Origin of the sequence: Paenibacillus sp. 276b, assembly GCF_900107875.1 — a bacterium.
GTDB classification, from domain to species: domain Bacteria; phylum Bacillota; class Bacilli; order Paenibacillales; family Paenibacillaceae; genus Paenibacillus; species Paenibacillus marchantiae.
In genome coordinates this window covers 1-115,343 of the sequence record NZ_FNRR01000008.1, presented here as the reverse complement: position 1 = coordinate 115,343, position 115,343 = coordinate 1, and the positions used below count along the sequence as shown (strand labels likewise).

General features: G+C 38.4%; 110 protein-coding genes and 7 pseudogenes. 106 read left to right on the top strand and 11 right to left on the bottom strand.

The genetic code is table 11. From position 1 onward, the window contains the following. Positions 1–117: 117 nt before the first annotated feature. The 3 genes from BLV50_RS27490 to BLV50_RS27480 all read left to right on the top strand — a co-directional run bounded on the left by BLV50_RS27490 (position 118) and on the right by BLV50_RS27480 (position 3,112). Positions 118–903 carry a hypothetical protein gene (locus BLV50_RS27490; protein ID WP_090811022.1) on the top strand — a complete coding sequence of 262 codons (786 nt, stop codon included), beginning with the start codon at positions 118–120 and terminating at the stop codon, positions 901–903. A 186-nt stretch (positions 904–1,089) separates the two neighbouring features. Further along, a complete protein-coding gene (locus tag BLV50_RS27485) occupies positions 1,090–1,956 on the top strand; it encodes an endonuclease I family protein (RefSeq protein WP_175381772.1) in 867 nt (288 codons plus the stop codon). 355 nt (positions 1,957–2,311) lie between these two features. Next, entirely contained in the window at positions 2,312–3,112 is an 801-nt protein-coding gene (locus BLV50_RS27480; protein ID WP_090811018.1) for a TIGR02391 family protein, read from the top strand. A gap of 292 nt (positions 3,113–3,404) precedes the next feature. Here the strand turns inward: BLV50_RS27480 and BLV50_RS27475 are convergent, their stop codons facing one another. Further along, the gene (locus BLV50_RS27475; protein ID WP_090811016.1) at positions 3,405–3,722 is read right to left on the bottom strand and encodes a protease inhibitor I42 family protein; all 318 of its coding nucleotides are present in this window, start codon (positions 3,720–3,722) and stop codon (positions 3,405–3,407) included. Between the two features lie 12 nt (positions 3,723–3,734). Then, complete coding sequence (locus tag BLV50_RS27470; protein ID WP_090811014.1) at positions 3,735–4,580, bottom strand: C1 family peptidase; 846 nt, start codon at positions 4,578–4,580, stop codon at positions 3,735–3,737. A 211-nt stretch (positions 4,581–4,791) separates the two neighbouring features. Between BLV50_RS27470 and BLV50_RS27465 the strand changes: the two genes are divergently transcribed. From BLV50_RS27465 to BLV50_RS27445, 6 genes are all read left to right on the top strand, one after another. Continuing rightward, positions 4,792–6,030 (top strand): DNA polymerase IV, encoded by a 1,239-nt coding sequence (locus BLV50_RS27465; RefSeq protein ID WP_246318039.1) that lies wholly within the window; start codon positions 4,792–4,794, stop codon positions 6,028–6,030. Beyond that, entirely contained in the window at positions 6,027–6,200 is a 174-nt protein-coding gene (locus BLV50_RS32570) for a YolD-like family protein (RefSeq protein ID WP_143038160.1), read from the top strand. Before BLV50_RS27465 ends, BLV50_RS32570 begins: the two co-directional genes overlap by 4 nt. Positions 6,201–6,375: 175 nt before the next feature. Then, positions 6,376–6,741 (top strand): YhjD family protein, encoded by a 366-nt coding sequence (locus BLV50_RS27460; protein ID WP_090811010.1) that lies wholly within the window; start codon positions 6,376–6,378, stop codon positions 6,739–6,741. A 116-nt stretch (positions 6,742–6,857) separates the two neighbouring features. Next, the gene (locus BLV50_RS27455) at positions 6,858–7,715 is read left to right on the top strand and encodes an ATP-dependent DNA ligase (protein ID WP_090811008.1); all 858 of its coding nucleotides are present in this window, start codon (positions 6,858–6,860) and stop codon (positions 7,713–7,715) included. A 36-nt stretch (positions 7,716–7,751) separates the two neighbouring features. Continuing rightward, positions 7,752–8,423 carry an SOS response-associated peptidase gene (locus BLV50_RS27450; RefSeq protein WP_090811006.1) on the top strand — a complete coding sequence of 224 codons (672 nt, stop codon included), beginning with the start codon at positions 7,752–7,754 and terminating at the stop codon, positions 8,421–8,423. Between the two features lie 142 nt (positions 8,424–8,565). Further along, positions 8,566–8,916, top strand: coding sequence for a hypothetical protein (locus tag BLV50_RS27445; protein ID WP_090811004.1), 351 nt, complete (start codon positions 8,566–8,568; stop codon positions 8,914–8,916). Between the two features lie 26 nt (positions 8,917–8,942). Here BLV50_RS27445 and BLV50_RS27440 read toward each other — a convergent pair whose 3' ends face one another. Then, entirely contained in the window at positions 8,943–9,152 is a 210-nt protein-coding gene (locus tag BLV50_RS27440) for a hypothetical protein (RefSeq protein WP_090811002.1), read from the bottom strand. A 242-nt stretch (positions 9,153–9,394) separates the two neighbouring features. Between BLV50_RS27440 and BLV50_RS27435 the strand changes: the two genes are divergently transcribed. Further along, positions 9,395–9,862, top strand: coding sequence for a hypothetical protein (locus BLV50_RS27435; protein WP_079696873.1), 468 nt, complete (start codon positions 9,395–9,397; stop codon positions 9,860–9,862). 60 nt (positions 9,863–9,922) lie between these two features. Here BLV50_RS27435 and BLV50_RS27430 read toward each other — a convergent pair whose 3' ends face one another. Further along, entirely contained in the window at positions 9,923–10,627 is a 705-nt protein-coding gene (locus BLV50_RS27430; protein WP_177031277.1) for a phosphodiester glycosidase family protein, read from the bottom strand. A 240-nt stretch (positions 10,628–10,867) separates the two neighbouring features. On the opposite strand from BLV50_RS27430, the gene BLV50_RS27425 reads away from it, so the two are divergent. The 8 genes and pseudogenes from BLV50_RS27425 (at position 10,868) to BLV50_RS32950 (ending at position 21,840) form a co-directional block, all read left to right on the top strand. Beyond that, a complete protein-coding gene (locus BLV50_RS27425) occupies positions 10,868–12,070 on the top strand; it encodes an MBL fold metallo-hydrolase (RefSeq protein WP_090810996.1) in 1,203 nt (400 codons plus the stop codon). A 159-nt stretch (positions 12,071–12,229) separates the two neighbouring features. Beyond that, the gene (locus tag BLV50_RS27420; protein WP_090810994.1) at positions 12,230–12,487 is read left to right on the top strand and encodes a hypothetical protein; all 258 of its coding nucleotides are present in this window, start codon (positions 12,230–12,232) and stop codon (positions 12,485–12,487) included. Positions 12,488–12,601: 114 nt separating this feature from the next. Then, entirely contained in the window at positions 12,602–13,888 is a 1,287-nt protein-coding gene (locus tag BLV50_RS27415; RefSeq protein WP_090810992.1) for a competence protein CoiA family protein, read from the top strand. A 314-nt stretch (positions 13,889–14,202) separates the two neighbouring features. Continuing rightward, positions 14,203–17,997 (top strand): DUF4073 domain-containing protein, encoded by a 3,795-nt coding sequence (locus tag BLV50_RS27410; RefSeq protein WP_090810990.1) that lies wholly within the window; start codon positions 14,203–14,205, stop codon positions 17,995–17,997. 271 nt (positions 17,998–18,268) lie between these two features. Next, a pseudogene (locus tag BLV50_RS27405) lies at positions 18,269–19,076 on the top strand (Rpn family recombination-promoting nuclease/putative transposase). 390 nt (positions 19,077–19,466) lie between these two features. Beyond that, a pseudogene (locus BLV50_RS27395) lies at positions 19,467–20,165 on the top strand (restriction endonuclease). Between the two features lie 192 nt (positions 20,166–20,357). Beyond that, positions 20,358–20,561: a hypothetical protein gene (locus BLV50_RS27390; protein ID WP_090810984.1), complete on the top strand. Its 204-nt coding sequence runs from the start codon at positions 20,358–20,360 to the stop codon at positions 20,559–20,561. Positions 20,562–21,681: 1,120 nt separating this feature from the next. Next, complete coding sequence (locus BLV50_RS32950) at positions 21,682–21,840, top strand: hypothetical protein (RefSeq protein WP_177031275.1); 159 nt, start codon at positions 21,682–21,684, stop codon at positions 21,838–21,840. Positions 21,841–22,084: 244 nt separating this feature from the next. On the opposite strand, the gene BLV50_RS27385 is transcribed toward BLV50_RS32950, so the two are convergent. Then, positions 22,085–23,242 (bottom strand): hypothetical protein, encoded by a 1,158-nt coding sequence (locus tag BLV50_RS27385; protein ID WP_090810982.1) that lies wholly within the window; start codon positions 23,240–23,242, stop codon positions 22,085–22,087. 351 nt (positions 23,243–23,593) lie between these two features. After that, the gene (locus BLV50_RS27380) at positions 23,594–24,145 is read right to left on the bottom strand and encodes a zinc-ribbon domain-containing protein (protein ID WP_090810980.1); all 552 of its coding nucleotides are present in this window, start codon (positions 24,143–24,145) and stop codon (positions 23,594–23,596) included. A 437-nt stretch (positions 24,146–24,582) separates the two neighbouring features. Here BLV50_RS27380 and BLV50_RS27375 point away from each other — a divergent pair, with 437 nt between their 5' ends. The 39 genes and pseudogenes from BLV50_RS27375 (at position 24,583) to BLV50_RS27175 (ending at position 63,004) form a co-directional block, all read left to right on the top strand. Beyond that, positions 24,583–25,134 carry a hypothetical protein gene (locus BLV50_RS27375; RefSeq protein WP_090810978.1) on the top strand — a complete coding sequence of 184 codons (552 nt, stop codon included), beginning with the start codon at positions 24,583–24,585 and terminating at the stop codon, positions 25,132–25,134. A gap of 549 nt (positions 25,135–25,683) precedes the next feature. Next, positions 25,684–26,940, top strand: coding sequence for a DUF4365 domain-containing protein (locus BLV50_RS27370; protein ID WP_090810976.1), 1,257 nt, complete (start codon positions 25,684–25,686; stop codon positions 26,938–26,940). Between the two features lie 579 nt (positions 26,941–27,519). Beyond that, on the top strand, positions 27,520–28,059 hold the full coding sequence (locus BLV50_RS27365) for a hypothetical protein (protein WP_090810974.1): 540 nt from the start codon (positions 27,520–27,522) through the stop codon (positions 28,057–28,059). Positions 28,060–28,252: 193 nt separating this feature from the next. Further along, positions 28,253–28,786, top strand: a complete 534-nt coding sequence (locus BLV50_RS27360; protein WP_090810973.1) for a hypothetical protein — start codon at positions 28,253–28,255, stop codon at positions 28,784–28,786. 203 nt (positions 28,787–28,989) lie between these two features. Next, positions 28,990–30,450, top strand: coding sequence for an RNA-guided endonuclease InsQ/TnpB family protein (locus BLV50_RS27355; protein ID WP_090810971.1), 1,461 nt, complete (start codon positions 28,990–28,992; stop codon positions 30,448–30,450). 287 nt (positions 30,451–30,737) lie between these two features. Further along, positions 30,738–31,511 (top strand): hypothetical protein, encoded by a 774-nt coding sequence (locus tag BLV50_RS27350; protein ID WP_090810969.1) that lies wholly within the window; start codon positions 30,738–30,740, stop codon positions 31,509–31,511. Positions 31,512–32,169: 658 nt separating this feature from the next. Then, on the top strand, positions 32,170–33,105 hold the full coding sequence (locus BLV50_RS27340) for an HNH endonuclease (protein WP_090810965.1): 936 nt from the start codon (positions 32,170–32,172) through the stop codon (positions 33,103–33,105). Between the two features lie 352 nt (positions 33,106–33,457). After that, a complete protein-coding gene (locus tag BLV50_RS27335; RefSeq protein ID WP_090810964.1) occupies positions 33,458–33,847 on the top strand; it encodes a hypothetical protein in 390 nt (129 codons plus the stop codon). A gap of 502 nt (positions 33,848–34,349) precedes the next feature. Further along, on the top strand, positions 34,350–35,348 hold the full coding sequence (locus BLV50_RS27330; RefSeq protein ID WP_090810962.1) for an S-layer homology domain-containing protein: 999 nt from the start codon (positions 34,350–34,352) through the stop codon (positions 35,346–35,348). Further along, positions 35,345–38,332, top strand: a complete 2,988-nt coding sequence (locus BLV50_RS27325) for a hypothetical protein (RefSeq protein WP_090810960.1) — start codon at positions 35,345–35,347, stop codon at positions 38,330–38,332. Before BLV50_RS27330 ends, BLV50_RS27325 begins: the two co-directional genes overlap by 4 nt. An 82-nt stretch (positions 38,333–38,414) precedes the next feature. Continuing rightward, the gene (locus tag BLV50_RS27320; RefSeq protein ID WP_090810958.1) at positions 38,415–38,990 is read left to right on the top strand and encodes a hypothetical protein; all 576 of its coding nucleotides are present in this window, start codon (positions 38,415–38,417) and stop codon (positions 38,988–38,990) included. A gap of 25 nt (positions 38,991–39,015) precedes the next feature. Continuing rightward, complete coding sequence (locus BLV50_RS27315; RefSeq protein WP_090810956.1) at positions 39,016–39,444, top strand: hypothetical protein; 429 nt, start codon at positions 39,016–39,018, stop codon at positions 39,442–39,444. A 21-nt stretch (positions 39,445–39,465) separates the two neighbouring features. Further along, complete coding sequence (locus BLV50_RS27310) at positions 39,466–40,350, top strand: SAF domain-containing protein (protein ID WP_090810954.1); 885 nt, start codon at positions 39,466–39,468, stop codon at positions 40,348–40,350. Continuing rightward, a complete protein-coding gene (locus BLV50_RS27305; RefSeq protein ID WP_079696888.1) occupies positions 40,350–41,252 on the top strand; it encodes a P-loop NTPase family protein in 903 nt (300 codons plus the stop codon). Before BLV50_RS27310 ends, BLV50_RS27305 begins: the two co-directional genes overlap by 1 nt. A 93-nt stretch (positions 41,253–41,345) precedes the next feature. Further along, entirely contained in the window at positions 41,346–42,872 is a 1,527-nt protein-coding gene (locus tag BLV50_RS27300) for a TadA family conjugal transfer-associated ATPase (RefSeq protein ID WP_090810952.1), read from the top strand. Between the two features lie 15 nt (positions 42,873–42,887). Further along, positions 42,888–43,814 carry a type II secretion system F family protein gene (locus BLV50_RS27295; RefSeq protein ID WP_079696890.1) on the top strand — a complete coding sequence of 309 codons (927 nt, stop codon included), beginning with the start codon at positions 42,888–42,890 and terminating at the stop codon, positions 43,812–43,814. A gap of 21 nt (positions 43,815–43,835) precedes the next feature. Next, positions 43,836–44,699, top strand: coding sequence for a type II secretion system F family protein (locus BLV50_RS27290; protein WP_079696891.1), 864 nt, complete (start codon positions 43,836–43,838; stop codon positions 44,697–44,699). Positions 44,700–44,780: 81 nt separating this feature from the next. After that, positions 44,781–45,173, top strand: a complete 393-nt coding sequence (locus BLV50_RS27285) for a hypothetical protein (RefSeq protein ID WP_079696892.1) — start codon at positions 44,781–44,783, stop codon at positions 45,171–45,173. Between the two features lie 228 nt (positions 45,174–45,401). Beyond that, positions 45,402–45,740 carry a response regulator transcription factor gene (locus tag BLV50_RS32945; RefSeq protein ID WP_177031274.1) on the top strand — a complete coding sequence of 113 codons (339 nt, stop codon included), beginning with the start codon at positions 45,402–45,404 and terminating at the stop codon, positions 45,738–45,740. After that, positions 45,731–46,624 (top strand): AAA family ATPase, encoded by an 894-nt coding sequence (locus BLV50_RS27275; protein ID WP_090810948.1) that lies wholly within the window; start codon positions 45,731–45,733, stop codon positions 46,622–46,624. The genes BLV50_RS32945 and BLV50_RS27275 overlap by 10 nt, the downstream gene beginning before the upstream one ends. Before the next feature lie 26 nt (positions 46,625–46,650). Then, positions 46,651–46,974 carry a hypothetical protein gene (locus tag BLV50_RS27270; protein WP_079696895.1) on the top strand — a complete coding sequence of 108 codons (324 nt, stop codon included), beginning with the start codon at positions 46,651–46,653 and terminating at the stop codon, positions 46,972–46,974. 212 nt (positions 46,975–47,186) lie between these two features. Further along, the gene (locus BLV50_RS27265) at positions 47,187–47,504 is read left to right on the top strand and encodes a hypothetical protein (RefSeq protein ID WP_079696896.1); all 318 of its coding nucleotides are present in this window, start codon (positions 47,187–47,189) and stop codon (positions 47,502–47,504) included. A gap of 1 nt (position 47,505) precedes the next feature. Next, positions 47,506–48,741 carry an FtsZ/tubulin family protein gene (locus BLV50_RS27260; protein WP_079696897.1) on the top strand — a complete coding sequence of 412 codons (1,236 nt, stop codon included), beginning with the start codon at positions 47,506–47,508 and terminating at the stop codon, positions 48,739–48,741. 137 nt (positions 48,742–48,878) lie between these two features. Continuing rightward, positions 48,879–49,376: a RusA family crossover junction endodeoxyribonuclease gene (locus tag BLV50_RS27255; protein WP_079696898.1), complete on the top strand. Its 498-nt coding sequence runs from the start codon at positions 48,879–48,881 to the stop codon at positions 49,374–49,376. 395 nt (positions 49,377–49,771) lie between these two features. Further along, entirely contained in the window at positions 49,772–50,773 is a 1,002-nt protein-coding gene (locus BLV50_RS27250; RefSeq protein WP_079696899.1) for a replication-relaxation family protein, read from the top strand. A gap of 71 nt (positions 50,774–50,844) precedes the next feature. Further along, complete coding sequence (locus tag BLV50_RS27245; protein ID WP_090810946.1) at positions 50,845–51,270, top strand: hypothetical protein; 426 nt, start codon at positions 50,845–50,847, stop codon at positions 51,268–51,270. A 434-nt stretch (positions 51,271–51,704) separates the two neighbouring features. Continuing rightward, a complete protein-coding gene (locus BLV50_RS27240) occupies positions 51,705–51,938 on the top strand; it encodes a hypothetical protein (RefSeq protein ID WP_090810944.1) in 234 nt (77 codons plus the stop codon). Positions 51,939–52,326: 388 nt separating this feature from the next. Continuing rightward, positions 52,327–52,515, top strand: a complete 189-nt coding sequence (locus BLV50_RS27230; protein WP_079696902.1) for a hypothetical protein — start codon at positions 52,327–52,329, stop codon at positions 52,513–52,515. Positions 52,516–52,666: 151 nt separating this feature from the next. Further along, positions 52,667–54,013: pseudogene (locus tag BLV50_RS27225) on the top strand (IS3 family transposase). A gap of 105 nt (positions 54,014–54,118) precedes the next feature. Beyond that, positions 54,119–54,511, top strand: coding sequence for a putative metallopeptidase (locus tag BLV50_RS27220; protein ID WP_090810940.1), 393 nt, complete (start codon positions 54,119–54,121; stop codon positions 54,509–54,511). 361 nt (positions 54,512–54,872) lie between these two features. Then, positions 54,873–56,171, top strand: a complete 1,299-nt coding sequence (locus tag BLV50_RS27215) for an RES family NAD+ phosphorylase (protein WP_218135435.1) — start codon at positions 54,873–54,875, stop codon at positions 56,169–56,171. A 399-nt stretch (positions 56,172–56,570) separates the two neighbouring features. Continuing rightward, positions 56,571–57,185: an SH3 domain-containing protein gene (locus tag BLV50_RS27210; RefSeq protein ID WP_090810936.1), complete on the top strand. Its 615-nt coding sequence runs from the start codon at positions 56,571–56,573 to the stop codon at positions 57,183–57,185. A gap of 44 nt (positions 57,186–57,229) precedes the next feature. Continuing rightward, on the top strand, positions 57,230–57,970 hold the full coding sequence (locus BLV50_RS27205) for a hypothetical protein (protein WP_090810934.1): 741 nt from the start codon (positions 57,230–57,232) through the stop codon (positions 57,968–57,970). A gap of 340 nt (positions 57,971–58,310) precedes the next feature. After that, entirely contained in the window at positions 58,311–58,628 is a 318-nt protein-coding gene (locus BLV50_RS27200; RefSeq protein WP_090810932.1) for a hypothetical protein, read from the top strand. Positions 58,629–58,941: 313 nt separating this feature from the next. Beyond that, a complete protein-coding gene (locus tag BLV50_RS33210; protein WP_090810930.1) occupies positions 58,942–59,328 on the top strand; it encodes a hypothetical protein in 387 nt (128 codons plus the stop codon). Positions 59,329–59,371: 43 nt separating this feature from the next. Continuing rightward, positions 59,372–60,172 carry a hypothetical protein gene (locus BLV50_RS27190; RefSeq protein WP_090810928.1) on the top strand — a complete coding sequence of 267 codons (801 nt, stop codon included), beginning with the start codon at positions 59,372–59,374 and terminating at the stop codon, positions 60,170–60,172. A gap of 303 nt (positions 60,173–60,475) precedes the next feature. Continuing rightward, the gene (locus tag BLV50_RS27185) at positions 60,476–60,886 is read left to right on the top strand and encodes a hypothetical protein (protein WP_090810926.1); all 411 of its coding nucleotides are present in this window, start codon (positions 60,476–60,478) and stop codon (positions 60,884–60,886) included. 129 nt (positions 60,887–61,015) lie between these two features. Beyond that, positions 61,016–61,873 carry a GIY-YIG nuclease family protein gene (locus BLV50_RS27180; protein ID WP_090810924.1) on the top strand — a complete coding sequence of 286 codons (858 nt, stop codon included), beginning with the start codon at positions 61,016–61,018 and terminating at the stop codon, positions 61,871–61,873. Between the two features lie 255 nt (positions 61,874–62,128). Next, the gene (locus tag BLV50_RS27175; RefSeq protein WP_090810922.1) at positions 62,129–63,004 is read left to right on the top strand and encodes a hypothetical protein; all 876 of its coding nucleotides are present in this window, start codon (positions 62,129–62,131) and stop codon (positions 63,002–63,004) included. Between the two features lie 319 nt (positions 63,005–63,323). On the opposite strand, the gene BLV50_RS27170 is transcribed toward BLV50_RS27175, so the two are convergent. Next, positions 63,324–63,842 carry a hypothetical protein gene (locus tag BLV50_RS27170; RefSeq protein WP_090810920.1) on the bottom strand — a complete coding sequence of 173 codons (519 nt, stop codon included), beginning with the start codon at positions 63,840–63,842 and terminating at the stop codon, positions 63,324–63,326. Between the two features lie 130 nt (positions 63,843–63,972). Continuing rightward, positions 63,973–64,647 carry a phosphodiester glycosidase family protein gene (locus tag BLV50_RS27165; RefSeq protein ID WP_079696915.1) on the bottom strand — a complete coding sequence of 225 codons (675 nt, stop codon included), beginning with the start codon at positions 64,645–64,647 and terminating at the stop codon, positions 63,973–63,975. A gap of 319 nt (positions 64,648–64,966) precedes the next feature. On the opposite strand from BLV50_RS27165, the gene BLV50_RS27160 reads away from it, so the two are divergent. The 12 genes and pseudogenes from BLV50_RS27160 to BLV50_RS27100 all read left to right on the top strand — a co-directional run bounded on the left by BLV50_RS27160 (position 64,967) and on the right by BLV50_RS27100 (position 75,203). Continuing rightward, positions 64,967–66,145 (top strand): hypothetical protein, encoded by a 1,179-nt coding sequence (locus tag BLV50_RS27160; RefSeq protein ID WP_090810918.1) that lies wholly within the window; start codon positions 64,967–64,969, stop codon positions 66,143–66,145. A gap of 128 nt (positions 66,146–66,273) precedes the next feature. Beyond that, positions 66,274–67,344, top strand: a complete 1,071-nt coding sequence (locus tag BLV50_RS27155) for a hypothetical protein (protein ID WP_090810916.1) — start codon at positions 66,274–66,276, stop codon at positions 67,342–67,344. Between the two features lie 240 nt (positions 67,345–67,584). Further along, positions 67,585–67,941, top strand: a pseudogene (locus BLV50_RS27150) (RNA-guided endonuclease TnpB family protein); the annotation flags it as partial. Between the two features lie 334 nt (positions 67,942–68,275). Then, positions 68,276–68,992 carry a hypothetical protein gene (locus tag BLV50_RS27145; RefSeq protein WP_143038156.1) on the top strand — a complete coding sequence of 239 codons (717 nt, stop codon included), beginning with the start codon at positions 68,276–68,278 and terminating at the stop codon, positions 68,990–68,992. Between the two features lie 314 nt (positions 68,993–69,306). Further along, the gene (locus BLV50_RS27140) at positions 69,307–69,699 is read left to right on the top strand and encodes a zinc-ribbon domain-containing protein (protein WP_090810912.1); all 393 of its coding nucleotides are present in this window, start codon (positions 69,307–69,309) and stop codon (positions 69,697–69,699) included. Positions 69,700–70,062: 363 nt separating this feature from the next. After that, the gene (locus BLV50_RS27130; RefSeq protein ID WP_090810908.1) at positions 70,063–70,716 is read left to right on the top strand and encodes a hypothetical protein; all 654 of its coding nucleotides are present in this window, start codon (positions 70,063–70,065) and stop codon (positions 70,714–70,716) included. A gap of 403 nt (positions 70,717–71,119) precedes the next feature. After that, positions 71,120–71,905 (top strand): FRG domain-containing protein, encoded by a 786-nt coding sequence (locus BLV50_RS27125; RefSeq protein WP_143038155.1) that lies wholly within the window; start codon positions 71,120–71,122, stop codon positions 71,903–71,905. Positions 71,906–72,133: 228 nt separating this feature from the next. Further along, entirely contained in the window at positions 72,134–72,622 is a 489-nt protein-coding gene (locus BLV50_RS27120) for a helix-turn-helix domain-containing protein (protein WP_177031271.1), read from the top strand. A gap of 75 nt (positions 72,623–72,697) precedes the next feature. Then, a complete protein-coding gene (locus tag BLV50_RS27115; RefSeq protein WP_090810904.1) occupies positions 72,698–73,330 on the top strand; it encodes a hypothetical protein in 633 nt (210 codons plus the stop codon). 62 nt (positions 73,331–73,392) lie between these two features. Next, entirely contained in the window at positions 73,393–74,133 is a 741-nt protein-coding gene (locus tag BLV50_RS27110) for a hypothetical protein (RefSeq protein WP_090810902.1), read from the top strand. After that, positions 74,134–74,787 carry a TIR domain-containing protein gene (locus BLV50_RS27105; RefSeq protein ID WP_090810899.1) on the top strand — a complete coding sequence of 218 codons (654 nt, stop codon included), beginning with the start codon at positions 74,134–74,136 and terminating at the stop codon, positions 74,785–74,787. A 194-nt stretch (positions 74,788–74,981) separates the two neighbouring features. Continuing rightward, on the top strand, positions 74,982–75,203 hold the full coding sequence (locus BLV50_RS27100; RefSeq protein ID WP_090810897.1) for a hypothetical protein: 222 nt from the start codon (positions 74,982–74,984) through the stop codon (positions 75,201–75,203). On the opposite strand, the gene BLV50_RS27095 is transcribed toward BLV50_RS27100, so the two are convergent. Then, a complete protein-coding gene (locus BLV50_RS27095; protein ID WP_090810895.1) occupies positions 75,198–76,079 on the bottom strand; it encodes a toll/interleukin-1 receptor domain-containing protein in 882 nt (293 codons plus the stop codon). The two genes, BLV50_RS27100 and BLV50_RS27095, sit on opposite strands and share 6 nt — an antisense overlap. A 202-nt stretch (positions 76,080–76,281) precedes the next feature. Between BLV50_RS27095 and BLV50_RS27090 the strand changes: the two genes are divergently transcribed. The 36 genes and pseudogenes from BLV50_RS27090 (at position 76,282) to BLV50_RS26920 (ending at position 108,790) form a co-directional block, all read left to right on the top strand. Continuing rightward, a complete protein-coding gene (locus BLV50_RS27090; RefSeq protein WP_090810893.1) occupies positions 76,282–78,156 on the top strand; it encodes a DEAD/DEAH box helicase in 1,875 nt (624 codons plus the stop codon). Positions 78,157–78,159: 3 nt separating this feature from the next. Next, entirely contained in the window at positions 78,160–78,474 is a 315-nt protein-coding gene (locus BLV50_RS27085) for a hypothetical protein (protein ID WP_090810891.1), read from the top strand. A 93-nt stretch (positions 78,475–78,567) separates the two neighbouring features. After that, positions 78,568–79,572 (top strand): hypothetical protein, encoded by a 1,005-nt coding sequence (locus BLV50_RS27080; RefSeq protein WP_090810889.1) that lies wholly within the window; start codon positions 78,568–78,570, stop codon positions 79,570–79,572. 523 nt (positions 79,573–80,095) lie between these two features. Then, positions 80,096–80,782: a sigma-70 family RNA polymerase sigma factor gene (locus BLV50_RS27075; protein ID WP_090810887.1), complete on the top strand. Its 687-nt coding sequence runs from the start codon at positions 80,096–80,098 to the stop codon at positions 80,780–80,782. Between the two features lie 96 nt (positions 80,783–80,878). After that, positions 80,879–81,535: a hypothetical protein gene (locus BLV50_RS27070; RefSeq protein WP_090810885.1), complete on the top strand. Its 657-nt coding sequence runs from the start codon at positions 80,879–80,881 to the stop codon at positions 81,533–81,535. 315 nt (positions 81,536–81,850) lie between these two features. After that, a complete protein-coding gene (locus BLV50_RS27065) occupies positions 81,851–82,435 on the top strand; it encodes an SLATT domain-containing protein (protein WP_090810883.1) in 585 nt (194 codons plus the stop codon). A 24-nt stretch (positions 82,436–82,459) separates the two neighbouring features. Further along, entirely contained in the window at positions 82,460–83,803 is a 1,344-nt protein-coding gene (locus tag BLV50_RS27060) for an SMODS domain-containing nucleotidyltransferase (RefSeq protein WP_090810881.1), read from the top strand. A gap of 296 nt (positions 83,804–84,099) precedes the next feature. Further along, complete coding sequence (locus tag BLV50_RS27055; RefSeq protein WP_090810878.1) at positions 84,100–84,417, top strand: hypothetical protein; 318 nt, start codon at positions 84,100–84,102, stop codon at positions 84,415–84,417. A gap of 78 nt (positions 84,418–84,495) precedes the next feature. Beyond that, positions 84,496–84,957, top strand: a complete 462-nt coding sequence (locus BLV50_RS27050; RefSeq protein ID WP_218135434.1) for a hypothetical protein — start codon at positions 84,496–84,498, stop codon at positions 84,955–84,957. A gap of 32 nt (positions 84,958–84,989) precedes the next feature. Then, positions 84,990–86,051: a hypothetical protein gene (locus BLV50_RS27045; protein WP_218135433.1), complete on the top strand. Its 1,062-nt coding sequence runs from the start codon at positions 84,990–84,992 to the stop codon at positions 86,049–86,051. Between the two features lie 94 nt (positions 86,052–86,145). Then, on the top strand, positions 86,146–86,280 hold the full coding sequence (locus BLV50_RS33615) for a hypothetical protein (protein ID WP_256338060.1): 135 nt from the start codon (positions 86,146–86,148) through the stop codon (positions 86,278–86,280). A 235-nt stretch (positions 86,281–86,515) separates the two neighbouring features. Then, entirely contained in the window at positions 86,516–86,806 is a 291-nt protein-coding gene (locus BLV50_RS27040) for a hypothetical protein (protein ID WP_090810872.1), read from the top strand. 256 nt (positions 86,807–87,062) lie between these two features. Further along, entirely contained in the window at positions 87,063–87,791 is a 729-nt protein-coding gene (locus tag BLV50_RS27035) for a LytTR family transcriptional regulator DNA-binding domain-containing protein (protein ID WP_090810870.1), read from the top strand. Positions 87,792–88,752: 961 nt separating this feature from the next. Then, the gene (locus BLV50_RS27030; protein WP_090810868.1) at positions 88,753–89,073 is read left to right on the top strand and encodes a hypothetical protein; all 321 of its coding nucleotides are present in this window, start codon (positions 88,753–88,755) and stop codon (positions 89,071–89,073) included. Continuing rightward, the gene (locus BLV50_RS27025; RefSeq protein ID WP_090810866.1) at positions 89,073–89,525 is read left to right on the top strand and encodes a hypothetical protein; all 453 of its coding nucleotides are present in this window, start codon (positions 89,073–89,075) and stop codon (positions 89,523–89,525) included. The genes BLV50_RS27030 and BLV50_RS27025 overlap by 1 nt, the downstream gene beginning before the upstream one ends. Further along, positions 89,522–89,791: a hypothetical protein gene (locus BLV50_RS27020; protein WP_090810864.1), complete on the top strand. Its 270-nt coding sequence runs from the start codon at positions 89,522–89,524 to the stop codon at positions 89,789–89,791. Before BLV50_RS27025 ends, BLV50_RS27020 begins: the two co-directional genes overlap by 4 nt. An 8-nt stretch (positions 89,792–89,799) precedes the next feature. Continuing rightward, entirely contained in the window at positions 89,800–91,743 is a 1,944-nt protein-coding gene (locus BLV50_RS27015) for a hypothetical protein (RefSeq protein ID WP_090810862.1), read from the top strand. Further along, a complete protein-coding gene (locus tag BLV50_RS27010; RefSeq protein ID WP_090810860.1) occupies positions 91,658–92,506 on the top strand; it encodes a hypothetical protein in 849 nt (282 codons plus the stop codon). The genes BLV50_RS27015 and BLV50_RS27010 overlap by 86 nt, the downstream gene beginning before the upstream one ends. Before the next feature lie 205 nt (positions 92,507–92,711). After that, positions 92,712–93,452: a LytR/AlgR family response regulator transcription factor gene (locus tag BLV50_RS27005; protein WP_090810858.1), complete on the top strand. Its 741-nt coding sequence runs from the start codon at positions 92,712–92,714 to the stop codon at positions 93,450–93,452. 23 nt (positions 93,453–93,475) lie between these two features. Then, entirely contained in the window at positions 93,476–95,365 is a 1,890-nt protein-coding gene (locus tag BLV50_RS27000; protein ID WP_090810856.1) for an ATP-binding protein, read from the top strand. Between the two features lie 352 nt (positions 95,366–95,717). Further along, positions 95,718–96,083 carry a hypothetical protein gene (locus BLV50_RS26995; RefSeq protein WP_090810854.1) on the top strand — a complete coding sequence of 122 codons (366 nt, stop codon included), beginning with the start codon at positions 95,718–95,720 and terminating at the stop codon, positions 96,081–96,083. 81 nt (positions 96,084–96,164) lie between these two features. Continuing rightward, positions 96,165–96,848: a sporulation initiation factor Spo0A C-terminal domain-containing protein gene (locus BLV50_RS26990; RefSeq protein WP_090810852.1), complete on the top strand. Its 684-nt coding sequence runs from the start codon at positions 96,165–96,167 to the stop codon at positions 96,846–96,848. Positions 96,849–96,891: 43 nt separating this feature from the next. Then, positions 96,892–97,395 carry a hypothetical protein gene (locus BLV50_RS26985; RefSeq protein ID WP_090810850.1) on the top strand — a complete coding sequence of 168 codons (504 nt, stop codon included), beginning with the start codon at positions 96,892–96,894 and terminating at the stop codon, positions 97,393–97,395. A 324-nt stretch (positions 97,396–97,719) separates the two neighbouring features. Then, entirely contained in the window at positions 97,720–98,118 is a 399-nt protein-coding gene (locus BLV50_RS26980) for a hypothetical protein (protein WP_090810848.1), read from the top strand. Positions 98,119–98,503: 385 nt separating this feature from the next. Beyond that, positions 98,504–98,761 (top strand): hypothetical protein, encoded by a 258-nt coding sequence (locus tag BLV50_RS26975; RefSeq protein ID WP_079696944.1) that lies wholly within the window; start codon positions 98,504–98,506, stop codon positions 98,759–98,761. A gap of 309 nt (positions 98,762–99,070) precedes the next feature. Then, positions 99,071–99,259 (top strand): annotated as a pseudogene (locus BLV50_RS33610) (DUF2325 domain-containing protein); the annotation flags it as partial. 427 nt (positions 99,260–99,686) lie between these two features. After that, positions 99,687–99,833 (top strand): hypothetical protein, encoded by a 147-nt coding sequence (locus tag BLV50_RS32940; protein ID WP_218135432.1) that lies wholly within the window; start codon positions 99,687–99,689, stop codon positions 99,831–99,833. 13 nt (positions 99,834–99,846) lie between these two features. Continuing rightward, entirely contained in the window at positions 99,847–100,230 is a 384-nt protein-coding gene (locus BLV50_RS26960; RefSeq protein WP_090810844.1) for a hypothetical protein, read from the top strand. 63 nt (positions 100,231–100,293) lie between these two features. Then, on the top strand, positions 100,294–100,941 hold the full coding sequence (locus BLV50_RS26955) for a P-loop NTPase family protein (protein ID WP_090810842.1): 648 nt from the start codon (positions 100,294–100,296) through the stop codon (positions 100,939–100,941). A gap of 20 nt (positions 100,942–100,961) precedes the next feature. Beyond that, positions 100,962–101,885, top strand: coding sequence for an FtsH protease activity modulator HflK (gene hflK, locus BLV50_RS26950; protein WP_090810840.1), 924 nt, complete (start codon positions 100,962–100,964; stop codon positions 101,883–101,885). A 196-nt stretch (positions 101,886–102,081) separates the two neighbouring features. Continuing rightward, entirely contained in the window at positions 102,082–103,038 is a 957-nt protein-coding gene (hflC, locus tag BLV50_RS26945; protein WP_256338059.1) for a protease modulator HflC, read from the top strand. Between the two features lie 127 nt (positions 103,039–103,165). Beyond that, complete coding sequence (locus tag BLV50_RS26940; protein ID WP_090810838.1) at positions 103,166–103,687, top strand: hypothetical protein; 522 nt, start codon at positions 103,166–103,168, stop codon at positions 103,685–103,687. A gap of 192 nt (positions 103,688–103,879) precedes the next feature. After that, positions 103,880–104,251 carry a hypothetical protein gene (locus BLV50_RS26935; RefSeq protein ID WP_090810836.1) on the top strand — a complete coding sequence of 124 codons (372 nt, stop codon included), beginning with the start codon at positions 103,880–103,882 and terminating at the stop codon, positions 104,249–104,251. Continuing rightward, the gene (locus BLV50_RS32935; RefSeq protein ID WP_090810834.1) at positions 104,248–104,604 is read left to right on the top strand and encodes a hypothetical protein; all 357 of its coding nucleotides are present in this window, start codon (positions 104,248–104,250) and stop codon (positions 104,602–104,604) included. Before BLV50_RS26935 ends, BLV50_RS32935 begins: the two co-directional genes overlap by 4 nt. Positions 104,605–104,761: 157 nt before the next feature. After that, positions 104,762–105,097 carry a hypothetical protein gene (locus tag BLV50_RS33205; RefSeq protein WP_218135431.1) on the top strand — a complete coding sequence of 112 codons (336 nt, stop codon included), beginning with the start codon at positions 104,762–104,764 and terminating at the stop codon, positions 105,095–105,097. A 441-nt stretch (positions 105,098–105,538) separates the two neighbouring features. Continuing rightward, the gene (locus BLV50_RS26920) at positions 105,539–108,790 is read left to right on the top strand and encodes a polysaccharide lyase family 8 super-sandwich domain-containing protein (protein ID WP_177031269.1); all 3,252 of its coding nucleotides are present in this window, start codon (positions 105,539–105,541) and stop codon (positions 108,788–108,790) included. A 559-nt stretch (positions 108,791–109,349) separates the two neighbouring features. Here BLV50_RS26920 and BLV50_RS33840 read toward each other — a convergent pair. Next, positions 109,350–109,442 (bottom strand): annotated as a pseudogene (locus BLV50_RS33840) (CBS domain-containing protein); the annotation flags it as partial. Positions 109,443–110,092: 650 nt separating this feature from the next. On the opposite strand from BLV50_RS33840, the gene BLV50_RS26910 reads away from it, so the two are divergent. Further along, entirely contained in the window at positions 110,093–113,893 is a 3,801-nt protein-coding gene (locus BLV50_RS26910) for a DUF4073 domain-containing protein (RefSeq protein WP_090810828.1), read from the top strand. Between the two features lie 382 nt (positions 113,894–114,275). Here BLV50_RS26910 and BLV50_RS32930 read toward each other — a convergent pair. Then, positions 114,276–115,343 (bottom strand): annotated as a pseudogene (locus BLV50_RS32930) (hypothetical protein); the annotation flags it as partial.

Genomic DNA, 115,343 nt, shown 5'->3' with positions numbered 1-115,343 from the left:
GTACATATCTAGATACTTAGAATGCGATGTGTATAAAGATTTACTCCAACTTATGACGATAAAAAGTATTAGTGGGGATATATTCGAAATTAGTATTTATACAGAAGGAGTGAGGTAATGAGTGTTTTTAATCGTGTTCTTAAGAACTATGAAGCAAACAAAAGAAAGAAGAGAATTCGGCTTTATGTGAATCAAATCTTGAATGAATTCTCTTTAGTTGGTGCTGTAAAAGTAGAGTTTAACGCCGACATGACTATTCGAAATGGGAGGTATGATCGTTTCAAGAGTTTAGTGATAGTTGGAATTCAGGAAACCCTGGACACGAGTGAACCAATAACAGATCAAGATTGGCTAGCCTTTAAAAATACATTCCATCATGAACTGACTCATGCGAAGAATTATATAGCTTTAGATGATGCTACTAAGGAAAAAATCAACAACGAATTATTTACCCTTAAGCATTTTGCTTTTAAGTTAATTGATGAATATAGTGCATATTCATCTGCCGACGGAAAATACAGACAAACCGGGATAGGTAGTTCAGAAGAGATAATCCAAAGAGCGTTAAAGCCGCTGTGGTCCAATGATTATTTTGTGGAACAGACTACCTCACAAAACGGTTACAATGATGTAAAGAGATATGAGCATTTCGTTGATCTGTGTACTGCAGTTCTTGTTCACAGTATTCGTAACGATAAGTTTCCCTCAATTAAAGAGACATACGCCGGTTACAATGAGATGTGTAAATCCCTTGTAAGCATTTTGGAAGAATATAGTGCTCAACTTCCGCTTAACCACGAGGAATATGAGGAGGCAAGTTTGAGAATATGGGAAGCTTTGCTTATAATGGTTCCGAAAAATAGGGTTACTCTATTCAAGAGAAATGTAGGAATAATTTTCTGACTGCTGAAGTTCTAACACTTACTAAACTGAAATGAAATGTATAATTTTTATAATTTTGTGGTTGAAAAAAAATAAGTAACATCAACACATAGGATACTCTCCCAGTACTAACCAAACTGTAATTGAATACCCCCAAAAGTTCATGGAAAGATTATAGGTCATAAAACCATGATGGGAGCAATACAGTTGATCAAGAAAATTTATGTTTTAATTTTAATGATGGTACTTTTAATTACGGGGTGTAACTCAAATACTAATCAGCACAATGCCACCGAACCTAAAATGAAGACTGTTCCAGAACAATCTAATGTAAGGAATTTAGACCAGAGCAGAGGTAATATTAGGGTGTTAAACACGGAGGTAGACAATTATTATAAAGAAGCGGTAGGAAAGACCGGTGCGGAGTTGAAGCAAATTCTACACGAGATAATCAGCAAACAAGATGTGATCGATTATCGAGGCCAGCAAATGTGGGATGCATTAGGCGATACCGATCAGGACCCAAATGACCCAAGTAAAGTCATGCTTTTATATGCTGGCCGTTCTGTATCGAAATCAAACCATGGAAGCCAATGGAACAAAGAACATGTTTGGGCTCAGTACCATGGTGAATTCGGCCGTACGAGAGGTATTGGATCTGATTTGCATAATCTTAAGCCTGAAGATCCTGACGTGAATAGAGATAGAGGACATAGGAACTTTGATGAATCGGCTGACGACTATAATGGGAATCGCGCACCTGACACTAAATGGGATGCAGATTCTTGGGAACCGAGAGATGAAGTTAAAGGCGATATTGCCCGGATAATCTTATACATGGATACCAGGTATGAAGATACCGATAGAATGGATTTGAAAGTGGTTGACTCAAGCCCGATGGATAATAGTGAACCTCAGCATGGTAAACTTTCAACATTATTAAAATGGCATGAGGAAGACCCAGTGGATGATTTCGAAAGAAGAAGGAATAATGTGATTTTCGAAAAATATCAACACAACCGGAATCCTTTTATTGACCACCCTGAATGGGTAGCTGAAGTATATAATAAGTAATAAGCATAGTTTAATCTTAAGAGATGTGTATCGACAGGGTATGAATAGCTCACTCCATTTATCTTACGTGGTCCACGCAATACGTAAAGAAGACTGTTTGTTAGCAGCTCTTCTTTACGTTTTTTTGGTCATTTTAAAGGTCATTGGCCCCCTATGACTACACATATTTACCAGGCACTGATCATCGTACCCTTCTTCTAGCCAGAGTGTTTGGTCATGTCGTAATACTTTCGCCCTTTCGATAAACCAACAATAGTGTCAAACTAAAAATAGCGAAAAAATATTAATTATCATACATAATTTAGAGATCCACGCACACAAGTTCATTACTATGAGAAACGAGGGACGTTACATTATGAAAGATAAGAAAAGAAAGATGTTCAACGAAGGGCAACTAGAATCCTTATGTAAAATTATTGCCGATACTAATACTGGATTGACCGGCTCACAGATTGAGCAGTGTTTAAGAGATTCAAAAATAAAAGATGTTGACCCAAATATTACAAAGTGGAGACGTCTGTATAATGCTCTAATTACCGAGCAAAACGAGAGTGGAATGGGTAACTGTGTCCTAACATTTATATCAAAAGCTTTAAATCCTGCACGATTTGTAGGTGAATTGAAGTTTTATCGAGGTATAATCGAAAAGATTAATACGGTTCTTTTGTTCCAAGGACTTGAATTTAAAGAAGATGGATGTTTTCATACGGTAAAAGCTGCCAAGACTCTCTCTGAAGCTGAATCGCGCGCGTCAAATTTAAAAGAGACAATTGCTAGTAGGAATCTCCATAGCCATCTTTTGAAATTTTGCAAAGCAGAGCTGCTTGAGGACAATTATTTTCATGCCGTCCTAGAGGCAACAAAGAGCATTGCATCTATGATTAGAGCAAAAACTGGTTTGACTAGTGATGGAGCAACGCTGGTGGAGGCAGCTTTTTCAGGAAGTTCTCCTATGTTGAAAATTAATCCTTTTGAAACGGAATCTGAAAAAAGCGAGCAAAAGGGATTTGTGAATCTAACCAAGGGGTTGTTTGGTACATTCAGGAATACAACTGCTCATGCTGCACGATATGAATGGAACTTGCCTGAAGAAGATGCTGTCGACCTTTTTACATTAGCCTCTTATGTACTTAGACGTATTGAGAAGAGTAGCTAAGAAACATATTTCGATACGCAACGATGTGCTTGCTTCCCATACTTGTGCCGGTGACCTTAATGTCATTAAACATTCTACTGCATCACTGAGCCAAAATGAGAATAGAAACCTTCCATTTAACATTGTAGTAGAACGTATCCAAAGAAAAGTTTATAGAAATATACTTGAATAATGCCGAGCAGTCATTAATTACAACAAAAATAAGCTGAAGAGCGAAGAGACGGCGATTGATTCCTACATGCGTAGAGAAACAATCGCCGTTTATTTATGCAGTACTATATTATTTAAGTTTCTAAGTTACTTCGAACGTAATTTTAAACCACTTTTTTTCAGCGTTCACGTCCCAGGGCTGTGTGTAGACCAAAGCAATTCTACCCGAACCGTGGCCTGTGGCTGAAAACAGCCAGGAGCGAGTATTTGAACTGCCAATTAGTTTGGAGTTGCCACCCAGGGATCTAGAGTTGTCCAGAGATAAAGTTTCTATGTCCGGCAGTTCTTCTTCTAGCCATTTGTAACCGGTTGAGATGTTGGAGCGTAAGTCAATACGCATTTGTTCTCCTGTTTTTAAACTAATGTGGGCACCGGTGTTTTCATCGGTAAGAATGATCATAGTGTCTCCTGACTAATGGTACGTAATTCCTAATTTATCTGTACGGGGGACGACATAATCTTCATCAAAACGATCAAGAATATTTTCTTTAGCTTTAATAATCGCTTCCGGATTATCAATCAGATCGGTAGAACTCCAAGCCTCAGTACAATATCTTTTCATGTACTCATAAGGCAAGTATCCGTATCCACGTTCTCCCCATCCATCTCCCCATGAATTCTTGAACTTGAAACGTTTGGTGGTATTGTCATATCCAACGATACAGATAGCATGACCACCATTTGAAATTAAGTCTTCCGGTGGCATACCGATAACTCCAGTACGATCAGTTTGCTCGTTAAACCAAGACTCTTCAAAAACAACCACACCTGCAATAAACGGGCCGTTAATGACAAGACTGCGCTTCATTGAGGAGATGGAATTTAGGCTAGCGAACGCTTTTATTCGATACTTAGCGGCATTCTCATCCGCTCCTATTTGCGGAGTACCTAGTTCACAAGCGATGTAAGGCCAATAGGACTCTTCGCAGCATCCTTGATCATATAATACTTTCACTGCAACGCGGGGGTAAGTTCCTTCTTCATCTGGAATTCCATCAAGCTCTTTACACTTTTGATATAGATAACGGGGGGAGAGCTCAATTGTGTGTTCATGCTCTTTCTTCTCTTGGTACTCTTTGACTCCGACCACCGCCGCAAATGCAACACAGGTACCTTCATTACCTTGAGGGCGTATTGGTGACATATCATTGGTATAGTCTACTTGTTCAGCAATATTAAAAGTGGGTAGAAATGCTTCCATAGAAATGTCTCTCTTATCGAGTGGACTTGGGATATAACCAGTAAAATATGGTTTCATAATTATGTTAGCTCCTTTTTTAGCAATTCTTTAACCGGAGGTTAGTCTGCACAAAATAATTTTTTATATGTAAGGGTTCAATGGTGTTAAATACATAAGATTGGAGTCCTTCTGGTATTATAAATATTTACCTCTTGCATAAAGAACGTGTGTTCGTTATATAATAAGAGCAAACAAGTGTTCTTATTTTTTTGTGCGGGAGTGAAAAATGATGGCTAAGCAAAGAACAATCATGTTAATTGATATGCAGAGCTTTTATGCATCCGTTGAGAAGGCAAAGATGCCTGAATATCGGGATAAGCCTCTAGCAGTAGCGGGAGATCCTGCAAGACGATCTGGTATCATATTGGCAGCTTGTCCTTTGGCAAAAGCTAAGGGTGTGTCGACTGCTGAACCACTTTGGCAATCCCTTCAGAAGTGTCCCGAGTTAATTATTGTTAGACCACATATGCAGGAATACATTGAAGTTTCGACTCAAATTATGAGTATTATGGAGGAGTTTTCAGACCAAGTAGAGCCATATAGTATTGACGAGATGTTTATTGACGTGACAGGCTCACTTCATCTGTTTGCGAATGATCCAGTGGACTTGGCAAAACAGATTCAAGACAAAATCTTTAATGCTACCGGCGTCTATGCCAGGGCTGGCATTGGGGAGAACAAAATAATTAGTAAGCTTTGCTGTGATATGATCGCAAAAAAGGTGGAAGGAGGCGTATTCCATTTAAAAAAAGATGAGCTGCATAAACATATTGGCCAAAAACCTATCCGAGATATGTGGGGGATCGGTTCAAGGATGGAAAAGCATCTGTGGAAGATGGGTATCCGAACCATTAAAGACTTGGCGAATACGCCTCTTTCCAAATTAAGAAGCAAATGGGGTGTTAATGGAGAAGTCATCTGGAGAGTTGCCAATGGACTCGACAATTCGCCGGTAACCGTCAACACACACAGTACACAAAAGGATATTGGAAACGGAATGACCCTGCCCAGAGATTTTACAGAAGCATGGGAGATTGAAGTGGTTATTCTCGATATCTGTACAGAAGTGTGCAGAAGAGCCCGTAAAAAGGGGCTGATGGGTAGTGTCATTTCTGTAAGTGTATCGGGAGCAGATTTTGATCACCCCACTGGTTTTCACAGGCAGGTTAAACTGTCTGATCCTACAAACATAACCGTTGATGTGTGCAAGTTTTCCAAACGCATATTCCATCAACATTGGGATGGGCAACCTGTGCGCCGTGTAGGCGTATCCCTGTCTCAATTATCCAACGCGGATACATATCAACTCTCTTTCTTTGATGATCAAGAGCAGAAACGAGCCATTGATCAGGTGATGGACGACATTAAGGATCGATTTGGCGACATCTCCATTCTGCGAGCGAGCTCCATTACGGCTGCGGGTCAAGCGATCGATAGAGCATCTAAAATTGGGGGGCATTACAAATGAGCAAAAAACTGGAGGCCAATGGATTATGGGAATCGAGCCGCATGATGCTTCCACAACATAAAGAACGAATTATACAGCATCGTACTCAAATTCATGTTCAAGCGAAACCACTGATTCATGAAGATGAGTGGGAAATCATTGCTCAGAATCTACGGATGTCGTTGAATTAAACTTTAGTAGCAAGCATAGAACTATTCCATGAGAGGGGTAACAAATACGTTAAGGGAATTGTTACTTCCGTAAAGGATTTTGGAAAGAAGTTCAAAGTGGAGACGGATACTGGGTTTGAAACTTTAGACTATGACCAAATGGTTTCGGTGAAACTTGAAGAAGGTGATATGGATTATGAGGGAGACTGCTGAAGAACTTGCTCTGGTAAAAAAACATACTATATATCCTTTCTTGATGAGCACCGTAGAAAATGACAAGAAAAAGATAGCAGGCTCTAACGTTAAAATGAAGTCTGTATATCTTCAATACTTAGATAACCTGCAGGCTAAGATCTCATTAGATATGTACCAATGTAAGAAGAACTTAAAGGACAACAAGATAATAATCATCGAACAAACTAAATCAGATCTTGGATTAATTGTGAAGTACTCGAATAAGGAGTACAAACACAAGATGGACCTGCACTGGAGTAAAGTTAAAGTTGATGTCACACTGCTCCTCACTGATTATATGAAGGTAGATATCACAGAACTAATATAAAACGGTGTGGGATTTATCAATGCTTCGCGAGTAGGTGTTTATTTATAATCTAAGCTCCAAGAATTACCGCCTCAAACCTTTATGCCAAAGGGCTATAATGGGGATGAGGTGTTTTTATGTTTATTAGCCCTATGTTATTAGAGACAGCACCCGAGCCATTCAGCCACTCGGATTATATTTTTGAACCTAAGGTTGATGGACATCGGTTGTTATATTCGCAACAATCCGGATCAGTCCGGTTATATACAAGACACCACAACGATTGCACCAGTCAGTATCCTGAGTTGATATTGCCCTTTGAATCTGACATCATCCTGGACGGCGAGGTCGCTTGCACAGATCCAGCAACAGGTCTGAACGACTTTGAGGGTGTAATGAGTCGATTCAGCACCAAACAGACTAGCAAGATACAACTTCTCACCAAAACTTTGCCTGCAACTTTCGCCATATTTGATATTCTTCAGTACAAAGGTCGGGACCTTCGCAAGCTGTCCCTTATGGATCGTAAAGCGATTCTACACAGCCTTAAATTACCCTCAAGTAGTTTTGGACTGGTACCGTATATAGAAAGCTCAGGAGAGGCACTTTACAACCAGATTGAGGTAATGGGAATGGAGGGGACGGTAGGAAAGTTGAAGGACAGCCAGTATGTCAGCAGACGGTCCAAAGCTTGGTTGAAGATCATAAACTGGTCCTTCGCTGATGTGTATATTATTGGATACAAAAAATCTGAGTTTGGGTGGCTTGCTGCTGCACCAGATCCAACTGGCAGAATGCGTCCGGTAGGGATTATTGAGCACGGACCCAGTACAAAACATAAGCAAGCATTCCGAGGAGTTTGTTCACAGCTTATCAGAGGTGAAGATAAGAATAACGTTTACCTGGAGCCCCGAATACGAGCTAGGGTTAGAATGCGCAATTGGACCAAATCCGGATTACTACGTATACCGGTGTTTGAGCAATTTATTGTGTGATTATATATTGTAAGGACAATACAGGAGGTGCTTTGTATGTGTGGTAGATTTACGATCACTGACCCCTTAGATGCAATCATGGATAGGTATCATGCTTCTATAGTTGATGGATTTGAATACCGCCCCAACTATAACGCAGCACCGATGCAGTACATCCCGACAATTATCGGCAGCAAAGATGGTAATCGATTGGGTTCGCTACGATGGGGACTGGTCCCCGTTTGGGCCAAGGATGACAAGATCGGTAACAAGATGATCAATGCTCGTGCAGAGACGTTAACCGAAAAGACTTCCTTCAAGCGCCTAATCAGTTCTAAGCGCTGTATCATCCCCACGAACGGATTTTATGAGTGGCGCAAAGAAGGATCGGCAAAGCTACCAATGCGCATTCTGATGAAGGACAATAGCATCTTTTCTTTGGCTGGGCTGTACGATACCTGGACAGATCCAGACGGCAACAAACTGAGTACGTGCACCATCATTACAACCGAACCAAATAGCCTTATGGAAGACATTCATAATCGAATGCCTGTTATTCTGCGCCCCGAGGATGAGGAGGAATGGCTAGGAAGAGATAATGACGATGTTCAGTCTTTACTTGGCCTTTTGAAGCCATATCAAGCTTCTGAGATGCGAGCATATGAGGTTCCTAAAGAAGTGGGTAATGTGCGGAACAATAATGAAGGCTTGATTAAGAATCTAAATTAGTATTTGGAGAGCGATACCTTAAAGGTATCGCTCTTTTCAGTTACTAAGCTTTTAGAAACATATGGAAGATTGTTTTTTCATCTGATAGACTCAATTGAGTCTATAGATTTTATATAATACATACAGAGTTTAGGGGGAGAAGATGGACAATTTAAGTGATGTGTTTATGTCCGGAGTAGCTATAATAATGCTTCTGGTAATGTTTTGTTTTGCATTTATGTGCTTTTATATGATGATAGTGAATATTATTGATAAATTTAAGCCAGCTAGTAAATTAATGAGTTGTGAATCATGCGAGAGAACAATATCAACAAATGCTTATGTATGCCCGCACTGCGGTCAACATTATGGTAATTCTAGTGCTTTTAGTTCTATTACTGTTTGCTTTTTTTGTGGATGTGTATTTTTATTTATTGGATTAGCAGGGGTAAGCTTAATTCTTGAAGAGTATGGTTATGATTTGTTAAATTTAATAAAAAAACTATTTAATTGAATTAATAGGAGCCAGGTAATCGGCTCCTATTTTTGTGCTCTAAATTCAAATGTATCACGAAAGTATCTTTTGCCCGCGACTTTAATAGAAACCCCACTAAATGCCTCCACCGTACCGCCATAATCAATGATGTGTTCCCGATCATCCTGGACATGCCAAACCGTTACCTGATCCTGCCTAATTGCAGCTACAAAAAAATCTATGTCTCCCTTCAGCACTCTATATGTATGTTTCATGTTATTCACCTCACAATTAATTTCTGTGAGAGTCTAATAATTTCCTTCTTTGTCTGTCTTGAAAGAGTAATTAGTATGTTATATAGATCTAACATGAAACAGAGTCTGTGTTTCTCCAAGCCTAACTTTTAGGATTGGTACATGTGTTCTATAATTGGTAGTCTAAAGAGATTGAAATGTAACTTTCTGGATTTATTTGCGTCTATTGTAATGAAGGTGAATTTAGATAGGGGGATTTTGGGATGAATTTAAAAAAAGCATTATTGGCTAGCAGCCTTGTGTTGAGTGTACTCTTAATGGCTGGTTGTGGATCTGACGAGGCGCAGGCACCCGATCCTGTTCAATCAACTGAGCAAGTGCCCGCTCAAACAGAAGAAAAGGATCAAGTCAAAGAGGAACAAAGTATATACATTGATGAAGCTGGTTATGAGGGTGACGAGCTGGAGATGATTAAAGTAGTAAATCTATCAACAAAGTATAGAAATGAAGGGAACGAAGAGGAATTCCTGAAGCTCTTTAATCCGAACCATATGAAGACCTTAACGCCTATGAAAGTCGAAAGTATTCAACTTGAATCAATTAACTTCATGTCTGAAAATATTGGAAGTGTGGAAACCACAATAAAATACGATACAAAACAAGAGCCTGGAATAGCTCTATTTGTATTCGAGAAGAAGGATGGAAAATGGATTATCTCTGGAACAGACTAGGAACAGCGTAAAGAAGAAGCAGTCCCTCATAGGGGGACTGCTTCTTTGTGTCGTCGAACCTTAAACCCAATCAGTTGCTTCTACGGCGACCATAGTGTAAACGGGGCGTTGTTCATTACCCGGATCGTAAGACACTGGTGAAGGGTTGCCATTACGGACAACGGCATATTTCATTTGGGAAGAACTTCCACCGTCCAGCATAATAGCCAAGTTACAACCACGGTTAATCATGAACTGACGTACTTCATATGCATTCTCTGATTGGAACACAGCTAACCAGATTTTTGATCCATCCCAACCAATTGCAGTACGTGGACGGTTGATGCTAGGGCTGAAGCGATAAGCATTTTGAGTATTGGCTTTAGCGTCAGTACATGCATTCGCGTCGCCTGTACCATTAATAGCAGTATAGAATGCAGCAGAGTTAGCATATGAAACATTCGGGAATAGACTGTAGCCACCAATGGCCCATTTGATGTTGCTCAAGCTCGTTTCAGTGTATGCTCCGACAACACCTGTACTGATGGCATTCCCGCCATTGTAACAATACATGGTACCTCGTTTAGTCGCAGTACCACATGGTCCTTGATTGAGATGTCCATTAGTGTGCACTCTTGCGCCATTTTGCATAGCGATACCAGTCAACTGTCCATTTGTAAGGTTGAAGAAGGTTCCGTTGACACCGAATTTCGGTTGGTTAACAACAGCTGTAGCCCCGATATTACGAAGCACAATGGCGCCTAAATCGGCTTTAATAGCGTGCACTAATTTCCCGTTGTGTGAATATTGAATATGTTGAGCTACTGTCATATAAAAAACCTCCATATATTTTTTAGGAAATCGAATTTTGCGGCCGCTTGTTCGTCCTTCATATATAAAGGTAATTCTTGAGTCGTTTTTACAACCAATATACAAAAATACTTTTGATTAAATAAGAAGAAGGAGCTATGAGGAGAGGTGACGAATAATTAGGATGGAATTTTACTCTCAGGAGGTTGATGCACGGTGCCTAAGTTTATTGCATTTAAATTTAAGAACAATGGAGAATCTTTTTATATTGAAACGATAGTAAACAAGCGCAAGAAGACTGTTCTCGTTGATGGAGGTGAAGGTGGAGCAATATCTAATCATTTTATGAATGCGGTAAGACGTGACAGAGTGAATGTGGTTGTTTGTACACATCAGGATAAGGATCATGCCACGGGAATACATGCATTTTTAAGTGAATATAAATGTGACGAAGTCTGGCTTCCGGCTGAGTGGGGTTATTTGTATGGATATTTCTTTAATAAAAGCGCGCCTGATATTACTAAAACCTTTAATAGTTTAATCTCTCTGATACGTGAATTTGAGAGTGGGGAACAAGAGAGCGTATTCACCATAAAAGATTTTGAAGCTTATATCTTCCGCAAATTAAGGCTTATGAACGAATTAATTCACTCATTTGACGAATATGATCTTACAGAATTTTCAAATCAAGATTCATTAATTAGTAGGGAAACCTCTATGATACTTCAATTGTCTCAATTAAGCTTCACGAACCTGTCTAAGGGTGCAGCGGGCTGGATAAGCGAAACCATTGGTCATTATAAAAGCATAGTTAGAATTGCACACATAGCATTAGAAAACGACATTCCAATCCGGTGGTTCCAATACCAAAGAGACGTCCCTCTAAAAATACATAAAAATGATCCACTGATTGCGTTAAATTCTAAAGAGATTCTTAGATTGAGAAGATATCCAAGCCCTAATCAATTTTTCTTGCAATTGGCTTCCCAAGCTAGACAAACAGTAATGAATGAACGATCTCTAGTTTTCAGTACCAACTGGAAAGAAAATAAAAAAATACCCCCAATTCTTTTCAATGCCGATTCAAATTTAGACGGTGAAGAAGTAAATAAAGCGAAGTTTAAGAGAGGTATGATAATCACAGTTCCACATCACGGCTCTAAAAATAATATAGATGCATTTAATAGGATAAAAGAGAAGATTGAATCTCATCGAATCAATAGAACTAAATGGGTTAAGAGTTATCACAACAATGTAGCTTTGGATAGTTGGTACTTAGAGCATCTTTTGGCGATTAAAAGGGGAACCAAGAGATATTGTACCAGATGCGAAAACGAGCATATAGAGTTCAAATTGGTTAAACGAGAGTGGAAACGAATTAAGACTAAGAAAAGAAGAGACGGATGTATATGCGTTTAATCAAGAGACTCTGAGATACCTCCATGTTTAAAATACCGCACATGCCAGGGGTGATGAAGGTTTAGCAAGGGTGTGCGGAGAGGTTATAGATGTGGATACGGATACTATGAACCTCCATAAAAGCTCCACCCACCATAATTACTGTAAAGGGAGATTTCCATGTTAGAATTTGAACTAGTTTGGCAAAAGATCCTTGAATTAGAAGGAGAAGAGTTTTGGCAATTAAGAGGAAAGGGATTCAAGTACAAAGTTTCTGGAAACTCATTAATTCTCAGTACAACAAACTATAGCATTCCAAAGAGTCAGGCTGAAGCTGCTTGGAGAAAGATGCCGCTTAAAGGGCCTGGACAGATTAATGATTTGGTTGCTCCTTCATATCTATTTGCATTGCTTTCGGATACCCGGGTTACTAATTAATCTATTGTATTTATTTTAATTGATAGAAGCTTAGAACCTCCACAAACTCGAGAGCATTCCTAATCCTCTAGTAAAGCACAAGTCTTAAAACACGTTCGAAAGGAGTAGGTTGATTTGCAAGTTGCCAATTACGAGAATAATATCATTTCACTCTATGATGAGCTCGATAAGTACCCTCGGAGAGATTTGGCCATCACAGAGATAAGGAAAAAAGGGAGAAAATATGCTTATAAATGCCCCTTCTGCGATGAATATCTGATTCTGCGTGCCGGGCATATGTATGAACCTCATTTTGCACATAAACAAGGAAAGTCATGTACGGTTGCCCGTTCATATGAACAATACGAACAGCAAGGGAAAAAGGAATCAGCTCAACATTCGGTAATACGGGACGTCATTTACGATGATCTGAGAACGCAGGAGAAGTACAAACCGGATCTGAAGGTAGAGCATGGATATAAAGCTAAAGCTGAAGGTAGCTGGAAGGTTGTCCCCGACATCGTTGTGAAGAAAGGGAGTGCTGAGTTTGGTATATCTATCCTGACAAATGTATATCAGAAGGGGGATGACTCACTCGTAAAGATTATTAGAAAAAGGAATCAATACTTCACTGAAAGAGGCCTTAATAATATCTGGTTTATTGAGGATCAAAAGCAGAGTTTAGATCTATCGCATAGAGTATTTTTCCTTTGGGAATCGGAGACTCTTCTTAGTGCGAAAACAGCTTGGGATTTAAAATGGGATGAACTGTTGAATAAGCTAACAGTTAATGATACATACTCGATTTCGGAAGTATTTAACTACAACGAGAAAGAGATTCTCAATAATGATGTCCGTAGCCTGTACTATGTCCATTCCTCGTCTGAGGGGATTTCATTTTCTGTGCATAGAGTTATACTAGATGAACTTGAGTCCCCATACAGAGCATTTGCTGTAACTACAGGTTATAAGATGCAACTGACAGATGCATTGGTAATTCAGGATTATCTTCAATTGTCTAATGATGATTATGAAAATCGGCAAATGAGCATTTTTAAATCAGATTTCGCTGAAGGCATAAATCGCCTTATGCAAAACGCTGAAGGTCAGCTAGAGAACATTAAATTGAAAGATAATACGAAGCAAGCTGAACAAAATGGGAAACAGAAAGATACTCCAAAGGATCTTCCGGTGATTTATTGGGATGATGGGACAGTTACATATCTAGTTGATAGGCTCAAAAGTAAATATATCTCGGAGGAGGACGCAGCCTTACTAGCTCAATATCTAAGGCATAACAGGGAGTTAGTTATATTTAAGGGCTGGGATCTTCGCGATATTCAAAAATTAGCTGTTGAAGCAATGGGTAAAATATCAGATTCAACGATTAGGACACACCTTGGTGAGATTGTGGACTTATAGTTTGTAAAGCATGACGTATATATAGTAAACATAATGTCAGTGACCGTTAATCTAGAAACAGATTGACGGTTTTTTGTAACTTAATCGGATAGAAGATTAATCAAAGGGGAAGCACGTCTAAGGATTTAAGTACTCTCATGTGGGTGTTTAATCCATCCAACCGTCGAAATCCTACAGTTTCAAAAAAAGACAAAATTCTATAATCAAAGTGATAAATATGGAAATTTTATATTGTTATAAACTAAGTTACATATTATGATTAATAGGTCTAAAGTTTCAAAGATAGGGAATAAGACTCATAAACAGGAGGAACTATGGCTATTTCAAAAAAACTAGGAGCCACCGCTATTGCAACCTTAGCGCTTACGTTAGGTACGGCAATGCATTCAAATGTCTCATATGCTTCAGAATCATCGTTTAAAGATTTGGAACAGGCTTCACCGTGGGCGCAGGTACTTATTCAAGAAGCTCACCAAAAACTGCTTGTGAATGGGGATCAGGAAGGCTACTTCCATCCATTACAGCAAGTCACTCGTCAAGAAGCTGCAGTAGCTCTTGCGAAGATTATGGGTCTTGAATTGAGTGAAACTGTATCATCTTCATATTCAGATGTTGCAAGTGATTCATGGAGTGTTAGTGCAATAGAAGCCGTAAAAAAGGTTGGCTGGATGCAAGGGAGCCAAGGGACGTTCCGTCCTAAAGATGTTATTACGCGCGAAGAGTTAGCCACGATTATAAGCCGGGCTACGCAGGTAGACGCTAGCGAAGGTCTATCAGCTCTCAAAGATAACCAAAAGATATCGGGTTGGGCTAAAGATTCCGTATCTTCCATGATTTCATCGGGAATCATGACAGGCAGCAATGGGAGTTTCCATCCTCAAACGCCAGTTATTCGACAAGAACTAGCTGCTATCTTGTTAAGAGTGGACGAGAAGGCAAACAATACGAATCTTCAAACGATTGAGAAAATAGAAAATGGTAGTATCACGATCGGGAACACATCATACCGTGTCGCAGCTCCGCTAAAATCCTTCTTCTCAGAGAATAATGTCGCTGCATTAACAAAGGCGGGCATTCGTGTTGAAACAGCAGATGGGGAAATTACAAAGATTTTAGCACTTGAACTTGTAGCACCAGGACAAGCTGCTGCCGCAGGTAAGGAAGAGTTTTCAGGAAATGCAGTACTAGATGCAGGTAAAGTGGTTGTAGAGGGTAATGTAAAAGTTGCTGCTGACTACATAACAATTAAGAACATCATCATTAAGGGTGATTTCGAAATAGGTAAAGAACTAAATAACGATTTCTACGCAGAAAATATGACAGTTCAAGGCACAACTTATGTTAAGGGTGGAGACAACAATACAGTCGTTTTTGATCAATCGTCACTTCAGGGCATGAACATCTCGAAAGAGGAAGTTCGCGTAGAAGCAATCAACAAAACGGTTGTTCAGAATGTGAACATTGAGTCGAAGCTTTCTGGTTTATGGGGTGATCCTTCTATCACTTATGAACGTGTAACGATAGGAGAAGGTGTCCAAAATGCTTCATTGTATGCACACGTTCGTAATTTAGAAATCAATACGGGCAATGAAGAAACATCTATCTCAGGTAATGGCCAACTTGAATCGGTAACGATTAATGGATCTGGAAAGGTCGCTTTACAAGGAACTGGAACGATAGGTTCCGTAAACATTAAAGATACGACAAGTCAGGTTTCTTTCCCGTCTAATGTAGTCATTCAACGTATTGTGCTACCGGCTGGAGTTTCTCCGGAACAAGTGATTTTGAACTTTGACAGAGTGAAGACACAGATTGCTACAATAAATGGATCATCGAATCCGAGCTACATTGCTCCAAGCGGGGGAGGAAGTACAGCTCCTTCTAATGGTGGTAACGCTGGAAGCAGCGGAGGTGGTAGCATAAACCCTGCAAATCCTGGTACTGGTACTATACCGACTACCCCAATACCAAACCCTTCGAGCAAGAATCCATTCACTATGAAGAGTTACAAAAATCGTATGGAAACTACTGTTGATGGGACATTAAAATCATCTAAGTCAGGAACGGTTTACCTTATGGCAGTACGTATGGAAGATAACGTTAATCCAACAAAAGAGCAAATTAAGAATGGGGTTCTTCCAGGTAACATATCTTCTTCACATGCCACAGTTTCAATTACTGCAGATCAACAATTAACTTATAAGTTAGAAGCACTAGAAGGATCAAAAGCATATGGAATATGGGCAGTATTTAAGAATGCTGACACTGGTGAGGAAACACAACCTATCTATTTAGTGACTGTTAGTACTTATCGAACAAATGATTGGACAGTTCTACCGTATGACACGACAAACTTAAGTCAAATTAGCATTCAGTTCAATGGTGTGCTCACACCTCCAGCTACGATGACGACAGATCCTGCAGCCATCTTTAAAGATGGCCACCTTCGTAACTATGGCTATGGCTTCATTGAAATTGATAGACTCGAATGGGACTTAACGATACCTGATATGGCAATTATGACGATACACTTTGATCCAGTAAATTTGGGTGATGGTACATCGTATCGACTTGATTGGACAATGGTGAAAAATGCGTTAAGCATCAAATACACAAGTCCTTCAGGTAATCCAACTTCGGTTTCTTATGGAGCTTCTGCGAGTTACTCTGGCCCAGAAGTTGTTAATCTTATTACCAAGCAACTACTTATAGAAACCGGCAATACCGTTGATTCTACTAAAGGTGAAGCGGTCATGCATATCCTTGGAGCGTATCCGTCTCCGCTAAAACAAGAGCTGGGATTAATCGAGTTTAACGGCTTACAATATCAGAAGGCATTGGCACTACAAGCAGGACAGTATACGACTTTTAATGATGTTCAACAAATTATAAGTACAGTAAATCAAGAGTTTCCAGCACCGTCTAACACGGAAGCAGGTGCAATCCGAGATTTCAACAATTCACAAAATGCTGCACAAATTGAATACTACCTGAAGAGATTTGCAGAAGTGCTAACTATTGATGGGGATCTTTACAACGCTCTTCATCAAGTCGCTAGAACAGAGATTGCTCAGACTGTTTTAAATAATCGGAATTTACTGCCTGAATCTAAGTTTACAAGTATTGAAGAAATTCGATCTGCGTATGAGCTGGCATATAACCAATCCTCAACGGTTCCGATTTCCGTTTCGTTTGTCGATACGGATACAACGGCAGGAAGCATTGGAGGAGATATTGTTTGGGTACCTGGCGCAGAGAACAGTTCTGTAGCTGGTTTTAAACTATATTGGGGGAACGGGGGACAACCGTTATCTCTTATAACTACAGTTGATAAAAATGATGGAAATCGGTATACCTTGCCGCAAGGTACAGAAATCCCTACAGGTGCCACTCAGTTGCTTGTACGAGCTTTGCTACAGAATGGATCTGAAACAGCAACTATTGGTACAACGATTAAAGATACGTTGCCTGTAGCCCCTGCAGCACCATCTGTGACGAATGACGATGCAAAGAATATCTTGATTGGTGCAGATGCGTCTATGGAGTTTACCATCGATAACGGGGTAACTTGGATTTCTTATGATGAAGGCAACCCTCCAGTCTTTCCTGGAAGAGTCTTTGTGGATGTTCGGGTCAAAGCTGATCCAGTTAATCAGGTACCACCTGGGAAGACAAAGTTTGTCAGCTTTGTAGATAATGTATTCATGTATATCGGTATAAACGATGCAGGCAATACATTTGATACAGCGAATATATCATCTGCCATGGAGTATTCATCGGACGATGGAGAAACGTGGACTACGTATGATGAACAAAATCCACCGCAATTCCCAGGAGATCTGACGATCCTTCTTCGGGAAAAGGCGAGTGAAATTCTTCCTGCAGCACCAGCCAGAAGCTATACGTTCACATCAGAAGTTCATGTTCGTACAGCAAACAGTTCGCTTTCTACGTCATTGCCGACTCTTGAATATTCGCTCAATGGTGGAGACTGGATTGCATTGAATGTGGATCAAGTCGTTTATATGCAAACTGATGATGTGGTCCAAGTGCGGGAAGCAGCTCGTGGTTCATTCCCAGCGGGAGCACCAACAGAGTATCAATACTAAATAGAATTCATCAAGCATGGAGCATAGCTGATATAATTGAAAACAACCCCAATCGTAATTAGTCGATTGGGGTTGTTTTTTCTAAACACACACGTTAATGATGAACAAAAAGAAAAGGCTATAGCGACCGCAAATGATTCCTTGAATACCATTAGTGAATATATATAAACCTTATGATTACCAGGCATAAAGAGGTTGCCTGTATTCAATTTTGCGTTGATAGCTTAGATTTTTGGTATAATGAAAGTGTATAGAGAATGGAGTTGATGTTATGGAATTGCTTGATCCTAGAGTGGATTTTGTCTTTAAACGTATCTTTGGCAGTGAGAATAATAAAGACGTATTACTGGCATTTCTAAATCGAGTTATTACTGAAGTGGGGGATGCACCACTTACAGAGATCATCCTGATGAATCCTTACACCGATAAGGATGATCCGCTAGATAAGCAATCCATTTTTGATGTTTACGCTAAAACTTCAGAAGGAAAATTAATTGATATTGAAATGCAGCTATTTAATAAGTACGATATTGAAAAAAGAACATTGTTTTATTGGAGTAAACGCTATTCCAGTCAACTCCATGAGGGAGAGAAGTACCAGGAGTTGAAAAAGTGGGTCACAATTAATATTCTGAACTATGCATTTTTAGCAAATAATAATTACCATAGTACATTTCATCTTAGAGAAGACAGGACAGGTTTAACCCTAATTGATGATATCGAGATTCATTTTCTGGAATTACCTAAGTGACGTTATTCCTTCACAAGGTGGTCTTGAGAACTGGTTGTTGTTTCTGAAGGGTGTGGATACTACACATTGGGAGGTGCTGAAGATGAACGAACCAGGATTAGAGAAGGCCATGGATACCTTACAATTTTTAAGCCAAGATTCCGAAGCGCGTCGCTTGTATGAAGTACGTCAGAAATATCTGCATGATGAAGCATCGATGCTAGAAGGAGCTCGAAAAGCGGGTATCACAGAAGTAGCCAAAAATATGTTGGATTTGAATTTTGATATATCAATGATTGCTAAGGCAACTGGGCTGACTGAACAGGAAATTAATCAATTGAAGAAATAAGCCCTTGTTTTGTAAGTCGCTTAATTAGCGGCTTTTTGTTTTGTGAAGTAGAGACACGAGTTTGTAGGTAAACAAAATACATATACTCTGATTTCATATTAGTACTGTTATTTGTTCTTCTTTCTGAGGAGATGTATTTCTGTGAACTAAATCATGTAGAAATATGGAGAGGGACAAAGAAATAGTTGGATATCGTTTAGACGTGTACATTCAACTAAGCTTTAAAGTTATTCGTAATCTCGCTTCATTGATAAAGGTAACGGGCTGGATAGTTTAATACGAAAACTAGCTAGTATAAATTTGTAAAATTATTTTTATTGGAGGTTACAATGAAAGAATATAAAGAAAATATATAAGTACTAGAAGTCAATCTAGCTAAGCTAATATGTTATGGAGTGGACAACTGTGAGTATTCATACAATGGGCGGTTATGAATTTGAGAGATTAATTACGCAATTATTAAAGAATATGGATTTTTCAGTAGAAATGACGAAGCTTTCAGAAGATGGTGGGGTTGATATTATTGCATACTCAAACGCAACTATATTTTAAGGGAAATATCTTGTTCAGTGCAAGCGTTGGGACAGTACTGTAGGTGAACCTGCAGTGCGAGATCTGTACGGTGTTGTCTTAAGTGAAAACGCAAATAAAGGTATTATCATTACAAATTCCTCATTTTCAAAGAAAGCTATTGAATTCGCTGATGGTAAGAACCTTGAATTGATAGATGGCAGCACCTTAACGGAATTACTGGAACAATATAAGATGGATGCAACAAATGAAACTACAAGAGACTACAGAAAGTCATTCTACGAGATGGGTAGCTTTGAGAGTGATAAGTATCTTTATCTAAAATCGAGGATAGAAAGCAATAGAAACGAGAAGCAAAACTATGAATCACTTCGTAAGTTTTTAATAATAAATACTCGAAGTCGTTTGGACTTGAAAAGTCCTATCTGGAACTTTATTATTTCTTACCTTTTGCACCAGGACAAAAGGCATTATTCAATAACTATTATCGAACCAACTTCCACGATAACAGTACGATGCCTGACTTTAATCCTGATCAAATTTTTGATAAAATACTAGATGAACTCCTAGATTGCTTTACTCCAGAAGAAGTTGAGAATTTTGAAAATTACTGTCTCAGTACGATATCGATATATGAGAAACACCCAAAAGTGACGATTGAATTAATTAAAAAAAAGATTAAAGGAACGGATTGACTGGGGGGAGAACAATTATCAGGGTTACATAATTAAATCTGGAGGGAGCAGCTCAATGAGTAGAAATTTTCTAAAAATAAACCGCACTGATTATATGATGGTTAGTGAACCCAATGAAACAGATCAAGTTATGATTGATGACGGGTATACAAAAGTTAACGATGCTCAGTTCGATGAAGCGTTCAACTTATATGCAAAAGTAATGAACGGTGAACTGAAATACAATGAAGTGCCTGAAAAGCTAGAGTTACTGTCATAGCAACAGCAATTTGATTGATCTCCCTTAAATAACTTACAAAGTAAATGCTTCAAACAAGTAGTCGCAACCTTGGCGAAGGGGGCTGACTGCTTTTTATTATGTAATTTTTACGGAACAACACTCACCGTCTGCCTTGCATATCCACGTACTTAATCACTAACCTCTACTCAACAAGTATATTTCATTCAGCATAACTTGATCACTTCCCTGGATGTATTTTTCTATTTGCTCACATTTATAGTGCTTATTGATAGTATTGACCTATAGAAAGGAACCTAGACATAATAACCCCGATCAAATAGCCGTGCTCTCGTCACTTTGCCTCAATCTTCTGACCAGGGACGCACCTAGCTGCTCATGGATAGCTTTGTCTATCTACGTGGGTTGTGAGCTGCGCTGGTGCAGCTATCGGCTCCTTGAATCTCGAGCGGCATAGAGAGAGCAGTAGAGTGTCGGTAACTCAGCCTCAGCTAGTACTGTCTCCTTGAGGAAAACTATAGAGATGAGTTGAAAATTGCTATGACATACCACCGGGCGTAAAAACCCTAATTTATCGTATGCATTTTATTAGAAATTGATTGCAGAAAAACTTTTGATGAGAGAAAGGTAGAGAGGGGTTAAACATGATGATAATTATAAAACATGCTGCTAGTCAGTATGATACATTATCAGAAAAATGATAGTGACCAACCAAAATAAGAGAGACAGAATTTTTTACGAATCACATCATAAAAACTGATACTGACAGGAATGGTGAATTGTTTAGTTCGTTTGTTATCTCTTTAAAACTAGAGCAGAGAAAAATGTTAGTCACAATCGTAAGATGGGAGCGATATTCTATTAATGAATGAACAGAAAATCATTATTTAAAGTAATGAAGGGAGGGTGGACAAGCTAAAAATCAAATTGGATATTATGGGTATCGTCTAATTTAAGATTAGATGGAGGAAATAGAAGGATTAAAACGAAAGGAGTGGGTAAACGTTCATCAATTATCAATATTGTGTTATATCAACTTCAAATATTCTACTAGGTTCTTTTATTTTTTAGAGGTTCACACGTTATACTCAGTATTAGGAAGGTCGCACCCCTCTGAATTGGTTGAGAGGAGGTGATCATTATGTCTGAAATGATTCTTGTAGCTATTATTGGGCTTTTGGCAACTTGCATCAAGTTTGCCGGTACTTGTGTTAAGTTTGCGTGTGTTTATCTAGAGATCAAAAATCAGGACAAGCTAAATCGGTTGAAATCTTCTAAGAAAAAGAAGAACAAACGTTAAGCACAGTGACAGCTGTGCTAACATTTGTTCTTCAGATTGGTATCATTCTTTTTTGACACACATCATGTAGAGTGTTGCGACTTACCATACCACGGTTTGACAGAACCGTGGGTTTTCTTTGTGACTATAGTCAACAGTATAACATACTAAAAAATGCAATCAAAACATTTGTATGTGAACAAGGATGAATTACCTGCGCTGGAAGGGACGATTCCACCAAATGTGTAGATGGTTCTACGGTGGGTTATGAGTTATCGATTCGTGTGAGCTGAATATGTCCATCTTCGTTTCGCACATAATCACCAACCAGCTTCGGCTGCGTTTTAATAAGAATAGGTGAGAAGGAGTCTGAAACGAACCGAAACACAGTACCTTTCCAGAGCTTCATTTCGTTTATCTCGTCTGATGTAAAAGACGTTTTTTGCTGCATACATATAAAATAAGCATATACAAAAAGATCGGCAAACAGTAGAGGTTCTAGCTGGTTCTTTGAAGTACAAAGCTGTTCAAGCAGATTCATCATAATTATGATGGTATTCCTCAAGATTAATGGTGTCAGCATTAAGGTTGATACATCATTATCATCCGTTAAATAGCCAAGAGGTAGTTCGAATATTGCATCGAAATGTTCTGGACTGCTCTGAACAAGTTCCCATGACTGATAAGGGATATCCTTATACTCCTTAACGCCAAATTTCCTCTTATCACGATCCATTTTATCATCCAAACATTTTTTTAAGGGGAAGAGTGCTTCTCGTTTGGAGAGGAGAGCAGGCATTTCTATGTTATCGAATCGCCGGACACCCGCCGACAGCCATTGTGCCATAAAGGCAGGATCGTCCCATATTTTTTCAGGCAGTTCAATTGGAGGTTCAACCCAGAAGCGATGATGCAGAAGATATTGCCACGTTTCTTCTTTCTTAAAAGGGCTCAACCGCCAAAACATATCATCCATACCTAGGTACTCAATTCCAATAAGCGGCTGCTGTTTCATATCTCCCTGAGGGAACAACGACTGCATAAGAGTGTTTTGATATTCTTCGCTTCGCAATTTCTCTAATCGTTTTTGGACATGGGGGTACAGGCCCTCCGTACGTGTCATAAAGATCATACATTTAACCTGTGGGTGCTGTTTGACCATATTTTCGAAATCTTTTTGCATTTTGGTTGCCACACTATTCCCTTTTCCCTCTGTGTCGCGGTGCAGAGCATAGTAAGCTCCACGAATGTCTGTTGTCATAATTCCGTCATTAGCGAGGTCTCCTGGACTAGCGAGTGTTGCACGGTATTGGACATAAAAGAGTCTTTCGTAACGATGGCAAAAGTCTTGGAATTCATCTTCGTTGTAGTTAAGAATGTGCTCTTTAAATGTTCTGTACTCAATCGGTTGTTGTTTTTTCACTTGAGTTCCCCTCCTTATACGATTGGCGTTGGCGTAAGCGGCGTCCCTTTACATTAAGATATATTGCTTTTATATCATAAGGGTGAGAACTAATGAAACGAGTATCGAGTTCGCCCATAAAAACAAAGTTGTATACTGGCTTCAGGCGTTAAGCTATCGGGAGACACTAGCAATAAAGAAAAGATTAATTCTCTCCTTAGAAGCAAACTAGATTAAATAGCTTCTGAAAGGGGGATTTTGTTTAAACAGGTTGGTAAGAAATAGAGAGGGTTTTACTGCAATTTGGTAATCATTGGTGGACAGTTCTTATAAGCTGGTTTAAAAGACTCACTCATATTGATGTAACAAGAACTAACTTTCAGATGACAGTGAGTCAGCATTTTTAGACGCATAATCTTTCAATACCTCATAAAGTCTTCTAATTGATAGATCCCCCAAGTTTCTCACTCGGCACAATTCCTCATAGTTCAATTCTAGAATCTCATCGACTGTGTCAAGCCTAGCTCGTAAAAGGCAGTTATATATCCGTGCTTCAACCTTCTTATTAATTAAGTCATCAAGACTTCCTTCCATAGGAGTAGTTACTTTGAAAATTTCTTTAAGACTCATCTCCGGATGGTATTCCAGATCCTTGAACGTTCCCTCAAGTTCGTGTCTTAGTTTAATCCGTTCAGCCATTTCTTTCTTCCAACGAGCGCTTTTGCATGCTGCACATCCAATGTCACGTACTCTGATCCGGACGGGGTTGAATTCAACATGTCCATATTGACAGACCCACCATGCCCGTCTATGCGAAGCAGCATGGACATCATCTGGTGTTAACTTCTTATTTCTTTCAGAATCCCATTCTGCTGCGATGAGGCTATGAGATATCGTGAGGGGGATGATTGTGTGTTCTGACAAGAAGTATCACTCCTACTACCATTTCAGTATGTGTCTAGTGATAATGATACTGTATGACAAATGCAGATGATAGGGAAGTTTCTAAATTTATGATCTCTATACAGATGCTTTAATTACTGAAGGAGAGATTGTGTTGGATGCGCATGGAAATGCCGATATATAATGTAGATACCCTGTTAGTCTTGGTATTAGCTGCTATGATATTCAGATACGATTGATAGTGCATTGATTGTGAAGGGGGAATAGGTTTGGATAACATTTATGTTGAAAAGTTCTCTGGCGATATTACTACGTTAGGACAAAATTATTTGAAGCAGTTACTCCTCGTGTCGATATAACTGTGAATGATTAAATAGAGTTTACTATCGGAGCTCATCAACCTATTTCCGAGCATCCGTTCTTAAAATACAAAAATTACATTAAGGAGTGACAATGTATTGACAACTGGAGATATATTGACTCTGTTTGCTTCTCTGACTGCAGCGCTCTGTACATTGCTGACATTGTGGCAACTGAACAGTTCACAGGGAAAACAGAGATTGATTGAGACCGTTACTAAACAAAGGATAGAGTGGATAAATAAGATTAGGCTTTGCTTTAGTGAGTACAGTGAGTTAATGGAAAGAATTCCAGTGGAAAGAACAACCGACAACAAAATTGGCGAATTACAGTTTAAATTGAGTTATCTGTGCACTCACATTGATATGCTCCTTAACCCTAAAGAGATAGTCACACAGAGGTACATTGAAAAAAGAGACCAAATAAAGCGGTACTTGTGGGATGATTACTCAAAAGAATACTCACCTGTTGAGTACTATTCAATGATGCAAGATCTTCAATATCTACAACAAGTCATTTTGAAATCAGAATGGAAAAGACTTAAACGGGAGTCAAGAAGCGGAAAAGAAGTGAATGACATGAACGCCATTCATTTTGAAACTGCTGAAGACATAGATCCTGGTCGGTTTATTCGCCTTCTCCATAAATGATGGAATAGTGCATGGAACCCACGATGCTAATGAGAAATATAGTCTAACATTACAGAATCTCCTCACTTTCATCCGACGTCTAAAAAGTGGACTTTCTCGTGCGGGGATTCTGTAGTTGGATGCTTATGGAAGTGCCGATATATAATTTAGGTATCTTATTAGTCTTGGTACTAGCTGCTGTGATATTCAGATACGTTTGATAGTGCATTGATTGAGAAGGGGAGTAGGGATGGATGGCGGATCTCTCATAGATAAACTATATATGGAGTAGAGGACATGATAAGCAATCCAGCTTTTGCGAAACCCCTGTGGTTTTCCCCTACGCAAGACATTATGCCTGCAGTGTATCCATGCCAAGTTTCTCTATCAGCGTGGTGGGAAGCTACTGATTCCACCTAATAGAGCGAAGAGCTATATTTTCCAAACTCAATGTGATCGTATATTGAAGGTTTTGGTGTTGAAGGGACTAAACGATCGGGAAGCTAGAATGAAATGTTAACGAGGATTTATTGAAAGCAGTTATATATAAACTTGAGGAGGAGGATAAATATGGATCTACCGAAGTTCAATGGGTCAACTGAACATCATGGTGTTAATCTTGTTAATACAATAGTCACGAGCGATTTTCGTTGGATATTTCGAGAACAACCAACTAAGGACTACGGTATCGATGCACATATAGAAATTGTAGAAGACAATCGTGTAACTGGAAGGTTAATTGCAGTTCAAATTAAAACGGGACCAAGTTACTTAACGAAAAGGTCGGATAAAGGATTTATATATAATAAAGGGAAAATGAAGCATTTAAACTATTGGAGAAATCATTCTCTTCCAGTTATTCTTGTGCTATGCGATGATACTGATAACATTTGTTATTGGGTTCAAGTAACAGAAGAGAATACAGAAGTTGCAGATGGTCGTTGGGAGATATGTGTTCCTTATACTCAAAATTTTAATGTCTCATCAATGAAAAAACTCGCACGTATTGGAGAGAATTTGACTGATTACGAAAGACGACTTCATACATTAGTCCTTGCAAGGTCTTGGATGGACGAACTAGCTAGAGGAAATCGGGTTATCTTTGAATCGAAAGAATGGGTAAATAAGACTTCAGGGAAAGGTTCCATTAAATTGGAAATAGTTGATTCAATCACAGACGAAACAACATTAGCTTTAGATTATCCAATGGTATTTTTAGGTCTTATATCTTATGAGCAGGCGTTTAAAAAGCTATTTCCCTGGGCTCATATTTCTGTAGATGATGACTTTTATTTACACTTTGATGAAGCTCTTTACTCGGAAGAAGAGGGCGTATGGGACAGTGAGGAACAAGATTATGTGTTTCATGGAACAAGTTTTGATGAATGGCGCAACAACTTACCAGAAATTAGGCCATATGAAGTGTGTTCAGGTGAGGTTGCTTGCTATAGGTTGGTACTCACTTTAAATCAAACAGGGGAAGCATTTTTGATGATTGATGACTATTTAAAAAGTGGGGTGGTTAACTCTAAACCTGAAGAGCCTTCTATAAGCAGTTCATATCATGGAAATGATGAAGATTCTGAGGAAGAGTACCATGATTGGCAGGCTCAAGAAGAAGATTATCTTCGGGAAAGGGAAGCTGAAGAATCCGAACGTGATTGGGAGGCTCAGGTAGAGTACCATGATTGGCAGGCTCAAGAAGAAGATTATCTTCGGGAAAGGGAAGCTGAAGAATCCGAACGTGATTGGGAGGCTCAGGTAGAGTACCATGATTGGCAGGCTCAAGAAGAAGATTATCTTCGGGAAAGGGAAGAAAGAAGATGATGATTGGGAGGATAAAGATTCTCAGTAATCTTATTTTTTTCTTTAAAATTGATCACAAAGGGTTTTAATATATGGTGTTAGCAACTAAGTTTCTAATACTCAAGTAGGGCAGGATTTGGAGATACCTTACAGAAACTGAGCTTTTATTTCAGAAAAACCTCCTAATTTACAAAATTAGAAGCTCGAATCATTGCGCTCAGCTGCAGCGAGTCTCTTGTAGGAAGAAATCGCTGGAAGCTAGTTTACCGTAGACAAGGAGGTTGATTTCAGTATATTTACAATCTGTCCTACGATACGGTAGACCGCTTTTAAAAAGAGCGATCTTATACCTCGCCTCAATCTATCATAATGAAAAAAGACTTACTAACTTATATTGAGAACCCTGATGAGGGCCATGTGCTAGGACGGTGTAGTATTAAGGATTTCGCTGATTGGTGTGATGGTTAGGAAAGACAGAAAAGTTGAGCAAAAGTAGCAAATAACTTTCCCTGGCTTTGGTATGATACTATTGCCTTAATCATAAAACTTTACCTTTACATGAGTGGAGAAATGTATCTAAGAAAAAAGGGGTGTAGTTTGATGAAGAAAATAACGATCGACAATTATCACAGAGCTGATGAATCCTTCGAGATTTTTGGTACTGTTAATTTTCAGACAGGAGAGCAAAATAAAATTACAGAGAGTGATTTGATTGGATTAATTGATGATATAGAATTGAATGAATTTGTTACGAGCGATATCAAAGAAATGATAGAAGTATCAAAAGCTCTTTTTGCATATGGATACTTATACTGGAGTTTCCTTACACTGGCGATGGAGCAAGCGTTTAAAGCTTTTGAAGCTGCAATTACTCATGTTCACAGGGAAATCTACGGTTCAAACTATTCTTCATCTGGTAATAATCGTTTAACCTTATCAGATATGATTAGTAGACTAGCTAAAAGAAGAATTATAGATAACAATAAGAAAGATGTGTTTGATGCCATTAGTGGGCTTAGAAACATGCATGCTCACCCTTCATTCCAGTCTCAACTTGGATTACCTTCTTATTCTGTCATAAAAGATATTTGTAGAGAAATTAATAGCTTATTTCTTAAACTTAATCAATCATCTGAATAATAATAAAACTAAGAAGTTCAAGCAATCACTAAATCAAATAGACTCTCAGAACTCATCTTTAAATAATAGAAAGAAAGCTCAACAAATGCTGTTAGTTAGGTCTAGGAGGCATTTACATATGTTTATGGATTAGCTATTCTTTGATCCCCAACAACCGTCTAAAGATAATAGCAAATAGAATGGTGGAGTAGAAATGTCATTTTTCACTGGCGTTGTTGTACCAATAGGAGCTGTGTTTATAGGATGGTATTTCGCTAATCTGAAGGCTGAAGAAAAACAGCAAAAAGATGAACAGATCCAACGTATGAAACTTCTACGTATGCTTCAACAGGAATTAGAGACTGTAATAGACCAATATGAAACTGAAGGGAAATATCTACTCAGGAATTCTATTAAAGGACAGGCCATTAATAATAGCCCAGTATTCAATGCTGATGATCATGAGGCGTTCTTTAATCTTTTATGGAAATACATGCGTGGATATGAGTCGTTGAATACTGCGATTGAAGCGATTCCTACGATATTTCCGAAACAGGAAGAAATCCTGAAATTGAGTAAAACTTTCTTTATACATGATAGTAGAAAATACGATAAGCTAAATACTGAAATGAACAAACATATTGATGAAATTCTCATGTTATCTGTTCAACAGATAATTGATGCGGCTAAGCCATTATTAGTTGAGGTAAATAATCAGATTGTGATAAATAGTCAAAATAAGCTTTGAACTAATCTGGTTGGTTAAGCGTTCGGTTCTTAATTAAGGAATGCGGGACAAATCCGTATCTCTATCAAGGTTAGGCGAGAGTACGCCCACTTTTTTAAGTGGGTGGTGAATCGCTTTTCATTTTGTCTTTTTCGCATATCATAGAAGTGTATATAGAATAAAAGTGTTCCTCGTAAACAGCTTAAAAGGAGGTGAAACGAAAATTGAATCAGGTAGAACAGTATCAAACTCATCAAGTTTGGATCAAACCAGGGCATAGGTTGTTCCTATATTTTCAAGTGTTGTGTGGACAAGCCAAGAACTTGTACAACACGACGAATTTTTTTATTCGTCAAACGTACACAGCCCTAAAACAAGAGAATGATCTACAGCCTCTCCAACAAGAAGTTTTAGATATGCTTCGTACACATATAAACACAATGAATGAGGTTCAGCTTCTTAGTTATAAAAAAAGAGAAGCAAAAGAATTACTTAAATCAGAAGATCAACGAAAAATAGTCAAAGCAAACTTTTTTTCTTTGCCAACAAGGGAAGAACCGATGCTGAACTACAACTTCTTGGATGCTTTGTTTAAGGCGATGAAACAAGAAAATTATCGTTCTTTACCGACACAAAGTAGCCAAAACGTCATGAAAGTCGTTTTTCAAAACTGGAAAAGTTACTTTGAATCGGTAAAGGCATTTCGAAAGAATCCTTCTGCTTTCAAGGCGAAGCCGCGCATCCCATCGTATTGTCGGAACCATCAAAGAGAGATCATTCTGACCAATCAAGATTGCGTTATTAAAGAAGGGAAATTCCTTAAACTTCCTATAACAAAAGAGCGGCTCAACATTGGAAAGTTGGGCTACACAAAAGGAAAGCTCATGCAAGTACGTGTCATTCCTTCCTATGGACGCTTTGTTGTAGAGCTGGTCTTTTCTTGTGAAATTACGGAGCAAGCTTTTCCAAAAGAACGAGTCATGGCAATCGATTTAGGCATTAATAATCTTGCAACCATTGTGACTAATACAGGCAAAAAGCCTACATTAGTCAAGGGCAAGGTCTCCAAAGCGATGAATCAGTATTACAACAAACAAAAAGCACATTACCTGGGCATTTTACGACAAGGAAAGAAGCCAAACGAAGGGCAGCAGACAAGCCATCGCTTAGTACGTCTGAATCGCAAGCGATTTCTCAAAATGAAAGATTTTTTTCACAAAGCGAGCTACCAGATCATTCAATTTGCCATAGAAGAGCAGATTGGAACGATCATCATTGGTCGAAATACGCAGTGGAAGAGTGAAACCAATATGGGAAAACGAAACAATCAATCGTTTTGCCACATTCCACACAATTTGCTCATTCAGATGATGACGTACAAGGCAAAACGTCTTGGTATTGAAATTATTGTAAGAGAGGAGTCCTACACATCAAAGGCGAGTTTCTTAGATGGTGATGTCATTCCTACATATGGTGAAAGTGATCTACTGAATAATTTTTCGGGTAACCGAATTCACCGAGGAATGTACCGTTCGAAAGCAGGCATATGCATTAATGCGGATGTAAATGGAGCCTACAACATTATGCGAAAAGAAGTTCCAAATGCTTTGGCAAATGGAATAGAGGGGTTGGACAACCTAATGGCTGTCGCTGTGTCAACTCCACTTGTGTTAAACGTCCTTTAACGTGTTTTAAACATAAATGAGGACGACACATAAGAAACCCTCGCTTCAAGTGTTAGCTAAGCGATGGGAGTTTTCATGAGAATCAGCAGTTACATCGCTTGGTGATATTCGTTTGTGCCGTCCTATGATGTATTGAAAGATATATGGTGTGAAGTAGACTTATTATGCATTGCCTCAATGCATCAACTGAACGATAATTTGTAGCAATTGTTAAAGATTGGTTTCGCTCAGGATGACCTGTACATCATTCAGATATTGAAAAAATGAATATTGGGAGAGAACAATACATGATGATCAAAAATCAAAACATTACATTGTCTTATGATGAGAAACAATATGTTTATTCAAATACACTCCATACTACTGATAAATATCATCTACCAGATCAATATGACTCAATTAAGTATGTATACAAACTAGAATTCATCGATGAAGAAGAGAGTATTCTAATTAGATTTGTTTCTGATGTGGGTAATATTATCCCCAAATGGATGGCTTATTACTTCAGTGATGAAAAGATAAATAATGTAGATAAGATGTACCCTATTCCAATGGGTATTTTGAAAAAAGAGTCTGCGGAATTTCTAAAAGATAACATTGATAGAATTCGAGAATGGTTCATGTGGCCAAGTTCTAATGGGAAAGGCGTTTTTGTTATTGCGGAGAATGTGAAAATAGACATTCAGATATTGGACATGCAGATCCTTGATTCAAATAATGAACTGATCCATCAAAAGAAGGGGGTAGAAATCCTAGATAGACCAATTAAAATTTCAGAGTACCGTCATCTCTTAGAATGGTTACCTAAAGAAAATAAATTGACGCTTTTTAATCTTGGAATCAGACAGAGTAGGTACCCCTATGCTCTGTTCGAAGTAAACTTTGGTGACAATAGTAAATCTGTGACAATTGATTCGAAGGTGAAAATTGATACTGTAGATCCGGATTGGAATGAGTATTTATATCAAGTATTGCACGACACAGGAACGACTGAAGTTGTGGCAAAATTACTTGAAGAGGAACTTCAAAGATTAAGAAATTTGAAAAGCTCTCATGTTTAAACAATTATTTAAAATTGCTAAATAAATTGAATTGTATCTTGATCTCACGTGATCAATTTTTAGTTTATTTGTACTAACGTTATTCTTGAATTTGTCTCCATCCCTGTTGTATGAAAAAGATCCTTTAGTAAAATTACCGATGGAAATAGGGGAAATGTATTGAATAAGGTTTTATATCGGAGGGAACCAGACCAAATGATAACTGATATATTTACGTATTTAATTGTTATATCGATTATTGTATTACTTATTTTCTTCATTCTTATGTTGAAAGAAAAAAATCCAGAAAACATCTCCGGCTACATATCAGTACTTCGAAGAACGATATTTAATTTTCTAGTAATAGGGAGTTGTTTTAGCGTTTATAAATTTAATCAAACCATTTTTGACAATCAGTTGCTTAAAGTCTCGCAACAATTAGCAGATCTTCATATAAACTTGGAATTTACTAACAATGAAATTTTAATGTATTCCCTGGTCATCCTTTCTGTTTTTTTCATTAGCATTATGATAGGTAAATCCAGAAGTTGATAACGAAGAATAAGCGTAATGATCTTTCTGTTTATTGATTTTTGCACATATTGATTTAAATATTAATTTTTAGTTATACGAAAAAATCGAAAGGATATAATGAAATATATCGAGAGGGGGTACCTTTATGTTGGATGCATCGAGTTTTTATAATAATAATTACCGAATACATTCGTTTAAACTAGATGGCAAGATGTATTTAGGAAGCAAAGAAAATAAAGTTTGCCGGTTCTGTGGTCTCACGTATCCTGAAGTGAAATTCAAAGATAAAGCTCATGCTGTACCAGAATTACTGGGCAATAAGAATTTATTTTCATACTACGAATGCAGTACCTGTAATAAAGATATCTTCGCTAAATTAGAAAATGAACTGGGCAACTATAATAGCGCCTATCGCACACTTACGTATGTAAAAGGAAAACGGGGCGTTCCGACATATAAAGACAATAAAATTACGATAAGGGCAGAGGGACAAACTCTTAAAATAGAAGCGGATTTAGACTCTGATCAAATTGTTATGAATGAAGAAGAGAAAACACTAACAGTTACAGTGGATAGATATTCTTATCTTCCAATTGCCGTATACAAAGCATATATAAAAATGGCTCTTACACTTATGAATGAAAATGAAATTCAATATTTCTCTAAAACTATTGATTGGATAATGAACGTTGATCATAGTGCTGATCCTTGGTGTACTAATCTAATTGCCATAGTTAAAACCTTACCTGGAATGCATGTATTCCCACATCCAGTAGTACGCATATTGTATCGCTACGACAGTAGCCCCGAACAGTTACCATACGCAATTCTAGTAATTTGTTCAGGAAATCAAATAGTCCAAGTTCTAATTCCTCATAGTGATAAAGATGAGGGGTTTTGCAGACACTTAAGCGAAGGAAGAGGAGTAGAGATCCCTCCCCATCCTGTATTCTTGACCAAAGGGAATAGAGAAGGTTCAGCATCACATCAATTTGTGGATTGGTCGAGTTGTGAGAGAGTTCCAAATGAAAAACAACAGGTTGTTTATAGTTACAGAGGATTTGATGATTTTTCTGAATGATTGTATTGCAAGATTTACAATTTTGAGGTATTATAATTCTTGTGAGTAACACAGAAATGAAGGTGACCTACATACAATGTAGGTCGCTTTTTCATTTGATTAGGCAATAACACAAGTTTTAAGTGAAAAAAATAAGCATTTGATTTAAATAATGTATTGCATGATTTACATTATTGATATATAATTCAGATATGCCCCCGTGAGAACCATGTTGATGTGATGTTGCTGCAAGAATAAAGTATGATCTCGTTCAAAAAGAGATTGTGCTTTATTTTTTTTGACAGAAACAGAACAGGATAGTGTTCATCATGTTTCTCATAATGACGATAAATAAGCAGAGAGGGAGATACTAATGGAAGAGAAAGGTATACAGGATGCGACACAGGAGCCTGAAAGAAAACAAATATTTTTGAAATCTATTGGTAGTTTTGCAATTTATGTAACAGCTATGAAGCTTCTGATTACATTTTTTCCGGAGATATTACATAAGTTTAGTATCTCAAATATAGGGGTATACGAGCTTTTGTATCTAACCATTACTGTTGTATGTCACCCGTTTTTCTATATCGTGATCTGTGGTTTATGGTTGATGTCTGCATGTGTTACTTATTTTAAGGGGAATTATGAAGTCTTCAGAAGATCAGTCTTTCTAATGGGAGTTTGCTTTACGTTATTTTGGGGATTAGAAACAGGTGCTTATGATAAATTTGTTAGGTATTGGATCAGTGCTCTATCATCATAATTATGTGATCAAATCATACCTTAGTGATCCCGGTACTCTGATGATAATACATAGTAGAGAGGTAGAGACTGATGGACGATACTGCAACTCAAGAGCTTAAAAAAAGCATATACTGTTATGGTCTGTTAGTAGTGTTGCAACAGTCATCTTAGGTATTAAAATTCTGATTGGTTGGTCTCCTGGTATGCTTAATGAGTCCAGTGCATTATATCTAATGGCTAAAGTTCTAATTAATCCGTATTTCTATACTGTGATCTGTGACCTATGGCTGCTCACAGCCTTTTATTTATACTTCCAAGGAAAATATGAGATTTTCAGACAATCAGTTACTTGGATGGGCTATTGTTTTTCTTTTTTTTGGGGACTAGAAACGGGAGTTTTTAAATGATTGTAATCTATTTTATCAACGCATTTTCATTCTAGATGTTGTGATTGAATGAAGTCGTGATACATTGAATATGTGTTTAGATTCAGTGTTGATTAAATATTAGGAGGGATACTATTGAAAACTAAATCTAAATCGAAAATGTATCGAAAAATGATTATTGGTTTTACGGTGCTTACGGTAATAGCTACATCGTTTGCAGATAGTAAGTTTACAGACATTCCAGCTAATTATTGGGCCCAAGATACAATCTCATGGGGTGTTGAACGCAACATCATTCAAGGTTATCAAGATAATACGTTTAAACCGGATCAAAATGTCACAGAAGCTGAATTCATCACGATGTTCATCAACGCTTTTGAAGGTGTTCAAGAGAGTGCAGATACATATTGGGCTTCAGGTTACTATGAATATGCAAAGTCTCATAACTGGGCCATTAAGGGATACGGAAATACCAAAGCAGCAAGTACCAAAATCAATAGGACTCGCGTTGCTGAGATCGTTACTGGTGCAGTAGGTGTCAATTACTCCGGAGACAATGCAATTCAATATATGCTCACAAAGGGACTAGCTGAAGGTAGAGGTTCAACCCCTTCCGTATCTGGTTATCAGGGTTCATCACTACTTAAGAGATCTGAAGCAGTGCAGTTCATTAAAAACTTGATGGATAAAGGTGTAACTGAGGTTAAGGAGCGTCCAACAAATCCATCCGATCCAAAAGACATTCCTGCACTACCTGGTGAGAACAGCTCTAATGGTGATGTAACACTCAAAGAATTGAAGAAAAAAGACGCTACACCAGACGTAGCTAGAGCGATTGGCTTTATGCCTAAAGACGCGGTAAGTGAACCATATGTAAAAGAATTTTTGAATAGTGTAGTAATCAAGGGTGGTAAAGCAACATTTACTGTTCCAAGTTCGATTCCAAAAGGCTATACCGTTTATCTAGATGGTATTGATGGTTCTGCTTATAGCTTGAAAGTAAGCGGAGGAGAAACTAGAACCGTAGATATCAAGGAAGGTATTGGCATGTCAATGTATGTAGGTTCAACAGCTAAACAAGGCATTACTATCATGGCAAATGGTGATGTGATTTGGGGGGCTAAACATTCATGAGTGTTCCTAAATTGAATAAGAGAGTTAATATTAAGAAGCGGGCCGTTGTGGCCACGCTTCTTTTAGTTGTAGTGATGTTGTTCGTAGGATGGCGGGTTTTTGCTGCTGCAACTCCTCCATCCTACGGTAAACAGTTTTATCCTTATACCAGAGAAACAACTACACGATTAACAGGCGATTTGACTCCAAGTGGACCTGGTAGGCCTGAGTTGGAATATGCCCAACGTCAGTCTTACGCATTATGGTCAGACATTCGCTTCAGAGATCTTGCGACAAAGGCTTGGTCAGACGCCACTCCCGGTGGCGACTATAAAGGCGTAATCACCTTTAATATCATAGAGGAAGATGCTAAAGATGACTTCAATAAAAGAGAAGGATACAACCTTATTCCATTTACTGAAAATGGCGTATCGTACGGACCGATTAAAATGGTGTCAGAATGGGCGAATGGTAATCCGGACTACATCATTAACAAGCTAAAAGAAGGGTCCGATGAAAGTAATTATTATCTGAAGGCGAGTAATCGATATTTTGTTGGAGCTCCGACCCCCAACAATACGTGGTATCGACTACCATCACTGATTGCTCTCTCAGGTGGTGGACTAAATATGACTACGGACATGGTGGCTCAGGCGCCAACTACTAGTGTAAATCGAGGAGTAACATTCCCTTCCTTTAAAACGACCTATTCTACCACACCATGGCCAAAGATTTTCACGATCTATGGTGCTGAAGGAACTGCCGAAAGACAGACGGTGAGCTCTGCCAAAGGAATGCTGCGAATCAGCACCACTACGTCTTCCTATTGGGGGAATAAGCATAAGCTGTGGTTTGTGGAAGGGAAATTCTCACAAGAACAGATTATGGCTGAAATCAATAAAACCACAGCAGCGTCCGGAAAAAGAGATGCTTCGCGGTTTGATAGTTTTGCCAAGAATGTATACAAAGAAATCAGTACAGGTGGTAAACAAACGTTCAGCTACAATACATCGATACCGGTAACGGACATTAAAAAAATAACAAAAGCTGATGGTACAGTTAGAGACTACACATTGGTTGTAAGTGATGGATATGATCGAATTGCTGTCCAAAACTTTAAACTTGGCGTGTCTGATCCGGATCTGGCGGTTGACCCGAATAGTATTTCGATTACTCCTGCAGCTCCTCAACCGGCAGGAAGTACCGCGTCGGTATCCATTGACGTGCTGAATAACGGTACCAACGATATCGCCAGTACCTACTTATTATGGCGTTGGAACTCAACAACCGCAGTGCAGAAGGTTCCGATTACAAACTTTAAAGCCGGTGAGCGGAGAAAGCTTAATATCGAAGTGAAATATCCTAATCACCCGGATGTACTCATTTTCAATATCAACGGGTACAAGGATAATCCGCCGAATGAGTCGGATTGGGAGAACAATAGGGCCCAATATAAAGTGGGTACCGGTTCAGTGAACTTACGAGCAACTGAGATCCGCGTAACACCATCTAAGCCACAACCTGGACAGATTGCAAGGTTCCAGGTACTCGTTGAAAACGAGAGCTATACGGAAACAATCACGAACACGTATTTAGACTGGTCTGTTAATGGAGTAGCTAAAGAACGGATTAGCTCCATAACCCTTGCACCACGGGAGAAGAAGTGGATTACCGACTTGAAAGTTACGAGTGTTCCAGAGGGAGATATGCTCACGATCAAAGCAGAGATAAATAGTGGTCACAATCGACCTTCCAATGAGTATCGCGAAGGAGGCTTAGATCCGTGGGTAGATAACAAGATTGAAAAAGTGTACGACTTGAAGGAGAAAACACTGAATCTATTCGTTAAGAGTGTAAGCTCCGGTACAGCTACTCAGAGCCAAAATGTAACCACTCGCGTTGAGGTTGGCCGTGAGAATCTTCCCGGTGATCCGATGGAGGCAAAGACGTTCGCTGTGAAGCTCTTCCTCGTTGATGCGAGTGGAAAGGATACACTTGTTGGTACGCAGCAAGTCACCTTCTCTAAACCAGGAGAGAACAAAACCCTCATGATGAGCTGGAACACGGGTGGACGAGACTTAGGAAACTATAACTTGGTCGCTACCATCAATCTACCGCCATCACAAGGAGAAAAAACGTATCAGGATAATCAACTCAGTGCAGGATTCACCATATACGGCCGGGCTACCAACGGTACGTGCAAAGTGACGAATCATACCTCCGACATTTCAGGCACTTATGAATATTGTGCGAGGTATGGAACAGGGTACGACAGTAACGGTAACTCATACTCGTATTGCGCACGATATGAAACAGGTTATTATTATGAATATTTCAATTCCACTTTCAATAAAGCTTTGTCCGGAACATTTGTTCAAGAAAATGCAGATGAAATTAATGGAACCGATGTACCGCTTGTCCGAAGCAACAGCACGACCATTAAAGCGGGTCAGGGATTCAATTTTGTAATTGACTCCAAGTACACGGAGGACCGCGGTAGAACGGGTAACATTTACCGGGCAGTAGCTCATTTCCCTAAAGCAGACGGAACGATCGAGGATATTGAGTTAGTCAAATTATCATCCTCTACGAATCAGGTCCAATGGGGAATACCACTCGCTTGGGTAGCTAAGCATGGTGACGAGGTCATTTATAATGAGGGCGGAAATCCTGGATCGAGAAATCCCGAACAGGACAACTATTACTATCCAGGCGGCCGGGCGTACTATGCATCACTTGCTATGGCTGATGGGACCTATAACATCGGTGTAGATCTATATGCAACCGGAGTTAATAACCTAACACAATGTATCAATATTCAGTTTACGGTTTCTGATAATTTGATGAATGATTTTTATGTGCGTCAGGTGATGCCGGAAGATCCATTCCCGTCACAACTATTCCCAACCGGTGCTACGAAACCATGGGTCGGATCTGTAGAAACATTAAAACGTTTGGCAGACTGGGTTAATTTTTCGGAAGATACCATCAATTGGCCAAACTAAATTGTTGCAGTAAAGCCTTCGCGAAAGCGGAGGTTTTTTCTATTTATATGAAGGTACAACGATATGAGAAGGAGGCTCATAAATGCTAGTTATCACCGCAATATTAATTGGCATATACAACGCATTTAATATGTATTGTGATGTCCGGTGGCGAATTACTAAAAACCTATGGCATCTGCTATTCATGATTATTTTCTCTAGTTTAATCATATGGCAGTTTCCGACAACGATAGTTTGGGTGTTGATTTGTGGTTTTCTAGGAATGCTCGCGATCGGACTGATTCTGGAAAATGTGGGTTCAACAGCGCCGGGCGATACCAAGATGATGATGATTAATGGGGTAGGCGTATCATTATTTGCGCTCATTGGTAGTGAGGGAGTAGTAGGTGGACATTACCGGAATGTAGTTCTTCTTTTTATAGGCTCATTAGCGCTGATTCTATTTAGTATTGATGTCTACCGCTTTGGAAAGAAACATGGTTTAACCAAAGTACTTAAAACACTATTCAGTCATTCTTTTGGATTCATATTAAAAAGGTTTGGATTAGGTTTTTTTGCTACTGAACCAGATCTAAACAACACATCAATGCGGGTCTTACCAGGTGCAGTGATGATTACCATGGCCGTCTCTGTCACCCTTTTGGTCTTCTATCCATGATGGAGAAAGAAAGGAGGAGATCCGGATGTCTACTTCACCCAAGATGTTGATGTTTCTTATTGTTTTTACACTGTTCGCTTACTTCACTATTGATTACGTCAGTATAGGAACACAAAAAGTAAAAATGCAAAGTTCAACACGAAACACGACCCAAACCGCAATGATGCGATCGGTGGAAGAGGGTGGAATACGAACAAAGCATTTACCAAGGATCGATATCCAACAGTTTGATCAACAATTTGGAATATACGGCGAGCTGAATGCAGGAACAAAAGCGATGATGAGTTCTTACACCGGTATATATCAAATTAATCGATTGGCCCCATATGCAGCTGTTCAGATGGGCACACCTGTAGAATCGTTATCGATGAAGATGCTCAAAAGCGACAAGGTTAACATCTGGCATTATCCAAGACATCGCGTTGTCTTTATTTGGGATAAAAAAACAAACTAATTATTGGAGGTTAGACGTTTCATGAATAAACGTAGGATAGCTGCTGTAATGATTTCAGCATTGGTCGTAATTGGATTCGTAGGAATCAGTGAGTATCGCGTGAGTAATGAATTAAGGCCGACCACGGTCTATTTCGCAAGTCAGGATATCCCGGCACATACAGAAATCTTGGATAGTATGGTGACAAGTATGGAACTCCCCTTGAAAGGCCTGCCGCCAGGCATTATCACAAACAAAAAAGATCTAGTGGGTAAATACACGCTTGATCAATACGGACTGGCTCAAAATAGTTATTTCTTCCAATCCAAAATTGTTTCACAAGACGAGTTGATGGATGCAGCCCGTATGAAACTGAAAGATGGTCAATCTCTTTGGACCGGAAGTGTGAATCTACTCGAATCTTCTGCAGGTAATGTTCTACCTGATACTGACATTGATATTTGGTTCAGCGCCGTAGAAACAGATGGAGCAAATTCGAAGTGGGTTATCGGTAAAATGTACGAAGGTGTTACGGTCCTGAGTGCTAAGAATAAAAAAGCTGAAGATATTGTGGCGAAAAATAACACCAACACAGTGAATGCACAAGGTCAGACTACAGCTCCGAAAAAAGAGTTGTATCCGACAGTCGTTCAACTGGCAGTGGATGATGATCAGCTGCAGATATTAAATGCATCGTTGTCTACCGCATTCAGGGATGGAACCATCATTTTGGTACCCCACAACGATAATCGTGAAGCGGGACTTCCGGAGTTAGGTGTAACAGGTGTCTACGATATCAAGCCTTACATTAAGTCCAAACAATTGGATCTCGATCAGTACATCAATAAAACCAAAAGCACATCTGATACAGAAACAAAACAAGTTGAATCACTATCTGCTATTCAACCAGAGGGAGAGAAAAACTAATGACGACTGAAATTATGGACGATACCGTAAACATATCTTTTGCGAAGACGAATAATAAGGTAATTGTAGGGTGGTCATGCGAAAGCGGGATGGGTGTTAATACCTTCTTGAACGCAGCCGCAGTAGAAAGTGCAAGAAGGGGAGTGAAGACTGCCTTAGTGGAATTAGATGTATTACACGCTTCAACCTCTATTTCACTTGGTATGAGTCATCGGACCCGTAATCTGGAAACATGGTTGGCAAAGAGCAAAGAATCGAATAAGCTTCGTGATATTCGAGATTATCTAGTGAATTCAAAACTCTGGATGCAAGACATGGCTTCCTCACATCCTGGTCTGGTAAGTGTCATTTCAGAACTCCCAGAAGATTTGTATCTATTTGCACCTTCTCAATTTATGGATCGTTTCCAGGCGCATTCATTGCCCATGAGTAAGGATATGCCTTATTTCATAATTGAACAATTAAGTGAATTAGGATTCGAAGCTATTTACTTGGATATTCCAAGTGAAATGCTTATGCCGGTTACAGGTGTAAGTCTGAAGCTTGCCAGTGAGCTTTTAATTTTCGTTGATGGGCATGTAGCGCACAGCGTGTATACAGGTCAAGAAATTAAGCGGATGCTTAGTAACAATGGAGACCAGAGAGGATTGAAAATCATTCTGAATCGTGCGCCAGGTTTGGCACCGGCCGTGGAGAAAATTCTTGGACAACCCGTGTGGAAGTCATTACCGGATGATCCAACCATTACGGAAAAATCGTTGGATCTTATTCCAGGCGGTGGAGAGAAGTACAATTCCGTAGTGAATAGTTTCGTGGATACTATCGGTTTTAAAAAGAAAAAAAATCAGCAACAAACCAATGATGGAAACAAAAAGGGACTTAAAAGATTATTCTCCAGATAAAACTTTAATTCAAGCCCACGATGCATCGATCGTGGGCTTTTTTCTTTTCTATATAAATGACAGAGTCACAAGTTGAGAGAGGAGCAAATAAAAATGGCTACAGGTACGGATTTGGTGAGTCCTGCAAAGGATATTATGCAACACGTTATAAATTCAGTGAATTCAACAGAGAACACCGCAAATGAACCAAAAGAGGGCATAGTGAGCGATCCTCCTAGTTTTTTTATCTCTCAAGAAGAATACTATGAAGGCGTAAATAATCCGACCGGCGCAACTGAGTCAAAACATGGGCTATCTATTGATTCCATGGTATCGGCAGATGCCTTAAATGTAGTTCGAGATAAACTTTCATTATCTTTCGGCAACGAACTTTCCAGAGCATTTTACAATCGTGAAATACGAAATGAAATGGAAAAAGCGGCCCGTAAATTCCTTATGGAGAATGAACAGTTAAAAGATCACAGTAAGGGACTCAAGGAGCAAGCGAAGGATCTCGTAGATGAGATAGTAGGGCTAGGACCTATTGATGGCGTCATGAACGACAACACAATCATGGAAATTATGATTAATGGTGATAGTGAAGTATACGTGGAAGATCACAATGGCATACGCCTTACGGATATCAAGTTCAATGATGAAGAACACGTACTATCCATAGCACGAAAAATGCTCAACTTTTCTAATGCGACGATTAATGAAGCTTCCCCAATCTGTGATACAAGGTTGTCTGACGTACGGTTGAATATCGTGATACCACCAATCTCAAGAAATGGTACAACCATCACGATACGAAAATATCCTCCTATTAACCTATCGGCAGAGAAGATGATTCAAAATGGGCTGCTTACGGAGGAGATGTTTAAGTTCTCTCAATTGGCTATTCGTGGTGGGGCGAATATTTTAGTTGTTGGTAGTACCGGATCAGGTAAAACAACATTTATTAAGCGTTTATGTGAAGAGATCCCTGATCATGAAAGAACACTGACCATTGAGGATACAGAGGAACTTCGACTCAAGGTTCTGTATCCTAAAAAACATATCGTAAGTCTGGAATGTAGATTTACCGGCAATAAAGATACCACAATTGACTTGGGTGGATTGTTAAAATCCTCTCTTCGAATGTATCCATATCGAATAATTGTAGGTGAAATTCGTTCACAGGAAGCACTCGATTTAATTGAAATTTTCAATACGGGTCATGACGGTGGTTTGAGTTCACTTCACGCCAATTCTGCAAAAGATGCTGTCACCCGTATTGTACAGATGATTCTTCGGAACGGTTTACTATTAGCACCAAACATCATCGGAAAAATGGTGAGTACTGCGATAGATATTATTTACTTTGTGGAGAAACTGGCAGATGGAAGTCGTCATATTACAGAAGTTGTTGAGTTGCTCGGTTATGAAAACGATGAACCTATTGTCAATCACTTGTATAAATATGAAGTGGCAGATGTAGAGGCTAAAAGTGATGGAAAGCTGAAGTTCATTGGGAAACATAGCGTGGGTGAAGATTGTACAATATCTACCAAACTAATGAAGAAGATGATCACACGTGGTGTCCCACGGTCAGAACTGAAAAAATGGACGAAAAACGACTTCAATTTGACAGCCATTTAAAGAAAGGGGTACATCATGGATTTATCAAATATTGTATACTTCGGCTCATTTGTTATCATGTTCGTCTTGTTGATCTTCTTACTACTGTATCTCTTGCCAAAGAAAAAGTACCGCTCTTGGAGCATGATTAAGTCAGAGAATGAAGAAGAAATCCAAAAAAAGACACAACAGACTGTAGCTTCAAAGCGATTCAGATTCACGCGTTACCTTTCAGCTAATACCTATGAAATTGAAGCGGACAACATTAATTGGGACGTCGGGGCGAAAGCGCCCCTTTATCTTTATGGGTGTTTGCTTTTAGGTGTCGGATTTGGAGTACTAATGGAGTCTCCGATTGCAATGATTTGTGGAGCGTATGCTGGGCTGTGGGCTCCTTGGTTTGTATTGAATAATAAAAAACAGAACTACGAGGATTTCACAGAGGAACAAATAGAAGTCCTGGTCCAAGCGGTAAGCGCGGGTTATTCCATTACACAGAATTTGACAACTTCCATGGACAAAGCTACTGAAAGCTTGGAGGGCCCAGTTAAAGAGAAATGGAAAAAACTCGTGGATGATTATTATACCGGTATCATGCTGCCAGATTTGCTCAAGGACATGCAAAAATCGATTCCTGTCAAGGAATTCAAAATGTTCTCTGACGTTTTAATCGTTGTTGAGAGAAACGGCGGAGACGCTTCTCCTACAATGAAGCAGATCGCGGATGTCATCCAAAGTAATCGTCTCTTGAAGGAAGAAGCAAAAGCGGAGTTGATTCAGCAGCGTCAGGCTCATAGAACTAACGTTATAATAGCTATTGGTATGGTGCTGTTTTTTAGATTTGCTCAAGCAGAGCAGTATAAACAACTCATGGATCTTCCTTTGGGTCAAGGGTTACTCATCGCATTAATCGTGTACATCCTTTGGTCTTTCCCAAAAGTAAATCAGATGACTCGAATTTAAACAGAACGGAGTGTAATTAACTTGATCTATATCATTATTGGTGCAATCTTCTTTTTATTACTATATGTGAGTCTAACAACGCTTTTGGCGACGGGCAGATCGTATCGGGCATACGCCTATATTGCGGATAATAATCAGGCTATGTGGAAAAAGGTAGCGGGATCATTAGAGGTGGCTGCTCGTAGCAGAGTTAAGCTTTCAACAGAACAACATTCTGCTTTGGAAAAACAACTGTATCGTCTAGGTTGGAAAGAGCGACCTGAAGATATCGCTGGTCAACAACTCATGTTTGGAGGCCTTGCGTTTGTAGGATTTACATTCTTCGCAATACTTACGAATTCGGCGCCTTTTTTCTTTCTAGCAATTGGTGTAGGATTCTATTTTTATCGTTATCCGGTATCTCGCTTGAAAAAAGAGTTGGCATTCAAAGAGAGATTAGCACAAGAAAAATTGCCTGACTTCATTGATCACCTCATATTACTGTTTTCTGCTGGATTAACTCCCTATGCAGCTATCAAATTAGCCTGTGAACATGCCCCAGATGGGCTTGAGCTTGATTGTACTCGTTTATCAAAGGACATGGACCTGATGTCGGAGTCCAGGGCGTTAGAACGATTTGCTGAAAGCGTAGGAACTTCGTCTATCAAACGATTCGTATTTGCTATGAAACAGGCTATTCAGATGAGCAAAGAAGAGGCAGAAGAAATATTCAAATCGCAAACCAAACTCATGAGGGAAATTCGTGTACAGAACAACAGAAAAATAATTAAAGAGCGCCCTGCGAAACTACAACTTATTAGTACGGGGATGTTCGCTTTTGTTTTAGCTGTACCTCTAGCCATTATCGTTATCAACTTTATGGCTCAAATGAAAGGCATGGGATAAATTCAATGGAGAAATCGATCTGTAAGCGCGGATCGATTTTTTTATTTAATGACAAGCAAAATGAGAAAGGAAGGTTAACTCATGCAATCACCAGAGAAACTGCTATGGATACCGCTTCTGGCCTTCTTCCTATTTTTCACTCCGGATATCATAACTTATGGGCAATGGCAGTGGAAAGCGAATCAACTAACGGATTTCGCTGTTGAACGAATGGCATCAAGTGGGGGATGGACAGACACGGTAGAACAAGAAGTAACATCGAAGATGGAAAAGATGGGTTTCGATAAAGATAAGTGGATCATTTATCGGACTGAGGGGGTTGTTAAAGCACCAGGTAACGTTCAGTTTCAAATATCAAGTAAGTATCATTTAAAGGCATTTGGGATATTTGGTGAAAAAATGAATAAAGCGATGGGTGACTCGACTGTACTCACATTGTTGGCCAATCAGCAGAAGAGTTCGCAGATATACTAAATATTTTTGAGTTTGTGTATTGCATGATTTACATCGATGATGTATAATCAATTCATCGGGAACACCAACCACCCGATAGAAGTGTTCGATCTCCTTTTAATAGATTTACTACCTTGGCAGAAGAGTGTTTTATCACTCTTCTGTTTTATTTTTATCTTGTATCAGACAGTCACCTGCATTACAAGGTACTGTCTTTTTTTCTGTATATATATAAGGAGGCGATATTCTATGTCAAGTTCTGAGGCGATACTAAAAACATTGGAAGTAACGATGTATCGATGCGATTTAAGGGAAAAGCAACGCACTGTGTTGTGGATGCTATTACAGGGGAAAGAGAAAAAAGAAATCGCAAATACACTTCACCTTAGTGAAGAAGCTATTAGAAAACATCAGCGGACCATATATAACAAGCTCGGGATCGAGGGTAAATCGCAACTTGTTAAGTGGGTCATTGAACAGATATCTAGTTCAATTCATGAACCTCAGCCACTATCTAAAGATCAGATCTTCTGGGAACAGATGCAGCAGAGAAATCCTTATGAAGCGGGTGTAAATACGTGGAAATAGATTTTAATCAGAATTACTTTAAACAGTTGGAACGTATTAGGACTCGTTTGCAGTCAGAATATTATGAACGAGAATCACTTATCCGCTGTGCGTTAGTGAGTGTGATTGCCGGTGAACACATGTTATTGATAGGACCTCCAGGTACAGCAAAAAGCTCTGTTCTGGAAAGATTATTTCAATGTTTTCGTGAACTAAACATATTTAAATGGAGTATGAATTATGATACGACTCCAGACGAAATCTTAGGCCCTTACGAAGAAAGTCTATATACTAAAGGTCAATTGAGACGAAAGACAGTGGGTAAGCTTCCAGAGGCTCATATGGCGATACTGGATGAGATCCTAAGAGCTAAAGGGGAAACGTTGAATAGCTTGCTGGATGTTATTAACGAAAGAACTATTCTTCAGATGAGTGAGCGAGTTAAAGTGCCATTGATTAGTTTGTTTGGAGCAACGAATGAACTTCACGATGAGGAACAGAACCATGCGTTGTATGATCGTTTTTTGATACGGATAAAAGTTGGATACGTAATTTTTCCAGATGCTTTGAAGGATATGCTAACAAGTAAACATATGCATGAAGAAAGTTATGATTCAATCTCCCTTATTGATTTGAATAAGTTGAGAATGAATTCTGAATTTGTAATAATTCCAGATGAGATTATCGATGCGATTGTTCTAATCCGTACCCAGTTATTTAAAGCGAGAATATATCCTTCGGATAGGAGACTTAAAGCGAGTCTGAAGCTTCTTAAAGCTTCAGCGTTACTGGATGGACGGTTGGTAGTTCAGAACAGAGATCTTCAGATTCTTTATTACGTTCTTTGGAATAAGCCGGCAGATGAAGATAAGGTCACACGCATATTGAGTGACCATTTACGTTAATTAAAATTGATTGGAGGATTAACCTGGTGAACAAAATCACTGCTTTTACACCAAAACACCTGCAGAACCTATTAAATGAGTGGGAGAGCGATTACAAGCTTAAAACACATGATGGAGAAATCCGCTCTATTGAAATGACGAAAAGTTATGAAGTCTCAGGCCCAATAACTACGGCAAACACATTTATCATCAATGTGTGCAGAATGTACAAATATATGACTGTAAGCAAACAAGGAAGTACAATTACATTGAGTATTAGTGTCAAACCGGAAACAGTTGATGATTTTTTGGCATTTTGCAATAAGCTGCAACTTCAAGAAAAGGCTTCTAAAGATGGGCTCATCTCATGAATATCAACCTTAAATTATATGTCGTTCAATGAATGAAGAGTTAGTTCATTGAGGCGAGTTAAGTTCTTTGGAACTGGAATACGCCTCATATTTTACATAAAACAACATCGCCGGTATAAAGCAGAGAGTTCGTAATCTACGACTCTCTGCTTTTTTTATTAGGTGAAGGCAGATCCTTTGATAAATCAAAATTCAAAGAAGGGAGCCGCTCGATGAATCGTGAAGAAATTCTCACAGTTTTATTAAACAACATTGAAGAAACTGGTTTATGGATGTTAGCTACATTAAAGGTGGCTGGGAAACCGGTTAGTAAAACCAATCTAAGAGATCAGACAAACAAGAGATATTTCGAGACAAAGGAGAAGTCACTTATCTCTTCAAGATATACGCTCGATATCTTCACAGCTAAATTAGAAGGGGCTGGTTTAATTGCTGTAGAAAAAGTGGGCCAAGCGAGGCTATATCAACTGACTTTATTGGGCAATGAAATCATTAAGTTTCGTGAAAATCAAAGAAGCGGAGTGAATTAATATGGGTGATTTAGGACTGAAATATGGTTTTTGGGGATTTGGACTTGGTGGTACATCAATAGCTAACGCTTGTGCCAATATTCGAATGAACGTCAAAAATAACATGCAACCGTACACCGCGCTCTTAGTTAATACAAATGAAGTCGATATGAATAAAATCCCACATTGCTCAACGGCCACAAAGTACATCTTACGTGGTTTTGAGAAAGGCGCTGCCAGAGATATTCAAGTGGGCGAAGAAGCATTTCTCACACATAAAGAGGATCTCATCAGTAAGGTGCAGCAATTATTTTCTGACCGGGATTTTATATTCTTGGTTGTAGGATTAGGAGGGGGTACTGGAACCGGTGCAGTAATTGAAGCGGCAAGAGTTTTACATGCCAATGGTTTTAAAGGGAGATTCGGATTAGTTCTCACTTTACCTCGAGATCAAGAAGGTAAAGTCGTTTTAGATAATGCTATACGAAGACTGCAACTAATAGCTAAGGCCATGAAAGGACTAGGCTCTATTCTATTAGTTGATAATCAACAACTATTTGAAGATTATTTGCAGAAGAATTCAAAAGGAAATGTTGAGGATTTCCTAAAAAGCACGAATGAGTACATTGCTGAGTTACTTCATGATATCAATATGGTTACCAGTAACTATAATCCAACGGGACCATATCACTTCGATATTTCGGAGTGGCTAAAAATGTTGCAAACCTCCGGAATTATCATGATCGGAAAAACAGTATTGTATGAATCTGATGTAGATGCAGAGAATCAAGGCACATATCTGGCGCTTATGAAACAATCAATTGAGAGAGGAGTATTAAGTGGTGGTTACAAATTGGAGAATGCAGATCGATGTGCCCTTAGTCTATTGGCCAGTCCTGCAGGAGCAAAACGGATGTTCACATTAGGCATGATAAACACCTTGGAGAAACAAATGATGGAATATGCACCATACGCTAATGAGCGTCCTGTTGCAACATATGGCGATAAAGCTATTAACCAGCTGCATATATATTCTGTTTTTGCAGGTTTATCACTTCCTAAAAGAGTGTTAGATATCGTGGAAAGTTCAAAAAAACTGGTGCGAACAGTAGAAGCAACTGATGAAGCATTAACGATGCTCCAAAGCTATAATATTTCAGATGGTTCAGAAGTTGACGATCTAGAAGCATTGCTTAATTCGAATGAGAGAACAGAGCCTGACCCGAAGAATTCAGACGATCCTTTCTCTAATTTGTAAACGGGTTTTACTGCCGCAGTTTGGGCTTCAATAACAGAAGCAGTAAAAGCCTCAGTAATTACCGCAATATAGACACAATCCTGATTGCAATATGCTTATACTGCCGCACTAAATGCGGCATTGGAGTGGGAGGGGAAATGAAGCTTCTTCATGGATTTGTTCCTGAGCAAATGGGAAACGTTCGAGTTATAGAAACACTGGACCAACAGAGTTATATTTTGCACTTCTCATTACCTGGTATCCTTCCACATTATCAAGTGGAACAGAGAGATAAAAGAGTGGTTAGAAAACAAATTAGAGAGTCCAAAGAGTATTACAATAGGTTGTTTTTTGATCTCAGCTCTTCTTTACCTGCCAGGTATTCGTATAAAAAAGCCTTTATATATATAATTCAATTTTTCTCGGATAGAGTTATTCGAGATTTCGATAATCGTGAACGGAAGTATGTTTTTGATGCTCTCCGCGCTGCTTTGGTAATCAAGGATGATAATTGGCAGAACATGTCCGTATGTGAATCAGGAGAGTACGATCAAGGCAATCCCCACACGGAAATCTTTATCAGCGAACACTGTTATTCAATTGAATTATTTAGCTACATTCAAAAATACTGTATCAGTACTGAACAGGATAATTGATATCAGTACTATGTCTTCGATTATTCGGCATAGTACTGATACCGTTGTACTGATACTAAAAGATACTCAGTATTCTTCAATTTAACCTTATGGGATATGGCTTCTATGCTTGTAATTACATGCTTGAATCGAGGGATACTTGTCCTGATATGAAAAATGACTTGAAATCCCCGTGTTTACAATAAGTTTGCGGTTGTAGTATCAGGTGAACAAAGAAAGGAAAAAGGAGGGGAGTATCCCTGCTGAAAGCAGGGGTGCTATCCCTCCTTGAATTTAACGTGTGAAGTAAGTACACGGCCCTTTGGCCTTGAACAGCTGCTTTTTGGGTGAGCTAATCAAATCCACAGGTTTAGGTATCTCTAGCAGCCAAAGGTCTCAAAAGAAGGGAGGCTGAGGTGGTGAAAATCAAAAACCTCACGGAAAGAGATCAAAATATTCTGCATGCTCTATATCGGTTTAGGACGTTCACAACACCGCAGATTTACAGGTTGTTTTTCAGTACCAATAAGACGAGGGATTACTGTTGGCAAAGAATGTCTTACTTGAAGCGGGATGGGTACATCATGGCAAAGCCTGTCGTGAAGAACGGAAAGAGAGAGACCCATTCTTACTTCTTGACGGCTAAAGGAATGGAGACACTGAAGAGCAAAGGCATTGTAGACAAGACGACTTTTGCTAAAGATCTGCAGCTGTCAGGTTACCGGATGATTTACGCGAATCTGGTCAACGAGATTTATGTTCAATTGAAAGCCTACGGTTTCGAAATGTGGGACAGCAGACAAGTGAAGAACATATATGAACTGGATCGAAACAGTCTCATTCAAGGGTGCATTGTAGCTCCCGACCAAAGAGAGTATGGAGTATATCTTCTCACAGCTGATCCTGAAGAAAAGACGATAGCGAAGGTTATGTCAGAAATTAAAAAGAACTTCTCAATAAAGTACTACCTGGTGCTTTGCTCAACTCCTGATGCATTTACAAACTTTGAGCGTGCGCTCAAATATGAAGAGACTCGAATTCGTTCCAGTGTAAGTCTGCTTCCTTATGATGATGCACTGATCGTTCTCAAAACAATTGGCACTGAAGAACAGAGGGTAGCTCTCTATCAGAAGTATGGGGCGGTGCGGCATGTCGAGAAAGGAGCCTTTCCATATACAGTGGTCCATAACGGCGAGATAAAGTATGTTTGTGAAAATTTGCACAACAGCACTGGTGTACGTAGAAGATTATCTCTATACACTTCTCATGAATATAAGAGGGAAGGAAAGAAGGTTTTACTTCTGATACGTAAGGGGTTTATGCAGGACCTGCAGGATGAATTTAAACATTATCCCCACTTTGAGTATGAAATTGTTCTGAAGTCAGATCTGATAGATCAGATAGAATCAAAAGATTAACCCCCACATTAACATTGTGAATATATTCACAAATTATCACATTATATTCTGAATGAAGGGTAGTGTGTTTTATGGATTTTAATATTTTGGTGGAAAAAGCAAATCAGCAACACACCGATGAAGCATTTGTACAGCTTGTTTCTGAAGTACAGCGTCTAGAAGAAATGTTTCTTCTTATGAGTCCTGGTAACAAAGAAGTTCCTTTCTTTGGTGAGGAGGATAATAAAAATTGGATGTATGTCTACACCAGCTATCCACAACTTGAAGCAAACGCTCCTTTGATCTTTCAAGAGAGTGTACAGCTCCACTATGTTAAGATTCCTACTCATGAATTGCTACCTTGGTTAGTACAACATCAAGATCATGGAATTTTTGGTATTCGTATAAATGAGGGTCCATTTGGGTTCTGGATTTCACTAACAGATCTAAGAAACCTTATATCTGAAACAAGTGAAAGAGTAGAGCAGTTGACGACAACCCCCGATAAAGAACAATAACCGGCGTAATAAGCATAAGAAATTGTCTATATGATTTATGATGCAGTGTAATGCGTAATGTGATAATATGTATTACATGAATTACATGAATTACATTAACGTTATGACAATTTCAGATGCTACCCGCGAACGTTTTATCAACGATGGCGTACATTATAGAATCTGAATAGGACGTTAATCTATGTTACTTAGTTTACGAAATTGTCTAATCAGTATGAACACCACTATGATTGTTGATGGTGAAGATACTACTTCAAGAGTACAGGAGATTAGTTGAAATTCTTTGAGTTCCTATTTCTCCCTACACTTTTGATGTATGAAAGGCAGCCTATCTTAAAAAAACTAATATGGATTCTAAAGAACTGAATTCCAATGGGATTCGGTTCTTTTTTATATAATCAAAACCACAAAATTACTCGAGAGGAAGGAATTCAATGATTAAGCAAAGAAGTGTAAGATGGATCACTATGATTGTTTTAGCTATACTGTGTGGGTCACTGTTAAGCTCAGTTGTATCTGCAAAATCCACTTCAGTTAAGATTATTCTTTCTGATGAACAGTTAACAGAAGCATTTCATGAAGCGCTACAGTCTCATACATTGGAGATAAACATCGATTTATATGATTCTATTGAGCAGATATCGAAAAAAACTGCTAAATGCTGCTGATCATGTTAACTACTATGGAGACTATTTAAGCCAGACTCGCAATTCTATTGGAGTTGGCTAACGTATGGTTCCCACTTATCAAAATGAATGCAAATTTACATACTTTGAGACTCCAGAGAAAACCCAATATGTGGACCAAGTTGTAAGTGGCACTATCAGCTCCATCATTAATCCTTCTATGGACGACTTTACGAAAGAGAAGGTGATTCATGATTGGCTCGTGAATCGACAGAATACTATCCCGCTGCTGTCACAGATTTTAAGGACGCTTTGAAACAGAAACATCGGCATGGGAAAAACGCCTTGGAATTTGTAGCCATGGCAAATCTTTACCGCAGTTTGTATAAACAATCCATTAATGACTAATTGACCACTTGGGGGAAGAAGTATGACTACGCAAGATAAGTTAGACAAGCAGGAACAAATTGATAAAAACTTTGAAATTATCGATGCTTATTTGTTCGGTAATGTTCAGGATGATGATCTTAGAAGAAAAGCAATAAAAGCATTGATTCATGAGAATATGGATTTGATTGATCTAAGATTCAATTCAGCTGCATTAGCTAGTGTGATTTGAACTTAAGAGCACATTAATGGGAAATTTTACATAGAATCAAGGACACACAAAGGTGGTCCTTCTCAATAAAAAGATGATTAAAGGCAGCTCACTTTATGTGAACTGCACCCCAATTGTTAGACACCATCTAACAATTGGAGGTGCAGTTTTTTTGTCAAAATTTAATTTAGACTTGAAAATAGAAGCTATTCATCAATATTTATCAGGAAATGAAGGGATTAAAAGCATTGCGAAATCCTTAGGAATTAATCATGAAATCCTGCGTATGTGGATCAAGCAATACGAATATCACGGTTTAAAAGCTTTTGAAAAAACCTATACAGCTTACTCTCTAACCTATAAACTAGACGTACTCAACTATATGAACGAAAATGGGACGTCTCCAAATGAAGCTGCGGTCATTTTCAATATCTCTTCTCCAGGGGTTATTCGAAGGTGGCGCAGTCAGTTCAATGAAAATGGGATCGACGCCCTAAAACCAAAGATAAAGGGGCGTCATCGTATGACGGATAAGAATAAAAAAGGACTTCAAAAGCAAGAACCTGCTGAGGGATCGACTGAAGCTCTACAAGCTGAATTAGAACGTTTGCGTATGGAAAACGCCTACTTAAAAAAGTTGAATACCTTAGTTCAAAACAAGGAAAAATCCCCAAACAAGACAAAGCGCAAGTCGTCTATGAATTAAGGCTCGAATTCCCGGTGGTTGCATTATTAGCGTTCGCTGAAGTCCCACGTAGTACCTTCTATTACTGGGTGAAGCAGTTTGACAAGCCCGATCTAGACGCAGACCTGAAACTCCTTATTCAATCCATTTATGAGGAACATCACGGGCGTTATGGATATCGTCGTATCCGTGATGAACTATCGAGTTAACCATAAAAAAGTACTGCGTATCATGAAAGAATTAGGCTTGAAATCAGTGGTGCGTATGAAGAAATATCGTTCCTATAAAGGAACTGTAGGTAAAATTGCACCCAACGTACTGGATCGTAATTTTCTAGCAGAAAAACCAAATGAGAAATGGGTTACGGATATTACAGAGTTCAAGTTGTTTGGAGAAAAGATGTATTTATCACCTGTTCTGGATTTGTATAACGGTGAGATTATTACGTACACAGTAGGGTCTCGCCCTACGTATTCCTTAGTCTCCGAGATGCTAAATAAAGCCTTTAAACGCTTGTCCAACGAGGATAAACTCCTCCTGCATTCGGATCATGGCTGGCACTACCAGATGAAGCAGTATCGACAGGCTTTAAAGGGACAAGCGATTACCCAGAGCATGTCACGCAAAGGGAATTGTTATGATAACGCAGTAATGGAGAACTTCTTTGGCATTATGAAGTCAGAGTTTTTTTATCTTCATGAATTTGAAAGTGTAGATCACTTCAAGCAAGAGCTAGCACGCTACATGGATTACTACAATCACAAACGCATCAAGTCAAAATTAAAAGGCATGAGTCCGGTACAGTACCGGGCTCATGCCCAACAAATTGCATAAAAATATTTGTCTAACTTTAAGGGGTCACTTCAATGTGATGCTGCCTTTTTTTGTTTAAAGGGTGTAATACACTTTATTCTAATTGTTTAGGAGGAGGGATCATCAATGGGTGCAACATTCACTTTATCTGAAGAGATTGATGTAGTGGTGAAGAAGCTTATTGAACAGGAGAAAGATTTCAAGATTCTTAGTGTTGCAAAAATTGTTACCAGGTTCAGAACAGGTACCTGGTATACACGGGGTAAACTCATCTATGCGAAAACGAAGATATTAAGCTTGTATGAGCGTTTTGAAATGGATGCTGAGATTTTGATATTGGTTAACAAGCGTATGTGGGAACATCTTACTGATCAGCAGAAGGAAGCGTTGATTTTTCATGAATTATGCCACATAGAGGCCTCAGTTGATAAAAACGGTGCTCCGAGAAATTCCCCTAAGATGGAAGACCGGTCTTCAGACTGTGTAGTCATGATCTCGAGGAATTCAAGCTTGTTGTAGAAAAGTACGGACTCTGGCGTCCAGATACTCAAGAATTTATGGAATCTGCTAAGAAGGGTGAGCAGTTGACTATGGAGTTTACCTCCCCCAAGAATAAGAATGACAGAAAAAATAAAGTACTTCAATTCAAAGCAAATTAAATTATTCTTACTAAGGGGCATAGTTGCATAATGTGCCCCTCCCCCTCCCAATGTCTATACTCACTCTACATATCCCAGGAAAATCCCTAACCCTATCATCTCTATTAAATCCAATGTTTATTATGAGTTGATAGGTAGGTATAACGTTTTTGGTTTAGCAAGGAGCAACATAGTAAGATATTAGAAGAACGTTATTAACGCCGGAAATGGGGAAGCTTGAAATGATATACCAATTAAACAATTTAGACGATCGTACTGTATGTTCATCATGTGCCAAGGATATTTTTATTTTCTTCAAAACGGTATGGAAATCGATAACAATGTATGAGAGATTTGTACAGAACCACGTTGCATCAGCTGAAAGCAAAGTATGCTGCGAGATCTGTAATCAACAAATGACTGAGAATGAGGAATATCACATGCTTAGTGTAAAAGAGCATTTCCTTATTCCTATCGCAGATAAATTTTCTGAAGATATTGGTGGATGCGAGCATTGTTATGGTAATGAAATGAGTGCATTGGCTGTTAAACTTAATGATGATCCGGACGATACAACACCACTGTATTCTGGAGGCTCTTATTATAAAGCAGGAGAGTACCTATCCGAGAAGCATGGTGTACCTGCTTCGATTGTTTCCCTATTTCTCTCACTTATACAGTGTCCGTGTGGCTTTGGAAAAAACCATGCAGATAGAAAAGATCAGTTTGGAGGAACATTCTCTAAGGATATCGACGTCTATACGAAACAAGAAGTAGACACCTTCTATGGATTTGACGCGAAAGAGTTCTCTGAATTTGCTGAACAATATGGGGAAAAGATCAGTGTTCAGGAACTAGAGGATTTTCGAGAAGTTCTCAGAACAAATCCGATGCTTGCGTATCAACATAAAACAGGAATAGCCATCTATAATGTTTTGCAAGAACATTATAAGCATGGAAATATCCGAATCATAACTGCAGGTCAAATGGATCTGTACCGGGGGAGGACTAGGGCAACGGATTCAAACAAGCCTTTTAGTATTCGTGATTTATGGACAGCTCCTGCCGGCAAATCGTCACACGGGCGATATAATTTCATTGGTGTACCTGTTCTGTATCTTGCGGATTCAAAGAACGCTATTCCTTATGAAATTAATCCAACACATGACCAGCTAATTGATATTGCGACTTTTACGATTATGAGGAGAGAACTTCGTTTATTTGATTTGGGTGAATTTGATCCAGAGTTTCAAGGGTTCTTCAGTGAATCTAATATAGAGACTGAACAAACAAAAGTGAAGTCTGCGTACCTATTGCCTAATTACATCGGGGCATGCTGTAGCCATATTGGATACGATGGGGTAGTGTATTCAGGTGTACATGATGTCGATGGTTTAGAACCGTATACCAACTACGCTTTATTCGATATGGATTATGAATTGGATTTATCTTCAGCGCTACAAACAGTCAGTACATTCAAACCCATATTAAAAATTACTCTTGAGCTCCAAGAAAAGAAGAGACCGGAAGATTATTTCTAAATGTTCTAAACGTCCTGAGCAGATTACCAAATTATCACAAGATACATGACCATATATGTCATGGGCTGTCTGCTAACCAAGACGGCATCCCCCACAAGTTGAGACCCTACCAGGGAAGTTCATATGTAGGGGATTTAATATAATTGTAAAATGCATTATAAGTCGCTAGTTATGCGGCTTTTTTTCTGTTTAAAAAAAGGACCGTACTCTGAGATAGAATGAATTTTGATTATGGTTATTAGCTTTTATGAAGTAGATAAGGCTTCAAAAACCAAATCAAATAATGGATATATCATACATAAAAATATATTATTTTATATTTAATTACAAAATGTAACAAATTTAAAGGATGGATATGGTAATATACTTTTGAACAAAAATTGGGGGAGGTAAATATTTGTGGTAAAATGGATTAATGTATGCAGTAAGTTTCTCGTCTTATTTGTTTTTGCAGTCGTATCATTTTATTTGCCAACAGGTAAAGTTGATGCCCTGAGCACGTGGGACAAAAAGACCACAGTTTGGGACGTTAAAGCTTCTGGGTTGAACATTCGGAGTGGTGCTGGTACAACTTACCCGATCATTGCTCAGGTGAGTAACGGAACAGATATTGTGGAATATTGTCCATCTGGGGCTTGCGGTTCCACAACATCAAATGGTTTTGAATGGATTCGAAATTATTATCCAGATGCCAGTATTGGATATTACGCCAACGCCGCATTAGGATGGGCTGCTTGGTATAATACTACAGGACCTGTAGTATTCAATTATCAAAACGCTTATGTTGCGAAAACGAGCAGACCGACTCCAATGTACTCGAATGACTGTAGTAATATGAGCAATCTCGTGAAAGGAATAAGCGAGAATTATTATTTACAATCCTTTGATCCGGAACTGAAGGCATCTACATGTAATCCCAATGCTTGGAGAGTACAAGACTTTCAAGCAGGTTCTAACCCATCAGGATATTTTGATAATGGATATGTCAATGGATGGAACTTAAAAGCGGAATAATACGTCTAGGATATAAATGTATAACAAAAAGGAGGACTCAACCTGTGAAGAAAAAAACAATCATTTCTCTACTTACCATACCACTGGTTGCTGTAACCATGAGTGGTTACATGTATTTTAACCAACCGACCGTAGTTAGCGCTCAAAGTGATGTTGTAAGCGCAGCAAATAAGGCAACTCAAGGTAAAGTGGAATATATTAAACAAACGTTAGAAGACGGATCTTACACAGTACGTTACCGGGATCGAGTGAACTTGATTGAAATCACTGAGGAGTATCGTGATAACCAACTTCATAATAAATTGATTATCGAAGATGGCGGAAAAAAAATCACTTCGTATGGACGGGATTTTGAGACAGGTAAGTTGATTGGAAATACCTGGACTATGCCAGAAAACCTAGCTACTGAAAATGAAAAGTTGCTTCAGATCTCTTTGTTGGAGAATGCAAAAGAAGAATTGAAAAGCCAGGATTGGACGGTCCTAGAAACCACTGAAACAAAGTCGCTGTCTACTGCAGGAAGCAATGAACAGAAGGCTGTTGCAGAAGACGATTACCACAAGGAAATTGTTACGATTGATTTGAATACCGGGTTACCAACACAACGTGTCATTTACGAGAAGGATAAAAACGGGAAAATTGTTGCTAGTTCAACAAAAACCGAAGAGTACAAATCTTTAGATTCTATGCCAGTGAAGATTCAGAGCTTTGGACCAGAAGAATCAATTGAAATCAAAGAGATACCAGCTCCTGTTATTGAGGATAAGGTACTTGAAGGTTCCTAAGACCATGTACGGTATTTCATGTATCAGAAAAGAACCAGCTCCGCTTAATATGAGCTGGTTCTTTTCTTGTTTTTACTGCTAAACAAAGTCCCTAATCCTCCAAGAACTCATAATAGGGGGATACAATCAATAACTTCCCTTGAATAGACGCTATTTAGCTTCTCCCCCTAGTAGTTACATCAGATTCTCAATCGACGAGGTTATACTGGCCTCATCCAAATGCAGAGTGATTACATATTCTCATTGCCCATGTCCATGTATAAGTTTGGTTTAATATAGATGTTTGACTATTTCCATAGTAAAATTATCAAATACAACATATTATTCTGGGGGTTTAATGATGTTTAAAGTTTATAATGAGTCGAACGATGAAGCGGTTCAGGTAACTAGCTTGGATATCTTGTATATAAAAGCGGAAAATGATGGCAAATTGAAACTTAAAGATGCGAATGGTACGAGTTTTCGTTATCCGAGGAGCGCTGCATTTTTAATGCATCACTTGAATGTAAGTAAAGCGGAGCGCGGTGTTTATGTCAATTTGAAGCAAGTACATGAATTGGATGAAATTGTACCACAATTGATTCTTCACAATGGAGAAAAGATACGAATTGATAATCGAAATTTGAATCATTTGAAAGTTGAGTTGTCTCAAGTATAAAAACAAAGGGGACGAAAGAAACGCTCAGAACCCAACCAATGCTGGCATATCGAAACGGAACTGGGGTGGCCATTTACGATGTTCTTAAAAAGCATTACGAGGCTCAGGGGTATGCTACACTGTTGAGTTATTCCGTGGAAGAATAAGAGCCATTGATTCTGGAACGCCTTACACCATACAACAGATGTGGACAGCCCCCAAGGAAAAACTTCGCATGGACGTTATAACTTTATTGGAGTGTCGGTCCTTTATGTTACCAATCAAGAAGCAGCCCCGTATGAAATTAATCCGGAACATGACCAGTTGATAGACATTGCCACATTTAATTCTCAAAAAGAAACTAAAGCTTTTCGATTTGGGTTCTTTCGATCCTGCTTTCCAGGTTTTTTTTAGTGAGCTCAATGAAGAGAGCAATCAGTTAAAGTCTGCTTATCTATTACCTAACTATATTGGAGCTTGTTGCAGTGACATTGGGTACGAAGGAGTCATCTATACAGGTGTACACCAAATGAAGCAAGGTGAAGAGTATACAAATTACGCATTGTTTAATATGACGTTCGACCTGGATCTGGAACCTGTTTCGACTGAAGTAAGGACCTATAAACCTAAAATCACAATTGAGCTTAATCTTCAAGAACCACATGAGTCTGAAGTGGAACAAAAGATAAAAGCACTTTTTAAAGCAGAGCTTAATTTCTAGTAGATTTGTTCAGATCATTTATATAGTAAGAGGGGATAGAGTAGTGAGTTCACCCACAACTGCTTTTCAGAGAGAGGTCGCATTAAAACTAAGCGCGTATTTCTCTAAAAAGATTAGTGACTTACAAGTATCTCGACCAGACTTGTACGCTCAAATAGCTGAAGATTATGATTATATCTTGCGGAGTATCCCTAACGGAGAGACCATTGATATGGAGGGTAGTGAATTACAATTTAATTGGCTATCGTGTCTTTCTGAGCCCGCTACCCATTATACTAAAAAAGACTTGACTGAATTGAACGAGGACGAGGATAAAGTTATTTATTCACCTAGGGTAGATCTGGCTATTACTCCTACGGCTTTAACCAAGACGAAGAAGAAGCGAAGTTTGGGGGCATACAGATTACCAACCGATAGAAGTCTGTTCCATACGTTCGAACAATGTGATTTCATCCAGGAGATTAAGAAGAGATTGTGTAATCTGTCCGAAGCCAATTTACATGAATTAGAGTTAGGGAATTACAGACCCTTACATAATATTCGGCCGGTGCATCTCTTTGGAATCGAAATTGAGAATCAAACCAACCCTAAACATCTGATGGGAGATTTTCTAAATGTAATTAGCCTCTCGAAAATTCCAGTTGTACTGTTCCCTGAAGATAAATTTGATGGTTGTATCAAAATGTTGATGTTCTCGAAGGCAGTGAACCATATAAAGGACATACCTATTTTTGATACACTCCGGAGTGCTCTAATTCTGAAGGTTGATCAATTCCGTGACACTATGAATGAGTTCTTAAGTAGAGAAGGATTAGATCTAATTGAAGTATATGAATACAAATGATTTATAACTCTCTGAACACCCTAATAATATGGGTGTTTTTTTCTGTCTTAATGACACCCATATTGTCATTTTTATAATCCATTATATCGTACCTGTGAAGGGGAATATTCTTCAATTTGTAATGCGGATGCCCCTAAAAAGAAGGCATGGTGGATTGGTCTACAAAGGAGGGGCGTATTTACCAATCCATATTTCCAAAATGGGGGGGGGCAAGCAAACAAATGGGGTGTATAAATGTGAAGTCATATAAAAATCTTTAAGTTACCCGATCCATGCTGTCCTAATCCGGATGGAGGTCTGCAAATGAACCATAAACTCTCACAGTTGTCTGCTATGACTGACGAGCAACTGAATGGAATTATTGCACGGTGCTTGGGGTACAACCTAATGGATGATTATCGACAATACAACAACCCCCTTGCCGAAAAGATCTGGTTCAATCCACAAAAAGCAGAGTATGTTTGCAAGTTATCTGAATTTACCCCCTGTAGTGACCATAATGCTTTAACCTATGTAACACAGGAGGTACTCTACCAGGATGCCGGTGGGTATATAAATAACTTGGTTCATATTCTAGGAGCGACAAACCAATACCACTATAATAACCCCAACAATTTATGGACGATTACGTTAGAGGGTGTAAGTGTTTTGTTGCAGAGTTCCCCTAGAAGTTGTGTCATTGCGGCAATACTTGTACTTCAATATCGTATTTAGTCATCTTTGCACAGCTACTCTCAGAATTTGAGGGTAGCTTTCTTTACTTTTTCAGAATCTAAATAGAATAAAGATATAAGCCTTCAAAGGGTAGAGTATCAACCTAAAATTCAGAATGGAGGAGTTAAGATGAATCAGGAGCTGCTGCAACCCAATTACTATTGGATACGTGTGTTTGATTACAAATTTGAGAGAGATCAATCGGATAAAGGTGTGATGCTTGATGAATTCTATACAAAGGATTCAGCTGACCGAGAAAGTGTAAAAGAGCTAGTAAAAGATCGGTATTGTAAGGCAACTAGTGAGCACATAGGATTTGCTAAACCGAAAAAAGGAAAGAGCGGTATGTATGCCATTATCATGGAAAGTGAGCGCTTCTTCTATAATCGTTTTTATGCCATGATCAATACATCATGCTTTGTCTGTTTAGGAAACATACAGGGAAAGGCCAGTGCTTTTCCTAGGGCCTATATTGGTCCGAGAATCGGTTACCAATCTGGGGATGATGTTTTCCTGGATCTCACTATCACAGCATATTTTTGCTGCGGCGAATGCCAACAAAAATATTACCGAATAAAATCAAATCAGGAAGGGGAGTTTCAATCTCGAGAGGAAGGTGATCAGGGCGCGGTATATGGCTACATCTACTTAATATACAATCGGAAAGAAGACATGCATTATATCGGTAAGAGTAGGTACATACCCGCTTTCCGCTGGCAAGAACATATTAAATCAGGCCTGAAGGGAGACATTTGCGATTTGAATTTTTCGGTATTAAGCACCGTACGAAGAGATCCGACTTTAAATGAAGAGGGAAACATGAATTATTTAAGCAGCATGGAAGCATGGTGGATCAATAAATATGAAATGGAAAACCACAAAGTCATGAATATTGCCAAACCAAAAATAACAGTGGATGACCTACGTGAAAAGTTCAATGATATTGTTGTTAGACAAGAGCAACTAACGCTAGATGGGGATCTGTAATTTTGGGGAAATGGGTATTTGTGAAATATGCGAGAATAGAAGTATATCCACATTCCATATGTGTCTTGATATAATTAACAGTATTTTTTTGTTCAAGTCCAACTGTTCCATGCTCGTGCCGGCTGCTAAGAATCAAGTATACGGAGGGAATCAAGATCGTCATAGCCTATTGAGCAAGTAATAAAGTTTGGCCACGTGCTGAAGCGTTAACATGAATCTGAGGTACTTTTTATCCAATCAGGGGGGATATACATTTTGAAAAAGTACATAAGACGAACACATTGTCTTCTTAATGAAAGACTGGATTCTTGTCGAATCGATCAATGGGGAAAAGTAAAAGAGCATCAAAAATGGATAGACTCTAAAATGAGTGAGGCAGATCAGTATTATAAAAAGCTCAAACAGGATTGCCTTAACTTTGAAACTATTGATGATGTGTTAAACTACCAAATTGATTATGAAGTCGAGGAATTCCTTAGGACTGAGAGGTCAAATCTTCGTGCTACATGTGAATTAGAACCATCAAGCTGCAATAAGGTTGTTGAACATGAAAAATACGTATTATCTAATAAGCAAATGGAAATGGATGCATTACTAGAAAAAGTTTCATCACAGCACATACTGATAGGAGATCTGAAGAAACGATTTAAATACAAAAATAACCTTGTCTTTAATTTCAAAGAAGACAAAGATGGAGAAATCACATGTACTTATTTTAATTGTGATGACTTTAATATCAAAGATGGCTGTTACCTCTATCTTTCACATCGTGAAGTAATTGATCCTCGTTCAAATATTAATTTCTCTATCAAGGATGGAGGGTTGCATATTGTATTTATAACTTCACATAAGGAAGGGAAAAATCATGGATCTTTTATGTTGTCTTTACTCATGGACCTGATCCCAGTATTTAATAAGAAGATAGAAGAATATAATCTACAATCGTTCAACAAATTACCACATTTAACATGGGAGCAATTCAGGAAGAGTGTATTGTATAAAGACAAAGCAAATCATATCTATGGAACGATTGGAAGCCCTGGAATATCAGAGGTTGAGATGCAGAGATTGATAAATTTTTATAAAAGGAATGATCTTCATAAAGATGGTGCTATTTATAGAGAGATATGATCCATTGTAAATCAGCCTCCTCAGATGATAGTGTTATTATACCCCACTGAGGTGATTGGAATTAACAAGCCTTATCATGGGGACATTTATATTTTGATGTAAATTGTTCAGAGAACCGGCATTCTAGTATCCTTCTATTCATGATTCTTAAGGAATTACTGAGTTTAATTATGTTCAATTCTTATCGCAAAGGATCATCTACTTCTTGTTTTGAGTGCAGATGATCCTTTGTGCATCGTTAAACGAAAACCCATCTGATCAGGCTATTACCTACGCTGAATGCTGGATTTCGCTAGAAAAGCTTTTATCAATTATAAGTTCAGTCTATGGCCACAATGCTCCATTTTCCCTCTGCATCAGCCGCAAAATAATAGGTTATAGCTGCATCTTCAATTGCATTATCTCTTAACATTTCCCCGGTTACGTTAACTAAGATTTGATCTTTGGTTTTATCTTCTGAAATATTATAAATCTTAGTGAATTTATATTCCCCTCCAAAGGTTCCCATGTATGCATCTGCGGTCTTTAAGTCTTTAAAAGTACTGCGGAAGGCTTCTTCATCTAAGTTAACTTGAGCATCAAGATTCTTCTTTAAAACTGCCTTAATTTGTTCGTTTAACAAAGGATTATTTTCTTTTTCCAAGTCTATGAAGACACCTTTTTCAAATTCAACCTTTGTTTCGGCTGGTTTCTCAGTTGCTGCTTGTTCCTCAGTTGCTCCGTTCTCTTGTTTGGAAGTTTGATTAGCTTCCGAACTATTCTCTGTTGCGTTTCCACAAGCAGAAAGTGCCACTACGAGTGCCACCGATAGTAAGATAGTTGATGTTTTCTTTTTCATGTTATATCCCTCATTTCTGTGTTATGTTGAAATTGTATATATAAGTAAATAACGATACTAGTCAGAAAATGTTACAGATAAATAAAAAAAGAAGCCGAATTGGAATCGTCGGCTTCTTTTGAACTTTGTTTTAGCGTAGTGCCATCATTTGATAAACCGGGCGTGGTGTTGAATCAGACCCACTATAAGAGCCCTCTGCTACTTTGTATTGCGAAGATCCACTTCCGTCCAGCATGATACCATCGACCAGAGTCCCCGATCCAATTTTCTCTAGAATAGCGGCCCGGAATTTGGCAGCAGTTGTTTTAGTATCTGTAACCACCAGCCAGAGATTCTTAGTGTTATTGTATACTGCTGCAGTACGACAGGCACCACCATCTGGATTCTGTATGTTCTCTTTATTGGCTTGAGTTCTCCATACTGACTCGCTACTTGATAATTTCAAACTGATCCCGCCTTGGGCCCAGTAGCTATTTCGATTACCGAGTGCAAGTTCACTCGTTGTTTTAACGACTTGTACCGAGAGTTCTTCGTATTTAGCATCCCAGACCAATGTACCTCGTGCATGACTTACGTTCTCTGAACCGCCTGTACCTTGGCCTGTAGGTGCGACAGTGTTACCATTATTCACGGCAATCTGAAGCAAACGTGATCCTTCGAAGAAACCACCGTTAACACCATAAGTGGATTGAGCTGGAACAGAAGATGGTCCGATCCATTTAATGTATACCTCTTTTGGACTTGTCTTAATTGCGTACAGTTTTACTCCGTTTGATGCTGTAACAGTCGAGAATGTATATGCCATTATAATTGCTCCCTTATTATTAGTTTTGAGAAACAAAGGGGGAATCAACAGTGTTCCAGCACTCCCTAGCTGAGAACTTGTTGCCTTTGTTCCTCTCATTAATAAAGGTAATTATTATCATCAATTAACAACCAAACAAAAAAAGTAATGAGTCACGAAAGCGTAATTCATTGGACTTGTATCGTATTTACTCTAAATGTTTTATCTGAGATAATATGAAAGTTGTTAGATTTATCCTGCTGGAGAGGTTGGTGGTAATATAAGAATGTTATAGAACTTCAATGATCGAAAGAGACATACATACTAGGAGGAATACCAAGTGCATCATCAAAAGCTTAATCAATTTAAAAGGACTTTTGTTATTTTTAACGTGTTCATTCTATTGTTTGTGGTAGCGATACAAGTGAAAGCGGAGGCTGCAAGTACAGACTTTGCTCCTGGTGAACTGGAAGCGGGTGCTATCATGCAGTGGGGTGGAACAGCACTCCTTGCAGCAGCGGGGAACGCAACCGGTATTGAACCCGCTATTATGGAGCAAGTGCATGATTTTGGAATACAGGCTTGGCAAGATGCGGACTCGGCTACAAAAGCCGCGATTACTTCCTCAATCAAGGGTTTAGATGATCTTTGGGGGACAAATAGAAAATACAGTCTTCAATGGGACTCAGATGCACAAATTTATCTTGTGAAAAAATTCGATGAATATTTCGGTGCGGGAGCACTAATTAAAGCAAATAAAATAGTCAAAGTTGCAACTGTAAAGTCTATTATTCTAGCTTCTATGGTGAACTACGGAAATAACATAGTTGGAGATCTTGGCTTTATGGGTACTTCTACTGGGCGAGACATGATCCTTCAAAGTGTAAGTGTAGATACGATGGGTCGTGTGTCGGTGAGTTTCAATGTTCCCTTCACGTTACCTCCGACTTTAGCAAATGAAAAATTCCCTAACGCTCTCGCTGCTTACCATGCAGTGGTGAAAGAATTAGGAATCAAACCAACATTCCAAACAGTAAGACCAACTTTTGCAGATTTATCTCAAAGCATCCAATATAAACCCTTATCATATGCAAAAAATTTCCCTACACGCTTGACGATCCCCGCGTTAAAAGGAATTGTAGATAGCCGCGGGGAAATAACGACTCTTGAGAAACCGAACATCGGTCGGGTTGGGAGTAGCCTTACAGGAGAAATTGCGATTAGTTATCCTACCTATATTGGAGATACGGGTACGTTTACTTCGGCAGACGCTGTGACTGTTGCACCTCCTGAAGTACCGGTCGGTGGAGGAAATGGTAACGGAGATGGGGGAGCAAAGGATTCCCCAACATACTCACCACTAGATCTAATGGTTTACAAAGCAATGTTGCAATTTATACAGGATTATCGAGTTAACCATTCAAATAACTTGGATCAACTACTGGACTATATGAAATTAAATGATTCAGGTAAGCCTTCAAATAAAGAAGCTTGGAACACCTGGTTGGGAAGCTTTTAAAATCCAGCCTATGCCTTGCTAGTCAGTCTGACTAGTGAGGTTTTTTTCTTGCTAAAACCCAATCACAATCATGTCTGGTACACCAACATTAGCCTAATTACCCGAAGCAATATCAAAGGAGAATACATATGAAGTATTTAAGAATGTTTATGTTATCAAGTGCACTACTAATGATCCTTGCAGGATGTTCATCCGATAAGTCTGAACAAGTGGAGCTTGAAGAGATAAAAACGGAGCAACAGCAGCCCATCCAGGTGGAGATATCTGTGAATGCAGAATTCGATAGAGATGATCGACTCGCGATTAGTGGTAATACGAATCTGCCGGCAGATATGGAACTGATGTTATCCGTGAAGAGTGAAGGGGGATACAGCGCTCAGTCGAAGGCCTATGTCTATAACAGTATGTTTCAAAGTGAGCTGTTTACTTCAGGCGGGAAGGGGCTTCCGGATGGTAAGTATATTGTCTCAATCTCTACACCTACAGCCAATGTACAACCTCAAAATGTGAAAGAGATTATAGGTGAACAAGGCATCAATCTTTCCGGAGAGTATGTGAAGGAAGACGAGATATGGGGAAGAATGGTTGACTACTCTTATAAGTTTAGTAAAGGAGAATCTTCAGCTCAACTCATGCCTGAAGATGATCAGGTTTGGTCCACCATTAATGGATATCTAGCAACAGGCCAATACCTTGAGGTAGCAAAGTTGGTGGAAAAACTTTCGAATCCAAGCAAGGATATTCAGATGATGTACAAGTATGCCATGTACCATGTATATGGACAGGACGGAGAAGATGATAAATCACTTGAATCACTTTATGCTATACCTAGAGGTTATACCGGTCACAACGCTGACTTGGTTTCATATTACAAATATACCCACGAATCATATGAAGAAGGACGCAGTGATCCAATGATAAGCTTCGATGATTACATAAAACTGTACAAAAACGGAGAGATGGTAAAGGACTCATACGCATCTTACCGCTCTGAACAAAAGCAATCTTCAACTCGAGAAAGCGGCACCTATAGTGGAAACACACAAAGTACAGATACTTACATGGAGAAAACGCCAGTGTATGATGATAGCGGAGACTACAATAAGTATGGCGAGTACAAGCCGGTTGAAACAATGACACCCGATGAAATACAGGAAGAGTTAGAAGGAATTCTAAGTGATGCGATATCTGGGTATTAGACTGCATATGGAAAATTTTAGAATGATAGGGAGTAATGAATAAGCTAACCAATTAATTAGCAAGGCTGTCTTAATAAGTTTAGTTCATTTGTAATTGATACTCATCATTTTTACATTAGCTGAAGAACTCTAAAAACTAAAATCGCTTTTTTGGCGATTTTTTTGTTGGTGGAAGAAGGTCGATAAATAGCATTTCTTCTTCTGTAATAGAACGTGGATAGCATAAATATTGAGGGGCAAGAAAAAATTAGCCATCAGCGTCAGGACTTCTTACACAAAGTATCTACCAAGATGATTAGCGAAAACCAAGTCATTGTCATGGAAGATCTTCGAATAAAGAACATGATGCAGAATCACAAGTTAGCCAAGGCCATCAGCGAAGTGTCTTGGAGCATGTTCCGTACAATGCTTGAATATAAGGCGCATTGGTACGGTAGAGAACTTATAATAGCACCTAAGCACTATGCAAGCAGTCAGCTTTGCTCATGTTGCGGTTACAAGAATGGTGAGGTGAAGAATCTCGCCTTGCGTGAGTGGACTTGTCCAGCATGTAACGTGCATCATGATAGAGATGTTAACGCTGCTCAAAACTACTAAAACTAGCCATGTGATATGGCATCCTATGGGTTAGGAACTAGCCTAAAAGCTTGGGTGAACTTGAAGCAGTGGGCTTCATTGACCAAGAAACCGCCACCACTTAGGTGGATGGTAGTTCACTTATAGATGGGAGTGTACTATCGAAATAAATGATGTGCTATATCAATTATTATTTGTTTGATAGAATTAAATCCTATCGAGAGATTTACAGTAACGAAAATTCAAAAGTACATTGTCCAGGTACTGTATTAGAGAGCATTTTGAAAAATTTGAGATGGGCAATGGAATGTACCGCGTCATTGTATTCAAAAAAAGAATTAAGAGGGGCATAACGTTGATTAAACTTTTTAAGTACAGTCTGTTGGCGAGAATTTTAATCTTGACTACAATTAATATTTTACTGTTTGGTATCCTGATCATGTTTCTGGGTTACTTAATTCAGAAACATACCCTTATAGATCAGTTGCACAGTCAATTGGTTATCAATAGCCAGGAGTGGGCATCCGAAATAAATCCTGAAGACGTTGAGAGGGCTCGCAAAGAAGAAAGCTTTGATGATCCCATTCAAACTAAACTACGTCTTTTCTTAGATCAAGTGGGTTATAACAACTCCAACATAGCCCAAGCCTACATATTTGGTGTAGAGCTTAAGAATGGCAGAGATACATCCATTGTCGCTATGCCAACTAACCTGACCAAATCTTTTAACGAGTTGGGCATGTCTGTAGGATCAATGTACGAGCAGCCGATAGAAGTAGCCAACGGAATTAGTAGCATGCTTGATTCCGGAAAGGTGACATTTACAAGCTTCTATGATGATATCTTTGGGACGTGGACCACAATATTATATCCTTTAAAAGATAATCACGGTGACACCTTTGCTTACTTCGCGATCGATACTAATGCCAGCAGTATTCCAATCTCATTAAGGAAATATATATCAACTACACTTTATGTTTTAATTGCATTTATGATCATATTTATTGCGACGCAATATTTTACGGTGAAGGAGATCCTTAAGAATGCTTCCAAGAAGGATATTCTAAAGTGATGGGTATCGTATCATAAGGGGTAATATCGTTTCAATGAGAGAAATTAACTGTGCATTACGCTAAAATTAAGCCACTCAAAAATGAGTGGCTTATCTTTTTATTACGACTCTAATTTGAAGTACAACACTTGCAGAAAATGAAAAGTGTATAGGGGTATTACTATGATTTTATTAGAAATATTAATATAGATAACTTTTAATACAAGAAAGTTCATAGTCCATTGGAACCGCTACATATATATTTTATGTTTCTATATACCTATGTTATTGGATAATGATATTATAATGGGAAATATAGTATAGGAGATGTGAAGATGTTATTTTGTACAAATTGTGGTTCAGATCTATCTGAGGGGAGTTTGTTTTGTAATAAATGCGGTACAGAAATTAATGCAGTTCAAAAAGCGGTTCAATCTACGCAATTAGCTCAATCGTCCAAAGTGAATGACGACAACCAAGGTATTACATTGACCCAAGAAGAACAGAGAGCTGAAAATATAAAACAGATAAAAAGAGATATTAAACCCATCCTTGGATGTTTTGGACTCATTATTTTATTTTTTGTTCTTCTTGCAGCTTGTGCGGCTTCCAATAAAACAGAACCAAAAAGATTAGAAGATTATTCAAATAAAGAGATGAGAGATTTTTTGAAATGGAAATTAAATGAGGATCAGAAACAGCGGGATAACGAACCATTTTTCAAGTGAATTTACATTCATATACAAACCTAATGTAGTATTTTAAAGGATTGCAGTATGAAGTGCCTCACCTACTGGAACAAAAAGGCTCAATGTCAGACTCTTGCAAAATGGAATTACCAACGTTACATGTTGATAAAGCAGGATTGTTTTAAAATCCAGATTAACATCATTAAGAGAGCCGAAAAACAAAAGATCTCTACGTTTCTATACGATTTTAATAGTGGTAAGATAAGGTTACCTTAGTTTATTACTTTAAGTGCAGCGCTTCAAACGTCCATTTACATAGATACAATACATGTAATTTGTCTAACATATTAAGTTAGCCATAATAAGACTGAAAAATAAAACAGAAAAGTAGTAGGAGATTAAATGGTCAAAAAAAATAAAAGAAATAGAAACTCGAAGAAAAATCCTAATAAAGGAAAGAGACAAAAAAAAGTGCAACAAATAAAGATTTCATCAATGAATTTAGGACAAATTTTATTAAAAGGAAAAGAAACACTCAAGAAACTGGCTAACTTCATAAGATCTTTCGATAAATCATTTATAGGTAGGATCATTAAATTTATTACTTTAATACTCACGATATTTGTCTCTTTAGGACTTTTATCAATTGTTATATCTAATTTAATTAACTGGAACTGGTGGTTTCCATTCAATTTAGAAAGGGCTGCTAATCTCTTAGATATAATTATCATTCATTTTAGCAACTTTATGCAAATTGATAAAGTCCCAAACTTAGCACTTATGATTAGTTTTTGGAATTTTCTGTTTAATGCTGTAAAGTCACTGGATATGAAAATACTAGCAATCAACAAAATGGATAAAATTCCTGTAAAAAGTAAAATTAAATTGGTGATTACTGATTTATATGTAGCTTATACTTTAATAGGTCTAAGTCACTTCTTATCTCCAGAATACGTGAATTCATTTAGATCTATGGGTATTTCATTTATCTTCACTACCGCTATTATTCAAGTCTTTTTATTCTTGAATAGCAAAAAAAACAAACAAAATCTTTAAACTTCTACATTGCTCAAAAGTACACCAAGACACTTAAAGCGTAAGGTGTAGTCGTCAATTCGGTGATTTTCTTTGCGTAGATAAGTAAATCTCTCTGATATCAAGTGTCAATGTTTAATGTGGAACCTTGATCCATTAAAAATCCAGGGTCCTATTTCGGCTCGATTTTATGCTGATGATACCTGAAGACTAAGAAATACATCTGTATCCTCTTTTATGCTGTTAAAAAGGGATTTGGGATGAGGTGCTTGCGTTTATTTTTTTTGGAACTAGATATCTCTCAGTCAGACAGAAATTTGATAAAGTTAATAAAATGTTGTTGGTTTCCGATTTGATCTTCGACGTGAAGAATATACATTGCAATATCGTTTCACGCTCTTCATAGATAAAAAGGAGGATTTAAGTGGGATACTCAAAAGAATGGAACGAAGTACTAGAGTTTATCTGTGATTTTGAAGATAAAACATTTATGAGTAGAGTGTGGTTTAGAGGTCACAGCAACTCATCATACTCGCTAAAATCAGGACTTTTTAGGGAGAAGCATGATGATCTTTTCAACTACTTGTATATTGAGGCCACTAATTTTGATATCTTCAGAAGTTTAGGTTCTCATCTACATAATAATTTAAGAGATTGGGAACTACTTTTCCTTATGCAACATCACGGTGTTAAAACAAGATTACTTGACTGGACAGAATCATTCGCTGTTGCGCTTTTTTTCGCCTGTGCTGGATGGAATGACAATGATAGTAGTGCAAGAATATGGTTGCTTGACCCCGCCGAATTAAATTTATTATCTATTGAAACACCTAATGCGATAGGAGTAAATTCTATTGGAGCATATGAAAAAACAATACAGGAACCATATACATTCCACGACAGTACTGTAGCAATCTATCCGCCGAGAAATAATAATAGGATTTCACGACAACGTGGAACATTCACACTTCAAGGAAATACATTATCTGCATTAGATGAAGAGTTTAATGGCGAACTAGTCAAATCTAAGAAACTTTCTTTTATTGATTTGCAACCCAATGTAAGGGAAGATGCCATTAGATACTTGAATCAGAGTGGTATAGATTACTTCTCAATGTACCCTGACCTAGAGGGACTCGCGAGATACGTGAATGATTACAGTACTAGTAAAAATCTCTCCAGAAATATAATGCCAAAAAATCACATATAGCAGAGGTAATTAATGATTAATCCTAGTCGAAATTCATCTAGTGGTAACGGGTAGATAAGTAATGTTAGTGAAATTCACTTATTGTTTAGTAAAGGTATTGAAGCATATGTAGGTCCTGACTTAAGCTACTAATGAGAATATTATGTATATATTTGAGGTATGAAGGATTAAGAGACACTACCATAACAAATACTAGTGTTGTTCCTGAGAATGAAGAGGGGGATGATTATGAGAGAACATCAGAAAGTCAGTGCCGGAAAATTAATTGAATCTGCACGAATTGAAAAAGGCTTAACAATGACTAAGGCAGCTTACCTTGCTAAAATGTCACTTTCGACATTCTCTTTGGCCGAGAAAGGCAGCGAAAAACATCCATCAACATATGACACAATTTTCAAAATTGCTAAAGCCTTAGAATTAGATCCACTGGTATTGATTGAATTGTCACCACATTTAGACGTCACCCAAGCACCTGAAATTGCACTAATCAAAGGCGAGTCAAAAGATCCCAAGGTCGTTTTAGCAAGGAGAGTAAAGGAACTACGTAAAACTAAAGGAATGACTCAAAAAGATGTTCGTAGAAAAATTAATATGTCCGAAATTCGTTTTAGTCATATGGAGTTAGGTCGATATATGCCAAATGAATTAAAGCTCAGAGAGTTAGCTGATGTTTTAGAGACTACTATTGATTATTTAAAGGGCCAATCAGAATATTGAAAGGAGGGAGGAACTATTTTGCTGGACTAACGTAATGCAATATTATGTTGTTAACTTATTAAGTGGAGTGATTGAATGACAAAGATTTTTAAAGAGAATTCGTCTAGCCATCATTTGAGAACTAGATATAAAGCTGTTGGTTGGATTTCTGGTTATGGAGCAATAAGCCTATCAACAGTTCATCAGGTTAAGCAAAAACTGATTGAAAAAGAAACATTATCAGAGTTAGGAAGTATTCGTTCGGGTATAGAAGCGCAACTGGACTTTTTTAAACAGATTAGTATTGTGCTCGCTATAGTGACATTTTTAGTTTCCACCATACTCAACCCTCTAACATTTTATTTGCAACAATCCTTAAAATCAGTAGATTGGACTCACCAAGCCAGGACAGAAATAATTGAGAATAGAGCTTCTGATATGGAACCAGACAATCATGAAAATTTAATTGCTACTCATCTTAATGAAGAAGTTGAAGAGTATAACAAGGAATTACATAAACTTCAAGAAGCCCATAATTGGATGCTATTCAGTATACTATTTCCGATGTTAGTTGTTTTTGCATTGTTGTTCGCTAAGTATAGGTGGTTAACTAGTGCCTACACTTGTGTTAACGAGGCGTTTAAAGAAAAAGAAAGACTAGAAACTGCCGAATCATCTCGGAAAGAAAAATTACGACAACACAGAGAGACTAGATTAAGAACAGGGTAACTGTTTTTCTAAAGAAATAAATCGTATAATATTATCCCTTCAAGAAGTGAGGTTGTTAGTTTTTGAAGAAAATCCATCCCCTGTTTTGGTTTGTAGTTCTCATGGTAATAGGTATATTTATCGCATCTATCGTATTTGACCTCAGTTTTGTTAATACAAATCGTTTTTTTATTAATGTGAAAATAATATCAACATTTTTCTTCGGCGCGCTTCCCCTTCTTCTTGTATTTGTGTTACTTGTTTTGTTATTAACTAATAGATGGGCTTTCAAAATCGAAAGATTAAGTTTGGGTGGGTTTAATTTATTGTTCGATAATCCTGCAAAGCTCTATAAGCGCTCAGTGCGTTCCTTTCTTGATACGAAAAGAACGCTTTTTAAGATTGATTTTGAACGAGATAACTTTGACGAGACTTTGACTTCATACTATAAGACATATGAATTTTTCCGGGAAGAGATGAAAATACTAGATAACGAAAAGAAAAGAGGGGGATGGAGCAACAAAGGCGAGCAACAAGAATTATATAAAGTAACAAATGAAATAGTGTCCGTATTAAATGAATTTCTTACTTCACACCAAAACAATTACCGGAGATGGTACAAACGAATCTCCGAAACAGACAAAATTATCCCTATTAATGGTGGAGAACTGGTATTTCATATGACACCGATTTCCGAAGTGCAAAAAAACTATTATCGATACAGAGAACTCTGTAAAGGATTTGAGGAAGTCAACAATTATTTTGTAGATAAAGTTAAAGAGACCTTTGAAATCCATACCGATAAATGGAATAGGAGCTTATGAATGCACAAGACCTTTATTAGTTATCATCATCAGAATGATCAAGACATCAAAGACCGGATCATTAAGAAATTTAGCGGCGGTTCTTTTATTGATAAATCTGTGTCTGATGGAGATATCAACGTTAATAATTCTGAAGAAACCATTATGCGTACTATTCGGGAAGACTTTCTGGCTGATTCAACAGTAACCCTTGTTATTGTTGGAACTGAAACAGCTCAGCGACCATTTGTAAATTCTGAGATTCAAGCTTCCTTATGGGGAAATAATTATAACGGCTTGATAGCTGTAGTAAGAGACGAGATTTACGATTTAATTTATCAAAAGAGTATATGCTCCTCTTTATCTTGTGGTTGTGGAGTTATATTACGCAAGCCAACAAAGTTTTATGAAAAGTATACACCAGAGCTAATACGTAAAAATCATAAATATGATGGAGATATAGCTCACTTTACTGACGACCAAGTTTTTTGTTCCATTGTGAAGTATGCAGATTTTATGATCAAACCTGAGTATTACATCGATAAAGCATTTAACAAGCGTAAAAATAAAAAGATGTTAATTAAAAAACGTCTCTCTGAAAACACCCCGAAAATACAACCTAAAAAAGATATATTTGGGGGGATATTTAAAGGACTACTCTATCATAGACATTAGTGGTTTAGTCGTAAAAACTAATCCGCTTTAAAAGTAAACAACCAACTATGTCTATTTAATTACTAAAAACGTCCCAAAAAACTCCTTAAATCCACTATAATCAATCTTCAATAAATTGATTTGTCGATATAATCGTAATATGCCACCTCCAGAGAATCTATGTGGAGGTGGCATATTTATTAGGAGGTGTTTAAATGAATACTGATATACGTCTGAAAAAACTAGAAAAAGAAGTGATGGAATTAAAATATCAAACCAATGTTTTACAATCTCTGTTATCTGTACGTACTGTGCCGATATGGGCACAACAAGCCATAGAAGCTGCTGAAAAAAGTGGAGTTGTGGAATCTCATGTTGGGAATAGTCTTGATTACTGTCGAATTGTAGATTTGCTTCACAAAAAGGGAATATTATAATAATAGTTGTTTTAGTTGATCCGCAATTTCTTCAATAGAATTAACAGATGAATTTAATGCAAGTTTATCGGCGAGGGAAGGGCTGTATCTGATTACTTCTGATTTTGTGACTTTGTGCCAAATTGGGAGGATTACCCCCGTTCCCCCCTCCATTTCTCTTGCAACCAACCCATCTACCTCATAAGCAGGCCATCTTTTGTTTATAAACGTCGATGATATTACAATGATTCCGTACTTCGAATTTGCTAACCCCTTATCGATGGATTGTCTCAGGCTGTTACCCCATCCAATTGAAATTTCATCATACCAAACCTTTACTCCCAATCGTATTAATTCTTCAGCAAGTGGACGAACAAAATCTTCTTTATCTTCTGAAGCATGTGAGATGAAAACATCGTATTCTACTGTTGTCACTTCAACCTCATCATTTATTGCCTGGGTGTTTGATCGTACCTGTGCTGTTTGTTGGACAAGTCTCTTTTGTTCTTCCAATTCTCTTGTAATTTTTTTCTGATACTCAAGTTGATCCCGTTGTAATTTTTCTTGTGCTTGAACCTGTTTTTTAGATTCTGAAGCTTGCTCTTTAGAAAATTGTTGCTGGTGACGCAGTAATTCTTTATTTTTGCCAGCTACTTTCTTTTGTAAATCAGCTTGTTTTTTGCTACTGCTAGTAAGATCATTATTTAATCGATTGATTTCGGAGATTTTGCTATTTAGTGTTGAACTTGTTTTAGCCTTAGATAAGGCTTGTTGTGCGCGGTTTAATTTAGAATTGATCGCGGCTTCTTTACTTTTTTCGTCGCTTATTTTCTTTTGTAAGTCAGCCAAATCTTTCTGAAGACGGTTTATTGAGTTTTGTGTTGTACTCAAAGCCATGTGTCTTTCATCCTCTCAATAGTAGGTGCTATTTATTTTATAATATAATTTCGTGGAATGCTATGCGCTCCAGAATGAACGTAAGGTCTAGATAATTGTATTTATTGAGAATTTCGTATAAGCAATAGGGATATTTTTGAAAACCTGATATAATTAATCATAAAATACTCACTTGCAGATTAGCCACTGGAGGAATTCAAAAATGAATACTGCCGAAGCGTACTTTAAGAGTGTTAACCCGTTTATAGAAGGAAATAATTCGTTGCGTGATCCGCAAAGAGTTGCTCATCGAAGGTTAAAGGAGAGTTTTATTTCTAATCCTGAAACTCATAAAATTATTGTACTTCCTACCGGAACTGGTAAAACAGGAACAATGGGTTTGGCTCCGTATGAGATTAGTGATGGTAAAGTTTTAATCATCACACCAGGAAAGGTTATTCGTGAGGGTGTATCCGACGAATTTGACACAAGGACTCCATTCAACTTTTGGACAAGACGTAATGTTATCCTGGATGAAGCAAAATTACCTAATGTGTATAGATATGCAGGATACCAGACCCCAGCAGACAGAAAGAGAATATTGGGATACTTGGATAACGCTGACGTTGTTATTGCCAATATACATAAGGTCTATAGTTCAAGTTCCAAAAAAGCGCTTGTGAATATCTTGCAATCAAATTTTTTTGACATGATTATCATTGATGAGGCACATCATGCTGCAGCTGACTCGTGGTTAAAAACACTGGAGCATTTTAATGCATCAAAGATTGTAAAATTAACTGCCACACCAATTAGAGGTGATTATAAAGAAATAGATGGAGAAGTCATCTATAGATACGAGCTTGCCGATGCTATTAAAGATGGTTTAGTTAAAAACATTGTGGCTGAAGATTACACTACGGAAAAATTAGAATTCTTAGTTGACGGTCAACTTGTCGATAAAGAGGCCGCTTTAGAAGCGATGGATGAGAAATGGGTTACACGATCAGTGGCTTACTCCCCATCATGCAATAGAACAATTGTTGAGATGAGTATTAGAAGGCTCAATGAAAAGCGAAGCCAAGGAAAAGCACATCATCAGATTCTTGCAGTCGCATGTGACATCAATCATGCAAAAGACGTCAAGAGTCTGTACGAAGAATATGGCCTGAGTGCTGCTGTTGCTTCAAGCGATGACCCAGATAATGCTGAGGAAGTTATCATTGATTTTAAAAAGGGGCTTCTAGATGTAGTTGTGAACGTAAATATGTTAGGGGAAGGTTTCGATCACCCTAATATAAGCATTGCAGCTATCTTTAGACCTTTCAGAAGCTTTCCACCTTATGCACAGTTCATTGGTAGAGCGCTTAGGAAACTTGCAGATGGAGACAATGCAATTGATAACATCGCACATGTTGTGTATCATACTGAACTCGGCTTAGATGAACTTTGGACCTTCTATACTGGACAAAAGACAAAAGCAGAGAGAAAGAAAGTATTGGAGCTTGAATATTACCGAGAACAGGGTAATAAGCAGGATAGGGGCATAGGAGAAGTAAGCACTCATGGTGAAGTAGTTATCAATTCGAGAGAATTCCTTACTGATGGTATTTCTAGCATATATCAAGATCAAATTCTTGAGAGTATTCAAGCTCAAGAAACAAAGATCCAAAAAGTGGCCGACCTGATGAAAGCTGCCGGTCATTCTGAAGATGAAGTGAATGATTATAAACTCTCTCAAAAACGAAAATTAGATAGTGAAATCACACAAAAAAGAAGTAAACTACGTGAAGAACTTATTCGTGAAGAATTGCATAAAATCCACAAAGAAGATATTATAAATCGAGTTGAGGAACTCTTTGTGGAAACGGGGACTAACCCCAAAGGTAACGAATTGCCTAGAAGCACAACGAATGTGTTTCTTAGCAGTTCAGGTACGAATGACGCATATGTGATTAAATACATTAATTCAACACTTAAAATTAAGATTAAACGTGGGATCGATGAATGGGAATCTTATGACTTTGAACAGGCACGAGTACTACTTGGAGACATTATACAAGCTATTCGTGACAAGATCACCAATATGGAGGGATAAGCTATGCGTGACGAGATTGAACACATTGCCAGACTGTTGTCTTATGACGGGCCTACAGCTACGGAACTTATACAAGAAGCTGTTGAAAAAGATAGTAAGTACACAGTTACAATTCAAGGGGATATAACTATACTGACAATTGTGGCAACCTTAGCTTACAGTTTAGAGGTTACTGATGTGTATCAGTATAATTTGGAAGGACAATTAATTAAACAAACTTTAACTACAAATGGTAAAGAACGTACCATTTTTGATAAGTACAAGGAAGCAAAGGATACTCTAACTAAAATGCACTTGAGAAATAAAAAGGTGTCTTAGTTTTTGCATAGATCGTTTAGTGTTACTTCACACACTGAACGGTCTTTTTTATAGATCATTATTTCTTCATACTCCAATTAAGAGGTGCTATTGTTGCTAAAATTTTTCAAGAAGTTCCTTACAAAGAAACATGAAAAAGAAGCCGCTCATATTGAAACTTTCTCTTCAAAACATGAGGTTGCTGATATACCGACTGAAATTCAATCTAATTCAATCTTAGCTAAAATCGTTTACTTGAAGAACAACAGAGTCGTAGGACTTCCTAATACTTATTATGGAGCTCAAGGTGTTGTTCATTTAGAAGAAGACAGATATTTCGAGGCAGCACAACTAGTCTATGATAAATTTGGGATAGGAGATCATATAAGCCGTATTGAAATCATTTCAGGTTTAAATATCGGTGAATGTCTGGCAACACTAGAGAACGAAAAGCTTAAAATATCAATACGTTTAAGTCTTAATCTATTAGGGGTGGATGAACACAGTGGCTGCATACATCCTTTTTCCCAAGAGAGTTGTAAGAAGTTTACTGACACTTTGGCACACGAATTATTTCATGCACAGTCTATTATTGATTTAACCGGAAGATTTGGTCTGAAAGAGTATCGTTCAATCCTCGAATCCAATAACGGTATTGCAAAATTTGGTTGGACCATTATGGACGAATACAGTGTGTGCAGATTAACAGCTGAGGAATATCATTCATATGATTCCACTGAGGATGTTAAGATACGGATGTCATTTTTTGATACTTTAGCTATAGAAATTCAGTACTTTAGTAAAAATGGTGGACCTACTCCTCAGCAAAGAACTGATTTGATCGATAGGATAGTTGCTATAAACTATGCGCTAGCAACAAGATGTGCATTTGCAGATGTTTCTGGGGACACTGAAGAACATTTGAATTTATTAAAATGGAACTCTGGATATAAACCATACATAACCAAGGCAAGACAAATATTCAATCAATATTATGCGATGCAACCCCTTAGCAGGGCACAATATAAGGAGATAGGATATAAATTAATGGAATCAATGTTGTTCTTTTTAGTGTCTACAGAGATTGATAGTGTAGTAGAGCTGTTGTTTGATGAATAATAGCTTTGATAACTGTGAAACTAAAACTTCTAGAGTATCGTATAACGCCTATAACCAATCATTGTATTTTTATTGGTTTCAAAGGAACATTAGGAGGGAAAACGAACACTATAGGGCAATTCAACTTTTTTGGAGAGATCAAAGTTTATCTGAGATCTCTTATTTAAGTTTCAATTGTTATATCCGATGTCTACTCCTGAATGTTTGAACGTTATCAAATCTATGTAGAATATTCATGTATCAACGAGTTATGCAAGACTAAGCTCGCCTTGAAGCTTGGGGTGATTTTACATCTAACAGCTAACATCTAACATTGAAATATTTGTTCTAGCCCTCAAACATTTATGTTAAAAGGATAGGATTAACTTATATCAAATCAACATTTATATTGATTATAAGAAATTATTTTTGTTAATTTGTCTACTTTTCAGTAAATTGGCTCCCTATAGTAATAAGGGATGTACACAACCTGTGCAAACTCAGAACCATCATCTGTGACTAAAAGGAGGAAAACAAATGATTAATGAATACAATTATTATGGAGGTAGATCTCATGTCGTCTTTAGAGCCTGTAGCATCAGAAGATTACGAGAAGCTGCACAGGGCTTTTCTAAGTAACGAGATATTCACCCCAGAGTTGAATGTGATACTTGAATCTTTGAAAGCGAAGTTGAAATCTTCTGTTACTAGATCAAAAGACTACAGTTGGAGTCCAGAGGATATTGATGACATTGTGAGTGAATCGATCAAGCTTACAATAGAAGCAGCAAAAAAAGGTGAAATAAGCGTAAGCTTTATTGGAGCAGCATTGTACAATTTGAAAACGGTAAAAATGAATTATACGACTTGTTATAAAGCACCTAGGCGTAAACAAGTTAAAGGCGTACGAAAATTTCATTATTACGAAAATGCTTCTATGGATCAGAGTAAAGAAGAATTTATAGTTCATTCAAAGATTCCACCAGGTGAGAATTATAAAAATCAACCTGATCATATTTTTCTCAATAAAGAGGCAGCAAATGAAGTAAGATACGCTTTGAATTGCTGTGATCCTAGAACAAAAACAATTTTGTGGAATATTTTCATGAATAATAAGAAAAACAAAGTAATTGGACAGGAATTGGGCCTTAACGAAGGGTATGTTTCGAAACTGAAAAAAAGAGGTCTGGAGAAAATGAAAGAATCTTTAGAAGATTATTTTCGAGATTGACACCTTCTTAGTAGAGAACAACTTTTAAAATTTGAATATAACAATGCCAATCCCCTTTCAGAGAAAGGGGGGTGGGATTTTTAAAGGAGATAAATTATGCCAAGGAATCCGAGTTTTATTAGACGGGTAACTTTTAGCGCTGATTCAATGATGAATAAAAATGAGAGAAATTCAGACTTTCCTCTAAGCAATTTTTGGTCACAATTAATTAGAGAACTTTTATCGTATGTTGAATTTCAATTATTGTGTGAGAGCACTATTGACCAAATATTAGATGATTATGAATTAAACAGAATCTTGAAAAATGTCGAAGAAGAGAAGATACAAAAACAATTTTTTGAATTGTATTTATTTAAAGAGTTAGAGAAGTTTTCTTTATTTAACAACGATAGAACTAAGAGATTATCTAGATTTTATAAGAACTATGATAAAAAGAACTTTGATTTTTTAGATTGTATTGATCGCATTAATTTTAGTGAAAAATATACAATGGAAGCAGAAAAATTGCATTATAAAGAACTATCATATCCTTTAACTAGTTCTCTCAGTGAATTTGAACTGAATAATTTAAACAAAAGATTATTATATTATAAAAATAATACAAAAAATGATTGTAGTAAAAAACGAATAAGTGAAGATATAAAATCATTGGCAATAAATAACCATCTACTGGATTCAGACAGTGAGGAATGTGTTTTTATGAATGTATCTCAAGCAAGGGTGTTACTTAAAGAATTGATTGATTCTTTATGAAGCCTCTTGTGAATCACTTATTATCAGAATCAGCTCATGAACAATTCCCACGTCAGATAGCAGCAGTTAGATGAGATTTATAACTTTACTAGGATTTAAAAGCTAGATAAATTGAATTGTCTAAAAAGATAAATAGTAGATCGTTTAACATTGTGGAAATGTCCTTATATCCCGACCTAGCACCTGTAAAAAACACAAAACTTCAAAATATATTTAGTGAGTTAATAGCAAATGTAATGACATACATTTGTTTAATAGTAATTTATGAGTTTTTGTTAAATAAGATATAGAAAAAATAGAAATGGAGAAGATTATATGGATGTCAATTCTCGTAATGAAAATGATTTATCTGTGCTTGAGGATCAATTAAGAGAGATTTATGGAAGATTAGTTTATACTCATAAAACTCACGAGAAGGCTGCAGATCTAACATTGAAAAAGTGGGATAGAGTAAAAATATGGCAGATTGTAATTTCTACTGCTGTAACTTCTAGTTTAGTAGCAGCACTTTTCGGGGATGCAATGTACGCAACAGTTACTAGTGCCATACTTTCAGCTATATCCTTAGGAATTAATTTATTTTTGAAAAACTATGACTTAGGGAAACATGCACAACAATATTCAGATTCAGCCAATAAATTATGGGTGATTCGAGAAAAATATCTTTCATTACTCACAGATATTCGAATCGGCACACCGGACATCACTGAAATTCAACGAAAACGTAATGAACTACAGGACGAGCTATCCCAAATCTATGAGTCTGCACCTAGAACTAACAAGAAGGCGTATGATCAAGCCAGTCAAGCCTTAAAAGAGTTGGAGGAACTGACGTTCTCTGATGATGAAATCGATAAGTTTTTGCCTAGGCAAATAAGAAAGACAAATATCAAGAACTAAGCAACGTAATGAGGAGGAAGAGATTTGTTAGAAACTGCATTTGAAGAATATTGTGAGAGCTTAGAAATAGATAACATGGAAAGTATCACAAAGCGTTATTCTGAAATTGTAAAAAGACTTAATAAATCATACTGGGATTCAGAAGATGATGAGGAACACGGGTATTTAGTAGGATCTTTAGGGAGACATACAGCAATAAAAGGCGTCAGTGATTTGGATATGTTATTTGTACTCCCTGACTCGGTTTATTCAGAGTACAATTCTAAGGAGGGCAATAAGCAGTCCAAACTACTTCAAGCAGTGAAGAAAGAGATTAAAAAAAGATATCCTCGAACTACTGTACGAGGCGATGGTCAGGTTGTAGTAGTAAAATTTGAAAGTATTAATTATATTGCTGAAGTATGTCCAGTTTTTGCTGAGAGTGATGGTAGTTTTACTTATCCTGACTCAAATAATGGGGGTAGTTGGAAAAAAACCAACCCTATTCCTGAGATTTCAGAGAGCGAAATCATTAATGATGAGACTAATGATCATTACCGTCATATTTGTAACATGATACGTGCATGGAAAAATGAACAAGGTTTTAAATTTGGCGGTTTATTAATAGATACTCTTGTATATGATTTTTTCAATGAGAAGGCAGAACGAAAAAATATTAAATTTACTGATTATTTAGCAACTTTTAAGGAACTTTTTGAATATCTAAAAAATCTAAAGGAAGATAGAAAATACTGGTTTGCATTAGGAAGCAATCAGAAAGTTTATAATAAAAAATGTAAGTTTGTTAAGAATGCAAAGACTGCGTTTGAAAAAATAAAAGATTTGACAGTTGAAAGCAATAATCTATATAGCTCTTTACAATTAATTTTTGGTGAATCGTTCAGTGAACCTGAATCAACAGAGGAGGCAGTTGCTAAATCCTTGTCTTCACTCAGTATGAACACTAATCACACTGAACAGTTTATTCATAGCATGTTTCCAGTTGACATTCGGTTTGATTTAAGAATCGAATGTGAAGTTACTCAAGATGGGTTTCGTAACGAGCTATTGCGTAAAATGAAGTTTCTTCGTCCACAAAAACAGCTACTTTTTTATATTGAAGATAATGAAATAGATCTATTAAATTCGAAGATTGAGGATGAAGAGGATAAAATAGAGTATGAAGTCTACTGGAAGGTGTTAAATCGTGGTGAAGAAGCAGTAAGAAGAAATTGTATACGTGGGCAGATTATCAAAGATCAAGGTAAGCAGACATTAAAAGAAGCCTCAAAGTTTCGTGGAGAACACTATGTAGAATGCTATCTCGTTTCTAACGGCATTTGTTTAGCGAGAGACAAGATTATCGTGCCAATAAGTGAATGGTTGTAATTTATCTTTCATTTTAGAGTTATATATTTCTGAAACTATTGGGGTGTGAATTAATGATTTCTCATTTATTTCGCACCTCAATTCATATACTTTTAATAGGAATTTGAAAATTTGGCCACTCCTCAAACAAACCTCAATAGGACCTTGAAGAATTGTAAGAACCAAATTGTTTTTCTACAGAAAGAATGGTGGGGTATTTTTGGACAGAGAATTGCAGAAATATAATTATAGTGAGTATTACTCTAAAATTAGAGGTCAAATGAATAATAAGGTTGCTTTATTAACGAAGGATAACTGTGAGTATATTAGAGGCTCCAACAGCTCTTCTGATCAAGGACAATGAGTTTGAAGAACCATTATATTTGAGAGAGGGCATAGAAATAGTTTTTACTCAAGATTATATTCGTCTACTCCCGGAAATTGGATTGGAAGCTGAATTCATAGTTAAAAACGAGCTTGAGACTCCAAAGGAAAAACCAGTTTGGTACATTATGAGATCGGGTAAGCTATCTAAAGTATATTCTAAAGAACATATTAATTTAGCGAATTCAATTGAGATATACTCTTGTCAGAAAATCCCTTCTTTTTTGTGGAAGCGAGAACAGGTTAAATAAACTTTCCCGAAAGTAAAACTAGATCCTGCAGGGTACTATATCAACAAAGTTAACATGCAGATGTGTCCTCTATTCGATGTGAAGACACTTTCAGTTACTAATGAATTTGTCATATATTCAGAACTTGATTACTATAGGGATCACTCCTTTTTGGTTAGGCTAGAAGCTCTTTTTCATTTATTACCCAAAGCATGGAAGATAAATGTGCATCAAGATCATATAGAAACCGTGGCATTATATAGAGGAGATCCTTTTGTACGATTACTTTCCAGTGCCTTTGAAGGTTCACCGTTGTCCAAAAAACTTAATATAGAAGAAATCGAACAGGATGATATCGTCTGTACGCTGTGGGATATAGAACCTATCCGAGATATTCTTAATATGAATAACAGAAAGATAACTTTACTTATTCCGAGAGGGATAACTGAAGAAGGATTAGCTGTGTTTTCTCTTGATCAAGATAAGTGGTTTAGGGAAAAATTTCATGTGTTTTGGGCGATGAACAGGTTAAAAGGTTATCAGAGTAATGACGATTTTTAATGAAAATCTCCGATTAAACTACCACACCCATCATGGGCGGGGCGTTAACAGGTGCTGAAGAGGTGTTTGTATTGTTGAAATTGTTAATTAATATATTTTCGAAGAAGCATGAACATAATTCTGATCAGACTGAGTTAGCCTTATCGATAAAGGAGGTCACTGATACACCAGCTGAAATTCATACTAATCCGTTCTTAGACAAAATTGTTTATTTGAAGAACAACAAAGTAACAGCACTGCCTCTAGTATATAGTGGAAAAGATGGTGTTGTTCATCTAGAAGAAAATAGATACTTTGAAGCAGCCCAAACCATCTACGAAGAGTTCGGTATAGGGCAGTATATTAGTCAAATTGAAATTATAAATGGAGTAAATAAGGGAGAGTGCCAAGCTAAGGTTGAGAATGAGGACTTTAGTATCACAATTCGGTTAAGTTTATTTCAACTAGGAGTTGTGGAACATAGTGGTTACATATATCCATTTACAAAGGATCGCTGTAAACAGTTTACTGACACTTTTGCTCACGAATTATTTCATGCAAAAACCATTGTTGATTTTATTGAGAAATATGGATTGAAGGAGTACCGTTTGATCGCAGATCCGAAAATAAGTATTGCCAAATTTGGTTGGGTCATAATGGATGAGTATAGTGCTTGTAGATTAACAGCTGAAAAGTATAACTCATATGATTCCCATGAATCAGTAGAGAGGTATATGAATGTGTTCGGTTCCTTGGCACGGGAAATTATTAGCGTTCAACAGAACGGAGTGATATCTATTCAACAAATTGGGAAAATAATCAATAGGATAGTGGCCACAAACTATGCACTGGCAACGAGATGTGCATTTGCAGATGTTTCAGGTGATACTGAAGAACATTTGAAAGTAATAAATTCCATTTACGAACCTTTCATATTAAGAACTAATATGATATTTCAGGACTACTTTGTAAAGCAACCACTTAGTTTGGATCAATACACAGAGATCGGATTCAAATTAATGGAATCAATGCTTTTCTTTATGAAACCTTCAGAAGTTAAGAATATAGTAGAATTGTTGTTTGATGAACAATTATTTTCTGACATAAGCGTCTAGAACTTCGTATAACTAAAAATTAACGTAAGGAGAGGTCGGCTTTGCTAAAAGTGAGAGAAGGCGTAGCTTTACAAATGCAGCCAGTATTTCACGTATGACACAAATACCGGTAGAAACGATAGATATTCAGATCAAGATTGAAGATAATCCATTTAAAGGAGAAAAAAATGCTAAAAGTTATCTACTAAAAGAATTTGGATTGAATTGGAACTTAAGAAGAATAAGATAAAATATAAACATTCCATAAGTCAGTTGAGAATTCTTAAGTCTGATTTAAGTAGTGAACTTGAGCAAGCTAAAGCCTATACTGCTGTTATCGCTTCATAGCAATAGTTGTAACTATCCTTGCTACCGTTACTAATTTAATATTTAGCAATAGTAATAGGGTTGCTGATCTTATAGCTATAATTGACGAAAAAGTAATAATAAACGAAGAAAACAAGGTTGAGATATATAGGGAACAGTTGGAATACGCAAATAAAATAACAGAACAAATTAATTTGGTCGGTGATGTGCTATTGATATTGAGTATTGTAGTGCTTGGAAGTGTAGCAATTATAATCAGTTCAATAAAAACACTGGTCAGATTAAATGACCTGGTTTCTCAAGCTTGTGATGAGAAGATTGAAGAGGATAAGAGAGTAACGAAAAGCTTACAACAAGTAGAAGAAGAAATGGAACGATACAAGCTTAGTGAACTTATAAAGAAGAGAGAAGAATTAGACAAGAAGAGAATTCGGCTTCCAAAATGGTAAATACTAAAGATAAATGAGAAAAGACTTTTGATCCAGGATCAGAGGTGTAATATTAAAATTAAGTTAATGACATTTTGCACTCCATTTGTGGAGTGTTTTTTGTTTTTTTAGATTTTTCTTTCTATTATTTCTGTTGTTTCTTTTGTGAAAAGATGTAATTGTGTTTAAAGTTCAATGGAAGAAATACCTTTGTGATGATAAACTAAGTACATCATAAAGCATTATTCGTACATAGTTTGAGGAGGTTTTAGATTTGATGTTGCAAGCATTAGTGAGTGATCCTGCAGATGGACAACTCGTTAATATAAAAATAAATGACATTATATTTATAGAATCTGTGAATCGTATTATTACTTATCACCATAAAAACGGAAAAGTGTATAAAGCACCACAAAGATTAGAGGATTTTGAAAAAAGTATTATCTTAAAGTATATGAAATTATTTAGACTAGATCATCGAAATTTTGTTAAAATTTCTGCAATTAAAAATTATAATAAGAATGACGGAATAGTATATTTGAATAATGATTATAAAAATACAAATAATAAAACTTTCGCTCATGTAGCAGAAAAAAATTCCGCTTTCTTAGATCTTTCTTTAGGGTTAGTTGAAGAGTCAAGAGAGATGTTCGCACTAGTTATCAAAGAAGAAGATAAAGATTTAATTAACATTAATATTGATGATTGTTTGAAGATAGAATCTGTGAATCGTATTATTACTTATCATCACCGAAATGGATGTATTTATTCTACTCCTCAAAAGATGAGAGATTTCTCAACTAGTCATGCACTGAAAGAATTAGGAATAGTTAGATTGGATCATCGCAACCTTGTAAATCTAAATTATATTCGTTCATATGACGTACAAGAAGGGCTAGTTTATTTTGAAAAGGATGCTAAACCTTGCAGTAAAAATGCTCATGTTGCTGCAAAGAACAGGTCTTTCTTAAAGGCTCACTTAGAGTTGAATAATGAAAAACTATGAGAATAAAGATATGTGTTCTTAAAAATAAAGTGATTAGAATCTGTTTTATCATTACAGAATCGATCTTTAATCTTTTCTATACTTTCATTCAATTATGTCGTCGTACAATATAAAGCTAGGTATATAAGAAAAAAACATCTAGATGTGATATGTTCCAAAGGTGTACAAATTCTCCTGCTTGAAAAGGATATGTATAAGAGATTATCAAAATGGATCAGTTTAAGAATGATTTTGAAGGCATGCCAGTCGAATTGTAATGACTGCGGTTGATACTGTCTGGAAACAAGATAAGCTTCAGAAATCATTAGGTGAGATTTAGTATATCGACTCGAGAAAAAATGTTAGAAGGAGATGCTTGAATGCCACACTGGCAGCTAAAACACATAAATGGCGAGTTATATCCGGCAGACATACAGGTTATGACCATGGGCGATGCAGGATCTCTTAAGTAATTAGGGTGTAAGCAAATATTTTTATTATTCAGTATACAAAATTCTATTAATCCAGCGGCATTAGGAGCAAAACTTGGGGTAATGGGATTGATGTACTTGGACTGTTTATGCCATGAGTGATTCGAAGAGGATCAATATAGACTGGGACGTTTTATTTTGTTCATTATAGATTACAACGATGTATTGCAAGAATTACACTAAAGATATATAATGAACTTGTGCCAAAGAAATATAGTTCTTGTCAAATACAGAATAGAGTGTAGTCTCTAAGAGAGACTGTGCTCTGTTTTTTTTATTGGTAGGAGGAATGTATTTAGAATCTGATAGGCACAATCCCATTTAGGAGGTTTAACATGAAAGCAAAGCCGAAAATGTATCGAAAAACGATTATTGGGTTCACAGTACTTACCGTAATCGCAACTTCATTTGCAGACAGTAAGTTTACGGACATTTCATCTAATTATTACGTTTAAACCAGATCAGCATGTCACGGAAGCCGAATTCATCACGTGTTCATCAACGCCTTTGAAGGTGTTCAAGAGAGTGCAGATACTTATTGGGCTTCAGGGTACTATGAATATGCAAAGTCTCATAACTGGGCGATCAAGGGATACGGGAATACCAAAGAAGCAAGTACCAAAATCAATCGGACTCGTGTTGCTGAGATCGTTACCGGTGCTGTAGGAGTGAACTACTCTGGAGATAATGCAATTCGATATATGCTCACAAAGGGGCTTTCGGAAGGTAGAGGCTCAACTCCATCCGTTACAGGTTATCAAGGATCGTCGTTGCTTAAGAGATCCGAGGCTGTACAATTCATAAAAACCTGATGGATAAAGGTGTAACTGAAGTTAAGGAGCGCCCAACAAATCCATCCAATCCTAAAGATATTCCCGCATTACCTGGTGAGAACAGCTCCAATGGTAATGTAATACTCAAAGAATTGAAGAAAGAAGATGCTTCTCCGGATGTAGCTAGAGCAATTGAATTTATGTCCAAAGATACAGTTAGTGAAGCGTATGTAAAAGAATTCTTGAAAAGTATTACTATTAAAGATGGATTAGCAACTCTCACGGTGCCCAAGAATATCCCTAAAGGATATACAGTTTCTCTTTATGGTGTTGATGAGTCTGCGTATAACGCACCAGTAATCGGAGGTGAGACTAAGAAATTTAAGATTAACAAAGGATTTGGTTTATTCGTATTTGTTGGATCTGTAACTAAACAAAGTATCACAATTACGGAAAACGGAGATGTAATTTGGGGGGCTAAACACTCATGAATAAATCAAAAACAAATAGAGTTGTTAAGAGGCGTGCCATTATGGCAACGCTTCTTTTAATTCTCGTAATGCTGATATTTGTAGGATGGAAGGTTTTTGCTGCTACGACACCTCCATCATACGGGAAACAGTTCTACCCTTACACACGCGAAAAAGCAATTTTAGTAACCGGTGATCTAACACCGAGTGGGCCAGATCGACCGGATCTGAAGTATACTGCTAGAAATGCTTACGCTTTGTGGTCAGATTCCGATTCAGAGATCTAACGTCGAAAATGTGGAGTGATAAAACGCCTGGTGGAGAATACAAGGGAGTTATCACCTTTAATATTATTGAGGAAGAGGCTCAAGATGATTTCAATAAGAGGGAAGGGTACAATCTTATCCCCCTCAACGAAAAAAGTAATTCCTATGAACCTATCAAAATGGTTACTGATTGGGCAAATGGTAATCCAGATTACGTCATCAACAAGATTAAGGAAGGTTCGGATGAGAGTAACTACTATCTAAGGGCAAGTAATCGGTATTTCGTTGGTATAGCACTGCCTGAGAATACCTGGTACAGGCTACCTTCACTTGTAGCTCTTTCTGGTGGTGGACTCAATATGACTACGGACATGGTGGCTCAAACGCCGACCACGAGTAAAAATCGTGGTGTGACGTTTCCATCATTTAAAACCACGTACTCAACAACTCCATGGCCAAAGGTGTTCGCCATCTACGGGGCAGAGGATACGGATGAAAGGCAACTCGTGAGCTCCTCTAAAGGAAACCTTAGAATCAGTACACAGACATCATCCTATTGGGGGAATAAGCATAAACTGTGGTTTGTGGAAGGGAAATTTTCACAAGAACAGATTATGGCGGAGATCAATAAAACGACAGCAGCGTCCGGAAAAAAAGATGCTACGCGGTTTGATAGTTTTGCCAAGAATGTGTACAAAGAAATCAGCACAGGTGGTAAACAAACGTTCAGCCACAATACATCGATTCCGGTAACGGATATTAAAAAAATAACCAAAGCGGATGGGACAGTTAGAGATTATACACTCGTGGTGAGTGACGGATATGATCGAATTGCCGTCCAAAACTTTAAACTAGGTGTGTCTGATCCGGATCTGGCGGTAGACCCGGATAGTATTTCGATTACGCCTGCAGCTCCTCAGCCGGCAGGAAGTACGGCTTCGGTATCGATTGACGTGCTGAATAACGGTACCAATGATATCGCGAGTACGTACTTATTATGGCGTTGGAACTCAACAACTGCTGTTCAGAAAGTACCCATTGCAAACTTTAAAGCCGGTGAGCGGAGAAAGCTTAAAATTGAAATGAAATATCCTAGTCATCCGGATGTACTCATTTTCAACATTAACGGCTACAAAGATAATCCACCGAATGAGTCGGATTGGGAAAACAATAGGGCCCAATATAAAGTAGGTACCGGTTCAGTGAACTTACGAGCGACTGAGATCCGCGTAACGCCATCAAAGCCGCAAGCGGGACAGATTGCAAGGTTCCAGGTACTCGTTGAAAACGAAAGCTATACGGAAACAATCACGAACACGTATTTAGATTGGTCTATTAACGGGGTGGCCAAAGAACGAATTAGCTCCATTACCCTTGCACCACGGGAGAAGAAATGGATAACCGATTTGAAAGTTACGAGTGTTCCACAGGGTGACAAGCTCACGATCAAAGCAGAAATAAATAGTGGCCACAATCGACCTTCCAATGAATATCGAGAGGGTGGCCTAGATCCGTGGGTAGATAACAAGATTGAAAAAGTATACGACTTGAAGGAGAAGACACTGAATCTCTTTGTTAAGAGTGTAAGCTCCGGTACAGCTACTCAGAGCCAAAATGTGACCACTCGCGTGGAGGTTGGCCGTGAGAATCTTCCCGGTGATCCGATGGAGGCTAAGACTCTTGCTGTGAAACTCTTCCTCGTTGATGCAAGTGGCAAGGATACACTTGTTGGTACGCAGCAAGTCACTTTCTCTAAACCAGGAGAGAACAAAACCCTCATGATGAGCTGGAATACGGGTGGACAAGATTTAGGGAACTATAACTTGGTCGCTACCATCAATCTACCGCCATCACAAGGCGAAAAAACGTATCAGGATAATCAACTAAGTGCAGGATTCACCATATACGGTCGGGCTACCAACGGGTACGTGCAAAGTAACGAATCATACCTCCGACATTTCAGGCACTTATGAATATTGTGCGAGGTATGGAACAGGATACGACAGTAACGGTAACTCATACTCGTATTGTGCACGATATGAAACAGGTTATTATTATGAATATTTCAACTCCAATTTCAATAAAGCTTTATCTGGAACATTTGTTCAAGAAAATGCAGATGAAATCAATGGAACCGATGTACCGCTTGTCCGGAGTAACAGTACGACCATTAAAGCGGGACAGGGATTCAATTTTGTCATTGACTCCAAGTACACAGAGGACCGTGGTAAAACGGGTAACATATACCGGGCAGTAGCTCATTTCCCTAAAGCAGATGGTACGATCGAGGATATTGAGTTAGTTAAATTATCTTCCTCTACGAATCAGGTTCAATGGGGAATACCACTCGCTTGGGTAGCTAAGCATGGTGACGAGGTCATTTATAATGAGGGAGGAAATCCTGGATCGAGAAATCCCGAACAGGACAACTATTACTATCCAGGCGGCCATGCGTACTATGCGTCACTTGCTATGCCTGATGGGACCTATAACATTGGTGTAGATCTATATGCATCCGGAGTTAATAACCTAACACAATGTATCAATATTCAATACACAGTAATAGGAAACTTAATGGACGACTTCTATGTCAGACAAATCATGCCTGAAGATCCGTTCCCATCTGAGCTTTTCCCATCTGGGCCTACTATTCCATGGTTAAATTCAGTGGAAACACTTAATCGGTTCGCTGACTGGGTAAACTTTTCTGAGGATACTATGAATTGGCCGAACTGATTATTACAATCACCTAATAGGGCATAAAACAACGAAGAAACACTCTTTAATCAGGAGTGTTTCTTTATTTTTCTAACTTATTCAGACAAATCTCCTATAAAGAGTTTGGTACGATAGTACGAATGGTGATAAACTATGTACATAAATTAGAATTCTATGTACATGAAATTAGAAAAACGTTCATGTTCAGATAAGGAGATGGATTATGACAGCAAAAATTAGAGTGTTGATAGCAGAAGACATTGAACAACAATCTAATATTTTGATACAACATTTAGAAGGGATCAAAAATGTGGAAGTAGTAGACGTAGTTAGAGACAGCCAAGGTTTGTTGAGTCGATCAGTAGAATTGCAAGGGGAGATCGATGCACTAATTCTAGATGTTGAGCTTGGAGAGGGCGGATCAGGTTTAGATACATATATTCGTCTTCCATATCGTGGAGTGGAGTTGCCAGCCATATTGGTCACAGGCGCTAATCCAGAGGCTCCTGTGACCTATGACGTGGGAGTGATTGACGTTGTAAGTAAGCCATACACGTTTGATCGTATGGTGAAAGCGATCACGAAATTGGAGCAGCATTTGAATTATAACCAATATATTCAGGATGGTGGGGTCATGGTACCAGTATACGATACTAAATCCATCATTCAACTCCCATTGTCTGAAGTGGTTTATATTCAAGCGGACAAAGGAAATAAGCGTAATTTTGTTAGGACTCGTGATAGCGAATTCGTTTCAATCATTACCTTGAAGGTGTACGATCCTTTCTTGCTTCCACATAACTTCTACCGATTAAATAGGCATACCATTATCAACTTAAAGTCAGTGAAGGATATAAATAAGGAGCATATTACGTTTAAGGGAAGTGATATTAAACTTGAAGTGCAGGAAGAAGAAACATTCAAAGATTTGCTTGCTGCTTGGACTCATGCCCAAACAGGATAAGTAGAATCGAATGTGAGGTCAATATGCTACCAAACCTTCAAACGCCACAAAGGTTAGATCGCCAGATTATTACCCCGATCGTGATTATTATCTTCGTCATTTGTATTTTAAATACGATTTCAATGATTACGTTTTTGAATAGATCCGTTGATGCCCACATGAAAGAGACTCTGGATTGGATAGCTAATGTAGGAGGTCTAGCGACCAATATTAGTGAGACTTCGAACAGGGACCTAGAAGATGAACTGGACAGTCAATTAGAGACGATCAGTAATAGTCTATTTAATGACTTTAATCGCAAGAACTTTGTTATGAATAATACTACCTTAACTGAATTAGCGTTTAACTATTCTTTAAACGGAATGTATATTATAAAAAATGACGGTGACAGACCGTTCCTTGCACATTCTGTTAACTTAAAGCGATGGCAGGACCTGATTTCAATTAATCCCGAATTAACTGATTCTGAATTCTACTCAAAAATACAAAATAAGGGACTGACAGATGGGCAATTTGTTAATAACGTTTGGATTAGTGCATATACGCAGCTTTCCGATGGAGAATACGTGAAGTCTAGTGTAGCTTACGATAAAAAGTTGAAAGTATACTTAATTAGTGTGGTGTCTGGGATAGAGTCTTACCAGGCCAATAACTCCACAAATTCAAATAAAATGATCGAAGACATTTTCGGGAGTAGCCAAAGTATTGAAGAAGCTGCCGTGATTGATATTCATGATTTTATAAATAGTCAGAACGAAAGTAATTCATCCAGTGAAGAAAATAAAAATAATCATACGACAGTCTATGGTAGATATACATTTGCAGAGAAATCGGATGAAGATTATCTAATAGCCTTGTTGAAATATAAAAAGAGTATTACGGTACCTTTTAAGGTTGGAGAAAATGAATGGACCAAAGCGTACCTTCCAATAAATGATGATCAAGCAGCAATCGTAATTTTCAATGATCATAGTAAAAAAGATCTGACCAAAATTGTTACTTGGCTGTCTTTAATTTCAAACTTGCTAGTGATTATTGCTGTTAGTTTTTATGTATATATTCTTATTCAAATGAGATTGAAACCTATAAAGCGGTTGGAAGACCATCTTTCCAATGTAGCAGAAGGAGATTTTACAGGACGTGTCTACATTAAAGAGGGCAACGAATTAGACTCTTTGGGTGAAATAATTGATGATATGACGATCCGGATGAAAACGATGATTGATAAACTTAATGAAGCTGCTGCAGAAGATGTCAGAAGCACGGTGCAAGTCTATCTGGAAAACTTTGAATCACTGATGATTTCCATTGATTCATCCAGGCATGATATGAGAAACCATGTTAATGTCTTACATGGTCTGATTCTAAACGAAAAATACGGTGAAGCTCGATCCTATATGGAAGAAATGTATAAGGAACTGAAGGAAATAGACCTTTTCATTCAGACAAAAAATCCTCAAGTAGGAACCTTAATAAGAACAAAGGCAAAAGTAGCCAAGACAAACAAGACTGATTTTGATGTAGATATTGATAATGATATGTTTGACTTAGTCAAGCAAACTGATTTGATTAAAATTTTGTCCAATCTAATTGATAATGCAATGGATGCAGTAGTGGCTCGCCCTGAAGGAAGTCGTCAGGTACACGTAGCGTTAACTAAGAAATATCAATTTTATTATGAGATTGTAGTAACCAACAATGGCCCCAAGATTGATGATGAAATCAAAGACAAAATTTTCGAACGCGGATTTTCAACGAAACTTCCTAAAAATTCATCACACCAAGTTGAACGGGGTTCTGGTTTGGCCATAATAAAAAATATTGTGAAAAATTACAATGGAGAATTTAGTTGTAGATCAACGGAAGACAAGACAGTTTTTTCTGTTATGTTAGATTTAAGAGAGAATGAGTAATATTAAATACGGAGTTCTAAGTGCCTATTTATTGTGGTAGGTTCTTTTTTTTGTCTATCTTTTTTTGGTATGCAGAAAAGTGGAAAGATAAAAATTTGGTAACACTGCATTCTATAAGGCTTTTTATATGTACAAATACCATATTATTTCTAGTTCCGTCTGGATAGAAGGGGTTTTATCCTGACGAATAGGTGTTTATCTGGACGGGAATATGTTTAATAGTGTACCCGAATTTGGTAAAATAGTCCTTGTGGCAAAGAGGTATTTCATGCGTTTTCGACTTTAATCATCATTCACAAGATTCTTTGGTACTATATATAAAGCCACATTGATCATGGGGGAGCGGGATATTATGACAGCATCATATGTACAAGATAAAGCGTTGGCGTTGGTCAACCAATATAAATCAGGTGACTTGTATAGCATTGCCACAGGTGAAGGAATTCAGATTATGCAAGATCCAATCGATTTGCCTAAGGGAGTTGTCCTGGGGATTGCAGCCGTATGTAAAGGCTACAGAAGTATTTATCTGCAAGAATGTTTGGATGAAACTGAGAAGTATATGGCAGTAGCACGGGCAATCGGAATACATATCCTTTTCTTATTAGATCTGCAGCCTGCATGTATAGCAGTAATGGAAAATGCCACGGATGAACAGCAAGAAGATATTATCAATTTTGCTGAAGCCTTATTGAAAGAATTACATGTACCGACCTGAAGACGTGCTCATTAGAGCACGTTTTTTCTATTTTATAAGAATACAAATAGCTCTAAATATAAATGTAGAGGAGTTTTTAACATGGAATTAGTCAAATATTTATTGGTATGGGTTGATGGGAATTGTTCAATGCAAAAATTTATTGTTCAGATGGAGGAACTCCAAGATATATCTATTCATGACCTGAGGACCTTAGTTTCCATACTTGCAAACAATGAGGAGCTCACAAAATTGTCAGATAGTCAGTTCCAGATCTTTAAGATTACACCTGAGGGTGATGTTCATTCTGTGGGATGTACATCCGCACCGGTTAAAAAAAGTGTGATGGCGATTGATCTCAAGGCAGATAAAGATCCACAGACCCAGCCCCCCTTTGAGAGTGAGTTAAGGAACATACTTCACGAGCTAGGTATAGCCAAACATCTTAAAGGATACCGGTACATAGTTGAAGCACTCCAGGAGATGAATAGAGATCCAAAGACTACTAAAAACTTCACCAATGTGTTGTACCCATTGATCGCTGAACAATTCAAAACCACCCCTAGCTGCGTAGAAAGAACGATTAGGCATGCCATCGAGGCAAGCTGGAGTAATATGAACCGAGCAACAACCGAGAAATACCAACTCTACTTTTCAAATATCGTGAAGAGACCGTCAAATCGCGAATTTATTGTTGCTATTTTTGACCACATTTCTTTCGAGATAGGACGATTGGAACAAACAAGCGTTAATATGAAAGTTATAGACGAACGGTATTCAGCATGATAAGTTTATGTAAATCACGAAATACATTTTAAGGAGATTTGCTATGGATGCTCTAACAAAGTTCGTTATCAGGAAAGGAATTCCCCTCGCAACTAACTTTTCATATCGGATTAAAGATAAAACAATAGAATATACTGTCACTGACATCTTGTTAAGGTACTCTAAAACCTCAACAAAAGAAGAGTATAAAAACTCCATTTCTCATTTGAAGAAAGCTACCAGAGAGTTAGCTCTTAGTTTCTTAAATGGTATTGGCCAAAGAAATGCCATTATAGAGGTTTATGGATATGAGAAGTATACACGGTTTGAATATACGACGATGACTTTAAGTTTAACTGAAGAACCAATTCTTTTTAGAGTCAAAAATCCAGAATTGTCCAATTGGGTTATGCAGAAAAAGGGAGATGCATGCTATTTGTATCGTCAAAACGAAGGGGTATCAAATCCGATGAATATACAACAGTTGTTTACGGAGCTATGTACAAAATTTGATCCAGATGATATTGAGATTGATTTCGTAGATAACGAAGATTATATAGATACTTAGAATAATTTAGAACTGGGGTGTAGGAATTGAACTATATTGAAAATTTGCTTGTTGTGTTCCTACTATTGCTTTACTATTTATTACAAATGTATCCTCACGAGACTCCAATTGCATTTAGCAGGTGGAGTCTTTTTATTTGATAATATTGTAAAAATTCGTAACTTGATATATCATTTACTTGAATAATATGACATTAAAAGTAAGAAGGTGGTTTTAATTACTTAATTTGATTATGGATGTTTTAGGGGAATTGAACTTCAGGGGAAGTGGCAAGGCACTGAAACGCATTTTTAAAACTAAATATTAATCACGGGAGGAATATCTATGAAAAAGAAATTATTCATGACTGTACTATCTATTTTAATGGTGTTTTCTTTTGCAATACCTGCCTTTGCTGAAGTATCTTCTAAAAATTTCAATTTAGCTCAAAATGGTTCAGCTGTAGACGTTTTGACATATTTAAATGTTGATCCAAAAGGATCAGTTGAATTTAGTATAAATAATATTACTGATTCAAGTTGGAATTTAAAGGTAACCCTATATAATGGTAATACCGGAAACTTTGTTACAAAGGTTTTGAATAAAGCGAACCCATCCGGTAAATTCTCTAATCTCGTAGGCTCAGATTCCTACATTATATCAGTAACGAATATTGATAATACTTCCCATAAAGGAACATTAAATTTTTCATGGACTGGTAAATGGGGAGGATTTGTTGAATAGGCAGTAGTATTATACAATCTGGTACTTTCTAAACAAAAAAAGTCCTTTTTGCCTTTCTTAAGGTAAGTAGGGCTCTTTTTGTGTAAATACTCAATTTGAATAACCCACAGTGTTAATTCAGAAGATTCTTCCTTAAGGTCAAGTTCGACCAGAAGCTAGTCCGATTAGCTACACAAAATTACCGCTGTAAACATCATATTGATGGATTCAAGGATAACATCATCGTATGCGGGTCTTATGATAGTCTAAAGATAAATGTGATTGATCCTTTTAAACTAATCATAGTTTGTTCATTCAAATAAATATGCTAAAGTAAATTGAAGTAGTAAAGTCTTCTTTACGATGATTAGCTAATTATACATAATATACACTTGGAGGATTTTTTATGAGCGAAGCTGCAGTCAGTTTGTTTGGAATTGATATACTGGATTGTGAAGATGTAGACTTAACAGAAGAAAGCATTCAATACAACAACGTCACATTTTACATCGAATCATTGAAACAGTATGAAGGTTGTACTATTGAAGTTAAGAGTGATTGGACCATGATAATCTGGGGTGAAGAGGGAACTGTCATTCATCAATTCTCCTTGATTGAAAATGATGAATTCAGACAAACCTTATATGATAAATATCCAAGATAGAGGTCTCCTCATCCTCATTAACAAAAGCTCAGAGCGCTGTTGTATTCGGCGCTCTGAGCTTTTTCTGTTTGTTTTGAATTATCCACCAGAGATCTTACCCTGAAAGTGAGTAATAGCACGATAGAGATCTGAAGCTTGTCATATTTAAAGACCAGGGTATGATTTGTCTATCAAATTTTTCTCGGAGGTTTTTACTTATGAAGCTGGCTATAATCGGTGGTACTCAAAAAGATACTTTTATGAAAATAGGAAAAAAATGGTTTAGTTGTAACACATCACGATGGCAAATGTAAAAAAGCACTAGAAAAAGAGTTTACTCCTATTATCCGAAACAGTGACGTAATCATCATTTTAAAAGGTGCATTACAACATGCCTCGATGTGGGCGGTAAGGGATCTTGCCAGAGAATATAATAAGGCACTTGGGTTTCATGATGGTAGGGGGGCGACTGGAGCCATTGAAAAAGCTATTCATCTAATTGGTAGCGTACAACATTAAATAATAATTATTTATTATTTATTTATCAGCTTCTTCACAAAATGTAAATCATGGTGTACAATTATGTAGTTCGTTGATTACATTATTGAATTACAAGAAATGAGGATCAGCATAGGAGATGGATGAGATTACTCTCAGTAGCGTTAATAATTGGATCAATGAGAAGAAGTTGATGTCGGTAAAGAAACGGACAACAGGAGATCTAGAAGGAATATGGTCATATGGGTTTATAGTTACTTTGATCGATCAGAACCTTTTGGTCTATGATTTAGATCGAAGATCTGTAATGAATGTAAATCTCATTGATTTTGATATTGCTCCATGCAGTCCAAGAGATTGGAAATATAAAAAGACTATCTTACCATACCATTAAATGAAAGGAGTGTACCTTTGACTCATGAGAATCGAGATCTTTCCATTGGTAACGATGAAACCACCTATTCATCCGAAGAAAGTCCCCAATTCTGAGCAAAGCGTGGATACAACCTTCGCCTCTTTGCTTGCACAGAGCATGGCAGGGACAGTAGTTGATATGAGTGAACGTAAACAAATCTCTAGAAAACGGAACATGTAATGGAGGGACCACTGTGAGTGAATTTTCAATTCTGAAGAAAGTATTTCATGTTATTAACACCACGGCTATAGCGAATAGAAATGAATTCAAGAGTTTAGAATTTCATCGAAGAGAAATTGCTGAATCAATGAAGCAATTACTATCGGATATTAAAGCTAAGCAAATCAATTTTGAATTGTCTACTCGTAGTGAATTAGAGAATTTGGGGTTTACTTTTAGGAGAGCAGATAATGGTGCATCCATGATGTTGATACCTTTATACATATTGTCCGTTATTCCGGAAGGCACTGAAATAATTAATTTCAATGGTTCAAAACGTTATATCGGTATTGATCACTTAGATGATGACCATAGAGGCGGTTACCTTTCTTACGGTATTGAGCTGAAAGATACATAAATAAAATTGTTCATCTCATCAGCGGATCAGATACACCCATTTTGATACAAAGCGAGGATAAATATGAATAACCAATCAAATATTATGACTCAGCTTGTTGCAGCGGGAAATATAACTGCTTCAATCAACGATTTTCTGTGTAAAGCGGTAGACGAGAAACAAAGTATATTAATTATCGGTCCACGCAATGTTGAAGGGAAGATGGAACTGTTGTATTCCTTAGCGGAATATAACGCAAATACAAGTTTAAAGTCAGTCGTTATTGAGGACCATAGACCGGCTCCGTTCAACCCAGGTTCACTTAATGTCGTTTACACTGCAACTAACAGCGAGATGAAGAAATCTTTAATGGAAACAGCTCTATCAATTCGATCTTCCTACCTTTTTGTTTCTGAACTCAGAGGAAGAGAGATCGCACCCTATTTTGATGTAATATCTGAAGGGCTTAAAGGTACCATGAGCACATTTGTCGCAAAAAGTCCTGAGAACGCTATCCATAAGTTAAGCAGGCTCTTGTCGAACAAATCAGTAGAACTAAATTATGCAGAAAGTAAATTTCTGGAACGGTATGTTTCTGCGAAAATTGATCTCATCGTTACAGTAGAGTGCAAAGATGAGGATGACCTCAAATCTTGGGAAGTAACAGAAGTGATTAACGTAAGCTTGGATCAATCTGGAGAAATTTCTTATCAAAGTGCAATGCAATTTTAAAAAGAATAGGTGGGACACATATGTCAACAAAACAAAAAATATCATGGGTACCTATAGCCATTATCGGTACTTTGGTTCTTATTTTGGGTTTTAACTCGACTTATACAGTACAGGAGAAGGAAGTAGCACTGGTAACAACCTTCGGGAAGGTAACTGATGAGAACACTCAGGGATTGCACTTCAAATGGCCTTGGCCGGTTCAAAAAGTTGAAAAAGTAGATGCCAATAAAACACATCGTATTGAGATTGGCTTCAGGCAAGATGGTGACAAAGTAAGTACTGTTGGCAACGAAGCATTAATGATTACTGGTGATGAAAATATTGTTTGGGCAGATGCAATTGTGGAATACAATATTTCGAATGTCAGAAATTATCTTTATAACACTGACAGTCCTGAAAATTTCTTAGGTAATGCAACAGTTGCCTCTATTAGAACTGTAATCGGTAGTAAGAACCTGGACTACGTCATAACTGAAGGAAAGACTGAGATCCAGGCGGAGGTTAAAGATCTGTTGATAGCTTCTAACGATTTGTACAACACCGGTATACATATCTTAGATGTGAAATTTCAAGACATTGAACCTCCGGAGGGAGAAGTATCTAAGGCTTTCATGGCTGTAACGGACGCCAGAGAAGAGAAGATTACCAAGATCAATGCTGCAGAGAAACATCGAAACCAAGTTATTCCGAAGGCACGGGCTGCCGCTAACGCAGCTGAAGAAGAAGCTCTGAGCCAGAAGACAGAACGGATAAATGATGCCAAGGGTGAGGTACAAGAGTTCAATGCCATTTATAGCGAATATGTAAAGAATCCAGGCATTACTAAGAAAAGGTTGATTCTCGAAACGATTGAGAAAGTATATCCGAAATCTAAAATATTCATTGTCGATAGTAAAGGCAATACTGTAAATTACCTAACTCTTAATGATCTCATGAAAAAATAAGGGTTTCGAATTCTTGATTGAATAGTAAAATTACAATTTCCAACTATAAGGGAGCTATGTAACTATGAAAGTATTCATATGAATATTCATAATCCATATGCTGGTCAACATCCTGTAGAGCTTGGAAATGAGGTAACCGATAATCAACCTTAAAAGCTAATAACAAACACATTCTTAAATAAATGAGGTATCCAAAATGGAAGATTTCCTGAGTGAACTGGGGAATATCAAAATTCCCAAGATGTACAAGTATTTATTAATAGCTTTAGTTTTACTGTGTATGGTTTATCTCTTATTTACTTTTAAAGTAAAAGAGAACGAATATGCTGTTATAACCCGATTTGGCGAGATAATTAGTGTAAAAGATAATGCTGGATTAAATGTTAAAATCCCATTACTGGATAAGGTTTCTTACCTACCTAAAGAACAAAAATTGTACACGAGTAAATCAACCTCTATTCTGACCAAGGATAAGAAACCAATGATGGTTGATAACTATACGGTTTGGCGTATTACTGATGTAACTAGGTTTGTAAAAAGCGTTCAGAATGTTAAATCCGCTGAAGAACGAATTGATGCAGCTGTATACAATACCGTTCGACGAAAATTGTCAGAGTCTGAGTATGGTGAAATTATTAATGCTAATGAAAAATTCACGGATACCGAAAAGAAGAGTTTCTCTAAAAATGAAAAAGGGAGTGCTCGTACCGATTTGAACGTAAGTATAACAAATGAAGTACGACGTTTAATGGAGAAGGATTATGGTGTAGCAATTGTCGACATTAAAATCAAATCAACTGATCTGCCCGAAGAGAACAAGAACAGCGTGTTTAAAAGAATGATATCAGAACGGGATTCAATAGCCGCAAATTATTTGTCTGAAGGAGATGAAGAAGCTCGTAATAAAACTTCTCAGGCTGATCGGCAAGCTAGAGTTATTGAGTCTAATGGTAACTTGGCTGCTAAAGAGATCATTGCGGATGGAGAGGAGCAAGCCGCAAAAATTTATAACCAAGCATATAGCAAAGATCCTGCTTTCTATGAGTTGTATCGGACGTTACAGTCTTATACAACATCTCTCCAAGGTGAACCTGTAATTATGATTCCTTCTGATTCGCCTTATGCCAGGATTCTAACTGGTGAGCTTGAGTAAAGGAAACTTTAATGAGAGGGGCTTAGCGGCTCCTCATTTTTTTTGAAACCATTTGTCTCAAGTTCAACAAGCGAAAAATACAGATTATGATGTGGAGTCATTTTGACTCACAAGGAGGTACTCAGTTGTGACCAAAGAAGAGTTAATTACCAATTTTCCAGAACGAGACATGTTTATGGAGTCCCTTTTTATTTTTGGGATTGCTATTGTTATGCTGATAATTTCATCCATTGTTTTTGCTGCAATCATTGACGGGGGGGTTACTTTGGGAATGGGAGGAGGACTAATAATCTGTATTTTAGCACTTATGGTCTCCGCAAACTATTACGATGGTGAGTGGAAGCAAAAAGTAGCACCCTGGGAAGTGGATTATCACAAATATGTCGACACTCTTCCAAAAGAGAAATGGCAGATATCAGAAGTACACGGTGAGGAAGGGAAATACACGGTGGTACTCAAAACAGACAACCTTGTTCGAAAGGTTATAACAGATAATGTTGTGTTTGATGCAACTAACAATATAGGTACATTAGAGGCTAAATATGTTCAATTTAGAGAAGAAGGAATGAGTCAATACAACAAATACCATGATGTAACACTTCATTTACCTAAGGATATCATTCTATACTCTGACGATCGTCACAAGTAACTAAAATGGAGAGACTATTATGAGTAAACATCTAGAATGTCGCTATTGTGACACCGGGTTCCATGCGAAGCTAGGTGATGATTTGGTATGGTACAAGTTGTGGAGCTGAATGGAATCCGATATTAGTCGAAGATGAGAATTATGAGGACGAAGATTTAGGTTAATTGATCTCACGTACATAGGAGGTATATCATGCATCAGTCCGTTCAATATAAAGGGTTATCTGGTTTTCTTGCACCAGACGGAGTGTTTTATGAGTGTGCTTATATGAAGCATAATGATCTGGCCTCAACACTTGTAAAGCAGTACGAAGTGAACCTGTTCGATGGAGATTCTAATAATGTTCCTAACTTTATTAAGTTCGGATGCGTTCCCTGGGTTGATAAACAAGGTAATTCAGGATGCCATGCATATGGACATGACGAGCCCACTGAGCAACAGGTGATGTGGCTATTCACTAACCTTGATCGTATAACTGAGGTACAGCGTCGTTGGATTCTCAGGGACTTAAACTTAAGGGGAATTGATTTTTCACGCTATGAAATAGGGGAGGAAGAAACGTGATAAAAGTAAATAAGATGACTGATCAACTACTTAACCAGGCTTTGGCTCAGTTGACCGATTACGAGAACTTGGAGAAATACGATGAACCTTGCTATTCATACGAACCAGCAGCTTCGATGGAGATTCAAGAAAGGGCAATCAAAATAAATCCTGACTTGTATGTGAGATCACTAGGAGAAATTGTGAGCGGTTGGGCGGCTGAAAAGTACAAGTGGAGTACAGTAGCGAATTTGTTAACGGCAACTCCCCGGCAGAGAGCTGAAGCTGCATATATTACATTTTTTCAAAGAAACAGTCCAACATATGACTCTAGACGAGATTGCAGGACAACTTTGTCTAATCAACATAAATAGAAAATACCCGGTTCCAGGAGACACCGTTGATGCAATCAATGAAGTTGAATTTCCGTTTCTTAAAAGGGTGCTACTATATAGCATTGAGAAGTTACTTTTTGGTACTTATGCCAAATTAAGTTATGAAGTTCAACTGTATAAAATACCATTTGAACGTGTGTTATTAGCTGATCAGGAAGGAACTAATCTAAAGATTGAGGAAGCGATTATAGATTTCATTGAAACAGTAAAGGAACTGCCACGAGATGAGCTAATCTACCGGTTGTACCTGGTGACTGTTACATTCAATAATTTGAAGATTCCTTGGCAAAGGTATGACCCTAACAATCCCCCTGCGAACGGTGAATACCTGGTTAGCAACGGGAAAGAAGTTGATGCCGCGATTATGACTCGAATTTATGATATGACTTGGTCTATAAGAGACAACAGTCCTATAGATGGGGCCGTGTCTGTAACTCATTTTGCTGTAATCAATCTGCCGGAAGGAGAATAAATAGATGACTCAAATAATTCAGATTAGTAGAGAGCAAGCTGAGAAGTTGGGACAAGAGAGTACCTGAAGAGCTGTCCATTATTGTATTTTCGGACATCCCAGTTGGCGAGTCTGCTGCCCGATCCGCTGACTACGGCGCAAGACAAACGACAGAGAGAATAAGATATGAGTGAAAAAATATTGGAAATTTTGGTGGAATATATTCAGAAATTACTCCACTCATCATATACTAAGTTTGTCTTACGATCACTGTAATCGAACAGTGCCAGAGCCTACTGACAAGGAGCGTGCGGCAAAGAGTATTGAACCTTCGCATCAATCACCTTTCATGTGGGAAAACAGCATACAGGAGGTGTCCGATAGTAGAATCATCCAGGCTTCGAAAGATAATATAGAGACGACTTTTTGACCATTTGAATTGTCATAATGAGGAGGAATAGGATGCGTGACAGAACGTTCTATCCAGAATCAAAAGCGATTCCATTCTCGAATAAACTTGTCGTACGTTTGATGGCTACGCTGCTTGCCTTTTCTGTAATGCTACCTCTAATGTCGAGTGCGGAAGCAGCCTTGGACATGACGGAATATGATGTGTTACGAGCGAAGTGGCACACCTACCTGACTGGAGGAGATGCCTATGATCCGCTTGATCTGGACATTGCGGCCAACCTTGCAGCGAAGAGTCGTTCGGTCAGCAATCCCGATTCAACCGGTTTCTGGAATACGATGAACAAGCAGCCAGGACGCACATACCTCTGGAACGACCTTCAAAGCACCACCACTTCGGACCAAGTTTCCACTCATTTTTCTCGCCTGAAGCAGATGGCCCTCGTTTATGCGACGCGTGGATCTGCCTTATACCTTAACGAACAATTAAAACAAGATATCATTAGTGCGTTGGATTGGGCGTATACGAACCGATACAACGAGAACAAGACAGAAACAGGCAACTGGTGGGATTGGGAAATTGGAACGCCTCAGCTTGTGAATGATACCCTTGTGTTGATGTACGATCATTTAACTCAAAGTCAGATTGATCAATATATGAGAGCCATTGACCGCTTTATTCCGAATCCAAGCAAACGGACGATCAATAGTGTAACCGAGACGGGAGCCAATCTCCTCGACAAGTCCTTCGTTGTAGCTTTGCGAGGGATAATCGGACAGTCAAGCGCCAAGATTACGCAAGGCCGAGATGCAATGGGACCTGCATTTTTATATGTTAGAACAGGGGATGGCTTCTATGAGGATGGATCTTTCATCCAGCATACCAACATCGCTTATACAGGCGGCTACGGAGCTGTTCTCATTGGGCGAATTGCGGATATGTTCTATGTGCTGAAGGATTCCTCCTGGAACATTACGGACCAGAACGCTATGAATGTGTTACGTTGGGTGCGAGAAGGCTTTGAGCCTTTGATATATAAAGGGGCGATCATGGATAATTTGCGTGGCCGCGGTATATCGCGTCAGGATACGAACGACCATACGTCAGGACGCGGCATTGTGCTTGCTATCTTGCGCTTGTCCGAAGGTGCGCCAGCTGCAGAGGCGCTGCATATTAAACGGATGGTGAAAGAATGGCTTTTCACGGATACGACATTCGCGAATTATTTTACCGGAGCAGGCATGTTTGAGATGATATTGGGCAAGAACCTCATGAATGATGCTTCCATCACACCGCGTGGAGACCTAACCGGACATTATGCTTTCCCTAGCATGGACCGGGTCGCCCATTATGGAGACTCGTTTGGATTCGGTATCAGTATGTTCTCTCCGCGCATCTCGTCCTTTGAATACGGCAACGGGGAAAATATTAAGGGTTGGCATACAGGCGTCGGTATGACCACGCTTTATAACAACGATCTTGAGCAGTTTGGAGGTAACTACTGGGCAACAGCAGATATGCACCGTTTGCCTGGAACAACGACGGATGGCTCGGGAAGCGGCACGCCGGTTGCCTGGAAGAGCTATATGAACCCGATGAGCTGGGTTGGCGGCTCCACAATTGATCAGAATTATGGTTCTGTCGGCATGCAATTCTCGAATATTCAGAATACAGGCAGCACTCTGCAAGGGAAGAAGTCCTGGTTCCTGTTTGGCAATCGCATCACAGCACTTGGCACAGGTATCAAGAGCACGGACAATCTTCAGGTGGAGACGATTGTAGAGAACCGCAGACTTAATGAAGCAGGAGACAATGTGCTTACAGTGAATGGCGCTGTGAAGCCTGCAAGCTCGGGCTGGTCTCAGAAGCTTGATGGTGTGAACTGGGCGCACCTTGCTGGAGCTGTGCCGGGTGCTGACATCGGGTACTACTTCCCGAATGCGCCTAGCCTTAACATGAAGCGTGAAGCTCGCTCAGGAAGCTGGCAGCAGGTGAATACCGGCGGGTCGTCTACTTCCTTTACCGATAAATACTTGAGCCTTGCCTTCGATCATGGAAAGTCACCTACTGACGGTTCCTATGCTTATGTTTTGCTTCCCAATCAAAGCGCAGCTTCGACTGCCAGCTATGCAGCCAATCCTTCCGTACAGGTTCTCGCTCAGAATGATGACGTGCATGCGGTATACGACACAGAGCATTCAGTGCTAGGAGCGAACTTCTGGAAGGATGAGCAGAAATCTGTTTCGATGAATGGTGCTCCTATATTGTCAAGCGATAAGAAGGCTTCGGTTACCTTGACGGAAAGCAATGGGGAGCTTCACATCGGCGTATCAGACCCAACGAAGCTGAACAATGGCGAGATTAATCTCGAGATTCGTAAGCCTGCTGTCAGTGTGCTGGCCTTGGATCCGTCCATTATAGTAACGCAGGTTGCACCAACGATTAAGCTGACGGTAAGAACAAGCGCCACTTATGGTTTCCCTCAGACGGTAAAACTGTCCATGGAGAATCCGACCATCCCAGCAACACCGGTTCTTACTCAAACCGAGCCTTCCGGATCTAATATTGTGTTGTCATGGACCCACAGCCCAGGGGCCTCCGGTTATCGAGTAAGCTACGGTAAGGCATCAGGCAGCTACACTGAGACGATCGAGGCTCCAGCCGTCTCTCAGGAGAATGAGGTGACGGTGACAGGACTTACGCCTGGTCAAATTTATTACTTCACCGTGAAGGCTTATAACGCCGCGGGAGAAAGTCCGTCGTCGAATGAACTCTCGGCAACGCCTATGCTCGCAGCGGTGCTAAACCCGACCTTTGATGCCTATGTCCGCGACGGCACTTATGCGACCCAGAACTTCGGCTCCCAAACGAGCCTCGTGGTCAAAAATGACGGATTGGGCTATGCACGCCAATCTTATCTCAAGTTCGACCTGTCCCAACTTTCGGACCCAGTCCAAAGTGCCAAGCTAAGGCTAACCTCGGTTGGAACGGGGACAACCGGCATCAATCAGCAGGTGCTGCTCGTTGAAAGCGATACGTGGGCAGAGTCTGACTTAACGTGGAATAATAGGCCCGCAGGTAGTACAGTGCTAGGAACCTTTGTCGCACCTGCATCGGGTTTCTCGGTTAAAGTGGACCTTACGAGCGAGGTCATTGCATCCTTGACAGGTAACAAGCAGTTGTCTTTGGTTGTCATATCGCCTGTAAATGCAGGCTCCAAGGGAGATGTCAGCTATGCTTCGAAGGAGCACGCGACGACAGCCAGCAGACCAGCGCTTGAAGTCCAGTTCCAAGCATCACCATAAGCAGGAGATAAAGTAGCAAATGATCAGTGCCCAGTAACATACTGAGCAGAAATGCGGGCTGTGGAGATTCTTTACAAGATAATAAAAAGTAAACGCCTCAAGTTGTACTCCCAATAAACTCGACTGTGTCTTAAAGGCACGGTCGAGTTTATTTTTTTCTACATATAAAAAATAGCTCAAAGCTGTAATTAGTCCTTGAAGAAGTGACCGAAGGTTAGAAATGGAAAAACCTCTCTGTTCCTCCTGTAATGTTGGGAGTCTCTCCGAATAACAAAACAGAAAGGGCTGTGCATAGCGCCCGTATGAGCAATGTATTATACAATCATTTTTGAGCGGGAGAGAAATAAGATCAGACTTAAGGGAACTATGCATCATCGTTAAATAAAATTTGAACAATGAGGAGTTTGCAAATTGCGTGGAAACTATGGAGGGAGACAGAAGCAGTTCTGTTCACCCTTCCTGCCCTTATTCCATTACTCATTTTTTGGCTGGAGGATATCTGCACGATCCCCAAAAAGCAAAATTGACGAGCGGTAGGCTCCATATATTTAATTAAAACTTAGTCAGAGATGTTACGCGTATAATACTTAATAATATCCTTGCGACGGATAATACCGAGGAAGACACGGTCTACATCCACCACAGGCACAAAACCGTAATTAGTGGTTGACGAAGTAGAAAAGCGAGTAGAACGAGGATGAAAATGGCAAAACATCTGTATATCCTGTATTGTTGTAAGTCCTACCCAACTGCAAGGATCTAACTTTCTTTTATGGAAGATATCCAGGATTTCAAGAGTTACTTATTAAACATTAGCTCAGAACGCGAAATATTCGTCGTTCTGAGTTTTTTTATGGTATGGGTTTTATTACTCACTGTTATGCATGCAGATACTGCAGGTTTCGTTCTGTAAAGTCTGAGATATACCTCATTTGTTTGCTGCGCTAATGAATGATGCGATGCCGCGTGTGAGACTTAACCCATAAAGGATCAGGATCATCTATTTACCCATAAGTATGTCAGAAAATGCTTAGAATTATGGTGTTTCCGTGATTTTTAAATGTATTTGGAAGCATAAGTTTGCCATGAGTCGAAATTGGAAGCATAAAGTTGCCGTGAGTCCCCTGACTGATGTTAAGTCCACAATACATTGTGTATCCTACAGTTTCAAAAAAGACAAAATTCTACAATCAAAGTGATAAATTTGGAAAATATATATTGTTATAAACTAAGTTACATATTATGATTATTAGGTCTAAAGTTTTATAGATAGGGAATAAGACTCATAAAACAGGAGGAATTATGGCTAATTCGAGGAAACTAGGAGTCACCGCTATTGCAACAATAGCGCTTACGCTGAGCACAGCGATGCATTCAAATGTCTCATATGCTTCAGACGCAACGTTAAAAGATCTAGAACAGGCTTCACCATGGGCACAAGCACTCATTCAAGAAGCACATCAAAAACTGCTCGTGAATGGGGATCGAGAAGGATACTTCCATCCATTACAGCAAGTCACTCGTCAAGAAGCTGCGGTAGCTCTTGCTAATGTTATGGGTCTTGAATTAAGTGACACTGTAGCATCATCGTATTCTGATGTCCCTAGTAATTCATGGAGTGTTAGTGCAATAGAGGCTGTTAAGAAGGTCGGATGGATGCAAGGGAGCCAAGGGACGTTCCGTCCTAAAAATGTTATCACTCGAGAAGAGTTGGCTACGATCTTGAGTCGGGCTACACAAGTAGAAACAAGCGAAGACCTATCAGCTCTAAAAGATAACCAAAAGATATCGAGTTGGGCTAAAGATGCGGTGTCTTCCATGATTTCTTCTGGAATCATGACGGGGAGCAATGGGAGCTTCCATCCTCAGATGCCAGTCATTCGACAAGAACTAGCTGCTATTCTGTTAAGAGTGGACGAGATGCAGAGCAATATGAATCTTCAAACCATTGAGAAAATAGAAAATGGTAGTGTCACGATTGGTAACACTTCTTACCGTGTTTCAGATCCTTTAAAATCCTTCTTCTCAGAGAATAATGTTGCTGCATTAACAAAGGCGGGCATTCGTGTTGAAACAGCAGACGGTCAAATTACCAAGATTTTAGCCCTTGAAATTGTAGCATCAGGACAAGCTGCTGCCGTGGGTAAGGAAGAGTTTTCAGGGAATACAGTACTAGATGCAGGTAATGCAGTTGTAGAGGGTAAGGTAAAGGTTGCTGCTGACTACATAACCATTAAGAACATCACCATTAAGGGTGATTTCGAAATAGGTAAAGAACTGAATAATGATTTCTACGCAGATAATATTACAGTTCAAGGTACAACTTATGTTAAAGGTGGAGACGATAATACGGTCGTATTTGATCAATCGTCACTCCAAGGGATGAACATCTCAAAAGAAGAGGTTCGCGTAGAAGCCATCAATAAAACGGTTGTTCAGGACGTTAACATTGAGTCGAAGCTTTCTGGTTTATGGGGCGATCCTTCTATCACTTATGAGCGTGTAACGATAGGAGAAGGTGTTCAAAATGCTTCATTGTATGCACACGTTCGTAATTTAGAAATCAATACGGGCAATGAAGAAACATCTATTTCAGGTAATGGCCAACTTGAGTCTGTAACGATTAATGGGTCTGGGACAGTGGCGCTACAAGGTACAGGAATGATAGGATCCGTGACCATCAAAGATACAACAAGTAAGATTTCTTTCCCGCCTAACGTAACTATTCAACATATCGTGCTACCAGCAGGAGTTTCTCCAGAACAAGTGATTTTGAACTTTGATAGAGTTAAAACTCAGATTGCTACGATAAACGGATCATCGAATCCGAGTTACACTGCTCCAACTGGAGGAGGTAGTACAGCACCTACTAGTGGAAGTAACACCGGAAACACCGGTGGCGGTAGTGTAACCCCTACAAACCCTGGTACAGGTACTACACCAACGACTCCAAGCCCGAATCCTGGTACATCGATCGGGAATCCGTTTACTGTGAAAACCTATAAGAATCGAATGGAAACCACTGCGGATGCCATGTTAACCTCCACGAAATCAGGACAAGTCTATTATATGGCTGTCAAATTGGATGATAATTTGCGCCCTACATTAGAACAAATTAAAAGTGGAACTCTTCCTGGTGATTTCTCTTATGCACATGGTGAGGTTTCAGTAACAGCTAATGAGCTTAAGACATTCACAATCGAAGGATTAGACAAATCAAAGGGATATGGTCTCTGGGTTGTATTTAAAAATGCTAGTGAAGAATCGCCATACCCAATCTATTTAAATTCGATTAGCAATTATCGTACAAATGATGTGACAGTTCTACCGTATGACACGACAAACCTAAGTCAAATTAGTATTCAGTTCAATGGTGTGCTTACGCCTCCAGCTACGACTACGACAGATCCTGCAGCCATATTTAAAGATGGCCACCTTCGTAACTATGGTTATGGTTTCATTGAAATTGATAAACTCGAATGGGACTTAACGATACCAGATATGGCAATTATGACGATACACTTTGATCCAGTAACTTTGGGTGATGGTACATCGTATCGACTGGATTGGCAGTTTGTGAAAAATGCATTATCTATCAAGTACACAAGTCCTTCAGGTAGTCCGACTTCCGTTTCTTTTGGGGGTCATGGAAGTTACTCTGGACCGGAAGTCGTTAATCTTATTACGAAGCAGCTAGCTATTGAAACCGGCAATACCGTTGATCCTACTAAAGGTGAAGCGGTCATGCATATCCTCGATGCGTATCCGTCTCCGCTAAAACAAGAGCTGGGGTTAATCGAATTTAACGGCTTACAATATCAGAAAGCATTGGCACTACAAGCAGGACAGTATACGACATTCAATGATGTTCAACAAATTCTCAGTACAGTAAATCAAGAGTATCCAGCTCCGTCTAACACGGAAGCTAGTGCAATCCGGAACTTCAACAGTTCACAAAATGCTGCACAAATCGAATACTACCTGATAAGATCTGCAGATGCGTTAACTATTGATATAGATCGTTACAACGATCTACATCAAGTTGCTCGCTCAAAGATTGCTCAGACGGTTTTAAATAATCGGAATTTACTTCCAGAATCTAAGTTTACAAGTATTGAAGAAATTCGATCTGCCTATGAGTTGGCATATAACCAATCTTCAACGGTTCCGATTTCCGTTTCGTTTGTCGATACGGATACATCGGCCGGACGTATTGGAGGAGAAATTGTTTGGATACCTGGAGCAGAGAATAGTTCTGTTGTTGGTTTTGAACTATTGTGGGGCAATGGGGGACAACCAGTATCGTCCTTAACTACAGTTGATAAAAATGATGGGAATCGGTATACCTTGCTACAAGGAACGGTGATCCCTGCAGGTGTCTCCCAATTGCTTGTACGAGCTTTGCTACAGGATGGGTCTGAAACAGCAACAATTGGTATAACGATCAAAGATACGTTGCCTTTAGCTCCTGCCGCACCATCTATAACGAATGACGATGCAAGAAATATATTGATTGGTGCAGATTCGTCCATGGAGTTTACCATTGATAACGGGGTAAATTGGATTTCTTATGATGAAGACAACCCTCCAGTCTTTCCTGGTGATGTTTATGTTAAAGTTCGGGTCAAAGCCGATCCAGTTAATCAGGTACCACCTGGGGAAACGAAGTTTGTCAGCTTTGTTGATAATGTATACATGTATATTGGCATAAACGATGCTGGAAACACATTCGATACAGGTAATATATCATCTGCAATGGAGTATTCATCGAACGATGGAGAAACGTGGACTACGTATGATGAAGAGAATCCACCGCAATTCCCAGGAGATCTAACAATCCTTCTTCGGGAAAAGGCGAGTGATATTCTTCCAGCAGGTCCAGCCAAAAGTTTTACATTCACATCTCAAGTTTCTGTTCTAACGGGTAACAATGCGCTATTAACTTCACTACCTACGCTGGAATACTCGCTGGATGGTGGAGTAGTGTGGATTGCATTAAATGTAGATAAAGCAGTTCAAATACAACCTGGTGATGTTGTCCAGGTAAGGGAAGCAGCTCGTGGTTCATTCCCAGCGGGAGCACCAACAGAGTATCAATACTAAATAGAATTAGTCGAGCTGGGCGTAGCAGGTATAATTGAAAACAACCCCAGTCATATTTAGTCGATTGGGGTTGTTTTTTATAATAGTATTGTTGCAATATACTAGATATACGACTAGGATTTTTCCTGTGTTCGATTTAATTTACCTTCATTACGTTAACGGGAAACGATAGCTCAATGCTACAAAGAAAGCAGCGGATCAACTCGATCTGCTGCTTTTGTTCAACTAACGGGTAGTTTTTAATCATTTCCATACGTTCAGGAGGGGGCCGTGTGAAATAGCAATGTCCTAATCACTTCGTTGGACAGACAGAGTGGACAGACAGTGTAAAAATGGCCACCGCCCGGGAACGGCCATTCTTCATATACATTTCCGCATTGACTTACTTGACCGGCCCCATCCAGGTTGAAATAGTCTTCTGCTGGTGCGGCAACGGCGGTTTCAACTTCCCGTTATCGATCAAATGCTTCAAAATATAAGCGACCAGTCGGCCTCCGCCGGTGTTGCCTCTCACCATGTAAGCAAGCTGCGGCTCCAAATGCTTTGGCTGATTTTGCAGGAACAGGTTGAGCATTTTGTCGTAGAGCTTGCCGACAGCAGGCGCATACAGAGCGGACAAATCCGGCATTGCCTTGTTCAACCGATCCAACGTTTGCGGAGAGTCGATCCAAACCGCATTGAACTTGTATCCCTCCTCCGTCTTGCGGATGTACCCCTTCTCCAGCAGGAACGAATATTGCTCGGTGTTCTCTTCGTTGTCGGGCAGTTCCCCTTGTTGGAACGCATGACAAATCTCGACATTTCGGTATTCCAGGAAACGCCAATCCATCTGGCGGTCGCTCCAGTACGTATTGAATTGCCACAAGTATAAGGGAGTGTCTTCGACGTAGCGGAGCGATGGACCGAAGGTGACGTAACTACTCAAATCAAAACCCGGATCGGCATTGTGGCTCCGGTTTAACGCCGCATAGGCAATATACTGACCTCCGTCCTTTCGCATTGGTGCGACCGCATCGAAGTTTTCGCCCGCCGGCATGCTCCGCCAAGATTGCTCCTCGACGTTCTTGGGCAGCAAGGTCCAGAGCAGGAAGTTATAGTCGTCGTCCGGAACGTACACTCCGCTATCCTCGACTTGCCGGCGAACTTCCATTAACGCGTCAAAATGAACATCGGCCACTTCGGCGGCGCAATCTTGCCAAAATTGATGACCGGCTACGGCCAACTCGAAGAGGTCCCAGACGATGGTATTGCTTTGATATTTGCCGGGAGAGGTTTGGATGAGAAAATTGTAATCGGCCAGGTGCCGGACTTCGCCTTCCAGCAAAGACGGCGGCATTCCAAGCTCCTCCGCGATTTGATGTACGGTACGCGCCTTGTGATAAGCCGCGTAAACGATATTTTGCGCCAAGGCGCGTCCAAGAAAATCGTTGGTTTCGCCCAGTCTGCCGGC

Excerpts from the sequence above, each read along its gene's own strand:
- BLV50_RS27490 (WP_090811022.1), top strand. The coding sequence starts at position 118 with ATGAGTGTTTTTAATCGTGTTCTTAAGAACTATGAAGCAAACAAAAGA.
- BLV50_RS27480 (WP_090811018.1), top strand. The coding sequence starts at position 2,312 with ATGAAAGATAAGAAAAGAAAGATGTTCAACGAAGGGCAACTAGAATCC.
- BLV50_RS27475 (WP_090811016.1), bottom strand. The coding sequence starts at position 3,722 with ATGATCATTCTTACCGATGAAAACACCGGTGCCCACATTAGTTTAAAA.
- BLV50_RS27470 (WP_090811014.1), bottom strand. The coding sequence starts at position 4,580 with ATGAAACCATATTTTACTGGTTATATCCCAAGTCCACTCGATAAGAGA.
- BLV50_RS27465 (WP_246318039.1), top strand. The coding sequence starts at position 4,792 with ATGGCTAAGCAAAGAACAATCATGTTAATTGATATGCAGAGCTTTTAT.
- BLV50_RS32570 (WP_143038160.1), top strand. The coding sequence starts at position 6,027 with ATGAGCAAAAAACTGGAGGCCAATGGATTATGGGAATCGAGCCGCATG.
- BLV50_RS27460 (WP_090811010.1), top strand. The coding sequence starts at position 6,376 with ATGAGGGAGACTGCTGAAGAACTTGCTCTGGTAAAAAAACATACTATA.
- BLV50_RS27455 (WP_090811008.1), top strand. The coding sequence starts at position 6,858 with ATGTTTATTAGCCCTATGTTATTAGAGACAGCACCCGAGCCATTCAGC.
- BLV50_RS27450 (WP_090811006.1), top strand. The coding sequence starts at position 7,752 with ATGTGTGGTAGATTTACGATCACTGACCCCTTAGATGCAATCATGGAT.
- BLV50_RS27445 (WP_090811004.1), top strand. The coding sequence starts at position 8,566 with ATGGACAATTTAAGTGATGTGTTTATGTCCGGAGTAGCTATAATAATG.
- BLV50_RS27440 (WP_090811002.1), bottom strand. The coding sequence starts at position 9,152 with ATGAAACATACATATAGAGTGCTGAAGGGAGACATAGATTTTTTTGTA.
- BLV50_RS27435 (WP_079696873.1), top strand. The coding sequence starts at position 9,395 with ATGAATTTAAAAAAAGCATTATTGGCTAGCAGCCTTGTGTTGAGTGTA.
- BLV50_RS27420 (WP_090810994.1), top strand. The coding sequence starts at position 12,230 with ATGTTAGAATTTGAACTAGTTTGGCAAAAGATCCTTGAATTAGAAGGA.
- BLV50_RS27410 (WP_090810990.1), top strand. The coding sequence starts at position 14,203 with ATGGCTATTTCAAAAAAACTAGGAGCCACCGCTATTGCAACCTTAGCG.
- BLV50_RS27390 (WP_090810984.1), top strand. The coding sequence starts at position 20,358 with ATGAGTAGAAATTTTCTAAAAATAAACCGCACTGATTATATGATGGTT.
- BLV50_RS32950 (WP_177031275.1), top strand. The coding sequence starts at position 21,682 with ATGTCTGAAATGATTCTTGTAGCTATTATTGGGCTTTTGGCAACTTGC.
- BLV50_RS27370 (WP_090810976.1), top strand. The coding sequence starts at position 25,684 with ATGGATCTACCGAAGTTCAATGGGTCAACTGAACATCATGGTGTTAAT.
- BLV50_RS27365 (WP_090810974.1), top strand. The coding sequence starts at position 27,520 with ATGAAGAAAATAACGATCGACAATTATCACAGAGCTGATGAATCCTTC.
- BLV50_RS27360 (WP_090810973.1), top strand. The coding sequence starts at position 28,253 with ATGTCATTTTTCACTGGCGTTGTTGTACCAATAGGAGCTGTGTTTATA.
- BLV50_RS27350 (WP_090810969.1), top strand. The coding sequence starts at position 30,738 with ATGATGATCAAAAATCAAAACATTACATTGTCTTATGATGAGAAACAA.
- BLV50_RS27340 (WP_090810965.1), top strand. The coding sequence starts at position 32,170 with ATGTTGGATGCATCGAGTTTTTATAATAATAATTACCGAATACATTCG.
- BLV50_RS27335 (WP_090810964.1), top strand. The coding sequence starts at position 33,458 with ATGGAAGAGAAAGGTATACAGGATGCGACACAGGAGCCTGAAAGAAAA.
- BLV50_RS27325 (WP_090810960.1), top strand. The coding sequence starts at position 35,345 with ATGAGTGTTCCTAAATTGAATAAGAGAGTTAATATTAAGAAGCGGGCC.
- BLV50_RS27320 (WP_090810958.1), top strand. The coding sequence starts at position 38,415 with ATGCTAGTTATCACCGCAATATTAATTGGCATATACAACGCATTTAAT.
- BLV50_RS27315 (WP_090810956.1), top strand. The coding sequence starts at position 39,016 with ATGTCTACTTCACCCAAGATGTTGATGTTTCTTATTGTTTTTACACTG.
- BLV50_RS27310 (WP_090810954.1), top strand. The coding sequence starts at position 39,466 with ATGAATAAACGTAGGATAGCTGCTGTAATGATTTCAGCATTGGTCGTA.
- BLV50_RS27305 (WP_079696888.1), top strand. The coding sequence starts at position 40,350 with ATGACGACTGAAATTATGGACGATACCGTAAACATATCTTTTGCGAAG.
- BLV50_RS27300 (WP_090810952.1), top strand. The coding sequence starts at position 41,346 with ATGGCTACAGGTACGGATTTGGTGAGTCCTGCAAAGGATATTATGCAA.
- BLV50_RS27295 (WP_079696890.1), top strand. The coding sequence starts at position 42,888 with ATGGATTTATCAAATATTGTATACTTCGGCTCATTTGTTATCATGTTC.
- BLV50_RS27285 (WP_079696892.1), top strand. The coding sequence starts at position 44,781 with ATGCAATCACCAGAGAAACTGCTATGGATACCGCTTCTGGCCTTCTTC.
- BLV50_RS32945 (WP_177031274.1), top strand. The coding sequence starts at position 45,402 with ATGTCAAGTTCTGAGGCGATACTAAAAACATTGGAAGTAACGATGTAT.
- BLV50_RS27265 (WP_079696896.1), top strand. The coding sequence starts at position 47,187 with ATGAATCGTGAAGAAATTCTCACAGTTTTATTAAACAACATTGAAGAA.
- BLV50_RS27260 (WP_079696897.1), top strand. The coding sequence starts at position 47,506 with ATGGGTGATTTAGGACTGAAATATGGTTTTTGGGGATTTGGACTTGGT.
- BLV50_RS27255 (WP_079696898.1), top strand. The coding sequence starts at position 48,879 with ATGAAGCTTCTTCATGGATTTGTTCCTGAGCAAATGGGAAACGTTCGA.
- BLV50_RS27245 (WP_090810946.1), top strand. The coding sequence starts at position 50,845 with ATGGATTTTAATATTTTGGTGGAAAAAGCAAATCAGCAACACACCGAT.
- BLV50_RS27240 (WP_090810944.1), top strand. The coding sequence starts at position 51,705 with ATGATTAAGCAAAGAAGTGTAAGATGGATCACTATGATTGTTTTAGCT.
- BLV50_RS27230 (WP_079696902.1), top strand. The coding sequence starts at position 52,327 with ATGACTACGCAAGATAAGTTAGACAAGCAGGAACAAATTGATAAAAAC.
- BLV50_RS27220 (WP_090810940.1), top strand. The coding sequence starts at position 54,119 with ATGGGTGCAACATTCACTTTATCTGAAGAGATTGATGTAGTGGTGAAG.
- BLV50_RS27215 (WP_218135435.1), top strand. The coding sequence starts at position 54,873 with ATGATATACCAATTAAACAATTTAGACGATCGTACTGTATGTTCATCA.
- BLV50_RS27200 (WP_090810932.1), top strand. The coding sequence starts at position 58,311 with ATGTTTAAAGTTTATAATGAGTCGAACGATGAAGCGGTTCAGGTAACT.
- BLV50_RS27185 (WP_090810926.1), top strand. The coding sequence starts at position 60,476 with ATGAACCATAAACTCTCACAGTTGTCTGCTATGACTGACGAGCAACTG.
- BLV50_RS27180 (WP_090810924.1), top strand. The coding sequence starts at position 61,016 with ATGAATCAGGAGCTGCTGCAACCCAATTACTATTGGATACGTGTGTTT.
- BLV50_RS27170 (WP_090810920.1), bottom strand. The coding sequence starts at position 63,842 with ATGAAAAAGAAAACATCAACTATCTTACTATCGGTGGCACTCGTAGTG.
- BLV50_RS27165 (WP_079696915.1), bottom strand. The coding sequence starts at position 64,647 with ATGGCATATACATTCTCGACTGTTACAGCATCAAACGGAGTAAAACTG.
- BLV50_RS27155 (WP_090810916.1), top strand. The coding sequence starts at position 66,274 with ATGAAGTATTTAAGAATGTTTATGTTATCAAGTGCACTACTAATGATC.
- BLV50_RS27140 (WP_090810912.1), top strand. The coding sequence starts at position 69,307 with ATGTTATTTTGTACAAATTGTGGTTCAGATCTATCTGAGGGGAGTTTG.
- BLV50_RS27130 (WP_090810908.1), top strand. The coding sequence starts at position 70,063 with ATGGTCAAAAAAAATAAAAGAAATAGAAACTCGAAGAAAAATCCTAAT.
- BLV50_RS27120 (WP_177031271.1), top strand. The coding sequence starts at position 72,134 with ATGAGAGAACATCAGAAAGTCAGTGCCGGAAAATTAATTGAATCTGCA.
- BLV50_RS27115 (WP_090810904.1), top strand. The coding sequence starts at position 72,698 with ATGACAAAGATTTTTAAAGAGAATTCGTCTAGCCATCATTTGAGAACT.
- BLV50_RS27105 (WP_090810899.1), top strand. The coding sequence starts at position 74,134 with ATGCACAAGACCTTTATTAGTTATCATCATCAGAATGATCAAGACATC.
- BLV50_RS27100 (WP_090810897.1), top strand. The coding sequence starts at position 74,982 with ATGAATACTGATATACGTCTGAAAAAACTAGAAAAAGAAGTGATGGAA.
- BLV50_RS27095 (WP_090810895.1), bottom strand. The coding sequence starts at position 76,079 with ATGGCTTTGAGTACAACACAAAACTCAATAAACCGTCTTCAGAAAGAT.
- BLV50_RS27090 (WP_090810893.1), top strand. The coding sequence starts at position 76,282 with ATGAATACTGCCGAAGCGTACTTTAAGAGTGTTAACCCGTTTATAGAA.
- BLV50_RS27085 (WP_090810891.1), top strand. The coding sequence starts at position 78,160 with ATGCGTGACGAGATTGAACACATTGCCAGACTGTTGTCTTATGACGGG.
- BLV50_RS27075 (WP_090810887.1), top strand. The coding sequence starts at position 80,096 with ATGAATACAATTATTATGGAGGTAGATCTCATGTCGTCTTTAGAGCCT.
- BLV50_RS27070 (WP_090810885.1), top strand. The coding sequence starts at position 80,879 with ATGCCAAGGAATCCGAGTTTTATTAGACGGGTAACTTTTAGCGCTGAT.
- BLV50_RS27065 (WP_090810883.1), top strand. The coding sequence starts at position 81,851 with ATGGATGTCAATTCTCGTAATGAAAATGATTTATCTGTGCTTGAGGAT.
- BLV50_RS27045 (WP_218135433.1), top strand. The coding sequence starts at position 84,990 with ATGGGCGGGGCGTTAACAGGTGCTGAAGAGGTGTTTGTATTGTTGAAA.
- BLV50_RS33615 (WP_256338060.1), top strand. The coding sequence starts at position 86,146 with ATGACACAAATACCGGTAGAAACGATAGATATTCAGATCAAGATTGAA.
- BLV50_RS27035 (WP_090810870.1), top strand. The coding sequence starts at position 87,063 with ATGTTGCAAGCATTAGTGAGTGATCCTGCAGATGGACAACTCGTTAAT.
- BLV50_RS27025 (WP_090810866.1), top strand. The coding sequence starts at position 89,073 with ATGGATAAAGGTGTAACTGAAGTTAAGGAGCGCCCAACAAATCCATCC.
- BLV50_RS27020 (WP_090810864.1), top strand. The coding sequence starts at position 89,522 with ATGAATAAATCAAAAACAAATAGAGTTGTTAAGAGGCGTGCCATTATG.
- BLV50_RS27015 (WP_090810862.1), top strand. The coding sequence starts at position 89,800 with ATGTGGAGTGATAAAACGCCTGGTGGAGAATACAAGGGAGTTATCACC.
- BLV50_RS27005 (WP_090810858.1), top strand. The coding sequence starts at position 92,712 with ATGACAGCAAAAATTAGAGTGTTGATAGCAGAAGACATTGAACAACAA.
- BLV50_RS27000 (WP_090810856.1), top strand. The coding sequence starts at position 93,476 with ATGCTACCAAACCTTCAAACGCCACAAAGGTTAGATCGCCAGATTATT.
- BLV50_RS26995 (WP_090810854.1), top strand. The coding sequence starts at position 95,718 with ATGACAGCATCATATGTACAAGATAAAGCGTTGGCGTTGGTCAACCAA.
- BLV50_RS26990 (WP_090810852.1), top strand. The coding sequence starts at position 96,165 with ATGGAATTAGTCAAATATTTATTGGTATGGGTTGATGGGAATTGTTCA.
- BLV50_RS26985 (WP_090810850.1), top strand. The coding sequence starts at position 96,892 with ATGGATGCTCTAACAAAGTTCGTTATCAGGAAAGGAATTCCCCTCGCA.
- BLV50_RS26980 (WP_090810848.1), top strand. The coding sequence starts at position 97,720 with ATGAAAAAGAAATTATTCATGACTGTACTATCTATTTTAATGGTGTTT.
- BLV50_RS26975 (WP_079696944.1), top strand. The coding sequence starts at position 98,504 with ATGAGCGAAGCTGCAGTCAGTTTGTTTGGAATTGATATACTGGATTGT.
- BLV50_RS32940 (WP_218135432.1), top strand. The coding sequence starts at position 99,687 with ATGAAACCACCTATTCATCCGAAGAAAGTCCCCAATTCTGAGCAAAGC.
- BLV50_RS26955 (WP_090810842.1), top strand. The coding sequence starts at position 100,294 with ATGAATAACCAATCAAATATTATGACTCAGCTTGTTGCAGCGGGAAAT.
- hflK (WP_090810840.1), top strand. The coding sequence starts at position 100,962 with ATGTCAACAAAACAAAAAATATCATGGGTACCTATAGCCATTATCGGT.
- hflC (WP_256338059.1), top strand. The coding sequence starts at position 102,082 with ATGGAAGATTTCCTGAGTGAACTGGGGAATATCAAAATTCCCAAGATG.
- BLV50_RS26935 (WP_090810836.1), top strand. The coding sequence starts at position 103,880 with ATGCATCAGTCCGTTCAATATAAAGGGTTATCTGGTTTTCTTGCACCA.
- BLV50_RS26920 (WP_177031269.1), top strand. The coding sequence starts at position 105,539 with ATGCGTGACAGAACGTTCTATCCAGAATCAAAAGCGATTCCATTCTCG.
- BLV50_RS26910 (WP_090810828.1), top strand. The coding sequence starts at position 110,093 with ATGGCTAATTCGAGGAAACTAGGAGTCACCGCTATTGCAACAATAGCG.